The sequence below is a fragment of the Tumebacillus sp. BK434 genome (genome assembly GCF_004340785.1).
Classification (GTDB): domain Bacteria; phylum Bacillota; class Bacilli; order Tumebacillales; family Tumebacillaceae; genus Tumebacillus_A.
Window position 1 is genome coordinate 428,411 of the sequence record NZ_SLXS01000003.1, and the last position, 115,343, is coordinate 543,753.

At 57.4% G+C, this 115,343-nt stretch carries 108 protein-coding genes, 1 tRNA gene, 1 other RNA gene and 1 riboswitch (2 of these 111 running past the window's edge); of the genes, 30 read left to right on the forward strand and 80 right to left on the reverse strand.

Annotated features, from left to right (window positions below; translation table 11 throughout):
* The 19 genes from EV586_RS10330 to EV586_RS10420 form a co-directional block, all read right to left on the reverse strand.
* Window positions 1-960: the 5' portion of a cobyric acid synthase gene (locus EV586_RS10330; RefSeq protein WP_132945014.1), read on the reverse strand. The gene continues 549 nt to the left of window position 1, outside the view; 960 of the gene's 1,509 nt are visible here — the first part of the coding sequence; the start codon lies at window positions 958-960; its stop codon lies off the left edge, out of view.
* A complete protein-coding gene (locus tag EV586_RS10335) occupies window positions 957-1,559 on the reverse strand; it encodes a histidine phosphatase family protein (RefSeq protein ID WP_132945015.1) in 603 nt (200 codons plus the stop codon). The genes EV586_RS10330 and EV586_RS10335 overlap by 4 nt, the downstream gene beginning before the upstream one ends.
* A complete protein-coding gene (gene cobS / locus EV586_RS10340; RefSeq protein WP_132945016.1) occupies window positions 1,511-2,230 on the reverse strand; it encodes an adenosylcobinamide-GDP ribazoletransferase in 720 nt (239 codons plus the stop codon). The genes EV586_RS10335 and cobS overlap by 49 nt, the downstream gene beginning before the upstream one ends.
* Window positions 2,231-2,343: 113 nt before the next feature.
* Complete coding sequence (gene cobU / locus EV586_RS10345) at window positions 2,344-2,877, reverse strand: bifunctional adenosylcobinamide kinase/adenosylcobinamide-phosphate guanylyltransferase (RefSeq protein WP_132945017.1); 534 nt, start codon at window positions 2,875-2,877, stop codon at window positions 2,344-2,346.
* Window positions 2,859-3,905 (reverse strand): threonine-phosphate decarboxylase CobD, encoded by a 1,047-nt coding sequence (gene cobD, locus EV586_RS10350; protein ID WP_132945018.1) that lies wholly within the window; start codon window positions 3,903-3,905, stop codon window positions 2,859-2,861. Before cobD ends, cobU begins: the two co-directional genes overlap by 19 nt.
* Window positions 3,886-5,286: a cobyrinic acid a,c-diamide synthase CobB gene (locus EV586_RS10355; RefSeq protein WP_243653007.1), complete on the reverse strand. Its 1,401-nt coding sequence runs from the start codon at window positions 5,284-5,286 to the stop codon at window positions 3,886-3,888. The genes cobD and EV586_RS10355 overlap by 20 nt, the downstream gene beginning before the upstream one ends.
* A gap of 4 nt (window positions 5,287-5,290) precedes the next feature.
* Window positions 5,291-6,382, reverse strand: a complete 1,092-nt coding sequence (locus EV586_RS10360) for a cobalt-precorrin 5A hydrolase (RefSeq protein WP_132945019.1) — start codon at window positions 6,380-6,382, stop codon at window positions 5,291-5,293.
* A complete protein-coding gene (gene cobM, locus EV586_RS10365) occupies window positions 6,375-7,181 on the reverse strand; it encodes a precorrin-4 C(11)-methyltransferase (RefSeq protein ID WP_132945020.1) in 807 nt (268 codons plus the stop codon). The genes EV586_RS10360 and cobM overlap by 8 nt, the downstream gene beginning before the upstream one ends.
* Entirely contained in the window at window positions 7,178-7,897 is a 720-nt protein-coding gene (cobI, locus tag EV586_RS10370) for a precorrin-2 C(20)-methyltransferase (RefSeq protein ID WP_132945021.1), read from the reverse strand. Before cobI ends, cobM begins: the two co-directional genes overlap by 4 nt.
* Window positions 7,894-9,108 carry a precorrin-6y C5,15-methyltransferase (decarboxylating) subunit CbiE gene (cbiE, locus tag EV586_RS10375; protein ID WP_132945022.1) on the reverse strand — a complete coding sequence of 405 codons (1,215 nt, stop codon included), beginning with the start codon at window positions 9,106-9,108 and terminating at the stop codon, window positions 7,894-7,896. The genes cobI and cbiE overlap by 4 nt, the downstream gene beginning before the upstream one ends.
* Window positions 9,098-10,207, reverse strand: a complete 1,110-nt coding sequence (locus EV586_RS10380) for a cobalt-precorrin-5B (C(1))-methyltransferase (protein ID WP_132945023.1) — start codon at window positions 10,205-10,207, stop codon at window positions 9,098-9,100. The genes cbiE and EV586_RS10380 overlap by 11 nt, the downstream gene beginning before the upstream one ends.
* Window positions 10,204-10,857 (reverse strand): precorrin-8X methylmutase, encoded by a 654-nt coding sequence (locus EV586_RS10385; RefSeq protein WP_132945024.1) that lies wholly within the window; start codon window positions 10,855-10,857, stop codon window positions 10,204-10,206. The genes EV586_RS10380 and EV586_RS10385 overlap by 4 nt, the downstream gene beginning before the upstream one ends.
* Window positions 10,847-11,632, reverse strand: coding sequence for a precorrin-6A reductase (cobK, locus tag EV586_RS10390; RefSeq protein WP_132945025.1), 786 nt, complete (start codon window positions 11,630-11,632; stop codon window positions 10,847-10,849). The genes EV586_RS10385 and cobK overlap by 11 nt, the downstream gene beginning before the upstream one ends.
* Window positions 11,629-12,669, reverse strand: coding sequence for a sirohydrochlorin chelatase (locus EV586_RS10395; protein ID WP_132945026.1), 1,041 nt, complete (start codon window positions 12,667-12,669; stop codon window positions 11,629-11,631). The genes cobK and EV586_RS10395 overlap by 4 nt, the downstream gene beginning before the upstream one ends.
* A 13-nt stretch (window positions 12,670-12,682) precedes the next feature.
* Entirely contained in the window at window positions 12,683-14,314 is a 1,632-nt protein-coding gene (gene cobJ, locus EV586_RS10400; protein ID WP_132945027.1) for a precorrin-3B C(17)-methyltransferase, read from the reverse strand.
* A gap of 141 nt (window positions 14,315-14,455) precedes the next feature.
* Window positions 14,456-14,631, reverse strand: a riboswitch (cobalamin riboswitch).
* Window positions 14,632-14,663: 32 nt separating this feature from the next.
* Window positions 14,664-15,662, reverse strand: a complete 999-nt coding sequence (cobT, locus tag EV586_RS10405; protein ID WP_132945028.1) for a nicotinate-nucleotide--dimethylbenzimidazole phosphoribosyltransferase — start codon at window positions 15,660-15,662, stop codon at window positions 14,664-14,666.
* A gap of 115 nt (window positions 15,663-15,777) precedes the next feature.
* Window positions 15,778-16,323, reverse strand: coding sequence for a cob(I)yrinic acid a,c-diamide adenosyltransferase (gene cobO, locus EV586_RS10410; protein ID WP_132945029.1), 546 nt, complete (start codon window positions 16,321-16,323; stop codon window positions 15,778-15,780).
* A 132-nt stretch (window positions 16,324-16,455) separates the two neighbouring features.
* Entirely contained in the window at window positions 16,456-17,469 is a 1,014-nt protein-coding gene (locus EV586_RS10415; protein WP_132945030.1) for a serine hydrolase domain-containing protein, read from the reverse strand.
* A gap of 16 nt (window positions 17,470-17,485) precedes the next feature.
* Window positions 17,486-18,097, reverse strand: coding sequence for a hypothetical protein (locus EV586_RS10420; protein ID WP_132945031.1), 612 nt, complete (start codon window positions 18,095-18,097; stop codon window positions 17,486-17,488).
* A gap of 144 nt (window positions 18,098-18,241) precedes the next feature.
* On the opposite strand from EV586_RS10420, the gene EV586_RS10425 reads away from it, so the two are divergent.
* On the forward strand, window positions 18,242-18,907 hold the full coding sequence (locus tag EV586_RS10425; protein WP_132945032.1) for an SOS response-associated peptidase: 666 nt from the start codon (window positions 18,242-18,244) through the stop codon (window positions 18,905-18,907).
* Between the two features lie 69 nt (window positions 18,908-18,976).
* On the opposite strand, the gene EV586_RS10430 is transcribed toward EV586_RS10425, so the two are convergent.
* From EV586_RS10430 to EV586_RS10480, 11 genes are all read right to left on the reverse strand, one after another.
* A complete protein-coding gene (locus EV586_RS10430) occupies window positions 18,977-19,510 on the reverse strand; it encodes a hypothetical protein (RefSeq protein WP_132945033.1) in 534 nt (177 codons plus the stop codon).
* A 68-nt stretch (window positions 19,511-19,578) separates the two neighbouring features.
* The gene (locus EV586_RS10435) at window positions 19,579-20,427 is read right to left on the reverse strand and encodes a 3-hydroxyacyl-CoA dehydrogenase family protein (protein WP_279388291.1); all 849 of its coding nucleotides are present in this window, start codon (window positions 20,425-20,427) and stop codon (window positions 19,579-19,581) included.
* Between the two features lie 129 nt (window positions 20,428-20,556).
* Window positions 20,557-21,393, reverse strand: coding sequence for a tetratricopeptide repeat protein (locus EV586_RS10440; RefSeq protein ID WP_132945035.1), 837 nt, complete (start codon window positions 21,391-21,393; stop codon window positions 20,557-20,559).
* Window positions 21,394-21,420: 27 nt separating this feature from the next.
* Window positions 21,421-21,855: a helix-turn-helix domain-containing protein gene (locus EV586_RS10445; protein WP_132945036.1), complete on the reverse strand. Its 435-nt coding sequence runs from the start codon at window positions 21,853-21,855 to the stop codon at window positions 21,421-21,423.
* Window positions 21,856-22,156: 301 nt separating this feature from the next.
* Window positions 22,157-23,305: a helix-turn-helix domain-containing protein gene (locus EV586_RS10450; RefSeq protein ID WP_132945037.1), complete on the reverse strand. Its 1,149-nt coding sequence runs from the start codon at window positions 23,303-23,305 to the stop codon at window positions 22,157-22,159.
* A gap of 171 nt (window positions 23,306-23,476) precedes the next feature.
* Entirely contained in the window at window positions 23,477-23,716 is a 240-nt protein-coding gene (locus EV586_RS10455; protein ID WP_132945038.1) for a cold-shock protein, read from the reverse strand.
* 85 nt (window positions 23,717-23,801) lie between these two features.
* Window positions 23,802-24,002: a cold-shock protein gene (locus EV586_RS10460; RefSeq protein WP_087456860.1), complete on the reverse strand. Its 201-nt coding sequence runs from the start codon at window positions 24,000-24,002 to the stop codon at window positions 23,802-23,804.
* Window positions 24,003-24,279: 277 nt separating this feature from the next.
* The gene (locus EV586_RS10465) at window positions 24,280-27,324 is read right to left on the reverse strand and encodes an S-layer homology domain-containing protein (RefSeq protein WP_165898518.1); all 3,045 of its coding nucleotides are present in this window, start codon (window positions 27,322-27,324) and stop codon (window positions 24,280-24,282) included.
* A gap of 83 nt (window positions 27,325-27,407) precedes the next feature.
* The gene (locus tag EV586_RS10470; RefSeq protein ID WP_132945040.1) at window positions 27,408-28,499 is read right to left on the reverse strand and encodes a response regulator; all 1,092 of its coding nucleotides are present in this window, start codon (window positions 28,497-28,499) and stop codon (window positions 27,408-27,410) included.
* Window positions 28,499-31,648, reverse strand: coding sequence for an ATP-binding protein (locus EV586_RS10475; protein ID WP_132945041.1), 3,150 nt, complete (start codon window positions 31,646-31,648; stop codon window positions 28,499-28,501). The genes EV586_RS10470 and EV586_RS10475 overlap by 1 nt, the downstream gene beginning before the upstream one ends.
* A 145-nt stretch (window positions 31,649-31,793) precedes the next feature.
* Window positions 31,794-32,597 carry a hypothetical protein gene (locus tag EV586_RS10480; protein ID WP_132945042.1) on the reverse strand — a complete coding sequence of 268 codons (804 nt, stop codon included), beginning with the start codon at window positions 32,595-32,597 and terminating at the stop codon, window positions 31,794-31,796.
* Window positions 32,598-32,930: 333 nt separating this feature from the next.
* Between EV586_RS10480 and EV586_RS10485 the strand changes: the two genes are divergently transcribed.
* The 3 genes from EV586_RS10485 (at window position 32,931) to EV586_RS10495 (ending at window position 35,195) form a co-directional block, all read left to right on the forward strand.
* Window positions 32,931-33,338: a hypothetical protein gene (locus tag EV586_RS10485; RefSeq protein ID WP_132945043.1), complete on the forward strand. Its 408-nt coding sequence runs from the start codon at window positions 32,931-32,933 to the stop codon at window positions 33,336-33,338.
* A 1-nt stretch (window position 33,339) separates the two neighbouring features.
* Window positions 33,340-34,011 (forward strand): PspA/IM30 family protein, encoded by a 672-nt coding sequence (locus tag EV586_RS10490; RefSeq protein ID WP_132945044.1) that lies wholly within the window; start codon window positions 33,340-33,342, stop codon window positions 34,009-34,011.
* A gap of 593 nt (window positions 34,012-34,604) precedes the next feature.
* Window positions 34,605-35,195 carry a DJ-1/PfpI family protein gene (locus EV586_RS10495; RefSeq protein WP_132945045.1) on the forward strand — a complete coding sequence of 197 codons (591 nt, stop codon included), beginning with the start codon at window positions 34,605-34,607 and terminating at the stop codon, window positions 35,193-35,195.
* Window positions 35,196-35,319: 124 nt separating this feature from the next.
* On the opposite strand, the gene EV586_RS10500 is transcribed toward EV586_RS10495, so the two are convergent.
* The 18 genes from EV586_RS10500 to EV586_RS10585 all read right to left on the reverse strand — a co-directional run bounded on the left by EV586_RS10500 (window position 35,320) and on the right by EV586_RS10585 (window position 58,059).
* Window positions 35,320-36,120 carry an ExeA family protein gene (locus EV586_RS10500; RefSeq protein ID WP_132945046.1) on the reverse strand — a complete coding sequence of 267 codons (801 nt, stop codon included), beginning with the start codon at window positions 36,118-36,120 and terminating at the stop codon, window positions 35,320-35,322.
* On the reverse strand, window positions 36,113-37,468 hold the full coding sequence (locus EV586_RS10505; protein ID WP_132945047.1) for a DDE-type integrase/transposase/recombinase: 1,356 nt from the start codon (window positions 37,466-37,468) through the stop codon (window positions 36,113-36,115). Before EV586_RS10505 ends, EV586_RS10500 begins: the two co-directional genes overlap by 8 nt.
* A 44-nt stretch (window positions 37,469-37,512) precedes the next feature.
* Window positions 37,513-38,025, reverse strand: a complete 513-nt coding sequence (locus EV586_RS21480) for a DUF6431 domain-containing protein (protein WP_132945048.1) — start codon at window positions 38,023-38,025, stop codon at window positions 37,513-37,515.
* An 841-nt stretch (window positions 38,026-38,866) separates the two neighbouring features.
* Window positions 38,867-42,592, reverse strand: a complete 3,726-nt coding sequence (locus EV586_RS21095) for a YecA family protein (protein WP_165898432.1) — start codon at window positions 42,590-42,592, stop codon at window positions 38,867-38,869.
* A gap of 312 nt (window positions 42,593-42,904) precedes the next feature.
* A complete protein-coding gene (locus EV586_RS10520) occupies window positions 42,905-44,419 on the reverse strand; it encodes a P-loop ATPase, Sll1717 family (RefSeq protein ID WP_132945049.1) in 1,515 nt (504 codons plus the stop codon).
* A 198-nt stretch (window positions 44,420-44,617) separates the two neighbouring features.
* Window positions 44,618-44,987: a transfer-messenger RNA gene (ssrA, locus tag EV586_RS10525) on the reverse strand.
* Between the two features lie 86 nt (window positions 44,988-45,073).
* On the reverse strand, window positions 45,074-45,544 hold the full coding sequence (gene smpB, locus EV586_RS10530) for an SsrA-binding protein SmpB (protein WP_132945050.1): 471 nt from the start codon (window positions 45,542-45,544) through the stop codon (window positions 45,074-45,076).
* Between the two features lie 77 nt (window positions 45,545-45,621).
* A complete protein-coding gene (gene rnr, locus EV586_RS10535) occupies window positions 45,622-47,991 on the reverse strand; it encodes a ribonuclease R (protein ID WP_132945051.1) in 2,370 nt (789 codons plus the stop codon).
* A gap of 78 nt (window positions 47,992-48,069) precedes the next feature.
* Window positions 48,070-48,792, reverse strand: coding sequence for an alpha/beta hydrolase (locus tag EV586_RS10540; protein ID WP_165898519.1), 723 nt, complete (start codon window positions 48,790-48,792; stop codon window positions 48,070-48,072).
* A gap of 88 nt (window positions 48,793-48,880) precedes the next feature.
* Entirely contained in the window at window positions 48,881-49,120 is a 240-nt protein-coding gene (gene secG, locus EV586_RS10545; RefSeq protein WP_132945053.1) for a preprotein translocase subunit SecG, read from the reverse strand.
* Window positions 49,121-49,210: 90 nt separating this feature from the next.
* Window positions 49,211-50,497 (reverse strand): phosphopyruvate hydratase, encoded by a 1,287-nt coding sequence (eno, locus tag EV586_RS10550; RefSeq protein WP_132945054.1) that lies wholly within the window; start codon window positions 50,495-50,497, stop codon window positions 49,211-49,213.
* 37 nt (window positions 50,498-50,534) lie between these two features.
* Window positions 50,535-52,073 (reverse strand): 2,3-bisphosphoglycerate-independent phosphoglycerate mutase, encoded by a 1,539-nt coding sequence (gpmI, locus tag EV586_RS10555; RefSeq protein WP_132945055.1) that lies wholly within the window; start codon window positions 52,071-52,073, stop codon window positions 50,535-50,537.
* Window positions 52,070-52,834 carry a triose-phosphate isomerase gene (gene tpiA / locus EV586_RS10560; protein WP_132945056.1) on the reverse strand — a complete coding sequence of 255 codons (765 nt, stop codon included), beginning with the start codon at window positions 52,832-52,834 and terminating at the stop codon, window positions 52,070-52,072. Before tpiA ends, gpmI begins: the two co-directional genes overlap by 4 nt.
* Before the next feature lie 26 nt (window positions 52,835-52,860).
* The gene (locus EV586_RS10565; protein ID WP_132945057.1) at window positions 52,861-54,048 is read right to left on the reverse strand and encodes a phosphoglycerate kinase; all 1,188 of its coding nucleotides are present in this window, start codon (window positions 54,046-54,048) and stop codon (window positions 52,861-52,863) included.
* A 160-nt stretch (window positions 54,049-54,208) separates the two neighbouring features.
* Window positions 54,209-55,219, reverse strand: a complete 1,011-nt coding sequence (gene gap / locus EV586_RS10570; RefSeq protein ID WP_132945058.1) for a type I glyceraldehyde-3-phosphate dehydrogenase — start codon at window positions 55,217-55,219, stop codon at window positions 54,209-54,211.
* A gap of 31 nt (window positions 55,220-55,250) precedes the next feature.
* Window positions 55,251-56,288: a sugar-binding transcriptional regulator gene (locus tag EV586_RS10575; protein ID WP_347812674.1), complete on the reverse strand. Its 1,038-nt coding sequence runs from the start codon at window positions 56,286-56,288 to the stop codon at window positions 55,251-55,253.
* Between the two features lie 142 nt (window positions 56,289-56,430).
* Window positions 56,431-57,780, reverse strand: a complete 1,350-nt coding sequence (rpoN, locus tag EV586_RS10580) for an RNA polymerase factor sigma-54 (RefSeq protein WP_243653008.1) — start codon at window positions 57,778-57,780, stop codon at window positions 56,431-56,433.
* 87 nt (window positions 57,781-57,867) lie between these two features.
* A complete protein-coding gene (locus tag EV586_RS10585; RefSeq protein WP_132945059.1) occupies window positions 57,868-58,059 on the reverse strand; it encodes a YetF domain-containing protein in 192 nt (63 codons plus the stop codon).
* A gap of 139 nt (window positions 58,060-58,198) precedes the next feature.
* Here EV586_RS10585 and comER point away from each other — a divergent pair, with 139 nt between their 5' ends.
* Window positions 58,199-59,014: a late competence protein ComER gene (comER, locus tag EV586_RS10590; RefSeq protein WP_132945060.1), complete on the forward strand. Its 816-nt coding sequence runs from the start codon at window positions 58,199-58,201 to the stop codon at window positions 59,012-59,014.
* 34 nt (window positions 59,015-59,048) lie between these two features.
* Here comER and thiD read toward each other — a convergent pair whose 3' ends face one another.
* Window positions 59,049-59,861, reverse strand: a complete 813-nt coding sequence (gene thiD, locus EV586_RS10595; RefSeq protein ID WP_132945061.1) for a bifunctional hydroxymethylpyrimidine kinase/phosphomethylpyrimidine kinase — start codon at window positions 59,859-59,861, stop codon at window positions 59,049-59,051.
* Between the two features lie 135 nt (window positions 59,862-59,996).
* On the opposite strand from thiD, the gene EV586_RS10600 reads away from it, so the two are divergent.
* Window positions 59,997-60,071, forward strand: a tRNA-Arg gene (locus EV586_RS10600).
* 129 nt (window positions 60,072-60,200) lie between these two features.
* Entirely contained in the window at window positions 60,201-61,058 is an 858-nt protein-coding gene (locus EV586_RS10605; protein WP_132945062.1) for a hypothetical protein, read from the forward strand.
* Window positions 61,059-61,146: 88 nt separating this feature from the next.
* Here EV586_RS10605 and EV586_RS10610 read toward each other — a convergent pair whose 3' ends face one another.
* From EV586_RS10610 to EV586_RS21610, 4 genes are read right to left on the reverse strand one after another with little or no spacing between them, the layout of a single operon-like run.
* Window positions 61,147-63,570: an EAL domain-containing protein gene (locus EV586_RS10610; protein WP_165898520.1), complete on the reverse strand. Its 2,424-nt coding sequence runs from the start codon at window positions 63,568-63,570 to the stop codon at window positions 61,147-61,149.
* A gap of 41 nt (window positions 63,571-63,611) precedes the next feature.
* Window positions 63,612-63,896, reverse strand: a complete 285-nt coding sequence (locus EV586_RS10615; protein WP_165898521.1) for a hypothetical protein — start codon at window positions 63,894-63,896, stop codon at window positions 63,612-63,614.
* 55 nt (window positions 63,897-63,951) lie between these two features.
* Window positions 63,952-64,095 carry a hypothetical protein gene (locus EV586_RS21100; RefSeq protein WP_165898522.1) on the reverse strand — a complete coding sequence of 48 codons (144 nt, stop codon included), beginning with the start codon at window positions 64,093-64,095 and terminating at the stop codon, window positions 63,952-63,954.
* 34 nt (window positions 64,096-64,129) lie between these two features.
* Complete coding sequence (locus EV586_RS21610) at window positions 64,130-64,258, reverse strand: hypothetical protein (protein ID WP_279388288.1); 129 nt, start codon at window positions 64,256-64,258, stop codon at window positions 64,130-64,132.
* 149 nt (window positions 64,259-64,407) lie between these two features.
* On the opposite strand from EV586_RS21610, the gene EV586_RS10620 reads away from it, so the two are divergent.
* Both EV586_RS10620 and EV586_RS10625 read left to right on the forward strand, forming a co-directional pair.
* Complete coding sequence (locus EV586_RS10620) at window positions 64,408-65,880, forward strand: tetratricopeptide repeat protein (RefSeq protein WP_132945065.1); 1,473 nt, start codon at window positions 64,408-64,410, stop codon at window positions 65,878-65,880.
* 50 nt (window positions 65,881-65,930) lie between these two features.
* Window positions 65,931-66,665 (forward strand): DsbA family protein, encoded by a 735-nt coding sequence (locus EV586_RS10625; RefSeq protein WP_132945066.1) that lies wholly within the window; start codon window positions 65,931-65,933, stop codon window positions 66,663-66,665.
* 44 nt (window positions 66,666-66,709) lie between these two features.
* Here the strand turns inward: EV586_RS10625 and EV586_RS10630 are convergent, their stop codons facing one another.
* From EV586_RS10630 to EV586_RS10640, 3 genes are all read right to left on the reverse strand, one after another.
* Window positions 66,710-67,432: a YebC/PmpR family DNA-binding transcriptional regulator gene (locus tag EV586_RS10630; RefSeq protein WP_132945067.1), complete on the reverse strand. Its 723-nt coding sequence runs from the start codon at window positions 67,430-67,432 to the stop codon at window positions 66,710-66,712.
* A gap of 199 nt (window positions 67,433-67,631) precedes the next feature.
* Window positions 67,632-69,470 carry an LTA synthase family protein gene (locus EV586_RS10635; RefSeq protein WP_165898523.1) on the reverse strand — a complete coding sequence of 613 codons (1,839 nt, stop codon included), beginning with the start codon at window positions 69,468-69,470 and terminating at the stop codon, window positions 67,632-67,634.
* A 174-nt stretch (window positions 69,471-69,644) separates the two neighbouring features.
* The gene (locus EV586_RS10640) at window positions 69,645-70,331 is read right to left on the reverse strand and encodes a uracil-DNA glycosylase (RefSeq protein WP_207893885.1); all 687 of its coding nucleotides are present in this window, start codon (window positions 70,329-70,331) and stop codon (window positions 69,645-69,647) included.
* A gap of 97 nt (window positions 70,332-70,428) precedes the next feature.
* On the opposite strand from EV586_RS10640, the gene EV586_RS10645 reads away from it, so the two are divergent.
* From EV586_RS10645 to EV586_RS10665, 5 genes are all read left to right on the forward strand, one after another.
* Window positions 70,429-72,447, forward strand: a complete 2,019-nt coding sequence (locus tag EV586_RS10645; RefSeq protein ID WP_132945070.1) for an ankyrin repeat domain-containing protein — start codon at window positions 70,429-70,431, stop codon at window positions 72,445-72,447.
* A gap of 60 nt (window positions 72,448-72,507) precedes the next feature.
* Window positions 72,508-72,816 carry an Mpo1-like protein gene (locus EV586_RS10650; protein ID WP_132945071.1) on the forward strand — a complete coding sequence of 103 codons (309 nt, stop codon included), beginning with the start codon at window positions 72,508-72,510 and terminating at the stop codon, window positions 72,814-72,816.
* A gap of 55 nt (window positions 72,817-72,871) precedes the next feature.
* On the forward strand, window positions 72,872-73,144 hold the full coding sequence (locus EV586_RS10655; RefSeq protein WP_132945072.1) for a hypothetical protein: 273 nt from the start codon (window positions 72,872-72,874) through the stop codon (window positions 73,142-73,144).
* A gap of 54 nt (window positions 73,145-73,198) precedes the next feature.
* Window positions 73,199-73,474 (forward strand): hypothetical protein, encoded by a 276-nt coding sequence (locus EV586_RS10660; RefSeq protein WP_132945073.1) that lies wholly within the window; start codon window positions 73,199-73,201, stop codon window positions 73,472-73,474.
* Window positions 73,475-73,545: 71 nt separating this feature from the next.
* The gene (locus tag EV586_RS10665; RefSeq protein ID WP_132945074.1) at window positions 73,546-74,220 is read left to right on the forward strand and encodes a hypothetical protein; all 675 of its coding nucleotides are present in this window, start codon (window positions 73,546-73,548) and stop codon (window positions 74,218-74,220) included.
* 98 nt (window positions 74,221-74,318) lie between these two features.
* Here the strand turns inward: EV586_RS10665 and EV586_RS10670 are convergent, their stop codons facing one another.
* The 10 genes from EV586_RS10670 to EV586_RS10715 form a co-directional block, all read right to left on the reverse strand.
* Complete coding sequence (locus EV586_RS10670) at window positions 74,319-74,576, reverse strand: HPr family phosphocarrier protein (protein WP_243653009.1); 258 nt, start codon at window positions 74,574-74,576, stop codon at window positions 74,319-74,321.
* Between the two features lie 20 nt (window positions 74,577-74,596).
* The gene (gene whiA, locus EV586_RS10675; protein ID WP_132945076.1) at window positions 74,597-75,541 is read right to left on the reverse strand and encodes a DNA-binding protein WhiA; all 945 of its coding nucleotides are present in this window, start codon (window positions 75,539-75,541) and stop codon (window positions 74,597-74,599) included.
* Window positions 75,542-75,563: 22 nt separating this feature from the next.
* Window positions 75,564-76,730, reverse strand: coding sequence for a YvcK family protein (locus EV586_RS10680; protein ID WP_207893886.1), 1,167 nt, complete (start codon window positions 76,728-76,730; stop codon window positions 75,564-75,566).
* 6 nt (window positions 76,731-76,736) lie between these two features.
* Window positions 76,737-77,606 (reverse strand): RNase adapter RapZ, encoded by an 870-nt coding sequence (gene rapZ / locus EV586_RS10685; protein WP_132945077.1) that lies wholly within the window; start codon window positions 77,604-77,606, stop codon window positions 76,737-76,739.
* A gap of 175 nt (window positions 77,607-77,781) precedes the next feature.
* Window positions 77,782-79,857 carry a methyl-accepting chemotaxis protein gene (locus tag EV586_RS10690; protein ID WP_132945078.1) on the reverse strand — a complete coding sequence of 692 codons (2,076 nt, stop codon included), beginning with the start codon at window positions 79,855-79,857 and terminating at the stop codon, window positions 77,782-77,784.
* Window positions 79,858-80,022: 165 nt separating this feature from the next.
* Complete coding sequence (locus EV586_RS10695; RefSeq protein ID WP_132945079.1) at window positions 80,023-80,475, reverse strand: NUDIX hydrolase; 453 nt, start codon at window positions 80,473-80,475, stop codon at window positions 80,023-80,025.
* A 223-nt stretch (window positions 80,476-80,698) separates the two neighbouring features.
* Entirely contained in the window at window positions 80,699-82,600 is a 1,902-nt protein-coding gene (gene selB / locus EV586_RS10700) for a selenocysteine-specific translation elongation factor (RefSeq protein ID WP_132945080.1), read from the reverse strand.
* A 14-nt stretch (window positions 82,601-82,614) separates the two neighbouring features.
* On the reverse strand, window positions 82,615-83,559 hold the full coding sequence (trxB, locus tag EV586_RS10705) for a thioredoxin-disulfide reductase (protein ID WP_132945081.1): 945 nt from the start codon (window positions 83,557-83,559) through the stop codon (window positions 82,615-82,617).
* Window positions 83,560-83,716: 157 nt separating this feature from the next.
* Complete coding sequence (locus EV586_RS10710; RefSeq protein ID WP_165898524.1) at window positions 83,717-85,441, reverse strand: tetratricopeptide repeat protein; 1,725 nt, start codon at window positions 85,439-85,441, stop codon at window positions 83,717-83,719.
* 42 nt (window positions 85,442-85,483) lie between these two features.
* Window positions 85,484-86,449, reverse strand: a complete 966-nt coding sequence (locus EV586_RS10715; protein WP_132945083.1) for a ribose-phosphate diphosphokinase — start codon at window positions 86,447-86,449, stop codon at window positions 85,484-85,486.
* A 114-nt stretch (window positions 86,450-86,563) separates the two neighbouring features.
* Between EV586_RS10715 and EV586_RS10720 the strand changes: the two genes are divergently transcribed.
* The 3 genes from EV586_RS10720 to EV586_RS10730 all read left to right on the forward strand — a co-directional run bounded on the left by EV586_RS10720 (window position 86,564) and on the right by EV586_RS10730 (window position 88,244).
* Window positions 86,564-86,995 carry a rubrerythrin family protein gene (locus tag EV586_RS10720; protein ID WP_132945084.1) on the forward strand — a complete coding sequence of 144 codons (432 nt, stop codon included), beginning with the start codon at window positions 86,564-86,566 and terminating at the stop codon, window positions 86,993-86,995.
* An 86-nt stretch (window positions 86,996-87,081) separates the two neighbouring features.
* A complete protein-coding gene (locus EV586_RS10725; protein WP_132945085.1) occupies window positions 87,082-87,672 on the forward strand; it encodes a DUF3501 family protein in 591 nt (196 codons plus the stop codon).
* A gap of 122 nt (window positions 87,673-87,794) precedes the next feature.
* Entirely contained in the window at window positions 87,795-88,244 is a 450-nt protein-coding gene (locus tag EV586_RS10730; RefSeq protein WP_132945086.1) for a hypothetical protein, read from the forward strand.
* Window positions 88,245-88,299: 55 nt separating this feature from the next.
* Here EV586_RS10730 and EV586_RS10735 read toward each other — a convergent pair whose 3' ends face one another.
* The gene (locus tag EV586_RS10735; RefSeq protein ID WP_132945087.1) at window positions 88,300-90,258 is read right to left on the reverse strand and encodes an ABC transporter substrate-binding protein; all 1,959 of its coding nucleotides are present in this window, start codon (window positions 90,256-90,258) and stop codon (window positions 88,300-88,302) included.
* A gap of 188 nt (window positions 90,259-90,446) precedes the next feature.
* Between EV586_RS10735 and EV586_RS10740 the strand changes: the two genes are divergently transcribed.
* The 6 genes from EV586_RS10740 to EV586_RS10765 all read left to right on the forward strand — a co-directional run bounded on the left by EV586_RS10740 (window position 90,447) and on the right by EV586_RS10765 (window position 97,083).
* A complete protein-coding gene (locus EV586_RS10740) occupies window positions 90,447-91,475 on the forward strand; it encodes an ABC transporter permease subunit (protein ID WP_132945088.1) in 1,029 nt (342 codons plus the stop codon).
* Entirely contained in the window at window positions 91,476-92,945 is a 1,470-nt protein-coding gene (locus EV586_RS10745; RefSeq protein WP_132945089.1) for an ABC transporter permease, read from the forward strand. It abuts the gene before it with no gap.
* Between the two features lie 58 nt (window positions 92,946-93,003).
* On the forward strand, window positions 93,004-93,489 hold the full coding sequence (locus EV586_RS10750) for a glutathione peroxidase (protein ID WP_132945090.1): 486 nt from the start codon (window positions 93,004-93,006) through the stop codon (window positions 93,487-93,489).
* Between the two features lie 129 nt (window positions 93,490-93,618).
* Window positions 93,619-94,947, forward strand: coding sequence for a spore germination protein (locus EV586_RS10755; RefSeq protein WP_165898525.1), 1,329 nt, complete (start codon window positions 93,619-93,621; stop codon window positions 94,945-94,947).
* Window positions 94,940-96,019: a GerAB/ArcD/ProY family transporter gene (locus tag EV586_RS10760; RefSeq protein ID WP_132945092.1), complete on the forward strand. Its 1,080-nt coding sequence runs from the start codon at window positions 94,940-94,942 to the stop codon at window positions 96,017-96,019. The genes EV586_RS10755 and EV586_RS10760 overlap by 8 nt, the downstream gene beginning before the upstream one ends.
* Window positions 96,016-97,083, forward strand: a complete 1,068-nt coding sequence (locus tag EV586_RS10765) for a Ger(x)C family spore germination protein (protein ID WP_132945093.1) — start codon at window positions 96,016-96,018, stop codon at window positions 97,081-97,083. Before EV586_RS10760 ends, EV586_RS10765 begins: the two co-directional genes overlap by 4 nt.
* Before the next feature lie 62 nt (window positions 97,084-97,145).
* On the opposite strand, the gene EV586_RS10770 is transcribed toward EV586_RS10765, so the two are convergent.
* Window positions 97,146-98,006 (reverse strand): GNAT family N-acetyltransferase, encoded by an 861-nt coding sequence (locus EV586_RS10770; RefSeq protein ID WP_132945094.1) that lies wholly within the window; start codon window positions 98,004-98,006, stop codon window positions 97,146-97,148.
* A gap of 162 nt (window positions 98,007-98,168) precedes the next feature.
* Between EV586_RS10770 and EV586_RS10775 the strand changes: the two genes are divergently transcribed.
* Together EV586_RS10775 and EV586_RS10780 are read left to right on the forward strand one after the other, a co-directional pair.
* Window positions 98,169-98,762: a winged helix-turn-helix domain-containing protein gene (locus EV586_RS10775; RefSeq protein WP_132945095.1), complete on the forward strand. Its 594-nt coding sequence runs from the start codon at window positions 98,169-98,171 to the stop codon at window positions 98,760-98,762.
* Window positions 98,763-98,815: 53 nt separating this feature from the next.
* Window positions 98,816-100,069 (forward strand): MFS transporter, encoded by a 1,254-nt coding sequence (locus tag EV586_RS10780; protein ID WP_132945096.1) that lies wholly within the window; start codon window positions 98,816-98,818, stop codon window positions 100,067-100,069.
* 61 nt (window positions 100,070-100,130) lie between these two features.
* Here the strand turns inward: EV586_RS10780 and EV586_RS10785 are convergent, their stop codons facing one another.
* Window positions 100,131-100,940: a histidinol-phosphatase HisJ family protein gene (locus EV586_RS10785; protein WP_132945097.1), complete on the reverse strand. Its 810-nt coding sequence runs from the start codon at window positions 100,938-100,940 to the stop codon at window positions 100,131-100,133.
* Window positions 100,941-101,119: 179 nt separating this feature from the next.
* On the opposite strand from EV586_RS10785, the gene EV586_RS10790 reads away from it, so the two are divergent.
* The gene (locus EV586_RS10790; RefSeq protein ID WP_243653021.1) at window positions 101,120-101,404 is read left to right on the forward strand and encodes an SAV0927 family protein; all 285 of its coding nucleotides are present in this window, start codon (window positions 101,120-101,122) and stop codon (window positions 101,402-101,404) included.
* Window positions 101,405-101,472: 68 nt separating this feature from the next.
* On the opposite strand, the gene EV586_RS10795 is transcribed toward EV586_RS10790, so the two are convergent.
* From EV586_RS10795 to EV586_RS21105, 10 genes are all read right to left on the reverse strand, one after another.
* The gene (locus EV586_RS10795; protein ID WP_132945099.1) at window positions 101,473-102,339 is read right to left on the reverse strand and encodes an STAS domain-containing protein; all 867 of its coding nucleotides are present in this window, start codon (window positions 102,337-102,339) and stop codon (window positions 101,473-101,475) included.
* Window positions 102,340-102,484: 145 nt separating this feature from the next.
* Complete coding sequence (gene hisIE / locus EV586_RS10800; protein ID WP_132945100.1) at window positions 102,485-103,147, reverse strand: bifunctional phosphoribosyl-AMP cyclohydrolase/phosphoribosyl-ATP diphosphatase HisIE; 663 nt, start codon at window positions 103,145-103,147, stop codon at window positions 102,485-102,487.
* Window positions 103,144-103,905 carry an imidazole glycerol phosphate synthase subunit HisF gene (hisF, locus tag EV586_RS10805; RefSeq protein WP_132945101.1) on the reverse strand — a complete coding sequence of 254 codons (762 nt, stop codon included), beginning with the start codon at window positions 103,903-103,905 and terminating at the stop codon, window positions 103,144-103,146. Before hisF ends, hisIE begins: the two co-directional genes overlap by 4 nt.
* Window positions 103,899-104,639: a 1-(5-phosphoribosyl)-5-[(5-phosphoribosylamino)methylideneamino]imidazole-4-carboxamide isomerase gene (gene hisA / locus EV586_RS10810; protein WP_132945102.1), complete on the reverse strand. Its 741-nt coding sequence runs from the start codon at window positions 104,637-104,639 to the stop codon at window positions 103,899-103,901. The genes hisF and hisA overlap by 7 nt, the downstream gene beginning before the upstream one ends.
* The gene (hisH, locus tag EV586_RS10815; protein ID WP_132945103.1) at window positions 104,636-105,256 is read right to left on the reverse strand and encodes an imidazole glycerol phosphate synthase subunit HisH; all 621 of its coding nucleotides are present in this window, start codon (window positions 105,254-105,256) and stop codon (window positions 104,636-104,638) included. The genes hisA and hisH overlap by 4 nt, the downstream gene beginning before the upstream one ends.
* The gene (gene hisB, locus EV586_RS10820) at window positions 105,257-105,847 is read right to left on the reverse strand and encodes an imidazoleglycerol-phosphate dehydratase HisB (RefSeq protein ID WP_132945104.1); all 591 of its coding nucleotides are present in this window, start codon (window positions 105,845-105,847) and stop codon (window positions 105,257-105,259) included.
* A gap of 1 nt (window position 105,848) precedes the next feature.
* Window positions 105,849-107,129 carry a histidinol dehydrogenase gene (gene hisD / locus EV586_RS10825; RefSeq protein ID WP_132945295.1) on the reverse strand — a complete coding sequence of 427 codons (1,281 nt, stop codon included), beginning with the start codon at window positions 107,127-107,129 and terminating at the stop codon, window positions 105,849-105,851.
* Window positions 107,129-107,773: an ATP phosphoribosyltransferase gene (hisG, locus tag EV586_RS10830; RefSeq protein WP_132945105.1), complete on the reverse strand. Its 645-nt coding sequence runs from the start codon at window positions 107,771-107,773 to the stop codon at window positions 107,129-107,131. Before hisG ends, hisD begins: the two co-directional genes overlap by 1 nt.
* 29 nt (window positions 107,774-107,802) lie before the next feature.
* Window positions 107,803-109,044 (reverse strand): ATP phosphoribosyltransferase regulatory subunit, encoded by a 1,242-nt coding sequence (gene hisZ, locus EV586_RS10835; protein ID WP_165898527.1) that lies wholly within the window; start codon window positions 109,042-109,044, stop codon window positions 107,803-107,805.
* Window positions 109,045-109,124: 80 nt separating this feature from the next.
* Complete coding sequence (locus EV586_RS21105) at window positions 109,125-109,271, reverse strand: hypothetical protein (RefSeq protein WP_165898528.1); 147 nt, start codon at window positions 109,269-109,271, stop codon at window positions 109,125-109,127.
* Window positions 109,272-109,419: 148 nt separating this feature from the next.
* On the opposite strand from EV586_RS21105, the gene EV586_RS10840 reads away from it, so the two are divergent.
* The 4 genes from EV586_RS10840 to EV586_RS10855 all read left to right on the forward strand — a co-directional run bounded on the left by EV586_RS10840 (window position 109,420) and on the right by EV586_RS10855 (window position 114,882).
* Entirely contained in the window at window positions 109,420-110,568 is a 1,149-nt protein-coding gene (locus EV586_RS10840) for a KamA family radical SAM protein (protein ID WP_132945107.1), read from the forward strand.
* A 2-nt stretch (window positions 110,569-110,570) separates the two neighbouring features.
* Window positions 110,571-111,965: an ATP-grasp domain-containing protein gene (locus EV586_RS10845; RefSeq protein ID WP_132945108.1), complete on the forward strand. Its 1,395-nt coding sequence runs from the start codon at window positions 110,571-110,573 to the stop codon at window positions 111,963-111,965.
* A complete protein-coding gene (locus EV586_RS10850) occupies window positions 111,962-113,239 on the forward strand; it encodes an MFS transporter (RefSeq protein ID WP_132945109.1) in 1,278 nt (425 codons plus the stop codon). Before EV586_RS10845 ends, EV586_RS10850 begins: the two co-directional genes overlap by 4 nt.
* 257 nt (window positions 113,240-113,496) lie before the next feature.
* Window positions 113,497-114,882, forward strand: coding sequence for an ATP-grasp domain-containing protein (locus EV586_RS10855; protein WP_132945110.1), 1,386 nt, complete (start codon window positions 113,497-113,499; stop codon window positions 114,880-114,882).
* A 41-nt stretch (window positions 114,883-114,923) separates the two neighbouring features.
* Here the strand turns inward: EV586_RS10855 and EV586_RS10860 are convergent, their stop codons facing one another.
* A protein-coding gene (locus tag EV586_RS10860) for an acyltransferase (RefSeq protein WP_132945111.1) crosses the window boundary here: on the reverse strand, window positions 114,924-115,343 show its 3' portion. Its footprint extends 150 nt past the window's final position; only the last 420 of its 570 coding nucleotides appear in the window; its start codon lies off the right edge, out of view — the gene reads right to left on this strand; the stop codon is at window positions 114,924-114,926.

The following is a 115,343-nucleotide window of genomic DNA, read 5'->3' on the forward strand; positions in this document are numbered from 1 at the left end:
AATGGCGTCGGCAAGTCCTTGTTCCTGCAGCCAGATCAGGTCTTGCACCGTGTTTTTGCTGCCCGGCAGCACGATCAGGTCGGGCGTGCCGAATCCGCGCAAGGAGGAGATGTAGCGGACGCTGGTGCTCGGCTCTTCCTGCAGTGGCGAGATGTCGGTGAAGTTGGAGATGCGCGGGAGCTTGATCACCGCGATGTCGAGGTCGGCGGTGAGCTGGTCACGTTTTTTCAACTTTAGCGCGTCGAGGGCCAGCGAATCTTCCGGGTCGATGTCGTGCTCAAAGTGCGGGATGACGCCGAGCACGGGGATGCCGGTGCGCTGTTCGAGCCAGACGAGGCCGCTGTCGAGCAGCTCTTTATTGCCGCGAAACTTGTTGATGATGAAGCCTTGGACGCGGGCGCGCTCATGCGGTTCGAGCAGTTCGAGCGTGCCGACGATCGAGGCAAACACGCCGCCGCGCTCGATGTCGGCGGCGAGCAGGACGGGGCAGTCGAGCAGATCAGCCATGCGCATGTTGGCGATGTCGCGGTCTTTGAGGTTGATCTCAGCCGGGCTGCCCGCGCCTTCGACGACGAGCATGTTGAAGGACTCCGAGAGGCGGTCGATCGACGCTTGGATTTTCGGCAGCACCTGCGGGACGAAATCGTTGCGGTAGGCGAACGCTTCCATGTCGGCGAAGTGGCGGCCGTGGACGATGACTTCGGAGATCATGTGCGCTTTCGGCTTGAGCAGGATCGGGTTCATGTCGACGGTCGCTTCGATGCCGCACGCTTCGGCCTGCACGCCTTGGGCGCGACCGATCTCGCCGCCGTCCTGGGTGATGTAGGAGTTGAGCGCCATGTTTTGCGATTTGAACGGCGCGACGCGGTAGCCGTCTTCGCGGAAAATGCGGCACAGGCCGGTGACGAGCAGGCTTTTGCCCGCATCGGACGAGGTGCCTTGGATCATCAGGCTTTTCATCGGAGGTCTCCTTCCGAGAGCTTCAGGATGGCGTGGCCGCCCGGCGGGAGGCGCAAAGTGTGAAACAGGGTCGTGTCGCGGTGCGCGTATTTCGCCAACAGCCAGCGCAGCGGACCGCCGTGGGAGACGGCGGCGACCGTTTGCTCGGGGTGCCGGGCGAGGATGTCGTGCAGCCAACTACTGAGGCGCAGATCGAGCTGCTGCAAGGTCTCACCGCCCGGCGGTGCGAAATGCCACGGGTCGTCGTACCAGCTGTAGAGGTGATCGCGTTCGGAGATCTCGTCATAGGTCAACGCTTCCCAGGCGCCGAAATGCAGCTCGGCCAGCCGCTCATCCGCGCGGAGCTCTTCGCCGAGTTGCGCGGCGGTGGCTAGGGTGCGCTGGTACGGGCTGTGGTAAATGGCGGCGATGCGGTGTTCACTGAAGGCGGCGCGGAGCTCGGCAGCTTGGGCGAGCCCGGTGGCGTTGAGCGGGACGTCGGTACGGCCGATGTAGCGGCGCTGCACGTTGGCGTCCGTCTCACCGTGGCGGATCAAGAGCAGGGTCGTCGTCATGTCAGCAGGAACCCGAACAGGACGGTGACTTCGACCAGTTCGCACAGTGCGCCGTAAATGTCGCCGGTCAGCCCGCCGAGCTTGTTCTTGGCCGCGGCGATCAGCATCCCGCCTGCGAGGAGCGGGAAGAGCAGTGTCCAGTGGAGCAAAATCAAGCCGGGCACCGCGAGCAGAAGCGGCCAGAGCCGATACCAGCGCGGCCGCGTGCGCAGCGTCTGGGCGAGGCCTTCTGCCCGCGCGTACGGGAAGGCGTACAGCGCGAAGAGCATGGCGGTACGTCCCAGGATCACCGCTGTGAAGATGCCGAGCCACAGGTCGCTCCCCTGCAGATGGGCGAGCAAGACCGCCTTATTGCCCAGCAACAGCACCGCCGCCAACACGCCCATCGCGCCGACGCGCGAGTCTTTCATGATCTCCAGCACCCGCTCCCGCGGGCGCTGACTGCCAAAACCGTCCGCCGTGTCCATCAGTCCGTCGAGGTGCAGACCTCCGGTGAGATAGACCCATACGGTAACGAGGAGCATGGCGAGCACCATCGAAGGCAGATGGTCTTGCAGCAAAAATGCGGCAAGCGCCAGCACAGAGCCAAGAACAGCTCCTGCCAGCGGGTACATCGGCGGACTGTGCGGCCAAGCGCCCGCTTCAAGCTGCTTCGGCACAGGGAAGCGCGTTAAGAACGCGAGTGCGTGCCAGAACGCGTCGAGGTGTAGTCGCATAGCAGAGCTCTTTTCTTTCGATTGAAACGCCTCGTCCTGCGATGCAGAACGGGCCGTCGCTATTGTAGACTCGTCTTCCCGACCGCTTCTTGTATCATTGCGAGTACTATCGTTCATAACTTTAATGCCCTGCCTGCGATCACAAGATGGACTTCCTCTGCATGCCCGGCCAGAACTTGGTTGATCTCGCCGAGCAGGTCGGCGAAGATGCGGCCGAGCTTGGTGAGGGCGACGCCGCCGAGCCCGGTTTCGGTGGTGACGAGGACGGCATGGCGGTCGGGGTCGCTGAACAGCTGGGCGAGGCGCTCCGCTTCGGAGAGGATTTGAGTGCGGATGGTCTCAGATCGCAGCTCCGATTCGGGGCGGCTCATCAGGATCTGAGACAGCCACGCCGACATACAATCGACCAGCACGCAGTCCCAGCCGTCCATGTTGTTCACCAGCGTTTCGGTGAGCAAAGCGCCGGATTCGAGCAGGCCCCACTGGGCGGGCCTGCGGTCGCGGTGCAGGCGGATGCGCTGCTGCATCTCTTCATCCCACGCCTGGCCTGTTGCGACATATAACACACGCCGGTCGAGTCCGGCCCGCTGCTCCGCGAAGCCGCTTTTGCCGGAGCGGACGCCTCCGGTCACGAGCACGTAGGGCATGCGATCTCCTCCTTTACCGCCTGCAGCAATTGCAGGTTCTCTTCCCGCGTCCGCACCGCCACGCGGTAAAACCCGTCTCCCAGCCCCGGATAGTCCGCACAGCTGCGGATCAAGATCCCCCGCCGACCCAGCCGTTCCGCCAGGTCGGGCTGCGGCAGCGCAAAGAGGACAAAATTGACCTCCCCGCTGTACACCTTCGCCCCCAACTGCTGCAGACCGGCGACGAGGAACGGACGCTCCTCCGTCAGCCAGGCTAAGGTGCGTTCCGTGAACACCGCGTCCTGCAGCCCGGCCACCCCTGCTAACTGAGCGAGGACGTTGACCGACCAAGGCGGCAGTTCACGCTTGATGCGTGCCACCAGCTTTTGCTCACCCAGCAGATAACCGAGGCGCAGGCCCGGTATCGCGTAAAACTTCGTCAGCGAACGCAGCAGGATCACATTCGGACGCAACGTCACGCGCCGCTCCGGCAGAAAATCCACAAACGCTTCGTCCACCACCAAAAACGCCCCTCGTGCCGCCAGCACATCGGCCAGCTCCTCCAGCCACTCCTGAGGGACGGTGCGCCCGTTCGGGTTGTTCGGCGAGGCGATCACAAACACATCGACCTCTCCGCACACCGCCAGCAGTTCCGCTTTCACCGGCAGAAAATCGTCCTCCGCCCGCGCATACACGCTGACCAGCTCCGCCTCCTGCGCCGCTTCGGCATACTCGGCAAAGCACGGCTGCAAGAGCCCGACACGTTTCGGACGCAGCGCGTGGAAGATCGCAAACAGCAGCTCCGCCGCGCCGTTCCCCGCGAGGATGCAGGCGCCCGGCAGACCCGTTTTTTCCGCCAAGGCGAGGTGCAGACCGGACGCCTCCGGGTCGGGGTAATGCATCACCGACTCCACGCCGCGCAAGATCGCCTGCTTCACCAACTGCGGCGGCCCGAGCGGGTTGATGTTCGCGCTGAAATCCAGAAACGACTCGGGCGGCACCCCGTACTGCTCCGCTGCCGCCTGCAGGTTACCGCCGTGCTTGGCCATAGCGCTTGGCCCCTTCCACAAAGCGCTCGGCGATCTTCGGGTTGGACGGAAAGTAAAGGTGCGTGTAGCCTGCGACGAGTTGACCCGTGCAATACCCCTCCGCCTTCTCCCCGCGCAGCCCCTTGATGAAGTACGCCGCCGGGAACTCCCCCTCTTCCGCCAAGGTCGAGTAGTGGAATTCATGCCCTCTCGCCTGCTCCCCTTTGGCAAAAAGGAAGGTGTCGCCGAGCGCCGTCACTTCGCGATAGCCCAGCGCTGCCAGTCGGGACTGCATCTTCACGCTTCCCGGCACCAGCCCGGTCATCTCATAGGTCGCCCCTTCGCGGTCGGTGATCGTGTTGCAGAGGTACATATAGCCTCCGCACTCCGCCAGCGTCGGCAAGCCCGCTTCGATGCGCCGTTTCAGATCGGCCCGCACCGCTTCATGCCCGGCCAGCTCCGCCGCAAACTCTTCGGGGAACCCGCCGCCGATGTACAAGCCGTCCGCTTCCGCCGGAACTCGCTCTCCGGCCAGCGGTGAAAAGAACAAAAGCTCGGCGCCGTTTTGCTCCAACAGCTCCAAGTTCTCCTGGTAGTAGAAATTAAACGCCGCATCCCGCGCCACCGCGATCTTGGTGACGGGCGCAGCAGCAGTCGTTTTGCCAAAAATCGTCCCGGGCGCAGGCGCAAGGTCTGGTGCCGAGCGTGCGATGTTCAAGATCGCGTCCACATCCAGCGCGTCTTCCACGAGGTCGGCCAGCTTATCAAACAAGGGCGTCAACTCCCCGCGCTCGATGGCCGGGACAAGACCCAGATGGCGCTCCGGGATCGCGATCCCTTCCTGCCGCACGAACCCGCCGAGCAGCGGAAGGCTGCACTCCTGCTCAATCGCCGTCTTCGCCAGCTTGATGTGCCCTGCGCTGCCGCCCTGATTGGCGACGACGCCGGCGATCTGCACGCCTTCGGTCAGCGTGGCGAATCCTTTGACGATCGCCGCCGCCGAACGCGCCATGCTGGCGATGTTGACCAGCAAGATCGCCGGCGCGCCGAGCAGCATCGAGATCTCCGCCGTGCTGCCTTGGTCGGTCTTGGGGTCTTTGCCGTCATAAAAGCCCATCACGCCTTCGATGATCGAGATGTCAGCGCCCGCGCTGCCTCGCCAGAACACTTCGCGCATCACGTCGGGCGCGACCATCCAGGTATCGAGGTTGCGCGACGGGCGTCCCGTGACGGCGGTGTGGTAGGTCGGGTCGATGTAGTCCGGGCCGCATTTGAAGCCTTGGACGTTCAGGCCGCGCCGCTTCATGGCTGCCATCAGGCCGAGCGTCAGCGTCGTCTTGCCGACGCCGCTGCCCGTGCCGCCGATGACCAGCCGAGGGCGGTTGGAGATGTGGTCTGTCATGGTGTCATCCTCCCGGTACGAGGGCGATGGACAACGTCACATTGCCCGCCTTTTTCTTCTCCAGCAGCAGTTCCGTCCCGCCTGCCGAACGCAGCGATGCTGGTTCGCTGACGCCGTACGCGCCCGTGTATTTGAACACCGTTTCTGACGGGCTCGGGATCGCGATCTCGTTCAGCTCCTGCGGTGTGTACGTCACCAGCGGCCAGCGATATTTTTCACAGAGCGCGAGCAGTCCCGCTTCGTCTTTTTTCAGATCGATGGTGGCGACGTTGCGCACGCTTTTGATCGAAAGGCGCAGCTCTTCCAGCGTCTGCTGCACCACCGCTTCGATCTCGGTAAGCTCCGTGCCGCGGTTGCAGCCGATGCCCAGCACCAGCGTCTTGGGGCGGTAGAGGACGCCGTTTTTGAGCAGGGTCTGCGCTTCCGTTTCTTCTAAGATACGATGCGTCACGACCAGCGCCGCATTCCACTGCCCGGCACTGGCCAGCGCTTCGGCTGTCGTCACGCGGCGGATGTGGTCGGGCATCGGTCTGTCATACTGCCACCAGTTCGTTTCGCCCGCTTCCTGAACGACGACGACCGGCTCTTCGTTGACCACCGCCGCCGAGACGGGGGTAGCGTGCTCGAAGCTTTCGATCTCCCAGCCGAATTGCCGCCCGAAGAGGTCGACAGGAATCGTTTTCTGCACGTCCGACGCGGTGGTGATCACCGGCGAGGCGCCGATCAGCTCCGCGATGTGGCGGGTCAGTTCGTTCGCACCGCCGAGATGACCGGACAGGACGGAAATCGCATGTTCACCCCGGTCGTCGATCACCACCACGCCCGGGTCGGTCTTCTTGTCCTGCAAGATCGGGGCGATCATCCGCACGACCGCCCCGAGCGAGATGAACAGAATGATGCCGCTGTAGCGCGCGAACAAGTCGGGCAGGATCAGGCGCACCGAGCCTTCGAACAGCTCGATGCCTTTTTCCTGCTCATCGCCGCGCGCGAACTTGCTCATGTAGTAGAGATCGGAGCCCGGCAGCTTTTCCAGCAGCTCGCGAGACTTCTCCACCCCGTGCTTGGTGATCGCGACGAGGGCGTACGGGTTACTCATGCGCGGGTACCCCTTTGCGGAAGCGGTGTGTGAAAGATCTGTCGTACAGCTTGGAACGGTGGCCGTCCTGTTCGACCAAAGTCGGATCGAGCGCCCAGCCCGCGAGGATCATCGCATGCGAGCGGATGCCGTGTTCGCGCATCGCGTTGTCCAGCTCCGCCAGCGTCGTGCGGACGATCAGCTGATCCGGCCACGAAGCGCGCTGCACGACCGCGACCGGCGTGTCGGGACTCCAGCCTGCGTCGATCAGCTCGCGCATCACCTTTTTGGTCAACGTCGCACTCAGGTACAAGGCGAGCGTGCAGTGGTGCGCGGCGAGGCTTTGCAGCTCTTCGCGCTCCGGCACCGGCGTGCGGCCGGAAGCGCGGGTCAGGATCAGGGTCTGGGTCAGCTCCGGCACGGTCAGCTCGGTCTGCAGGGCGGCTGCCGCTGCGAAGACGGAGGAGACGCCGGGGATGATCTCAAATGGCACGTCCGCTTTTTTCAGCAGGCTCATCTGCTCCAGAATCGCGCCGTACACCGCCGGATCGCCCGTATGCACGCGGGCAACGCTTTTGCCGGCGCGGGTGCTGTCGATCATCAGGTCGACGATCTGGTCAAGGTCCATCCCGGCGCTCTTCTGCACATTGGCTTCCGGCTTGGCGCGGGCGATCAGGTCTTCGGAGACGAGCGAGTCGGTGTAGAGCACGACGTCGGCCTGCTGCAGGATGCGCAGGCCTTTGACGGTGATCAGGTCGGGGTCGCCGGGGCCGGCGCCGACGATGTAAACTTTCGGTTCGAGCGTGTTGTGTTGGGTCATTTGCGCACCACCATCAGCGTGAGATAGTTGAGTTCGGAGCCTTTCAGTTCGGTGATATTTTGCCAGACTTGCTCTTCGCCGGACGTGACTTTCGTGACGACCGACGCTTTTGCGGTCAGGCCGAGTTCGCCGAGCAGGTCGATCATGCTGTCGAGAACTTTGGCGACTTTCAGGAAGACGATGCAGTCATGCGTCTCCAGCACGCGCTTCATCTCCGCGCGGTCGTCGGTCGCCGGGATGATCGCAAACTGCTCATCGCCGTCGGCGAGAAAAATGCCCAGTCTCGCCGCCGCGCCGAGGGCGGAGGAGATGCCGGGCACCGAGGTGATCTCCACTTCCGGGTGCGCTTCCTGCATCATCCGCGCCATGTGAATCCACGTGGAGTAGAGGTTGGGATCGCCTTCGGTGACAAACGCCACATCTTGGCCCTGCGCCAGATGCGACCAGATCGTCTCGGTCGTTTGCGCCCAAGAGGTGCGGAGCTGGTCGGGGTCTTTCGTCATCGGGAAGACGAGTCCGAGCATCTCTTTTTCGCCCGGTCTGATGTAGGTGTCGACGATGGCGTGGGCGTAGCTTTTGCTGCCTTGGCGCTTTTTCGGGTAGGCGATGACGTCCGCTTCTTTCAGCAGGCGGAACGCCTTGACGGTGATCAGCTCCGGATCGCCGGGGCCGACGCCGAGGCCGTAGAGGCGGCCGAGTTTCGTGGTCGTGGTCATGCTTCTTGTGCCTCCTTGTACGCGGTGATGATATAGATCGGGTTCAGCCCTTCGAAGCGGGTCATGTGCAGGATCGGCTTGCTGCGCGACGTCTGCAACAGCGTCACGCGCGTGCTCAAGCCGACATGCGCGAACGTCTGCGTCGCTTCGTACAGCGTTTCGATCGTCGCGGCGTTCAGCACGATCCGTCCGTTCGGGCGCAAGCGCTCAGCGCAGAGCCGGAGCAGGTCGGCCATCTCGCCGCCGCTGCCGCCGATGAAAACGGCGTCCGGGTCGGGCCAGTCCTGCAGCCCTTCCGGCGCTTTGCCGTGGACAAACGTGATGTCGGCGCGGAACTTCTGCGCGTTTTCATAGGCGTTCTGCAGATCGGGCTCATTTTTTTCGATCGCATAGACCGCCCCGTCGCGGGCGATCCGCGCCGCTTCGATCGCCACCGAAGCGGTGCAGGTGCCGATGTCCCAGACGACGCTGTCCGGGCGCAGGTTGAGCTCAGACAGGCTGAGCACGCGGACTTCCTTTTTCGTGATCAGGCCTTTGTCCGGTTTGCGCTGGGAAAATTGGCTGTCGTCGATGCCAAGCCCCCAGCGCGGCGCGGCATGGCCTGCTTTTTTCAACAGGAGCACGACGTTGAGCGGTGAAAAGGTCTGATCTTTCAGAGCTTCCAGTTCGTACCGGCCGCAGCGCTCCTTTGGGCCGCCGAGGTTTTCCGCAACAAACGCAACGTATTCGGTCATGCCAAACGACAGCAGGTAGTCGGCGATCACCGCCGGGGTGTGTTTGTCGTCGGTGAGCAGGGCGATTTTGTCGCGCCCGTCGATCTTCTGGGCGAGCCCTTTGATCGGCTTGCCGTGCAGGGAGGCGATGTAGGCGTCCTGCCAGCTCACACCGAGCCGGGCGAAGGCGAGCTGCACCGAGGAAAAGTGCGGGTGGATCACCACGCCGTCCAGCTTCTGCGCAAGGTAGCCGCCGATGCCGTAGAAGAGCGGGTCGCCCGAGGCGAGGACGGTGACGGTGCCTGTGGCCGCTTGGATCTGCTTGACCAGTTCGCTCAGCCCGCCTTTGATCACCCACTTCTGCCCTGCGAAGTCCGGGAAGAACGCGAGGTGGCGCTCGCCGCCGATCAGGATGTTGGATCTGTAGATGAGTGCGTGCTGCTCCGGCGCGACGTCTCCGTCATCGCCGATGCCGATCACGTGGATCTTATCGTTCATCGATGTGTGCCCTCCCCAGCATGTCGCCTTTCATCGTCGTCAGCACCGTCTCCACCCACAGGCCGCCGCCGACTTCGTGCAAGGCGTGGCGGGAGGCGTGCACCGACAGTTTTTCAAAAAATTCGCCGTGGCCGGCGGCATGCATGATGTCGCCGACCTGCGACGCCGTGTTCGCCGTGCGGATCTCGTCTACCATCTCCGGCGTGGCGCCGCACTCGGCGGCGATGTCAGCAAGGAAGTGAAAGTCGACCGGGGCGGACTTGGAATGCACCATCATCACGCCTTGGGCGACTTTCGAGAATTTGCCCATCATGCCGACAAGGGAGACCTTGGCGGCACCCTGTCGCTTGCAATGGCGCAGCGAGAAGCCGACAAAGTCCCCCATCTGGATAAACGCTTCCTCCGGAAGTTCCGCGTAGATCCGCATCGCGTACTTTTCGCTGGAGCCGCCGGTGGTCAGCACGAGGTGGTCGCAGCCGCTCGCCCGGGCAACGCGGATCGCCTGCACGACCGACGCTTGGTAGGCGGCGGTGGAAAACGGAACGACGATGCCTTTCGTGCCGAGGATCGAGATGCCGCCGAGGATGCCGAGGCGGGCGTTCAGCGTCTTTTTCGCGATCTCTTCCCCGTCGGGGACGGAGATGACGACGCGGACGCCACGGTTGATGCCGTATTCGTTTTGCAGGGCGGCGACCACTTGGCGCAGCATGCGGCGCGGCACCGGGTTGATCGCCGCCTCTCCGACCGGCACGGGCAGGCCGGGCTTGGTGACGCGCCCGACGCCGATGCCGCCGTCCAGTTCGATCTCGCCGTCGCGCGCCGCGTCCAGCCAGCTCACTTCGGAGCAGATCAGGGCTTGGTGCGTGGCGTCAGGGTCGTCGCCGGCGTCTTTGATCACGCCGCAGGTGGCGCGGTCCGGGTAGAGGCGCAGGTCTTCGATCTGGAAGACGGCCGTCTCGCCGATCGGCAGGAGCAGTTCGACGCTCGCCACGGGCTGCCCGGTGATCAAGGCGCTCAGTGCCGCTTTGGTCGCGGCCGCTGCGCAAGCTCCTGTGGTGTAGCCGTGGCGCAGCGGCTTGTCTGCAGCCGCTTCGCTCATCGTTCTGCCATCAGCGACAGGGCGTTGACCGCTGCGACGGAGACGGGCGAGCCGCCTTTGCGCCCGATGTTGGTGATGAACGGCACGTCGCCGCCGATCAGTTTGGCCAGCTCGTCTTTGGACTCGGCGGCAGAGACGAAACCGACCGGCATGCCGATGATCAGCGACGGTCTGGCTTCACCGGTCTTGATCAGGCGGATCAGTTCGAGCAGGGCGGTCGGCGCGTTGCCGATCACGAAAATGCCGTCCGGCTGCTCGCGGACCGCTTTGCGCGTGGCGATGATCGCGCGGGTCAGGTTGGCCGCTTTCGCTTCCTTCGCCACGTCCGGGTCGGAGATGTAGACGCGGACGTCGCCGCCGAATTTCTCGATACGCGGCTTGGAGATGCCGACTTGCACCATCTGGACGTCAGCGTAGATCGTCTTGCCGGCGCGGATCGCGGCGATGCCCGCCTGCACCGCTTCCGGATGGAAGACGAGGCTGCGGCCGAGGTCGAAGTCGGCGGAGGCGTGGATGACGCGCTGCACGACCGGGTATTGTTCTTCGCTGAACGGATGCTCGCCGATCTCCTGGGTGATGATGTCAAAGCTGTAGCTTTCGATCTCCTGCGGCTGTACGGTGAGTGGCACGAATTCGGTTTTAAAGTCCATGGGGAATCTCCTCTCGCAACGCATTGACATGGTCTAGCACATCGTCAAAATCATGGAAGGCGACGCCGTATTCCAGCTTGGGACGGCCGATGACGATGACATGGAGGCCGAGCTCGAGCGCGGCGTCCACTTTTTCGTCGACCGCACCTTGCTGACCGCTTTCTTTGGTGATCACGACGTCCGTCTTGTATTGGCGGTAGAGCGCGGTGTTCAGCTCTTTGGAAAAGGGGCCTTGCATGGCGATGATGTATTTTTGTTCGAGGCCGAGCTCGGCGCATTTTTCCATGTTGTCGAGGCGCGGCAGCATACGGGCGGTCAAGGTGACGCCCTCTGCGCCGAGCAGTCTTTGGGTGAAGATCTGCAAAGTTTTGGAGCCGGTGGTGAGCATGATGTTGCCTTTGAGCTCCGCCGCTTTTTCGGCGGCGGCAGCGTAGTCGTCGACGAAGTGCAGGCGCGGGTTGTGCTCGAAGGTGAGCGTTTCGCGCTCGAAGCGGACGTAGGGCACGCCGCAAGCTTTGCTGGCGGCGATGGCGTTTTTGTGCGCTTCTTCGGCAAACGGGTGGGCGGCGTCGACGACGAGATGAATGTTGTTGGCTAGGATGTAGGCGGCCATGTCGTCAGCCGTCATGCGACCGATGCGGACGGGGATGCCTGCTTCCGTCAGCGAGTTGGCAGCCGATTCGGTGACGACCGATGCGGTCAGGTCATGCCCGGCCGCCCGCAACAGCACGGCCAGTTCGCGGGCGTCGCCCGTTCCGGCGAGATGGAGGATCATTTGCGCGCCTCCTCGTGCTCATGGTCGTGCTCATGGTCGTGCTCATGGTCGTGGTACTCATGGTCGTGGTGCTCATGGTCGTGGTGCTCGTGATCGTGGTGCTCGTGATCGTGGTGCTCGTGATCGTGGTGCTCGTGATCGTGGTGCTCGTGATCGTGGTGCTCGTGATCGTGGTGCTCGTGATGGTGGTCGTGATCATGATCGTGGTGGTGATGATGGTGATGGTCTTCCATCGCAGCGAGGCGATATTTGCAGAGGTCGCAGTTCATCTTCGTCTCTCCGCTCGCCGCTTCCACCGCCCGCTCGCGGAGGATCGTCACGAGGTTGTCGTGGAAGCCGAAGTACTCGGCGAGCACCATCGGCACGTCCGGGTACTGCTGGGAAAATGATTCTGTCATCGCTTCCATCCGCTTGATCAGCACGCCGGTGAACAGGAAGTACGGCAGGATGTAGATCCGCTTCGCCCCCAGCTGCACGCAGCGCGCCACCCCACCGGCAAAATCGGGCTCGGTCACGCCGATGTAGCAGGTCTCGACAGTCTTCACCGGCACTTGCTCATACAGCAGCCGGGCGATCTTGCACAGATCGCTGTTCGCATCCGGGTCGGAGCTGCCGCGCCCGACGATCAGCACGGCATCGTCCGAACGCCCTTCCGCCGGGGATGCAAATCCGGCTTGGCCGAGGCGCGAGGTCAGGATGTCCAGCGCCTTCGCATGCACCCCGATCGGCTTGCCGTAGGAGAAGCCGACGTGCGGGTAGCGCTCTTTCGCTTCGTCGATCTCATGCGGGATGTGCAGCTTGGAGTGGCCGGCGCCAAACAGAATCACCGGCACCAGCGTCACATGCTCCGCCCCGCGGGCGACGCAGTTGTTGATGCCGTGCGGGATGCTCGGGGCGGCAAATTCGAGAAAGCAGGTTTCGACGATCGGGAACTCGCGGTCGAGCTCCGCCTCGACACGTTTGGCGAAAGCGAGCAGTTCCTCGTTGCCCTCCGGGTCGCGGCTGCCGTGTCCGACCAGCAGAATCGCATGTTTCATCAGCTTCATCCTCCTAGTCTCCGCAGACCGTATCGACGGTGACTGCGGGTACGTGTTCGTTGTGGTGGTAGCCGGCGACTGCGCCGATCCGTTTGAAAAACTTGTGGAAGCGCTCGTCAGGATGGCCTTTTTCCTTGTATTCGGCCAGCACGCGACCGACCGTGTCGACCAGCTCGTCGGCCGGAATTCCTTCTGCGACCGGCTGCGCGGCATGCGCGTTGCGGCCGATCGTCTTGCCGCCGAGGAAGAGGTCGAATTTGCCCCGGCGGTAGATGACGGCGATGTCTTCATGCGCCGAGCCGTAGCAGGCCATCGCACAGCCTGCGAAGCCGATCTTCAGCTCTTTGGGCACCGCCAGTCCGGCAAAGCGGGCGGCGATCTCCTCGGCCTCGGCGATCGACTGCGTTTTTTCGCCGTTGCAGAAGTCGCACGCTTTCACCTGCACCACGTCGCCGATCGGCTGCACGAGCAGCCCGGCCGCTTCCAGCTGGGAGACGACCTGGTCGGGCTCCTTGGTCAGCACGCGGAGCAGCACGTAGTGGTGCGGGGTGTATTCGATCTCGCCTTCGTCGCCCGCTGCGGCCATGAGGGCGGTCAGCTGTTTCGCGGTCAGCTTTTTGTTGCCGACGCCCGGCGAGACGGCGATTTCGAGGATCGCCGGCATGGTGTCGTACGGATTCGAGACGGGAGCATCCACCGCCTTCGTATTCACCACGCCGCGTTCGGCGAGCAGGGTCACCGCTTGCATCGCCAGTTCGAGCGAGTTGCTTCCCGATGCTTCCTGTTTCAAAACGGAAGACTGACGCTCCGAAAGGCCGCCGTGAAGCGCCCAAGGCTCGTGTTCTTCTTTCAGGCGCTCGTTCGCTTTGATCGGCTGCTCGGCTTTGTCGAGCGTGTATTTGCGCTGGTAGCCGCGCGGGGTGATCATTTTGCCGTCATAGACGAAGGTCGAGGTGTTGCCGATGATCACCGTGGTCAGCATCCCGATGTCATGCTCGAGCATCTCGCCAAGCGTGGTCAGCACGACCGACTGGCGGTCGCGGTAGGCGCTCTTCACGAGACCGACCGGCGTGTCGGCCGAGCGGTAGTTGAGCAGGATCTGCTGCGCCTCGACGATCTGGCGCGTGCGCTTGCCGGAGCGCGGGTTGTAGAGGGCGACGATAAAATCCCCCATGCCCGCCGCTTCGATCCGGCGTGCGATCAGCTCCCACGGCGTCAGGTGGTCACTGAGCGAGATCGTGCAGGCGTCGTGCATCACCGGCGCGCCGAGCAGAGACGCGCAGGAGTTGATCGCCGAGATGCCCGGGATCACTTCCACCTCCACGCCGTCCGCTTCCCGCCAGCCCTTTTGCACCAGCACTTCGTAGACGAGTCCGGCCATGCCGTACACCCCGGCGTCGCCGGAGGAGATCACGGCGACCTTTTTCCCGAGCTCCGCCTGGCGCACCGCTTCGATCGCCCGGCTGACCTCTTCCGTCATGCCCGTGCGGACGATCTCCTGATCGGTCAAAAGCCCGCGGATCAGATCGACGTACGTGTTGTACCCGATGATCACATCCGACTCCTGAAGCGCTTCCCGCGCCCGCTCTGTGATGTGTTGAAAACTCCCCGGCCCAAAGCCGATGATCAGCAGCTTCCCGCGCATCTCCTTCACTCCTTGTCAGCAAAAATGGCAAATAAAAAACGCCTTCTCAAAAGAGAAGGCGTCAGATGTCTACATGGGTAAACGCAGAAAAAACGTCCATGACAAACCAATCGACCATCCCTCTTATATCCCCGTAAGAAGGTATGGAAAACATGACAGGCAGGTCTCCTGACTTATGGATCATCACATCCTCTGCCTTCCCATTTGACACAGTGGCATGTTAGAGGATGCTCCCCAAATACAGTGGCGGGACCGTGCCGGACTTACACCGGCTTCCCTATTAAGCTCTTGCGAGCACCTGAACGTTATCCTATGCAGTTATCGAACGATTCAAAGTATAGGTGAAAAATCAAGGCTTGTCGAGACCCAAATCCGCAAATGTTGCCATCTCCGCGACCAGACGGCACGACGCTTCGAGCAGCGGCATCGCCAGCACCGCGCCCGTCCCTTCGCCGAGCCGCATCTCCAAGGTCAGCAGAGGCTGCAGGCCCATCTCCTGCAGCAAGACGAGATGGGCCGGCTCCTGCGACAGATGCGAGGCGAACAGCACTTCTTTCACCCGCTCCTCGATTCGGACCGCCACCAGCGCCGCCGCCGCTGCGATCACTCCGTCGACGAGCACCGCGATCCGCCGCTCCCACGCCCCGAGGACGACGCCGACCAGCCCGGCGATCTCAAGGCCGCCCAATTTGGCCAGCACGTCCAGCGGGTCGCTCGCATCCGGCCGGTTCACTTCGATCGCACGCTCGATGACGCGCGCTTTGTGCAGAACTTTCTCCTCATCGATGCCCGTCCCCTTCCCGACGAGCGGCAGCAGCGGAGTGTTGACCAAAACGGCAGCCAGCGCCGCGCTCGGCGTCGTATTGCCGATCCCCATCTCCCCGAGCGCGACCACCTGCACGCCTTGTGCGTACAACTCTTCCACCGTCGCCACGCCGACGGCGATCGCCAGCTCCGCTTCCTCGCGAGTCATCGCGGGTCCTTTGGCAAAATTGGCCGTGCCCTTGCGCACTTTGCGGGACAGCACGCCCGGCACCTCTCCCTCAACACGGCTGCCGACATCGACGACCCGCACCGCGCAGTTCATCTGCCGGGCCAAGACGTTGACCGCCGCCTTGCCGTTCACGAAATTCTGCATCATCAGCCCCGTCACTTCCGCCGGGAACGCGCTGACCCCTTCCTCCGTCACACCGTGGTCTCCGCACATGACGACGACGGCGCGCTTGTCCACGGTCGGGAACACCGTGCCCTGCAGGCCGGCCAGCCGAATCCCGATCTCCTCCAGCTTCCCGAGGCTCCCCGGCGGTTTCGTCAAAAAGTCCCAACGCTCTTTTGCCGCTTGCATCATCTCGCATCATCCCTTCTGTGGCTATAAAAAAACCAAGCCTGTGCAGGCTTGGCGCATGGTTCAATTTTCTAGCAAACAGACTACGGCAACTTTTGAAAAAAATCAATACGGAAAATCAATACTCAATGCCAAAAACGGCCGGGATGCCGTCCTCGTAATAATGCTTCACCGGGCTCATCTCCGTCACCAGATCGGCAAGTTCAATCACTTCCGGCTTGGCGCTGCGCCCCGTGATCAGCAGGTGCACATAGTGCGGACGATTCCGCATCACATCGAGCACCTCAGCAAGCGGCAAAACGTCGGCGACCGGAAAGCGCTCGATCGCCAGCGCGTTGTTCAGCTCATCCAGAATCACCACATCGTAGTCACCGGACAGCACGCTCTCCTTCGCGACAGCCCACGCTTTCGCCAGCGCCGCGCGGTGCTCGTCCGGCGTCTTCGTCCACGTAAATCCGATGCCGAGCTGGCGGATCTCCACGCCCAAGCGTTCCAGCGCGATCTGCTCGCCGTAGGTGCGCTCCGGCGACTTGATAAACTGCAGCACGAGCACCTTATACCCGCGCCCGACCGCGCGCACGCACAGCCCCAGCGCCGCCGTCGTCTTGCCTTTGCCGTCCCCGGTGTAGACGAGCGTCATGCCCTGCCGTTTCTCCCGCTCCATCCTCTCACTCCTCCCGATCCTGCTCCTTGTTGCTACTGCGCCATTTAAGCACAAAAGGCCTTCCGCTTCAAGTCTTCGCCATTTGTGAAATGATTCAGTGAGAGATCAGAAAGGTCTGACCTTTAAAGAGCTTCAGGAAACACTCGCCATCACACGGTCGCCAAACTCGCGCAGGTAATGCAGATAATCCCCATCCGGGCCGCTATAGTTATAGCGTTTGTTCGCCATCCGCACCACGACCAGCTCCTCCTCCGGCACGACCAGCACCAGCGGCCCGGTCACGCCGAGGATCTGGAACGACCCGTGGGGAACGGCGGGGCCAATTTCGCTTCGCGCGGCCGGACGGTCCTGCACATACCAGAAAAAGCCCATCGGCGGCAGCGCCGGGTCGGTGGGCTCTGGACTGTGCACACTTGTCGCCAATTGAATAATTTCAGCCGGCACGACTGGCCTGCCCTCGACCAACCCTTGCGTCAAATGCAACTGCCCCCACTGCGCCAACTCCCGGGCCGACACGAACAGATTGCGTTGCATACCGCCGCCGCTGCCGTCGGTGCCGAGATTGAGCTCCGTCCGCTCCGGAGCGTCCAAGATCACCTGCACCAGATGCTCCGACGCTTCTGTCCGCCAGCCCGTCTCCGTAAAGCCGAGCGGCACAAACACTTGCTCCTGCAAGATCTCCGCCACCGTCTTGCCCGTCACGCGCTCGATGATGTCGGTGATCATCACCACGTTCACCCCGCGGTACGCCCACGAACGGCCAGGCGCGAACTCGCGGAACAGCCGTCCATGTACGTCCTCATGCAGCCCGTGCGTATGCGTCAAGAGATGGCGGATTGTCGTCCCCTGCAGCAGCGCAGCGTCCAGCTCCGGCAGATAGCCGGTCACCGCGTCATCCAAGCTCCCGATCTTCCCTTCCCGCAGCGCCCAGGCCGCGGCGAATCCGAGATAGCTCTTTCGCGCCGACGCGATGTTAAACTGCGAATCCGCCCCGATCGGCCGCGCGCCCGCCTCATGCGAATGGTGTCCGGCGTAATGCTCGCAGACGACCTCGCCCCTTCGCATCACGATCAGCGCCGATCCGCTCGCTCCGTTCCACTCGTTGATGCGGTCCACATACTCCACCAATTCCCGCCAGCACGTCATTATTAAATCCCTGCCTCTACCCTTGAATCATCCGCTGCAGCTCCGCGGTGAACCGGTCGGTCAGCCAGCTTGCCGTCGACTCGCAAAGCGACCGTTTGGCAAAATGGAGCCTGACAAACAGCTGCTCCCCGATCCACTCCGCGCGCAGCTCCAGCGGATAGCGGTGCGGCGCAGTCAAGGCGCCGTCGCCGACATGCAGCTTGGCTTCCGGCCGCGGCACCGCATATTTGGCGAGCACCGCTTCCATGCCCGCCAGTTCGCGCAGCTCATCATGTTCCCGCACGCGCTGCACTTGCTTCCGTACATGGTTCAAGACCGCAACGGGATTCTCCTCTGCCGACAGCTCGATCAACAGCGGCAACGTGCCGACTTTCACCCACTGCGCGCTGCGCCCCGTCCAGTCGGACAGCACCGTGCAAAAGGCGGTGAGCAGCACCTCTTCCGCCGCCTGCTGCTCCAGCAGCCAGCCTGTCTCCGCTTCGTTCAGCCCGACAGAAAACGCGCCAAATCCTTCCGTCGCCGCACCTGTTTCCCAAGGCAGTCCCACCGCTTTTTCCCGCACTTCCGCCGCCCACCGCACCAAGTGCATCTGGGGCGAGTCGGTCACGAGCACCATTTTTTCATCCACCGCCTTCGTATTCTTGCACTGACCAGATAGTATAATTAAATGGTACTTCACAAATAACTAAAATGTAAAGCCTAACATTTTTGGTGCCGCACCCCGGCATGGTATGATAGAGGTAAAAAAAGAGGCCCAGGAGGTGTTCGACAGATGTGCGGACGTTTTACGCTGACGATCACGCCCGACCAGTTGGCGATGCGATTTGAGACGGATGAGCCGGCGTTTGACTATGCGCCCCGCTACAACATCGCGCCGGGACAACTCATCACCGCCGTGATCCAAAGCGACGGGAAGAACCGCATCGGGCAGCTCAAATGGGGCCTCGTGCCGCCGTGGGCGCAAGACGAGAAGATCGGCTACAAGATGATCAACGCCAAGTCAGAAACGGTGGCCGAAAAGCCCGCTTTTAAAAGCGCCTTTCTCCGCAAGCGCTGCCTGATCCCCGCCGACGGGTTTTACGAGTGGCAGGCGACCGGGGACGGCAAGCAGCCGATGCGCATTTTGCTGAAGCATCAAGACCTGTTCGCGTTCGCCGGTCTCTATGAGACCTGGACGTCCCCGGAAGGCAGCAAAGTGCATACCTGCACTCTCCTCACCACCAAGCCGAACTCTCTCGTCGCCTCGATCCACGACCGCATGCCGGTCATCCTGCGCCGTGAGGACGAAGCGATCTGGCTCGACCGCGGGAAGCAGGACGCCGAGCTGCTGCACTCCCTGCTCGTGCCCTACCCGGAGGACGAGATGTACGCCTATCCGGTCGACAAAATGGTCGGCAACGTGCGCAACGAAGTGCCGGCGTGCATCGCAGGCATCTAAGCAGCAAAAAGCCATGACAGGGCCGCTTGGCCCCGCCATGGCTTTTCCGTTTGGTCATGCGCTGCACGCTTAGTTGAGATCCTTCAGCCGCTGGCTCCCGTTCTTCGGCTTCTCCCCGCGCAGGAACAAAGCCAGCCCGAGCAGCAGGAACAGCGCGGCGAACCCGTACTGGCCAAATGTCGCCAGCTGCCCCAGCCCGAAGACGATGAAGAAAATGATCGACAGCCCGCCGAGAATCCCGACCGGGATCAACAGCGCAGGCTGGCGGTTGCCGAACAGATACAGCTCGAACAGCCCCAAGGCCACCGAAGCCATGAAGCCCGGCCACATGTAGCCCCACGCATCGAACAGCATCGAGATCTGGCAGACGACACCGACGCCGAGCAAAATTCCACCCGGCACCAGCAGCCCGGCAAAGCGCCCGCCGCTGGCCAGGAAGCCGATATGAAACGCCAGCCCGATCGGGATGACGAACAACAGCGGCCAGAAAGTTCCCAAGATCTTGCCCGGCGAAAACGCATCGCCCAGCATGCCTGCCTGCCCGGTCAGAAACAGGACGCCCAGCACCAGAAACACCACACCAATCCAACGTCTGGTATTCAAAAAGCCCCACCTCGCACATTTGTCTGATGGGGCTATTGTACCATATCATTCAATTTTTATGGTAGATATTAGTAAGAATAAAAACCTTGTCCCGATTTGCGCCCGTGCAGGCCAGCTTCCACCATCTTGCGCAGCAGCGGGCAGACGCGGAATTTCGGGTCTTGATAGCTTTCATACAGGATGTCGAGCGACTGGACAACGGTGTCCAACCCGATCAGGTCGGCCGTCTCCAGCGGGCCCATCTTGTGGCCGAAGCACTCTTTGAAGATGTCATCGACCGACTTCGGATCGGCGACCTGGTCTTGCACGACGTACGCCGCTTCGTTCATCAGCAGATGCGACAGGCGGTTGGAGACAAAACCGGGCAGGTCGTTGACCATGATCGCCTTCTTGTCCATCGAGCCGAGGAAGTCGTTGGTGAACTGGATCGTCTCCTCCGAGGTGTGCCAGCCTTTGATCGACTCTACGGTCGGCTTCATCGGCACCGGGTTCATGAAGTGCACGCCGATCACTTTGTCCGGGCGCTTCATCAGGCTGCCGATCTTGGTGATCGAGATGCAGGACGTGTTGACGAGGAACACGGTGTCTTCGCCGCAGATCTCGTTCATTTTCACATAGGCGTCGCGCTTGATCTCCCACACTTCCGGCACGTTCTCGACGATGATCTCCGCATCGGCCAGCGCCGCGTAGTCGGTGGTGAAGGTCAGGCGCGGCATGACCACATCGACCGACTCCAACTGTTTATCCTTCTGGTAAAAGCCTGCAAAGCGCACGTTCTGGTAGATCGACGCCTTCGACTTCGCCAGCACCTCTTCATGCAAATCCACCACGATCACTTCATGCCCCGCCTGTGCCGCGCTCTGCGCCACGCCGGAACCCATTACGCCAGCGCCAAGAACTCCAACTTTCACTAAAATTCACACCTTTCTAATTGAATCCAGATACTTTTACTATTTAATTCGCGCCCTGCCAGTAACCTCCTCCACATTTACCGAAAAAAGAAAAAGCCAGTCGAATTTTTACGACAGGCTCAAATTACTTCTCACTTACAATGCAATCCCGCGGTTGGACAGGTGGCGGTTGATCAGTTGATCGAGCCGTTCGAGCTGGGCAAATGCTTCTGTAGAATTTTCCCCTTCGTTGAGGCGCTTGCATAAGGTGAGTACCGATTCCCGGAGTTCGGAAAGCATGGTGTACTTCTCGAAGATCTGGATGGCGTTGCGCAGGTGCTTCTCCCCTTGCTCGGTGTGGCCGGACGCAAAGGACAGGTCGGCGCGGAGACGTTGCAGTTTCCCGGCGGCAGGGCTTTGCTGAGACAGGTAAGCGCTTGCTTCTTCGATCAGTTCAAACGCTTTATCGAGTTCGTTGTGGTCAATCAGGATCGATGCAGCATCTGTCAACGTTTCGCCTGCGCGGGCTTGGTCGGGCAGGAAGAGGTACTGGGTGGCGATCTCACGCAGGCTTTCGACCGACTGCTGCCAGTTGGCTTCGCTCTGTTGCAGGAGGATCAGCTTTTGCCGCCATGACAGGTATTGGGTTTGATCTTTCAACTCGTTGAAGACAGAGATGGACAGCGTCGCGTAATGGCTCGCTTTTTCGAACTGTTGCTGGCGCTGGTAGGCATGGGCGAGCTCGTAGAAAGTCTTCGCCTTTTCACTGAGCGTGGTGAGGCGTTCGCCGATCACGATCAGCTCTTCGTAGTAGTTGGACGCAAGCTGCACTTCCCCGGTGTGGGTGTGGATGGTAGCGAGCTGTGACAGGATGTCTTTGTGCAGCAGCGGGTCGAGGATGCCGTGCGTTTTGTATTTTTCCAGCGCTTCTTGCGCGTGGAATTTCGCGACCTGGTACTCTTTCTTTTGGACAGAAAGATCTGCGAGGTGCAAGAGTACGGTGATCAGTGTTTCCGTGTCCTACCGAAATTTTGCGTCATCTAAGATGCTGAGCAAAAGCGACGAGGCGCGGTCGAGCTCTCCGGTCTGGACGTAGCATTTGGCCAGTTCGAGCTTCAGCTTGGCCGACGGGATGCTGGCCGCCTTGACCTCGGGGATGCTTTCGAGCAAAGGGATCGCAGCGTGGTACTCCCCCGCCTGCACCATGCATAGCGCCATTTTATAGAAGCTGATATGCTCCAGATTGAGATCGACGTCTTGCAAAAGCTGCTCCAGCGGAACGCTAAGGCGGTCGGCGATGCCGTAGAGGATTTTGTAAGAGGGGCGTGCCCGGTCACTTTCAATCTGGGAGATCATCGACGGGGTGCAGAGGCCTTGGGCAAGGTCGATTTGTGTGATACCGATTCGTAAGCGATGATTGCGGATTCGTTGTCCAAGCGATATGCTGGCTGACATTGGGACGACCCCCTGAACGGAATAGTTGTTATTATTATTGTAGTAAAATGTATGAAATAAATGTATAGATTACCAATGATTCATTTGCGACATTTCATAATGCGAAGTATTGTCAGATAATTTGTAAGGAAGGCACAAAAAAACCTCTCGTCGTAACGAGAGGTTCGGAACTTTAGGTACTCTTAATGATACTAGGCCTCGGCGGAAGAAGTTCCGCATTTTCGGATGTACGATCTATCATAGTCAAAGAAAATGCAAGAGCTACTGCTACAATGCTACCCCACAGAATGAACCTTTTCATTTACAGATCCTCCTCTTCTATCAAATCCATGTACGAATCACCACGAATGCTCTCCGAGAGTTCATGATACTTCATGAATAATTCGGCTTCCCCAGCACGCTTGTAGTACTCCATCAAGTACTTGCAGCCCAAATCACGGACTTTACTTCCATATGCACAATTGGAAACGACCTTCTTTGCATGCTCCGGGGTATGATCAATTCGCCCAAGCAAGAGCATGAGCTTGCCTTCTAGTTCCAATAAGCCGCTTGTACCTGCGATCTCCAAAGCAGTGGTAATCTGTTGTTTCGCATGTTCAAGGATTCCTAGTTTGATCAGTGTCTTACTATAATCCTTGACCGTTACCCAATAGGAATAGTCGTACTTTTCTAGCTTAGGAAGCGCCAGTTCGAAATATTCCTTTGATTTCTCATAATTAGAAGTTACAAACTCGATAAACCCTACGTTTCGTTCCGCAATCCCAATGTTTATGCGATCTCCCGTTTGGATGTAATACTCCAAGGATTGATACAATCTCTGTTTGGTAGCCTCAATATTCCCTTTTTCATATTCAATCATTGCGTAGGAATAACAGAGGGCACCTGAATACTCCGGTTGCAGATCGAAGATCGGCTCCAGTTCGGAAATGATGTTTGAAAGATGGGTGTACTCTTTTCTTGCAGCAAATGAAATCATGAGATTTTTTGTCACGTTAAATAAAAATTCTGTCTCTTTATAACGCTCTTTGATCTCAGTTGCTTCATGATACGCCAGTAACCACGAGGCATGGGCTTCTTCATATTTTTGTAGATCGTAATATGCATTGCCTAAGTGGTTAAGCGCCTCACATCTTTCAGTAACACCAATCGCAACATTTGCGATGCGCTGAGCTAGTTCGAGCGCACGATGTTTGTCGCCAAGCTTATCTAAAAGCGTCGACAACTCTTTCACTTCGAAGTATGTATCCTCTTGCTTGATCCGCTCGACTGGCACTTTCAAAAAGGAGGCAATCTGGTTGAGCTCGTGCGGCAGGATCACGCGTTCACCGGTCAGCATCAAGCGCACCGTTTCCCGACTGATCCCCATTTTATTTGCAATCGCCTGTTGAGAGAACGCTTTGCCCTTCTCTTTCATGATCTCGGCGATCCGACGTCCTAACGGAAGCCCCATTTATTTATCCTCCAAATCAATATTTCGAGAGTAATTATAACTCTCATTAACGCGTCCGTATAGCTAAAAAACCCTCGTGCCGCCTGGCCTGAGGGAGTTTTTTTTACGATCAAAACACAAAAAAAAAGCCTGCCTCCATCAAGGAGTCAGGCTTTGGCACAGAAGAGTCATCTACTCAGACTTCTCAATCTGCGTGCCTTTCTTTAATGCCTTCAAATCACCATTCGGGTTATCAAGTACTGGCAGCAGCTTGATGCCGCTTTCCATCGGGGAGGAGCAGAGGACACAAGTTGGTGCAGCATCGAATGCGAAGTTATCGCGCATCCAGCCGTTGCAATCTTCTTTGGTGCAGGTCCAGATCGCGGTATCCACCTGTGGAACTTCTTCTTGCGACTTTCCTCGATTATACATGGTAAGCCCCCTCAATTGATTTTTCGAAGACGTAAAGAAAAAACTGCCCCTAACAGGAGTTAAGGGCAGTTTAAGTTGTCAAAGCTTACAGCTTTACAACGTTCTCAGCTTGCGGGCCGCGGTTGCCTTCAACAACGTTGAATTGTACGCGTTGGCCTTCGTCGAGGGTTTTGAAACCGTCGCCTTGGATAGCGGAGAAGTGTACGAATACGTCGGAACCGCCTTCAACTTCGATGAAGCCGAAACCTTTGTCAGCGTTGAACCATTTAACAGTACCTGTTTGCATGTGGAAAAACCTCCAGAAAGTTAGATTAACATGTTTCTTTTATTCTCGTGACAAAAATAAAATTCACACATTGAAAAAAGTATCATTCGTACAACTGATAACCCTTTGCAACACGTGAATTAGGTAATCCGTTTGTATTTGATCTTATCTTATCACAGGCATCTGCGAAAAGCAAACCATTCCCAAGAAAAAGCCAATAAAAATAAAATATCGCCTTTTTCGACAAAAAGCAAGTCCTCCGTGTCGAAAAAACACAGAGGACTCCGCTCCTGTCCGCTTATTTCCCTGCTGCCTGAATTGCGCCAAACGCCCAATGCGCGGACGGCACGTCGTGAAACTTCGGCACTGCGCCCAGCTCCGGCGCACGGCCGAGCAGTTTGTTGACCAGCACGGCCGCTTCGGCGCGGCTCAGCGCCTGCTCCGGCCGGTACGTGCCGTCCTGATATCCGTTCACGATGCCCGCGAGATGAGCCCTTTCAATAGACGACGCCGCCCAGTGGCCTTGGAGGTCGGAGAAGGCGCGAGCGCCTGCCGTCGCCGCAGCTGCGTTCTGCGACGGAAGCCATGCGGCAATGATCGCCGCCATCTCGGCGCGGGTGATGGTGCGTTCCGGGTGAAACTTGCCGTCCGGGTCGCCTTGCATCAGGCCCAGTTGGCCGACTCTTTCGATCGACCGCTTGGCCCAGTGTAAATCGGCCACATCGGAGAACGCCGACTTGCCGCCCCACGCTTCCCCGCGGATCACTTTTGCCAAGATCGCAGCCAGCTCCGCCCGCGTGATCGCCGCGTCCGGCTTGAACAGGCCGCCGTCATACCCGGTGAGGTAAGGCTGCAGCGTTCCCCAGCCTTCCACCTGCACGATAGTAAACAGGCTGAAGCGGTCGACCGACAACTCGATGCCGGACACGCCGGCTGCGTTGGTGACAAAACGTCCTTGCACCAGTTCCTTGCCGCCATCGCTGTGTTCGATGTAGATCCCGGTGTCCTGCTTCTGCTCCTCGCTCAGCGCTGCGCCGTCGAGCGGCAGGAACAGTTTTACAGGCAACTGCGGCAGATTCGTCTCAATCGACACCGGCACACCCAACACGGTCAAGACACCGTTGCCCGCTTTTTTGCGCAGATCGGCATTCGATGCCGCCCGCTGTTTCACCGCCTCCACGTCAGACTGCGCGGTGACCGGGGCGATTTCAAACTCAACCGTCTGCCCGGCCGCTTTCAGCGACGCAGCCGGGATGACCGCTTGCGTCTGGAACAAGCTCACGTTCACGCTCAACCCTGCGTCAGCCAGTCGATCGGCCGCGTTTGCGGACAGAGTCAGCTTTGCTGCTTTGTTACTCGCTTTGTCCTCGGCAAACACAAGGTGCAGCGCATTGGCACCTGCCGCCTTTAAACGGGCGACGAGGTCTGCCGCCACCGCATCGGTGATGTCCACCTGATCGGTCACACGGCCGGTTGCATCCGTTTTCCGTGTCAGCGGCAGCGTGCCGAGCACGACGCCGTTTTCCACCACTTTCAGCACCGGCGAAGGCACGGTCGTCGGAGGCGAAACCGGTGTTCCGCCGCCCGGAATCACAATCTTCTTCGCCCGAAACGCCTCCACCGCCTCATCGATTGCGCCCAGCGCCTGCAACACATCCGCCTGCGTATACAGCGTGCCGTTCAACACCGTCAGCCCTGCTTGGATCGCCGTCTGCAGCTCCGCTTTTGCTCCCAGTGGATATTGACCGTCCGCAACGCCTTCGACCGCTTCCATATAGAGCGTCGTCGCCCCTTGCAGCGTGAAGCGCAGCAGCTCTTTTTGCACGATGCCGGGAACGGTGACCGCCACGCGGCTGCTCTCCGCCATCTCCGGTGCCTGCGCCGCGATGTACACGGTCGGAAGCGCGATTCCGTCCCCGACCGTCAGCAGCAGGCGGCCAGGCTCTGCTCCCTGCGTCATCGAAGCGAGCACAGAACCTCCCACTGCCTGGTCATACACCTTGACGGTCACTTCCCGGCCCACCCCGTCCACGATCAGCACATCGGCACCGAGGCTGTTGTTGATCACGGTGACCTTCTCCAGGTCTGGCGCAGGGGTTTTGGCCGGTGGAACGTACGGCGCAAACTCCAGATTCGCAAACGTGTACAGATCGGCGATCCCGTTAGTCCCCATCGTTATCAGCGACGCGCCTGCAGCTGTCGTCGGCGTCGGCAGCAGTGTGATTTCATCGCCCCCTGCCGTACCCGACAACGCGAGCGTGTACGACTTGCCCTCTTCCAGCACGACACCGTCAGGCAGGAGTACCGTCAGCCCATAGTCGTCGCCCGCCACGAATATCGCCGCCGGGGCAATCTGCGTTTCATCGGTGTTGTTCCACAAGACCAAGTCGCTCTTCTTCAGCGCCAGCCGTTGGATCGACGTCCGATTGTCGCCATCTGTGGGAAATTCAAAAATGATCTGATTCGCCAAGCTGTCGGTCGGGGAAAACGTGACGATGTCGTCGCCTGCCTGCAGCGTGTAGCCGGCACGCTTCGGCAGGTCGATCTGCGGCACGCTTTGGAAACTTCCGATCAGCCGGTTGTCGACGGCGACCGCTTCTGACGACAGCGCATTGCCGGCCGCGTCGGTGGCAGGCATCCCTTGCGGCGCGTAGCGGACCGTCACGATATCGCCTTTGTGCGCCCCGCTGCTCAAGCCCATCACTGCAAACGTGCGCTGCTCGTCCGGCGCCACAAAATCGATCACAGCAGGCGTCCCGTTGATCAAGACTTCAAAATCCGCTTTGTCGAGCGCCGCACCTCCAGCTAATGGCTCGGAGAAGTTTAAGACGATCGCCCCATCCGACAAAACCGGCCCGGTGATCCTCGGCGCCGTCTTGTCGATCGTGAACCGCACATTTTTGAAATTTGACGACATCTCCGTGCCGTTCCATTCATTGATGTTAAAGCGGATCTCGTACTCGCCTTCCTCGTACAGCGCGTCGATCTGCCAGGCATCCAGATCGCGGTAATACTGTCCGTTCTCTCCTTTGTACAGCCCGTAGCCGCCATGCCCGTCTGCGACCCAGAAGTCTGCCGGATTCGCCGAGGCCGTGTATTGCATGAACTTTCCGTCGCTCAGCCGCTTGATCAGGTACCCGCCGTTTTGAAGCTCATCTCCATCCGGGTCGACGGCGATGCCATCCAGCCGGGTCAACCGGTTGATCTTGCCGTTCTCCAGCGGGCTACTCAGCGTAAACGTCACGTTCCCCACTGCCGCGCGGGCCAGATCCGGAGCCGGAACGACTACAATCCCTGCGGCCAGTGTGACGACCAGCAGGCTCGAAGTGAATCTGCGTCTCATGTTTTTTCCCTCTCTCCCCATGCAGGTTACCATTTCATCCTACTGACCCCCGCTCTCAAGATTCTCACAAAAAAAGAGAGACCTCAGTCTCCCTTTCCTTCCTGCACCCCCAGTTGCTGCGCCAGCCGCCCGATCCTTGCCGAGGGCGCCACGCCCAACTCCTCCGCCAGCCTGTTTCGATACGCCGCATAGTGCTGCCGAAATAGCTCCCGTTCTTCCTGTGCCGCATACAGTTCCAACAGCTGCTCATTCATCTCTTCATCCAACGGCAGATACGCCAAATACGTCCGCAGCGCCTCCTTCGCTTTTGCCGCCTGCCCTTCGCGCCGGTACTTGGCGACCAGCTCTCTGGCCGCTTCCGCATACTGCACGTCCAACTCCGCCGCGACACCAGCGCTCCACACATAATCCTTCCCGGCAAAAAGAGCTCCTTGGTACGCCCGAAACCGCGCCTCCCCTGCCAGCTCCCGGAACTGCCCCAGATCGGAACAAGCCGCCGCGATCTGCATGTGATAGCCATCATTGGCATGCACCACTTCCACCCCGATGCCCGCTTCCTTCAACGCCTTTTTCAAGCGATAGACCGTGTTGTGGACATTGTGAACCGCGCGCTCCTCCTCCAGATCAGGCCAGAGCAGATCGGCCAACTGCCACTTGCTCGTGCTGCGGTTCGGATAGACGAGAAAATACGCAAACAGTTCCTCCGTCTTCCGTGTCGGCCAGCTCATCAGATGCCCGCCGGCCCGCCTCGTCTCAAACGCGCCGAGGCAGCGCACAAACTGCTGCTCCTGCTCCGCAGGGCGCGCTGCCCGCAGCTTCTGGCCTTTTGCCAAGCGTGCGGCCACCCGCTCAATGCCATCCGGCGTGACCGGCTTGAGCAGATAATCGACCGCACAGACCTGAAAGGCCTCCAGCGCATAGTCGGGGTAGGCGGTGGTAAACACGATCTGCACCTCCTCATCGATCCGCTTCAGCTGGCCGGCCAGCTCGATCCCGTTCATCCTCGGCATCTCCACATCGAGCAAGGCGGCGTCCGGCTGCAAGCGCGGAAACTGCTCCAGCGCCTCCGCCGCGCTCTGAAACGCGCCGACGACTTCCAGGTGCGGATGGCGGCCAACGAGCAGCTTCATCAGCTCCAAGATCGGCAGCTCATCCTCGACAATCATCACCCGCATCACGACTTCGACTCCTCTCCCGGCAGCAAACCGCCGTTTTTCGGCAAAAACACGGTCACCTTCGTCCCCCGCTCCAGCGCAGAGTCGACCGTCACAGTGGCGCCGCGGATCGCCTGCAGGCGCTTGCGCACATTGGTCATCCCGATACCCGACCCGGCCCGCTCCCCGGCGTGGATCCGATACAGCATGTCGTCCGCCATACCCACGCCGTCATCCTCGACCGTAAAGCGGACATGCCCGTCCCCGTCGGTGATCGTCAGCGTCACCGTGCCCGGGCCCTCTTTTTCAAACAGCCCGTGCCGGATCGCATTTTCCACAAACGGTTGGATGCATAGTGACGGCACCCGCATCTGCTCCAAGCCCGGGTCGGCCTGCAGTTGAAACTGAAAGCGGTCGCCAAAGCGCGCCTTTTCAATCTCCACATACGCCAGGGTCAGTTCAACTTCCAGATACAGCGGCACCTGCGTCACAGCGAGGTCGCGCTCAAACACCATCCGCAGATAGCGGCTGAGCATCGACAGCAGATAGGCCGCCTTTTCTCCGTCGGTGTAGCAAAACGAGATGATGCTGCTCAGCGCGTTGTACAGAAAATGCGGCTTGATCTGCGCCTGCAAAAAGGCCATCTCGTTTTGCAGTGCCTGATCCATCGACGACTTCATCGACAAGAGCGTATGGACGCGGGCGTTCAGCGTTTTCGCGTTAAACGGCTTGGCGATAAAATCATTTCCGCCCGCCCGGAAGCAGAGCTCAATATCGTGCAGCGAGTCCTTGGCGGTGGCGAAGAGGATCGGCAGTTCGAGAATCGAACGCGTCTCCCGCACGGCCTTGCACAGATCGATGCCCGACATCTCCGGCATCATCACGTCCAAGATCATCAGGTCGATCCCCGGATGCTCTTCCAGCTTGCGCAGCGCCTCCCCCGCCGAAAACGCGGTCAGCACGTGGTGGTGGTCGCCGAGCAAGTTCAGCAAAATGCGCACATTCGACGCTTCGTCATCGACGACCAGCACCGTGTGCTCACGCTTGGCGTCCTGCAAGCCCGGCTGATTCGGCACAAGCGTCCCGCGCTGCGATCCGCGAACTTCAGCCTGCCCGTAGTCCGGCCGCCCCGCTCCATCAGCCGCGGTCAGCACGACCGAAGCGCCACGCCCCTCCAAAACATCCGCCTCTGCCAGCGGCACCGTAAACGTGATCCGCGTCCCGTTCCCAGGTGCCGACCTGTCCACAAAAATCCGGCCGCCCATCCGCTCGACCAGCTGGCGGGAGATGTACAGCCCAAGTCCCATGCCGCGGTAGCCGTTCGGCTCCGGCACGCTTTCCGCCTGTTCAAAATAGCCGAAGATCGCCTCATGACTCTCCGCCGCAATCCCGACCCCCGTGTCCTCCACCGACACGGCGAGCTGTTGCCCTTGTATGGTCGCCGATATTTCGATCCATCCGCTTTTCGTGTGTTTCATCGCGTTGTGGATCACATTGTACAGCACCTGCCGCATCCGGTTTTCATCGGCAAGGACCAGCGTGTGAGGGGCGACTTTGTTGATCCACTGCACGTCCTTGCCCATCAATTCAAACTCCAGCACCTGATACACCGTCTGCGCCGCGACATGCAAGTCCAGCACCGACGGCTCCAGCCGCAAGTCGCCATGCTTCATCTGCACCACATCGACCAGATCGTTGACCAGCGCCGCCAGCTTGGTCGACGTGTCCTGGATCAGCGTCAGTTCGCTCCGCTGCTTCCCGGTCAGCGAGCCTGCCCGTTCTTCGAGCAAGTACGCGGCGATGTTCTGAATCCCGTGCAGCGGAGTCTTCAGTTCATGCGACGTATTTGCCAAAAACTCGTCTTTTAGCTGATCGCGCAAAATCAGCTGTTCCGTCAGCCGTTCCTTCTGCTCCGACGCGTGCGCGAGGCGCAACGCGAGCAGCGTATTCATAAACGCGATCACCGCCAGCAGCCCCACTCGCCGCAGCATGTCGTTCGACGTCCAGCCCAGCGAGAAAAACAGTCCGCTCAGCATGATCAAAACGATCGAGATCATCGCCCCGCCGAGCAGCGCAGTCTCCTTGCGGTTCAACTGCTCCCCGTCCTGTTTGATGAACAGGCGGACCGTGCGATAGACGTAAAACAGGGTCAAGAGCAAGACATAATCCCAAGGCAGATTGCCCGCCTGTTCAATCCACGCATACGGCAGCACCAGCACCGCCAGCAAAAACAGACCGATCGGCAGGAGGAGGTACCAGAGCTGCTTTCGCGAAATCAGCTTCGCATCCAGATGGTGCAGAAAAAACGCCAGCATCGCATAGCAGGAGAAGCCGCCCAGATCATAGATCCGAGATGCTGCTTCATAAGAAATGCCCGGCCACAGCTGCAGCAGCAATTTTTCCCCCATCACGACGAGCATGACCAGCATGGTCAGGAAAAACAGTCCGCTGTACAGATAGGCCTTGTCCTTGCGCCGCATCACGTAGATGCTGATGTGGTACCCGCCAAACAGCAGCAAAATAAACACCCCGGACAGCTCCGTCCCAAACAGCACGTTGCCCATGCGCAGCATGTCCGCCTGCCGCCCAAACTGAATGTCATCCACCCATCCCCCGTTGCTGGGATGCAACGGGTCGGCCACCCGCAGCACCACGACCATCTCGGTACCACGCGCTTGTGCAAAAGCCAGATACGGCGTATTGCCCGCTTCAAAAGCGGCCTTGTGCTCGGCAGGAACCCCGCTTCCCCCAAGCAACACACCGTCTACATAGAAGTGATGACCCGCCCAGATGCTATTGACTTTGAACCCGTAGACGTTCCGGTCGTCCTTCACCTTCACCCGCAACGCATATGTCCCAACTTCAACCCCGTCCTGAAACCCAGTCCCCGGCAGTCCAACGAACTTCTCCGGTTCCACACGCCCATCTGCAATCTCCTGCGGGTCTGCCATCCGTCCCGCATAAAACGCCCACTCCCCATCCAGTTCCAGCAGCCCGTTCTTCTGAAAATCCCACGCACTCAGATCCAGCACGCCTTGGCGCGCCGTGGGAGCCTCTGCATTCGGCTCAGTATAGGTGTAGATCCCGATCAACACCAACAGCGTTAAGATCGGAATGAGACTCAATCCTGTGATTCGATACGCCTGCCGCAACCCATTTCGTAAAGCCACCGCTGTTCCCCCGTTTTTTCATCTCTTTCTAGTAAGAATAAAACTTTCCGCTCTCAAAATCCTCTCAAGAGATTATCAAATTATAGCAAAAAGGGTGGCGAAATCGTTTCGCCACCCCTTAAATCAACTGTTGTTTGTATGACTCCTATTGGATTTGCACATAGTGGTCGTCCCTTAACTCCCAAACCTCATCCCAGCGATGGTTGGGGTCTTGATTGTCCTCTCGATGGACAATGAAACTGTCAATGCTTTGCATCTCAATTTGAGCATTGTATAAAGTCTCCCATTTGACATAGGTTGGGAGCCAAACGAGGCGCCACACACCGTTCTCAAGACGGAGGAGTTGAACTTCCTGACCTGCTTTCGAATTGCCATACTCGAGAACCACCGCGAGAAGGCTGCCTTTTTGATGCAGGGACTTGAATTTTGCAAATCTGTATGGACTCCTTTTAAAAGTTTCTTCTCGTTGCGCTGTATCCTCTGCACTCGCTTTGGGGTAAGGCTGTGCTTTCCATTGCCCGTCTGATTGCCAGACCAGCACATGTGCAGGTGTGTCATTCACTCCTAACCCGATACCAGCGGCCACAACGGTGGGTGTCGACGTTCCTACTTGATAAAACATTGTGATCAAAGAGCCCTCTCGGATCGGCGCGGACAATTGGTTATCCAAGTCATGATTCTGAAAATACATCTTTGCATCCATTGCCAAACCTTCCATTTCCACTTCAGTTGCAACAGGTCGAGACGTATCTAAGGCAAGGAGCGCAGCAGACCCGTATTGCTTCACCACTTCATTCACTTTCTGTTCATCAGATCCTTTTGCTTGGCTTGGTTCTTTGGCGGGAACAGATGGTAAAACCTCAGGCTCTTTCACGCCGCACCCAACGAATAACACGGAAGCCAATATAGCCCCCAAAAATATATCTCTGTTAGTGATATGAATTAACATAGACATCACCTCAAAATATTTAATTTACGCAACCTTCATTTTTATTAATTATTATAACATAAAAAAATTTTAGAGCGATGCGCCAAGTCGCTTGGTCACTCCGCTAACGGGTGAATCGCGGTACGATAGTCAGTTGCTTATACTTAACATTTCCGGTTCGTCCCTAGATACGAGACACGAACATCCCTCTGCTATTTGAAGCAAGGGGATGTTTTTTTCGATCCAGCCCTCTCTTTTCAGCAAACACTCAGCCACCGCTCATCTTCAATTCAGCACCCCGCGCGATAATCGCCTTGTAGAGAACAACGACGCACACGAAAGGAGCTGAGGGAGATGAAAAAACGCGGCTGGTTCAAATGGGCCGTCTTCCTCTTGGCCGCTGTGATCCTGACCATCGGGGGGATGCAGTTGCTCGACCACAGAGTGGACAAGTTCGACAAAGGCACGCAAATCCAAGCGTTCGTCAAGCATGACCGCGGCGGCATGATGCAGCACCATGTGATCATGATGCCGGTCAAACAGCACGGCGGCCATCACGAAGCAGGCTGGTTCTGGTTCCTCGCGCTAGCCGTCATCGCAGCGTTCCTGATTTGGAAGTTCATGAAGAAGAAAAAGCGCCCGCAACAGCACAGCAACTATGCAGTTGATCTGAGCATCAGCCTGCCGGGCGGTGCAACCGATTTCCTCGACCAGTGGGAGAACCAAACTCGCAAGCAGCAGAACACCAAGGAGGAGAACTAAGATGGGAATCACGAAACGCATTCGCGACATTTGGACGGCAGGCGTACACGATAAACTGGACGCGCTGGAGTCCCCGGAAAGCCTGATCAAGCAATACCTGCGCGACCTCGAATCAGACCTCGCCAAAGCGGAGGACGCGATCCGCAGCCACCTGATGATCGAGAAGCGCCAAGAGCGCCTCGTCTCGGAAACGGAAGCTTTCATCACCAAGCGCGAGCGTCAAGCTAAACTGGCAATCGAGACCGGCCAGGATCAGATCGCCAAGCTGGCCTTGCAGGACAAGTTCGACTACGAACCCCGCCTGGCTGTGTACCGCGAGCAGTTGGACGTGATCCAAGGGCACACCACGCAGCTGTTCGAGCAATTCAAAGAGCTGAAAACCAAATACGCGGAACTGCAGCAGAAGAAAATCGTGCTGCTCTCCCGCGCCAACGCCGCCGCTTCCATCGATCACGTCAACCGCACGCTCTCCTCGCTCGACGCCGGCAGCGCCTTGCGCGGCTTCGAGCGCATGGAACACCGCATCGCCGAACTGGAAGCGTCAGCCCAAGCGACCCATCGCCTGCGCACCCTTTCCGTACCGGCCGCTCCCGCACCGGATGTTGAATTCAACGTCGATGTGGAAACTGCGTTCGCCAAGTTAAAAGCGGAACAAAAGGAGCCAACCGCCTAACCTTTCGCTCCCCCTCACTTGCCACCGTTGTCTAAACGGTGGTCTTTTTTGTTTTATATTTCATTTACTATGATCAGAATGGCTACCAAGGCTGGCTTCGCGCGATCTATATCGAGGAGTTTGCGTCCGATACGAAGTCCTACTATGTGACATACATCGGCGAAGTCTACTACGTCGGCTACTAACCGCAGTGTCTCGTTTCGCAGTAAAAAGACCTGCTGTTCTCCAGATCGAAAAACAACAGGCCATACAGGGTTTTCAGCGGTGGAGGAGAGGGAGTCGACCCCCTGTCCCCGCGAAATGGAGGGGGCATGGCGTTTAGCTACTTACGATCACCATCTTTTTACAAGGAGACCGCATGAAAACTTGTTATCCCGCGATGGATGTGGAATAATCAGCGTAACAGGCAGAGGGCGCAGTATCTCCTCCTTTTCGGACTGCTACGTCCGATTCGTTCGGTATTGGGGTCGCTAATTGGCGGGTTCACTGGCACGAGAAACAAGATTTCCAAATGCGGCTCGCCTTCTCTTAGGCGGGCCGTATGGCTTGCTGCCACAAGAGCACCTAAAATTATTTACCGAGGGGGAATAATAATGACTGATTTTAACATCATTCTGTTTGATGATTTTGAAACGCTTGACGCATTTGGCCCTGCCGAGATTATTGGAATTATGCCCGAAACTTACAAGCTGGATTACTTTTCATTACATGGGGGAACCGTAACAAGCAGTCAGAATATCCGGGTAGCTACCCACCCTTTTTCCGATATGAATCCAGAAGGCATTTTACTGATACCAGGGGGGTTGGGAACCAGAGCACTTGTAAATAACGCTGAATTCATCCATGAACTGAATACGATTGCTCATCAAGCCGTCTTTGTATTAACCGTTTGTACGGGTTCTGCTCTTCTCGCAAAAACCGGGGTGCTTGACGGACGACCTGCTACCTCAAACAAAATGGCTTTCGAGTGGGTACAATCTGTTAATACCAAAGTAAACTGGGTGAAACAAGCCCGCTGGGTAGTAGACGGGAATTGTTACACCTCTTCCGGGGTTTCTGCGGGCATGGACATGACTTTAGGATTTGTCGGCGATCTTCATGGCCAAGACATCGCAAAAAGAATTGCTAATGATATTGAATACATTTGGAATTCTAACAAAGATTTTGACCCTTTTACCCCTTGACTTTTTATAGCTGGTGTTACTACTGCCCTATAATGTCCGTAAATTGACAGGCTCTACTGTCCAAGAATTGACGGAAAAGATGACCGCGTGAGCGATGTTAAACAGGAAAGAAAAAACGGGAGAATCAAGTCAATTCTCCCGCGATCACCCGTTTCACCATGTGGTCGTCAATGATTCGATGCTTATTCGCTGCTCCATAGATCAGACTATGTGTGGCCGCCTTATTCACCAATCGAACCGTACCGCTTGAATAACGATAGATCTCATCGACCGCACCATCCGTGAAAATGTCACGGCTAACGCCCGCATATTCCAGATGACGAGCTATGTACGCCCCAATCTGTGCGCGGTCGTAGTGAATCAGTTTGCACTGTAGATCAATCCTTTGCCGAACGGCCGTAAACATCTGGAGTTGAAGGCGATCCCACAGTTCATTTTGTCCGACCAGGATCAGAGCCATTGGACTCTGGGCATCCATTTTGAAGTTCAGCAAGAACCGCACTTCTTCAAACATTTCTTTGTCTAACAGATGCGCTTCATCAACCACCACGACTGGTTGCAAGCGATGAATCCCCCGCATCAGCTCAATTTCCCGATGTAGTTGCCTCTTGCTGTCCCCTCGATAAAACTTCGCTTCACACCCCAACTGTTCAAGCAATCCCTTGTAAAAATGGCATGGCGTTAGCTTCGAATCGGATAGATACAACAGTTTATATTTCGATGTGTCGAGCACATCTGCGAATCGGCGGATCGTCGTTGTTTTACCAGTTCCGCAGTCGCCGGTCACAACGGAGAACCATTGCCTTTCAGACGTATATTCCAATCTCTCAAGCTTTTCTTCCAAAACATCCGACGCATACAGCTCATGGGTAGGCATATCACGAGAAAAAGGGGTTCTCGCCATTTCATAAAACGCTTCAAACATCTTGGTTCGCCTCCTCCCGAATTTTACGGAATGAGACGGCGCGTATTTGACGCTCTTTCCTGACTTGATTCTTCTTCTCTGCAGCGTCCAGCAAACGTGAACCTTCAACTGTAAGCGATTCAATCGCCGACGGGATAGAGGGGCGTTTTCCTGCCCATTCACCTATGTTCAGTTCTTTCGCCTGCCATGGTGTATGGCTGCCATACTCAATTGTAATCGTCGATATGTCACGCGGGTCGTAGACGACTTCAACCTTTTGCCCAATGAAAGAAAGCCCGACCTCGTATTTCTTCCCCATAAAACTAATACAGCCAGCCTTGTCCACTTTTCTCGTTTCGCTGTGTAAAAACGCATCCGCAATGAGAGATTCCTCGGCGAGCCGGAGCGGCGTCGAGTCACTTCGAAATGCCACCTGCGGGCTAGAATTGTCATCGAGTGCGGAATGGGGTTTGGTCTGGTAACATTCGGTGAGCCAAACTTGGAACAACAGATTGAGCTGGTCGAGTGTCTGGGGATTTTCAAGCGCAGCTTCCGCTAGGAAACTGTCTATGACCCGGTTGAAGCGCTCGATTTTCCCTTTGGATTCGGCTGCATACGGCCTCGTAAAGCGAAGACGTATGCCAAGTTTTGCACATGTACGAGTCATACTTTTGGTTCGAAATTGCTTGCCGTTATCAAAGTAGACAGAGTCAGGTACGCCATTTGTTTGTATTGCGAAACGGAAACAGTCTTCTACGATCGTTTGGTCGAGTGTTGGATAGAAAGCCGCATGCAACACGTAACGAGTCGCATCGTCGATGAACGCAACGAGATAGACTTGCTTGTTGGCTCCGCCTTCACCAATCGGTAGATACGGCCCGAATTTGATGTCAGCTTGCCACAGTTGGTTACGCTGTTGGTGTTGAAAGCGTCTGGCCGCAAGGCCAGAGGTTGAGTATAGTCGCATGTGGCGAGTGCTGTAGCCGCGCTCCATCAATTTTTCCTGCAAGGTGCTTCGCTTGATCTCACCGGGCTTCGCTAAGCCTTCCCACTCCAAGATCTGAATGATTTGTGCAACACTGCGGCTGGGAACTTCTCGGCGAAGCAGGATGGCTTGCTCCAGGAGATAGGGGGGGATTGCTTCGGCTGTTTGCCTTTGACCCTTCCCTTGAGGTCGAAGTCCGGCGAAACCTTCGGTTCGGTAGGCAGATAGGTAACGACGGAGGGTTCGCTCGGATAAGCCGGTTTGCTCACAAATGACTTTCTTCAGCTCTTTGGCTTTCCCAGGGTCAATACCATCGGCCAAGAGCGGAGAGATCAGTTGCATCCGTTCGACGGCGATCTCTTCTGCCCTTTTTTCACTATTCATAGGAATCTACAGTCCTTTCCAATAGGATGTAGATTCACGATACCTTAGGGAATCGCGGACAAGAAGGCGAAACGGGTATGTACCCATAATTGAGAATGAACGATGGGTCGGACAACTCTCGCCAGCCAACCTGCCTCTTGTCCAACGTAATGTCCGATCCTTTGGAGTGCAGACGGTGAAGGTACGGACAATGGCTCCACCGGATTTCCTGTACGCGCCGCAATCGTTGATAAACAATTAACCCAGTATTGCCAGCACGCCTTGAACCAAATGTGCCAGCGGTACAGGGTTGATTCATCAGCGGCAACGTCCGAGGTCTGCGCCTGAGACAAGACTGCTTCAAGGCATTCGGCTTCATAACGTTTATAAGGAACGAGCAGGTCCCGCAACTCATGATGGATCTTCCCGCAACCTTTACAACGCAAACGACGGATGATATAGGTGACCCGTTCACTGGTTGGCTTACGCCCAATGCGACTCCGGCTACCGATCACGAACAGTTCATGCTCACAGACAGGGCAGATATGCTGCTCTGCACTCCTAACGAAAAACACCACGTTTTCTATTTTCTTCGAGCCAATAATTTGATAAACTGATCATGTGATTTTTTGGGGACGACTCTGGTGCAACTGTTGACGCAGCGGCACATCATACAGAGTCGTCTTTTTCCTTTTTTGAATGTGTACGTGGTCATTATATCCGTCAGTTTTTGGACAGGCAATAGCGTCAGCTTTTGGTCATTTAGCATTGGCTGTAACAAGCTGGTCTTTTAGCAATTCGGTAAAAACGGCCCGAATTGTCAGCGTTCATCATAGGCTGCACTTACTTATGATACGATTCACTGTGGCGGTAGAAAGCACAAACTTCTGACTGCTTATTGATTTAATATTTCAATCTAAATAACGGGCGTTCTTCTTTAGAATTTTCTATGGTTGAATACAACCAGCTCAATTAAATAGGCTCCTCAAGGGTGGTCGGCTCATCTCCTGCCGAAAGGGAGTGTTACCATGTCTGCACATGAAGTCATTTCACTCTTGCTCTAATTCGGGCTGTTATTACTCGCGGCTCTTACTTTGGTCTTGACGATCATGAAACAGATGCTGGACATCCAAAATAAAAAGAAATAGATCGCCCTCTGAGTTGGTAGCTCTGGCGATCTATTTCGTCTTACAAAACCTTATAGAGCCGACACCCTTGAAGGGTATCCGTTGTGCAAACGACCGTAGGTGTTTCGCACCTTCGGTCATTTTTTAGTATATATTTTCCTTGTGAGCTTATTCTTACACATCCCGGCTGTTAATCACAACTTCTATGGCTTGTGATTACTTATTGTAAGGATCCCCACATCACTCTAATAGAGAAAACCATAAATTCAATACTGATTTCTCGTTTGCCGCTCTATTCGACAAGGCATTTCCTCAATTCGTGATAAGTGATAATGGAAAAACCAATCTCCTTATACCTAGAAGTGAACAATTTGTTAGTCACCATAAACGGAACAATTTTGTAATCCGAATGTTCTAATTCTATCGCAGTTGTAACCTTACTAAGGTTATTCCTTATATAGTCAATCCTTCTCTGAAATTTCTCATCATCTTTATGTTGATAGAAAAAGCTCTTTTGTTGCATTTGATCTTCGTATATTGAGCCTACTTTTTGGAGAACTTTGCTCTCTATTATCCATATTTCCTTTTTCGACTGATTAACAGCAATTACATCGTAGTCACCTAAGTTATCTGGGAAGTAGCTATTGGGAAATCTCTTTACCAACTCAAACTCCGAAAAAACTGGATAGAATCCCGCATCAATAAATACACCTGCTATATCTTGCACCATCTCATCTTCATATCTTTTTTTCCATTTCGCGAGAGCTATTTTCACATTCCCCAGACCTACCTCAAACGGTGGGTACCACTCTAAAAATCCACCTTTCCAAGACTCTTTTAATTGTTTGATAACAACAGGTGAGAAAATATATTTACCACCTTCAACAATTATAGGCTTCACATCAAATCGGTTATCACGTTTTTCCCGTTCCCAAAATGGCAAAATATCAGTAACTTTCCCGTTGAGGAATTTTAATTTATCGCAATCAAGAGTTATAAAACGAAGTGCATTTTCTATTTGTTCATGATCATCACTTTTGAGATCCTCAATATGTTTTAGGAAATCACTGATCAGATCATCTTTTTGGAACTCAAATACATTTGGATAGATTTCTTCAACAAACGGCTTTTCTACAACTTCCAATTGTAAATATTCGAGTAAAGGTATCAGTATACCTAATTCTATCCCTGTGTCCGACAAAAAGGCATCGACGCATTGAATTAGATTTTCCTTGTCTCTTTCATCATTTTTAATTGTGTAATCTTCTTGCCCATACTTACGAATAATCGTTTCTTCATACTTATGTTTACCGAAATCAGATATAAGAGTATCCACCCTGAAATCATGATCAATTTGAATTGATGAATCCAGTTCCGTGAAGTAACATGTATCGGCATTATCTTGTAGCACAACAAGCCAGTCAGCAAGAGCCAAGAGATTTTCAAATTCATCTTTTTTACAGTCAAAAATATCATCTCTATGTTGAATGGCGAGATTACTTTCTAAAAGATACTGAGCCGTCCTTAAATTCCGTCTATACTTTTCTCGAATATCTCTTGTTTTCTCCTCGAATTCTTGTAGAACAAGTGGCTCCAAATTTTTAAAACTCGAATAACGCTTGAGATTGATCATTACTCCGTGCAACTGAGTGGAGTAATAACCCAATGCTTTTTTGTGTAAATTTTCTTTATTGTACTTCGAAATGTGACTCTCAAAAACCTGCACAATAGCTGTTTGCATTTTTCTAATAACACGGGTTGCCTCCTTTCCGCGATACTCTCCAGGCTCTGCCCCTGCTACAAAACAAACTTTTGCAATTTCTTTCCTTGCTTTCCCAAAGTTCTGTACATCCATTTGAAAATCAGGCGCCATATCAGAATAATAATAATCTTGTTCGATAATAAATACGCCGACCTCTTTTTTTAGTGAAGACTCTTTTTTTATGACCGACTCCAACTTTACAAAAGACGGGCCAATATACTTTTTTAAAGGATACATTAATTCAGAGAAATATGCTGATTCTACGCTTTTATCATTAGCATTCATCATAGCAGAAAGCAGCTCATCTAGATTTACAGCATATCGAATAATTATTGTATCTGTATCAACATAGATATCACTATAGACATATCTCTTATTTCCGTCTAAAGTAAATCCGGAATGGTCAACCTTTTGTGCGTAATGCATGGGCATAAACAATACTTGCAATACTTTTCCATGTAGAAATGTGAATGCGGCAAGTGTTTCCCCATATCTATTAAAAAGGCGTTGGTTCAACTCATTTATAACTCTAAGTGCTGTATGATTATTCGGTTCGAAATCTTCACTTTTAAAAAACTCAACATTATGTGCGAGAAAAAGGAATGTTGAGGATCCAATCATCTTACCCTCACCGCCGAAACCAAGACAGCCTTTATGTTCTAAATGAGAGTACCCCAACTCATACTCCTTAACTTCCCAACTTAGTGCATTAGAAAACATTTTAGAATGTATACCAAATGGATAATTACATAAATTATTTTTATAATATTCGAATGTATAGTGATCTGAATTTCCATATGAAATAGAAATTAGATCATACTCAATAGCGCCTGATGAAAATTGTTGATGTGCACTTTTCCACGAAAAAAACAAATCGCTTTTCCCGCCAATGGCCACTATTTGCGCTTTTTCTAATCTGTCATATTCTATAAAATCTATCAACTCACTAAACCCTTCCATAAACCCTAACATATAAAACAAATCAAGGGCAGAACATGAGAACTCCTCTCCAGCTTTACCCAAAAATACTCTAGAGGCGGAGATATCGGTAATCGGTTCGATCAGCAAAAAATGAACTGGCATTTCGGCCAAAACATCAAATGCATATCCCCCATGTAGTTCTTTTCTGTAATACGTTTCGCAAAGTCGCAACTGATTTCGTTTATGCAGTAAATTGAATGCATTAATTTCTCTACGAATACTATCCTCATTATCGAAATCACCTTTATTCAAGGCAACTAAAACTCTTCCAGAATTGACAGTCATAAATGCTAGGTGATGACTCGTATAGGGTTTCTCTGTTTTCTTATCAAAAATTCTTGGAGCAACTAATACTCGTGAACGATCATTATTCGAAAAGTTAAAAGTGTTTTCTATCAACTTCACGATTGTCAAATTGATATGCCGATGATACTCTTCTACAGTTGCCAAAGAAAGAAGTTTTTTGTAGAAGTCAACCAAAATTGATGTATTATAGAGTGGATAGCACACTTCCTTATGCACGAAAAAATGCCGCATTTCAATTGGACATATTTGATATCCCATTATCTGAAACGATTGCTTGGCAAGCTCCAAAAACTCTTCCGAATTAAATAAGTCATTCACTGCTAGCCAAAACTGTTCTGAAGGAATTTCAAACACGATATTATAATTTTCATCTGAAGACGAAATATTACTATCAGATATCTTATTAATTATTTTGCGATTATATTGCAATATAACTTTAAGGTCGTCCGTCATTTCAATGACACTTGCCAATTCAGGCAGAAAATTCATTGCGGCATACACATGCCCATGACCAGTACCAAGAATCACAGGAAATGTTTCATCATCAAAATTGATTTGGACTTCACCGAAATCATTTAAAGTTAGATCTTCCCTATTTGTAATTGGTAGATGTAAAGCAATTACATCAAAGAAATCCTTAAAATCGGAATATTCCTTTATATTTCGGGTTCCAAATTCTCTAGTATTGCTTAGAGCATTGTTAAGTGTCAATGTTTGCGCCATTGCTGAACGATTATCTGCCCAAGAGCTAACACAAAAAACAGCTCGTGTAACATCATCGATGTTATACTTGGATAGGATTTTTTCAAGTTTCTTAGAATCCGCCTCAATATATTCAAAATAAGAGACACAATCCTCTATTGGTATAGTATTGTCATTTGAGACTTTGCGTATGGGTTTATCAATACAGCACTTTTTGTACTTCTTACCACTTCTACAATAGCAAGGATCATTTCGGCCAATTTTCATTGTCAGTACCTCCTGCCACTCAATTTGATGTTGTACTACTTTAAACGATTATAACAAATGGCTTGAGTTTAGAACAGTAATTAATAACATTTCGTCTGCGTACCCTTTGTATAATCTATGTTTTAAGAATGATAAATGTCATGTTATGACGAAAAGTCTATTGTTGAGTATTTCTTTATTTGTTTAAAAAGTATATCAATCTCACTTATGATACGGTTCACCGCACCTGTTCTAAACACATCGAAAGGTGCGGATTACCATATAATAACCCTTCCGTCGGAGGGGTTTTGTTCTACTTTTTCTTCCGCACAGTTAAGTTGTAACTCTTGAAATATTGACACCATTATCAATAGCATATTCTATTTTCGGATCAACAATTTTATATATTCTACTTGTACCTTTACGGTCAAACTCAATAATTAGACCCATTCTTTGCATTTGTCCAAAATAATTATTTACTGAACCGCCGCTGACACCAGTTGCCTCCTGAAATGCACTTCTAGTAAACTCTTTTTTTCCTAAGCGTAACAAATGTCGTACATAAGAATATACATCTAAACTATTTTCCCGAGAACCCACCTTTCTCGGATAATATTCGTAATAATTAAACTCCCGAACGAACTCACTCAATCCTTGAATTATCGCTACTACAGACAATTTCATTTGATTATTATTTTTATACTGTGCATGAAAAATATATTTAAGAATATGCCACAAATCGCGAGGATTTCCATTGGCAAGTCGAAAAATTCCCGCAAAATCATTATCTGTTACATGGTCATCAAATATTTCCCTATAATCACTAACAATTCCATTTGAGAATGTATCAATCCTCTTATTTAACGCCCCTTCTAGATCATCCCTTTCCCATTTTGTATAGGAAGTAAAGTGTTTTTGAGATCTCACCTGATCCGCTAAAAAACTAAAGGGAATGTTCCACAGGGAAACAATCAACTGCAGCTCTTGATTCAACAATAATTTATTATCCGTTAAAACAGGCTGAATGAAGTTTGCGATTTCTTCCGCATCATTAACTAATCTACTATCCTCATCGATCTTATCCAGTATAAGTGTAAAACGGGAATACCCTAGCCTTGTTATTAGATTGAGACATCTCACAATAAAATCATAAGTAACTGGTTGCTCTTCAAATGGTTGTTCTGCTACGTACTTAATCTCTGGAAAATATGATCTTAGAACAATGTCTTTTGGTACTGCTGGAAGTGATGTGAAGTGTTGTCTTACTGCATCAGAGGACAATTGTATTGCACTCGATACACCATAATTCAGAAGATCTCTCGAGAAGTTATATATTTTTTTCAAGGTAGGTATACCCCAAAATTGGCTTACTTCCTCGATCTTCTGCACTAATACTGTTTTACTAATAGTTGGGAAGTATGTTTTTAGCAAATAGACTAAGAGTACTTTTTCATCATTTCCTAATTTCTTAATCCTCTTCTTCTCAATAACTAGTCTTAGAAAAAGTTGCTCCACAAGCTTTTTTAGTATGATCTTATAAAAATCTTCAGAACTAAATGGTGTAGGTAAAGCAGCAAAATCATCTACCCAAGCCACGAGAGTGTTTTCATTTGCTTTATCTTTGATATCATACAATAGAGCTGTCTTACCAGTTCCTCTGTTTCCAAGAATAAGCATAGTTTGTCCACTAGAAAATGCCTCAATGATTGGGGAATACTCGGAAGGGCTGTAAAATAATTTCTCCCGAATTTGTAACTCATTTTCAGTAGAATATTGATTGAACGGGAATTTTTCGAAACCAAACCCGGATGCAAACTGATCGAAAGTAGTCGTTCTAGCCTGACTCAACTCTTATCACCCTTACCACATAATTTTGATTTGCACATACTATTTTACCATATTAATTCATAACCTTCGTAGCGAAGTTATATTTTTTCATAATTATTTTTACGTTTCTTATGATAAAACTCACCATACCCAACCCGCAAACAAACACAAAAACGGAAGCGACCCTCTTATGAGGGTCGCTTCCGTTTCATCGTTTTTTGGTGGAGGCGAGGGGAGTCGAACCCCTGTCCGAAGACCTCGCTGCATGTGCTTCTACGAGTGTAGTCGTCTCTTTTAAGAGTTCGCCGTCAGGACGCGGAGCGACACGCTTCCGTCAGGCTAGCTCGATCATGTTTCGCCGGAGGTCCACGAGCAGGGCCTCTGGCTATCCCGCTAGAGTGACGTCCTAAGGGCTACGCAGGAGTAAGCACAAAGGACGGATTCACAGACTAAGCTGCGAACGCGAGGTTTTGGTTAAAGCTAGGTTTCTTAGCGTTTATTCGCTTTCCGCGTTTTTAACGTGGCCTCGCAGCCCCACGACTCGCTACAACACGCTCGAACAATCCCCGTCGAATCCAAAAACGCCCCCATGATAGAAGGTGGAACGGGTCTTACTTCTGGCGCGGATACATCTCTAGTATACCACACTCTCCCCCGGGCTTGCGGAGGTACTTCTTAGTACTTCTGGCGTTCTCTGAGCGCACGCTCCATCTCGCGCTTGGCATCTTTGTTGGCGATGTCCTGGCGCTTGTCGTAGTTCTTCTTGCCCTTCGCCAAGCCGATCAGCACTTTGCAGTAGCCGTTCTTGATATACAGCTTGAGTGGCACCAAGGCGTACCCTTTCTCCCGGGTCTGGCCGAACAGCTTGTTGATCTGCTGCTTGTGCATCAAGAGCTTGCGCGTGCGGGTCGGGTCCACGTTGTGGCGGTTGCCCTGCTCGAACGGCGAGATATGCATGTTCATCAGGTGCGCTTCGCCGCTTGTGATGCGGGCAAAGCTGTCTTTGAGGTTCGCACGGCCCTGACGGATCGATTTGATCTCGGTGCCGGTCAGAACGATACCCGCTTCGATCGTCTCTTCGATGAAATAGTCATGGGTCGCTTTCTTGTTCTGGGCCAGTACTTTCGGCTCGGTCGATGCCGCCATGAGTTGCCACCTCCTTGTTGTTCCAAAAATATTATCACTAGTGCTCCATGCAGTCAAGAGGGAAAAACCCGCTGTAATCAGCGGGCTTTTCGCTTTTTGTTCTTGCGGCGCGCTTTGCCCACCGCCTGCTTCAATTCGGCCAGCTCGGACGGCGTGCGTCCGGTCTTCTTTTTCGCGGCCGGCTTCTTGCCTGCGCCCGCAGTGCTTGACGCAGCTCCTGCTGCCGCCCCTGCCGTCTTGCCTTTGACTTTCCTGGTCTTCTTGCGCTCGGCAATCTCCGCACGCTGCTGGTTGTTCTTCACGTGGTTCAGCAGCTGGAAGTCGATCGTGCGGTCGGTCTTGTTCGCGCCCATCACTTTGATCTTCACCGGGTCGCCGATGCGGTAGATCTTGCCTGTGCGCTCCCCGATCAGGCAGTACTGCTTCTCGTTGAAGTTGTAGTAGTCGTCGATCATGTAGGAGATGTGAATCATCCCTTCGATCGAGTTCTCCAGCTCCACGAACATGCCGAACGATGTCACGCCGCTGACGATGCCTTCGAATACTTCGCCGACTTTGTCCAGCATGTATTCGACCTTCTTCACATCGTCCGTCTCGCGCTCTGCTTCCACCGCCACGCGCTCGCGCTCAGAGGTGTGCTTGCCGACCTCGTCCATCATCGCGCGCAGCTTCTCCAGCCGCTCGTCGTTCAGCTTGCCGCCGTTGTTGATCACATCGCGGATGATGCGGTGGATCTGCAGGTCCGGGTAGCGGCGGATCGGCGAGGTGAAGTGGCTGTAATACTTCGCCGCCAGCCCAAAGTGCCCGAGCGGCTCCGGCGAGTATTTCGCCTGCTTCAAGGAGCGCAGCATCACGGTGTTGATGATCCGCTCTTCCTGCGAGCCTTTCACCTTCTCCAGCAGCTCCTGCAGCGCGTTCGGGTGAATCTTGTTGTTCCCGCCCGCCCCCTTGATGTGGTAGCCGAAGTTGTGGATGAACTCGTTGAAGTTCTGCAGGCGGTCCGCATCCGGCTCTTCGTGAATCCGGTACAGGAACGGGATGTTCATCCAGTAGAAATGCTCGGAGACGGTCTCGTTCGCCGCCAGCATGCACTCCTCGATGATCATCTCGGCGATCGTGCGCTCGCGTTTCTTGATCTCCGCCACTTTGCCGTCTTCGCCAACGATGATCTTCGTCTCTTGGAAGTCAAAGTCGATCGCGCCGCGGCTCATCCGGCGGGCGCGCAGCTTCATCGCCAGCTCCTCCATCGTCTGGAACATCGGCACCAGGGAGGCATAGCGCTCCATCAAGTCCGGATGCTCTTCCGGCGCGGTCAGGATCTTGCGCACGTTGCTGTAGGTCATGCGCTCTGTCGTGTTGATCACCGACGGGTAGATGTCATGGCGCACCAGCTCCATGCTCGGCGAGAACTCCATCTCGCAGCTCATCGTCAATCGGTCGACGTTCGGGTTCAAGGAGCAGATCCCGTTCGACAGCCGGTGCGGCAGCATCGGGATGACGCGGTCGACCAGATAGACGGACGTGCCGCGGGCATACGCTTCTTTGTCGAGCGGCTCCCCTTCGCGCACGTAGTAAGACACGTCGGCGATATGTACGCCGAGCAGATAGTTGCCGTTCTCCAGACGCTCCACGTTGACCGCATCGTCCAAGTCTTTCGCGTCTTCCCCGTCGATGGTGACGCAGACCCAGTCGCGCAGATCGCGGCGTCCGGCCAGATCGCGCTCGGTGATCAGGTCGGGCACGTCGTTAGCCGCTTCCAGCACCTCTTCCGGAAACTCTTCCGGCAGGCCGAATTTGCGGATCACCGACAGGATATCCACGCCCGGGTCGTCCGGGTTGCCCAAGATCTCCAGCACGCGACCCTGCGGGTTGCGCCAGCCTTCCGGGTAGGCGGTGATCTCGATGACCACCTTCTGCCCTTCTTTCGCCCCGTTAAAGTCCTCTTCCCCTAAAAAGATGTCTTGGCCGAGGCGCTTGTCATCGGGCGTCACGAACGCATAGCGTCCCGTCATCGTCACAATCGTGCCGACCACCGTCTTGGTCGCCCGCTCGAGGATGCGGATGATCTCGCCTTCCTGACGCTTGCCCGCCGCCTTTTTGTTGATGCGGGCGATGACGCGGTCGCCGTGCATCGCGCCGTGCATATCGCCTGCCGCGACGAACAGGTCTTGTTCCCATTTTGTCGAGTCCTCGGGAATGACAAAGCCGAATCCTTTCGATTTGCCTTGCAGCTTCCCGACGACCAGGTTCATTTTTTCAGGTACGCCAAATGCGTCGCTGCGGGTGCGGACGACCTGTCCGGTGTCCTCCATCAGTCGAAGCATCTGAATCAGGTCTTCCAAGCCGTCCGCGTTCTCGATGCCAAAATGGTCTTCGAGCTCCCGGATCGTCATCGGCTTGTACTCCAACCCGCGCATCAATTCTAACAATCGCTCTTCGGTCAGCACAGGTATCGGTGCCCCCCTTCTTCCTTGTTACTAAAGTATGCGCAGAGTGGCGCAGGGCTAAACAAAAAGAGGGCCATTTTATACGGCGCCCTCTTCCCCGCGCTCGATGCGCGCAATGAATTCGGCCACCCGCCGGCACACTTCGTCCGCCTCGCAGTCGTGGCAGATCATGTGCCCGGAGCGGGAGAAGAACTGCAGATCTTTCTGGCTGCAGACGGCCGCGTCAAAAATGTGCGCCGCGCTCTTCGGCTCCACCAAGTCGTCCAACTCGCCCTGGATCACCAAGAGCGGCACGTCGAGCTGCTCCAGCTTCGGCTTGACCTCCTGGATCAGCCGCCTGAAATGGACCAGCGAGCGCAGCGGCGTCCCTTTGACCTTGGAAATGTAGCGGGCCACGTCTTCGCTGCGCTCCCGCGCCCGCATCGATTTTTGAATCGCCTCGGCGATCGTGCGGAACAGTTGCTTCGGATTGATCGTGTAGATCGGCGAGGAGAGCATCGTCAAGGACGCAATGCGCTCTTTGTGTTCGAGGGACAGATAGGCTAAGATCAGCCCGCCCATCGAAAAGCCGACCAAGTGGATTTTTTCATCGGGATGTTCCTTCAACAGGCTGACCAGCGCTTTTTCCGCGCTGTGGATCCAGTCCCGCCACGTCACGCGCTCCATCTCGTGACGCGTCGAGCCATGCCCGGCCAGCGTCGGCATGGAAACGGTGTGGCCCTGTGCCGCCAACTCCTTGGCCAGCGGCTCCACTTCAAACGGCGTGCCGGTATAGCCGTGCAACAAAAGACATACTGCCATCCCTTCGTCACCCTCCCCGCCCCTGTTTATGAAAAAAGTACCGCCTCCTCCAAAGGACAGAGCACGGTACTCCATTTGTCAGTCGATGTTACGCGTTTGCAACCAGCCAAGCGACCCACAAGGTGAGGCCAATAAAGCCAACTGCCAATCCTGCCGTAATTTTAGCCAACACTGCATCAAAACCACGAGCTTTGCGGCCCACGAGTTGTTCCGCACCGCCGGTGATCGCGCCGGACAGACCTGCGCTCTTACCCGATTGAAGCAGGACGACCAAAATCAAACCGATCGAGAAAATCACGAGCAGAACCTTCGCAATCGTCAATAACATCCAACTCACCTCCAGGGTGTGGTACCAATCCACACACAGTTACATCCTCTATATTAGCATGAACGTAACTCTATGACAAGGAAAGCCAGTTTAGCGCTTGATGTTGTAAAAAGCAGACTTGCCGCCGTATTGCGCGGTGTAGTCGAGCATGTCCTCGATGCGCAGCAACTGGTTGTACTTCGCCACGCGGTCGGTGCGCGACGGTGCGCCCGTCTTGATCTGGCCGGCGTTGGTCGCCACCGCGATGTCGGCGATCGTCACGTCTTCCGTTTCGCCGGAGCGGTGCGAGATGACGGCGGTGTAACCGGCGCGCTTCGCCATTTCGATCGCATCGAACGTTTCGGTCAACGTGCCGATCTGGTTGACTTTGACGAGGATCGAGTTGCCGATGCCTTTCTCGATACCTTCTGCCAGACGCTCGGTGTTGGTGACGAACAGGTCGTCGCCGACCAGCTGCACGCGGCTGCCGATGCGCTCGGTGAGCAGCTTCCAGCCCTCCCAGTCGTCTTCAGACAGGCCGTCTTCGATCGAGATGATCGGGTATTTCGCCACCAGCGCTTCATACATCGCCACCATCTCTTCGGACGTCTTGGTCACGCCCTCGCCTTCGAGGTGGTACTTGCCGTCCTTGAAGAACTCGGTCGCCGCGACGTCCATCGCCAGCATGATGTCTTCACCCGGCTTGTAGCCGGCGTTTTCGATCGCCGTCATGATCAGGGACAATGCTTCTTCGTTCGATTTGAGGTTCGGAGCAAAGCCGCCTTCATCGCCCACCGCCGTGTTCAGGCCTTGCGACTTGAGCACATTCTTCAGGGAGTGGAACACTTCGGCGCCCATGCGCAGCGCTTCGCGGAACGTTTCCGCGCCGACCGGCATGACCATGAACTCCTGGAAGTCGACCGTGTTGTCCGCATGCTGGCCGCCGTTCAGGATGTTCATCATCGGCACCGGCAGCTGCTTGGCGTTGAAGCCGCCAAGGTAGGTGTAGAGCGGCAGGCCAAGCTCTTTCGCAGCAGCGTGCGCCACCGCCATCGAGATGCCGAGGATCGCGTTGGCGCCGTATTTGGACTTGTTGTGGGTAGCGTCGAGCGAGATCATCAGGTTGTCGATGCCGACTTGGTCGAACACATCCTGGCCGACGATTTCCGGGCCGAGCTCTTCGTTGACGTTTTCCACAGCGCGCAGCACGCCTTTGCCAAGGTAACGGCCTGTGTCGCCGTCGCGCAGTTCGACCGCTTCATGAGCGCCGGTCGATGCGCCGGACGGAACGATGGCGCGGCCGATCATGCCGGTTTCCGTTTCCACTTCCACCTCAACGGTCGGGTTGCCGCGGGAATCGAGGACTTCACGTGCACGTACGTCATAGATAATGCTCACAAGAAACACTCCTTTTATGTAATGGTGTCGGTTGCCCTTAGAGAACGATGCTCTGGCCGGTCATTTCTTCAGGTTGTGCCAGTTGGAGCAGCTTTAATACGGTCGGCGCGATGTCGGCGAGAATGCCGCCTTCGCGAAGCGAGATCCCTGCTTGGGTGACGATGAACGGCACCGGCTCGGTCGTGTGCGTCGTGCACGCTTCCCCGCTCGGCAGGATCATCATGTCGGCATTGCCGTGGTCGGCGGTGATCAGGCAGACGCCGCCTTTAGACAGCACCTTTTCCACCACCTGGCCGAGGCAGTCATCGACCGTCTCCACCGCCTTGACCGCCGCTTCCAGCGACCCGGTGTGCCCGACCATGTCGGCGTTGGCGAAGTTGAGGCAGATGAAGTCGACGCCTTCGTCGATCTTCGCCACGCAGGCATCGGCGACGCCGTGCGCGCTCATCTCCGGCTGCAGGTCATAAGTCGCGACTTTCGGCGAAGGGATCAGCACGCGCTCTTCGCCTTCGAACTCCTCTTCGCGCCCGCCGGAGAAGAAGCTCGTCACGTGCGGGAACTTTTCCGTCTCGGCGATGCGCAGTTGCTTGAGCTTGTTTTGCGTCAACACTTCGCCCAAGGTGTTGTCGAGCGAGGACGGCTTGTACGCGACAAATCCGCCGACCGTTTCGGAAAACTTGGTCAAGGTGACGTAGTACAGGTCTTGCGGACATTTCTCGCCCCGGTCGAAGCCGCGGAAGTCTTTGTTCGTAAACACCTGCGAGATCTGGATCGCGCGGTCGGGACGGAAGTTGAACATGATGACCGCATCGCGGTCTTCGATCAGGCCGACCGGCGTGCCGTCCGCGTTCTTGATCACCGTCGGCAGGACGAACTCGTCGGTCACCGAGGCGCGGTACGACTCTTCCAAAGCTTCGAGCGGCTCGGTCGAGGACGGCCCTTCGCCGTAGACCATGGCGCGGTACGCTTTTTCGGTGCGCTCCCAGCGCTTGTCACGGTCCATCGCGTAGTAGCGGCCTTGCACCGTCGCGATGCGGCCGACGCCGTTGTGCTGCATTCTCTTCTGCAGGTCGGCGATGTATTGGCGGGCGGTGCCCGGAATGACGTCGCGGCCGTCGAGGAAAGCGTGGACCAGCACTTGGTCCTGCCCCATCTGCTGCTCTTTGCAGAGGTCGAGCAGCTCCATCAGGTGCGAGATGTGGCTGTGCACGCCGCCGTCCGAGACGAGGCCGTACAAGTGCAGTTTGGTGCCGTTCGCTTTGCAGTGCTCGATCGCGTTCAGGAACGCCGGGTTGTGCTTGAACTCGCCTTCGCGGATCGACTTCGAGACGCGGGTCAGATCCTGGTATACGATGCGGCCGGCGCCGATGTTCAAGTGCCCGACCTCCGAGTTGCCCATCTGCCCGGCCGGCAGCCCGACCGCTTCGCCGGAAGCGGTCAGGGTCGTGTGCGGGTACTCGTTCCAATAGCGGTCAAAATTCGGCTTGTGCGCCAGATGCACCGCGTTGCCCTTCGTCTCTCTGCGCCAGCCGAAGCCGTCGAGGATGATCAATGCTACAGGTGCGGGACGTGTCATTTGGCAAGCGCTCCTTTGAGCAGTTTGGCAAACGAGCCCGGATCGAGGCTCGCTCCGCCGACCAATGCGCCGTCGATGTCCGGCTGGAGCATCAGCTCTTCGATGTTCTCCGGCTTCACCGAACCGCCGTACTGGATGCGCACGAGGCCGGCTTGGTACTGGCCGTACATGTCGCCGACCACTTGGCGGATGTGTGCGCAGACTTCATTGGCGTCCTGTGCGGTCGCCGTCTGGCCCGTGCCGATCGCCCAGATCGGTTCATAGGCGATGACGAGGCGCGGCACATCGTTCGCTTGCACGCCGGACAGCGCGGCGCGGACTTGCCCTTCGACCAGCTGCTTGGTGATGCCTTGGCTGCGCTGGTCGAGGTCTTCACCGACGCAGATGATCGGCAGGAGGCCGTGCTGGAATGCCGCCTGCACTTTTTGGTTCACCGAGTCGTCCGTTTCGCCAAAGTACTGACGGCGTTCGGAGTGCCCGATGATCACGTAGGTGCAGCCGACGTCTTTCAGCATCAGCGCCGACACTTCGCCGGTGAACGCCCCTTCTTCCGCCTGGTGCATGTTTTGCGCGGCCAGTTTGATCGCGCCGCCTGCGAGCTGTTGGTTCAGCGCGTAGAGCGAGGGGAACGGCGCACAGATCACGGTGTCGACCTGATCGGGCGCGTCGTTCGCCAAGCCTTGCAGGTGCTCGGCGAACGAAAGCGCCTGCTGCACCGTTTTGAACATCTTCCAGTTGCCCGCGAGAATCGGTTTGCGCATGGAATGCTCCTCCTTTGCTGTCCTGCTTATTTATCGTTCAGGGCCACCACGCCCGGCAACGCCTTGCCTTCGAGGAATTCGAGCGATGCGCCGCCGCCGGTGGAGATGTGCGACATCTTGTCCGACACGCCCGACTTCTCGACGGCTGCCACCGAGTCACCGCCGCCGACGATCGTCGTGCCGGTGCATTTCGCCACCGACTGCGCCACCGACATCGTGCCTTTGGCGAACGCGTCCATCTCGAACACGCCCATCGGGCCGTTCCAGATAATCGTGTTCGAGCGCTGCACGACCAGTTCGAACGTGCGCATCGACTTCGGTCCGATGTCGAGCGCCATCCAGCCGTCCGGCACGCCTTCCAGTTCCGCGTCGACCACTTTGTGCTCGGCGTCCGCCTTGAATTCGCTCGCCACGACGAGGTCTTCCGGCAGGAACACCATCACGCCCATGCTTTCCGCTTTGCCGAGCAGAGCGGATGCCAGCTGTACCTTGTCCGCTTCGACCAGCGAGTTGCCCAGCTTGTAGCCCAGCGCTTTGAGGAAGGTGTTCGCCATGCCGCCGCCGATGATCATCTGGTCAACCTTGCCGAGCAGGTTTTCGATGACGGTGATCTTGTCCGACACTTTCGCGCCGCCGATGATCGCCGTGAACGGTCGGTTCGGATCTTCCAGCGCGCCGCCCATGAAGTTGATCTCTTTTTCCATCAGGAAGCCCGCCACCGCCGGCAGATAGTCGGCGATACCGGCCGTCGATGCGTGCGCGCGGTGCGCCGTGCCAAACGCATCGTTGACAAAAATGTCGGCCAGCGCCGCGAATTGCTTGGCCAGCTCCGGGTCGTTTTTCTCTTCGCCTTGATGGAAGCGGACGTTCTCGAGCAGCAGCACGTCGCCGTCCTGGAGCAGAGAAATGCGCTCCTGCACGGCCGGGCCGATCGAGTCCTGCGTCTTTTCCACGTTCTTGCCGAGCAGTGCGGAGAGGCGCTCTGCGACCGGCTCCAGCGAGTATTTCGCGTTCACTTCGCCTTTCGGACGGCCGAGGTGCGAAGCGAGGATGACGCGCGCGCCTTCGTCGATCAGGTAGCGGATCGTCGGCAGCGCCGCGACGATTCTTGTATCATCGGTGATCTTCGCGCCGTCGAGCGGGACGTTGAAGTCGCAGCGCACAAACACGCGCTTGCCTTTGACGTCGATGTCGCGAACCGTTTGTTTATTCATCAGGGAGTCCTCCGATCATAGGAAATGAGGAGGTGTGAAATGAGCCTCCTCATAGTTCTTTGCCCTATTGATTTTACCAAATGTTACTGCTTGATGGAAACAACATTCGGTGAATCTGTCATACTTTTTTCAGGAATTCCCCTGAAATATGTTATACAGATTAGAGGCCCCGCTCTGCCATGTAGGCGCAGAGGTCGACGACGCGGCAAGAGTAGCCCCACTCGTTGTCATACCAGGAGACGACTTTGACCATCGTGCCGTCGATGACCATCGTCGACAGCGCATCGATCGTCGAGGAATGCGGGTTGCCGTTGTAGTCGATCGAGACGAGCGGCAGTTCCGAATAGCCGAGGATGCCTTTCAGGTTTCCGTTCGCCGCTTCCTGCAGCATGGAGTTCACCTCTTCGACGGTGGTCGCCTGCTCGACTTCGACGTTCAGGTCGACGACGGAGACGTTCGGCGTCGGGACGCGCATCGCAAAGCCGTTCAGCTTGCCTTTCAGCTCCGGCAGCACCAGCGAGACCGCTTTGGCGGCGCCGGTGGTGGTCGGGATGATCGACAGGGCGGCCGCGCGGGCGCGGCGCATGTCTTTGTGCGGCAGGTCGAGGATGTTCTGGTCGTTGGTGTACGAGTGGACGGTGGTCATCAGGCCGTGCTTGATGCCGAGCTTGTCGTTCAGGATCTTCGCAAACGGCGCCAGGCAGTTCGTGGTGCAGGACGCGTTGGAGATGACGCTGTGTTGCGCCGGGTCGTACTGGTCTTCGTTGACGCCCATGACCACGGTGATGTCTTCGTTTTTCGCCGGCGCGGAGATGATCACTTTCTTCGCGCCGCCGCCTTCGATGTGCGCCGCCGCCTGCTTGGCATCGGTGAAGCGGCCGGTCGATTCGATCACGATGTCGATGCCAAGGCTCCCCCACGGCAGTTTCGCCGGGTCTTTCTCCGCCAGTACGTGCACCTCTTTGCCGCCGACGATCAGGTTGTTGCCTTCCGCGCGCACTTCCGCTTCGAATTCGCCGTGCACCGAGTCATATTGCAGCAGCAGAGCCAGCGTGTTCGCGTCGGTCAGGTCGTTGACCGCGACGATCTCGATGTCCTCGCGGGCAAAAGCTGCCCGAAACACGTTGCGCCCGATGCGCCCAAATCCATTAATACCTACTTTGATCGCCATATGAAAAGTCTCCTCCTTTGGGATTCACAAATTATTTCTCTGCAATTGCAACTGCCTGTTCCAAAATCGCATCGGCTGCCGCTTCGTCGGTGATCAGCACCTGTACGGGGCTGCCGTATGCGACGGCGGAGATCGCCTCCGCCTTGCTGCCGCCGCCCGCAACCGCCGCAATCCGTTCGATGTGCTTGAGGTCGGAGAGGCGCAGGCCCACCGTGTTCATCGCATGCACGATGTTGCCGTGGGCGTCAAAATAATATCCGAACGCTTCTGCGATCCCCCCGTGCGCTTCGATCTGCTCGATGACGCGCTCCGGGAGCCGCCTGCGTTTCGCCATGGGGATAGCTTGCCCGATGCCGTGCAGGACAATCCGAGCGGAGCGCAGGCGCTGCAAGGTGTCCTGCACCTGCGGGTCTTCGATCAGGCTCTGCATGACCTCATCGCTCAGCACGTCCGGCGCGTGCAGCAGGCGGTAGGTGCCGCCGAGCTGCGCGGCGATGCGGGCGGCGATGGTGTTGGCCTGGAACTCCATGTTTTCGCCCACCCCGCCGCGGGCGGGCAGCACTTCCACGCCAAGCGGCGTGCGCGGCACCTGATCGGCGACGGTGGCGATCGTCGTGCCGCCGGTGACGGCGAGGATGTCGCCTTGGCGCAGCGTCTTTTTCAGCCACTCGGCCGCCGCGTGACCGATCGCCTTTTTCACCAAGGGGTCACGGTCGGCGTCACCCGCCACGATGCGCACTTCCTGCAGCCCAAGGCGCTCGGCGAGACGGCGCTCCTTATCGGCGAGGCCTTCCACTTCGCGGATCACGTCGGCGAGCTGCTGAAGCAGATGCACCCCGCGCTCCGTCAGGTGCATTCCGACCGTCTCGACGTGGAGCAGCCCCTGGTCTTTTAAAAAATCGACTTCGGCGCGGAGAATGCGCTCGGTCGTTTGCAATTGCTGGGCTAAGGCTCGCCGGCCGACCGGTTGGGTAAGATAGAGATGGTGCAGAATCCGGTAGCGCTTCTTCATCGTCTCGATGAGGTCGGGCACCAGCTGTTGCTGCAGATCTAACAGGGGGTATTGCACGGCGATTCACCTTCCTGCCTTTTCCTCTAAGGGACTAAAAATGTCCCATGTATGCAAATTATGTCCCACATGCGTTATAAAAAATGCAGACGCAGGGTCTGCTTGTTTTTACTATATCCAAAGTTTGAGAATTTCGCAACTGTTACTCGTAGCGTTTGCGCTGCGCCGAGGAGGGAATGTTCTCTTCTTCGCGATATTTGGCGACGGTGCGGCGGGCGATCTCGATGCCTTTTTCCTGCAGCAGTTCGGTCAGCTTCTGGTCGCTGAGCGGCTTCTTCGGGTTCTCGGCGGCGACGAGCTGTTTGATCTGTGACTTGATGCTTTCTGCCGATGCGCTGTCGCCGGCGGCGGTCTGCACGCCGGAGCCGAAAAAGTATTTCAGCTCAAACACACCGCGCGGCGTCTGGGCGAACTTGCCGGTCGTGGCGCGGGAGACGGTCGATTCGTGCAGGCCGACTTTTTCGGCGACTTGGCGCAAGGTCAAAGGTTTCAACCCGCGCACGCCGTCTTCGAAAAAGCCCCGCTGCAGCTCGACGATCGCCGAGGTGACATGGAAGATGGTCTGGCGGCGCTGCTCGATCGACTTGAGCAGCCACAGCGCCCCGTTCAGCTTGCCGGAGATGTACTCTTTGGTCTCTTTGTGCAGTTCGTCTCCCGAGGTGAGCATGTTGCGGTAAAAATCGTTGATGCGCAGGCGCGGGGTCGATTTTTCATTGACGAGGACCACATAGTCGAGCCCGACGCGCTCCACCGTCACATCGGGGATGATGTAGGTCGGCGCTTCGTTCGAATACATCCGGCCCGGCTTCGGGTCGAGCGTCTTCAGCAGGTCGACCATGCGCTGCACCTCGGCAGGCTGCACTTTGAGCTGGCCGGCGACGCGGGTGATCCGGCCTTGGGCGACATCTTCGAGGTAATGGTCGATCAGCGGGTAGATCTCCGGCGGCACCTCCGTTTTCTCCGCCAGTTGCAGGCGCAGACACTCCGCCAGGTCGCGCGCGCCGACGCCGGTCGGCTCCAGGCTCTGCACGTGCGAGAGCGCCTGCAGCACGCGCTCCCTGGTCACGCCAAGCGCCTCGGCGCAATCTTCCGGCGACACGGTGAGGTAGCCGTTGCTGTCGAGGCTGCCGATCAGGTATTGCCCGATCCGCAGCGCTTCGGAGTTTAACGGGAGCAGCCGGAGCTGTTTTTCCAGATGATCGTGCAAGGTGATCCCTTGGCGGATGCCGTCGGCCGCTTCCTCCAGCTGAGACCCGGAGGCGCTGCCCATCCCGGCGGTGCCGCCGTTTTTGTTCAGTTCTTTGGCGAGTTCCGTCCAGTCGATCGTGCGCTCGACTTCCAGCACGGGATTCTGCTGGGTCTCGCTTTCCAAATAGTCGAGCAGTTCGAGCGACGAGAATTGCAGCAAGGCGATCGCTTGGCGCAACTCGGTCGTCATGACCAGCTTCTGCGTCTGTTCCTGCCACAGGCCGTAGCCGAGTCCCATCTGCATGTTCTCCTCACTCCTCTTCGCGTGCTGCTATGCTTTTTTCAGTGTAGCAAAAGCGCGCGTGAAAAGCGATTGCAAGCTTTCACCACTTCAGGCATACAGCACATGCACAGAACCAAATTGGTCGAGCAACGCATATCGGACATCCCGGATGTCATAGATTTGCAATTGGGAGAGCATCTCCCGCACCCAAGGCTCCGATTTGCCGAGCTGCATCAGGTTGTCATAGACCAATTTGCCATGCCGGATGATGTGCAGCGGCGGTGCTGTCAGTTCTTCCATGCTGAGGCTCCTTTCCACGATGCGGCTAACTCCGTTTCTATTCAGGGTGCCTTGAAACAGCGAAAAAAATTCATCGGTATCATTCTGCACAAGAGTCGAATATGCTCGAAGTATCGACATTCAGAAGGAGGAGACTGCCTTGCGGATTGGATTTATCGGGACAGGTAGTATGGGAGGTATGTTAGTCCGCGCGTTTCTCCAGTCAACGCCCTCTTCGGAGCTCCAGGTAGTCGCCTGCAACCGAAGTCCGGAAAAACTGGCCCAGCTCACGTCGCGTTTTCCCCAGATCGAAACGGCTGCATCCCCTGAAGAGACAGTTTCCCGCTCTGACATCGTCTTTCTGTGTGTGAAGCCGGGCGATGCCAAAGGTGTTATACAGCAAGTTCTGCCTTATATTCGGGAGAACCATTATTTTATTTCGATCAACAGTGCGGTGATGCTCGACGAGATGGAAGCGGTGCTGCCGTGCCGCGTCTCGAAAGTCATCCCCTCGATCACCCAGGTCGGGCTGTCCGGCGTGACGCTGGCCATGCACGGCAGCCGGATGTGCGCCGAAGAGCAGCGCTATATCGAAAGCTGGCTGGCGAAGATCTCCAAGCCGATCGCCGTCGAGGAAAACGACCTGCGCGTCTGCTCCGACCTCAGCTCCTGCGGCCCGGCGTTTCTCGCCGTGATGCTGCGCGAGTTCGCGATGGCGGCGGTGCGCCAAGGCGGCATTCCCCGCGACCTCGCCGAATCGCTGGTCAAAGAGATGACGCAAGGCGTGGGCAAGCTGCTGACCGAAGAAGGATTTGAGTTCGAAGATATCATCAAGCGCGTCGCGGTGCCGGGCGGCATCACGGCGGAAGGGATCAAAGTGCTGCACCCGTCCCTGCATGGCGTGTTCGACCAGCTCCTGGTCACCACCCGCTCCAAGTCGAAGCACCACGGATCGTCCGCTCCCGAATCGAAATAGGCAACAAAAAAAGCGGGGTCATTACGACCCCGCTTTATGTTGTGATCGGTTGTTGCCGGCGCTTCCCGTACGCCCAGTGGTTGGTCGGGCCGTGCCCGGCCCCGAGGCCGAGCGTGTCTTGGATCGCGGCGGTGATGAACGCCTTCGCCGTGGCGACCGCGTCATGCACCGAGCGGCCTTTAGCCAGTTCGGATGTGATCGCCGCCGAAAAGGTGCAGCCGGTGCCATGCGTGTGTTGGGTCTCATGGCGCGGGGAGACGAATTCGGCGAACGTTTCGCCGTCAAACAGAATGTCGAGCGCATCGCCGTCGAGGTGTCCGCCTTTGACGACGACATAGCGCGTGCCGAAGCTGTGGATGTGGCGGGCTGCTTCTTTCATCTCGTCGACCGTGCGGATCGTGCGGCCGGTGAGCACTTCCGCTTCCGGCAGGTTCGGCGTGATCACGGCGGCGAGCGGCAGCAGGTGCCGGATCAGCGCTTGCTGTGAATCCTGTTGAAGCAAACGCGCGCCGCCTTTGGCGACCATCACCGGGTCGACGACGAGGTTCTGGATGCGGTTGGCTTGGATGCGCTGCGCCACCGTCTCGATGATCGGCGCCTGGGACAGCATGCCGGTCTTGACAGCATCGACGCCGATGTCAGATGCGACAGCGTCGATCTGCTGGGCGATCGCCTCCAAGGGCAAGTTGTAAATGCCGTGCACGCCAAGCGTGTTTTGCGCGGTGATCGCCGTGAGCGCGCTCATGCCGTACACACCGAGCACGGTAAACGTCTTCAAGTCGGCTTGAATCCCGGCGCCGCCACCGGAATCGCTGCCTGCGATTGTAAGAGCACGAGATACAGTCATTCTCTGATCCCCTCCATTCAGTGCTGTCTCCATTTTACCAAGCGAGGAGCAAAGTTCCCAGTTGCATTTTGCATAGGGATGCTGTATCATAGCAATTGTTCTTCTTCAACGGAACGCGCTTCAACAACACATCATGTGCCCTTAGTGTATCGGATATCACGGTGGCCTCCGGAGCCGCAGAGGCAGGTTCGACTCCTGCAGGGCACGCCATAATCGCTTGTCAGAGACTTCCTACGACGTAGGAAGTCTTTTTTGTTTTCCTCCCCTTTTCCTGAAACTTCCTGTCAAAAACAGCGTCTATCTAAGTAATAGGAAAACACCCCCAAGGAGGACTCCCCCATGAAGAAGCCGATCATCGCAGGGTTGCTCGCCGCCGCGCTGACTGCCGCTCTGCTTGCCACAGGCGCCCACGCCGGCAGCCCGGACGCGCCGAATTTGCTGCCTGGTGTCTGGGACTATGTGCAGGAACACCGCCTCGCCGATCTGCCCGATCCCAACGAGCCGCTGGAACTGGTGCAGGCGTACGGCAACACGCCGGCCGGCAGCGACAAGGTCGATTTTTACCGCGCGCTCGTCGTGAAGTATCCGGACAGCCGCCACGCCCATCAAGGGCTGGCCAACTCGCTGCAGGCGCAGCTGGCAGCAGGCGGGCACGGTGATCCGCAGCTGTTGAACAAGGAGATCTTCCACGCCTATCTCGCCGCATCGAAGATCGCGCAGCAATTCGGCAAGACGATGTACATCGACGGCGTCCGGCAGTACGGCCAGGCGGCCGGGCTGACCGAGCAGGCGCAAGCGTGGTTCGATCAGCTGCTGGCGAAAGATACGCACAACTGGCAGGTCAACATGAACTACGCCGAGCTCGCCAAAGCGCAGAACTCCCCGCTCGCGGAGGTCTTCTATAAGAAAGCGATGCAGTCGCGCCCGGAAGGCAACCTGGACGCGCATGTCGGCCTCGCCGAATATCTGCTCGACCGCGGGCGCTATGACGAAGCGTTCGCCGTCAACCTGCTGCCGCACGAAGACAGCCGCTATCTCGATTTCCTGCACGGCTATGCCTTGGAAAAAATGGGCCGGGGCTTTGCGGCCGTCTCCTACTACTATGCGGCGCAGGAGTTCTCTTCCGCCTTCCCGTTCCCGACCTGCTATGCGGTCAAAGGGAGTCCCTATCAGACCGGCATCTACTTTGCCGACTAACCGTCTCTTCGCGAAAGAAAGCCGCCTTGCCGCTGATCCGGCCCAGGCGGCTTTTGCTGTTGGCTGGCTGCTCAAACTAAAAAACCCCTCAACTCTGAGGGGTCTGCAGAAACAGCTGTTGGATTTCGTCTTGCGGCACGGGGCGCGAGTACAGGTAGCCTTGGGCATCGTCACAGCCGTGCGCCTTCAAGAAGTCTTGCTGCGCCTCTGTCTCCACGCCTTCTGCCGTCACTTTCAGGCGGAGGTTGTGGGCCATGAGCAGGATCGTCGTGACGATCGACCGGTCGTTCTCATCCGTCTCGATGTCGCTGACGAAGGAACGGTCGATTTTCAAGCGGTCGATCGGGAACTTCTTGAGGTAGCTGAGCGAGCTGTAGCCGGTGCCAAAATCGTCGATGCCGATCTGGACGCCGAGGCTCTTCAGCTTTTCCAGCGTTTGGAGCGACTGTTCGAGGTCCATCGTCATGCTCTCTGTGATCTCCAGCTCCAAATCGGCCGGATCGAGCCCGGTCTCCGCCAAGACGCCGGCCACCGTGTCGAACAAGTCTTCGCGGCGGAACTGGCGCATCGAGAGGTTGACGCCCATGCGCAGCTTCGGCAGGCCGAGCTCTTGCCAGCGCTTGTTGGTCTGGCAGGCGGTGCGCAAGACCCACTCGCCAAGCGGGACGATCAGCCCCGTCTCTTCGGCCAGCGGGATGAAGCGAAACGGCGGCACCAGTCCCAGCTCCGGATGCTGCCAGCGCACCAGCGCTTCCACCCCTTCGATCCGCATCGTCTCCAAGTTGATCTGCGGCTGGTACCACAGCACGAACTCATCGCGCTCCAGCGCCTTGCGCAGATCGGTCTCAAGCAGCATCCGCTCATACGCTTTCGTGTCCATCGACGGGTCGTACAGGCAGAACGAGTTGCCGTGCTCCTTGGCGCGGTACATCGCCGTGTCGGCGTTGCGCAGCATCGAGACGGCATCTTGCGCTTCACACGGGTAGAGCGCCACGCCGACCGATGCGGTCAGCCGCACTTCGTGCCCGAGCAGCAGCAGCGGCTGCTCGATCAGGCTGCACAACTCCTGCGCCCGCGTTTCAACGTCATTGATCGTGTCGAGCCGCGGGAAGATCAGCGTATACTCATCGCCGCCCAAGCGCGCCGCCACCACATCGCCACCGAACGCGGCGGTCAGCCGCTCGCCGAGCGCTTTGATCATCTTGTCGCCAAAAATATGGCCCAGCGAGTCGTTATACGTCTTGAAACGGTCGAGGTCGAGCAGCATGATCGCGACGTAATACTCCTGATCCTGCGCCTCTTGGATCGCCCGGTTCAGCACGTCGAACGCCATGCGGCGGTTCGGCATCCCGGTCAGGTCATCGTGATAGGCCATCGAGGAGATCGCGCGCTCAGCCTGCTTTTTTTCCGTGATGTCCTGTGCGATTACATAGACGCCGCTCACTCGCTCTTCGGTGACGATCGGCACGAGGATGACCATCATCTCCACGCGGTGCCCCGCCTTGTGCAGGATCGAGATCTCCGCTTGTTGCGGCTCGCGGGCCAGCACGCGAGGGTACAGCCTTTCGATTTTCGCCACATCTTCCGGCACGACAAACGTCAACACGTTCATCTGCAGCAGCTGCTTCGACGAATAGCCGAGCAGTTGCTCCGCCTTTGGGTTGACTTCGATAAAAGCACCGCTCACATCCACGGTAAAGATCGCTTCCGGGTTGTGGTCAAACAGCGACTTGTAGCGGCGTTCGCTGTCGTCGAGGCGGTTCTGGTTGCTGACCACGCGCCGCTCCACCACCGCCGTGACGATGACGACGCCAAGCAGCAGCAAGGTCACCCCGCCGATCGTGTAGGCGAGCAGCAGGTTGTCCAGCGCGGTCTCCACTTCCAGCGCCTGCTCGTTCGAATGCGTGAACATGACGGCCGCCATGCCCGTATAGTGCATCCCGGAGATCGCGCCGCCCATCAGCAGGGCGCTAAACAACTTCCGCCAGGCGCCGCTGCGGCTATTCCCCTCTACGCGCAGGCGGTAGATGATCGAAAGCGCCGCGAACGACGCGCCGACGGCGACCAGCACCGAAGCGGCGACCAGCAGCGGATCAAACACCATGTGCGCCTGCATCTGCATCGCATACATCCCCGTGTAATGCATCGCCGAAATACCTGCGCCCATCAGCAGCGAGCCGAAGAGCAGCTCTTTCAGCTGCAGGCGCGGGCGGCTGACCAGATACAGCGCCAGCCCTGACGCGACGACGGCCGGCAGCACCGACAGGATGACCAGCCAGAGCCGGTAGGTGACCTGCACTTCCAATTCAAATGCCAGCATGGCGACAAAATGCATCGACCAGATGCCAAGCCCCAGCGCAGTCGCACCCCCGACCTGCCAAAGCCTGCGCGCCATGCCTTTCGCTTCCGTCACGCGGCTGCCCAGATTGATCGCCGTGTACGAAGCGAGCACGGCGATCAGAATCGACAGTGCGACTGTCGCCGTGTGATACTCCCCCCAAATGACATGCATCGATCCTTCTCTCCCTTGTCTCCCCCGAGACCGCTGTCCGGTTACCGGGAAGGAATCCCGAGCAGCGCCGGCAGCGCATTTGTTTCCATAATAGTATCGGACATCGCAAACTCCCATTTGCCCCGCTGGTACTCTTCGATGCGGCAGGCGGACCGCTCCGTCTGCCGTCCCGTCTTGCGGTCGAAACACGTCCCCGTTTCATAATCGCCGCGCCTGCCCCCGATGAAAAACACATCGTCCGTCACATACGTCCCCTGATCGGTATCATGGCGGAACGCCGCATAGCCCTGCGTGGCGTTGAGCAGATCTTGTCCGAAATCATACATCTTGCGCAGCTCCGCCAACCTTGTCCCCCGACAAGTCGGGCTCGCCACGCCCGTACTACTTGTAGAGATCGGCCATGTGATCGCTCAGCACGCCCATCTGGCGCAGCACTGTATCGTCGTTGTACAGGTTCTGAAAGACATCTTTGCCTTCCGCCTGCACGGTGGACCAAACGTTGGCCGATAAGACGGAAAGTCTCACTGTTACCACCACTGTAGCATGAAATGCACGCTTTTTAAATGAGTGCGCCGATTTCCAATTTTTCTGATGATGGTGCTGCCACTTGCGGATGGCGAGCCAGGGAGAGCAGCGCCAAGAAAGCGCCGGACAGCAAGAGCAGCACGCACAGCGTGGTTGAGGACAAGACATCATCCATACGGAAAGATCGGGAACTGGCATTGTTACTTTACTTTATAATCATTTTCAAAATCGAACGATTGTCTACTTACAACAAACGTGTTATCATCTTCTCGTAACATTATAGTACCCATTAATAATAGGAGGTGTTTTACTATGAAAAAGCTGTTCAGCATCCTGCTGGCAGCGGCGCTGCTGCTTCCTCCGGCCGGCATGGAATGGAACGGCAGCCCAGCCATCGCCGCCGGGGACAAGAAGTTTCAGCCCGGGGTGGAAGCGTTCATCCAAGGCACGTACTTAGGTCACGCCAACGAACTTCCGGACCCGAACGAGTCCCTCGAAGTGCTCCAGACCTACCTGAGTGCCAAAGGTTCGCCGAAAGAGCTCGACACGTTCAAGGGACTGGTGAACAAGTTCCCCGACTCCCGCCACGCCCACGTCGGCCTCGCCATGGCCTACTACAACGAATTTTCCGCGAAAAAAGACAAAAAATTCGCCAAACTCGCACTGGAGCACGAGTTGAAAGCGGCGGAGATCGCCTTGTCCTACGGCAATGTGCTCTACACCGCCTGGGTCAAGCAGATGGCGCTCGACGCCGGCACGCCGGAAGCGGCCGTCGGTCTGTTTGACAAAGTGCTGGCTGCTCAGCCCGACCACTATTTTACCAACCTGCACAGAGCGGAAATGCTGAACGCGATGGGCAAGCAGGCGGACGCAGAAGCTTCCTTTAAGAAAGCGATCGACGTGCGCGAAGCGGGCAACATCGACGCGCATGCCGCGTATGCAGAGTTCCTGATCACCGCCGGGCGCTATGAAGAGGCGCTGGTGAACACGATTCTGATCGGCGAAAATGCCTACTACATCGACTTCCTGCACGGCTATGCGCTGGAGAAGCTCGGCAAAGGCGCAGCAGCCCAAGCCTCATACACCAAATTCACCGAGTTCTCGCAAGCGTTCCCGGCTCCGGCCAAGTTCAAGATCGACGGCTCCGCGTACCAAGCGGGCATCGCGTTCGAGCAGTCGAAGAGCGCTGCGAAGAGCGGGGACAACACTGTGAATGCGGTGATCGGGCCGGAAGTGGTCGCCGCTTCGACCAACCTGTCTTGGGCGATCACCTGTGAAGCGGGCGGCGAGTCGGTCGGCGGCATGCGCATGGTCGGCTGGTCGATCCGTCAGCGCGTCAACCGCGGCTCGACCAAAGTCGGCGGTGTGACCTGCCTGAGCGTCACCAACGCCGGTTCGACGATGGATGCGAAATACGGCGATGTCATCTGCCAGTCCAAGCAATACTCCGGTGTCAGCTGTGACACGTCCGACAACGTCACCAAGTGCACCAACACCAACGTCCGCACCGCCACGACCAACCAAGTGGCGTTCGACGTCTACAACGGCTTGGTGCCAGACCCGTACACCGGCTACTGCCCGACCGGCACGCGCAGCAGCACCACGTACTGCTCGGCGACCTGCACCGGTGCGACCAACAACACAACCTCCTTTACCACGCAGACACCGCACTCGTTCCTCTCTTATTCTCATGCACCGCTCTGGGGTTGTGCGATCACGGCAGGCGCTGTCTGTGGCAACGGCGGCAGCGACAACTATTTTGACTACAACAACGCCAACAACTAACGCTTGACCGGGGGGGCTTCTGCCCCCTTTCCTACATAAGGAGTGATAACATGCAGAAAAAATGGCTGGCCCCCGTTTTGATCGTGATCGGACTTTTCCTCACCCTGCAATCGATCGTCTTGGTGATGACTTTATTTAAAATGAACGATTTAGAAAAAGCGCTCCCGGCGCTGGCCCAGCAAGCGCAGCAGGCGGCCGTGCCGGAGGACGAAGCAAACGTCGACAAACCGGGTGCCCAGACCGCCCCGACTCCGGTGGAAACGGAAGGCTTTCCGGAGCGCGGCCCGGCCGATGCGCCGGTGACGATCGTCGAGTTTACCGATTTTGAGTGCACGTTCTGCAAAGCGGTGCAGCCGACGATTCAGCAAGTGGTCGAGAAATACGACGGCCAGATCCGCCACGTCTTCCGCAACTACCCGATCGGCGCGATCCACGCCGGTGCCGTCGACGCCGCGCTGGCCGGCCTTTGCGCCAACGACCAGCAGCAATTCTGGGACTACCATGACCAACTGTTCGCCAAAGCTAACGACAGCGGCTCCCTGACCAAACCCCTGCTCAAGCAGACCGCAGCCGACCTCGGCCTCAACACCGCCGATTTCAACGCCTGCTTCGACAGCAAAAAGCACCTCGATGCCATCCAAAAAGACTTCGAAGCCGGCAACGCTTACACCGTCACCGGCACCCCGACCTTCTTCATCAACAACCGCATCGTGACCGGCGCCCAGCCGCTGGAAGTGTTCACAGAGATTATTGAAGAAGAGCTGGCCAAAGCGAAGAAAAGCTAAAAGGGACCCCGTGGGGTCCCTTTTGTTATGCCGAAGCGTACAGCTTACTCATCACCAAAATCTACATTGTGGTAGACTTGCTGCACATCGTCGAGGTCTTCTAACGCGTCGATCAGCTTGCGGAAAGATACTTCTGCGTCTCCCTCAAGCGTCACTTCGTTTTGCGGAAGCATGGTCAGTTCGGCCACTGTGAATTCCGCAATTCCTGCGTTTTTCAATGCTTCTTGTACAGCGTGGAATTGATCCGGTTCGGCGTAGACAATGACTTGCTCGTCTTCCGCCACAATGTCACGCACGTCCAAGTCTGCTTCCATTAAGGTCTCCAGCACTTCCTCTTCCGATTTCCCTGCGAGACCGATAACTGCCACAGAATCAAACATATACGCAACCGATCCGCTCACGCCCAAGTTGCCGTTGTTTTTCTTGAAAGCGCTCCGGACATCAGAGAACGTACGATTGACGTTATTGGTCAGCGCATCGATGATCAGCATTGCACCGTTCGGCCCGAAACCTTCATAGCGCAGTTCATCATAGGTCTCATCCGAGCCGCCTTTTGCCTTTTCCAAGGCACGATCGATGATCGCTCTCGGCACATTGTAGGTCTTGGCGCGTTCCAACACCGCTTTTAACGCTGCGTTGGACTCAGGATTCGGATCGCCTTTTTTCGCCGCTACAAAAATCTCGATCCCAAACTTGGCGTACGTACGAGTCTTCGCCGCGTCATTCTTCGCTTTGCCCTCTTTAATATTGTTCCACTTACGACCCATTCGTCCCACTCTCTTTCAAAATACTAGGAATATTGATGCTTATGTCCGACAACTCGTCACTTTTTACATTATACCTTATCACACGATTATCAATCAATTCTCTGTGTATGACACGGCTTACCAGATAGAACCCCTACACCCGCCCCAACAAAAAAGCTGCCGGGTCTCCCCGACAGCTTCTTCTGCCTTTCCATCCAATCTACTTTTTTACCACCTTCGGAATCGCGTCCCCACGCACCAGCAGGTCGTTCATCTTCAGCTCCCACTTCGCCCGCTCGAATCCAGGCCGGCACGTTTCGATTGGCAGCAGCGCGCCTGCATTTGTACGGTCGTAGCAGGCACCGTGCTCGAAGATGCCGTCCTGGCTGGCCAGATAAAACAGCCGGTCGGTCGCGAACGTGTTCGGGTTGGTGTACTGGCGGAAGGCCGAGAAGCTCTCCTCCGGCTTCATGTTCACCAGATCCTGCCCGAAGTAGAACACTTTGTTCTTATCGATGCCTAGCATGTTGATCAGCGTCGGGAACAAGTCCATCTGCCCGCCCGGGATGTTGTACGTGCCCGCTTCCTGACCTCCGGGGAGGCGGATGAAGAGCGGCACTTTCTTCTGCTCGTGGTAGATGTAATCGTCCACCTCTTTGCCGATGCCTTCGTACTTCCCGATCTCGTACTTGCTGAGACCGTTGGCGAAATGGTCACCGTACACCACGAACAGCGAGTTGTCAAGGATGCCCAGCTCTTTCAGCTTATCCATGTACGCCCCCAGCTCCTTGTCCGCATAGTGCTGCGCGTGCAAGTAGTTGGTGAACAGCTCGCTGTACTGCCCTTCCGGAATCTCCAGCTCTTTTTCCTGCTCCGGAATCTTGTAATCGGTATGCCCGGACAACGTGATGTAAAACGCCATGAACGGATTCTGCTGCTCCTTCAAAACGTCCAGCGACTGGTTGTACAGCGTGCGGTCGGACGGCCCCCAGCCGATGATGTCATCTTGCTTGAAGAAACTCTCCGAATAAAACTTGTCAAACCCTTCCGCCTGGTACATCACGTCGCGGTTGTAGAAATCCGGCTTGTAGGTGTGGAACACATACGACGCGCTGTAACCGCTTTCTTTCAACAAAATCGGCAGCGAACGGTAGGTGTTATCCGCTTCCTGCTTATAGATCGCGCCCGCTTCGGCCGGGTACAGCGAGTTCAGCGTCATGAACTCGGCGTCCGACGTGTTGCCCGTCCCGACTTCCACGAGGTAGTTGTCAAAATACATCGCTTCCTGGATCAGCTTGTTCATGTGCGGCGTCACTTCCTGGCCGTTCACCTTGCTGTTGATCAGGAAATACTGCAACGCTTCCATCTGCACGATGATCAGGTTCTTGCCTTTCGCCACGCCTTGCAGTTTCGGCGTCGGCTCCTGACGGCGCTTGTCCATCCAGGCGCGCAGCTCATTCAGGTCTTGCTCCTTCAGCTGCTGGTCACTGCCCCCGCCAAAATACTGGTAGGCGTCGACCGCGTGATAGCTCAAGATGCCCATGTGGCGCACCATCACGTTGTTCGTGTACATCTCCGTGTACGCCGGTTTGCCGTACACGTTGACCAGCCCGGCCGACTGCACGACGAGCAGCACCGCGCTGCCGACGATCAACAGCGCCGCGTGGCTCAGACGCTGCGAAAACATCGGCCCCTGCACGATCAAAAGCCTGCTGCCGTAGATGAGCAAAAGCGGAATCAACAGCACGAAATCGACGATCAAAAACAGATCCCACGCCGAGAACAGATTCTTGATCTCATTGGTCACCGTGCCGAGTTGCCCGGCCGTCTCCAGCATCGGCAACGGGATGACCCGGCTGTAGTTGCGGAAGAAAAACAGGTCGGCCAAGAGGATGAAGCTCACCGCCAGATCGACGACGATCAGCGCCCCAAAGCGCACATATTTCGGCAATAACACAAAAAGACCGGTCAACAGGAACAAGCCTGCCAGCGCCGCCACCCACTGCAGCGGGGACCCGATGCCCAGGCCAATCCAGTAGTCCAGAAACATCATTTTCATCAGCAGAAACCCGTTAAAATAGAGCAGATCACGATGGTGACAGGCAAATCCTATCAAGCGTCCCCACAAGCTGTTTCTCTCGCTGTACATAGTCCGCGATCGGCCCCCTCTCTCCCTTTATCTTTTCAAAAAACCATTCGTGCAAAGATCGGTCGCGACTGGAAAATTATACTACTATATAGTTGTTGTATTAAGCAACTGTCGAACATTATGAAATATCTCATACCACATCGCCTGCGTCAACTTGCCGGTAAAAGTATTTTGCTGGCTCGGATGGTAGGACGCAACCAATGCCGGCCTGCCATCGTCAAACGTATAACAAGCGCCGTGCGCAAAGGTCAGCCCTTTGACATCGTGCCCTTCTTCCTTCATGAAGCTCTTATAATTGTCAAACGCGATCTTGCCAAGCGCCAGCACCACCCGCTTTTCTGTCAGCAGGCGCAGCTCCTCCGTAAAGAACGGGCGGCAGGACTGAATCTCGTTTGCAGTCGGCTTGTTCTGTGGCGGGGCGCAGCGGACGATGTTGTTGATGTAGGCATCGACCAGTTGCAGCGCATCCTCGCGGTGCGTGGCATCTGGCGAGGTGGCAAAGCCAAACTCGTGCAAAGCCCCGTACAGCCATCTGCCCGACTCGTCTCCCGTAAACACGCGCCCCGTGCGGTTCGCGCCATGCGCGCCCGGTGCGAGCCCGAGGATGATCAGCCGGGCCTTGGGATCGCCAAATCCAGGCACCGGGCGGCCCCAGTACGTCTCTGCTTTGTATTTCGCCTTCTTGACCTCCGCGACTTCCTGACACCACTCGCGCAGGCGAGGGCAGGCTTCGCAGGAGATGATGCGTTCGGTCAACTCTTGTAAATTCATCATTTCCCTCTCCCCTTTTGCCCCATTATACAGGAAAAAATGCAGCCGCCCTCGAATTGAATCATTACCTTAATTTATTAGTAGGAGGATTCAAAAGATGAACAAAAATCAACTTCTCAAAGGAGCGCTCGCCCTCGGCTTGCTGCTGCCTTTCGCCAGCGCTCCCGTGCCCGTACAGGCAGCATCCGCTCCCGTAGCCATCCACCTCAACGGCGCCGTGCTGAACACCGACCAGGCGGCTTTTAATGAGAACGGGACGGTCTACGTTCCGGTGCGCCACGTGATCGAAGCGCTCGGCGGCGAAGTGAAGTGGGACAACGCCAGCCAAAAAGCGACAGCCACGATCAATGGCACCACGATCACTTTTGAGATCGGCACGGCCACCGTGCGCGTCGGGGAAGAGATCCTCGACATGAATGGCCAAGCGCGCCTCGTCCATGACCGTACGATGGTACCGGTGCGTTTTGTCGGCGAAGCGGTCGGCGGCGAAGTGCAGTGGGACGGCGCGAAAAAGGTCGTCATCGTCGACACCCGCTCCCGCCCGCTCTTCGATGCGATCCGCGCCGGCAACGTTCCGAAAGTCGCCGGCCTCCTCAAGAGCGGCATGAACCCGAACGTCACCCAGAAACAAAAATCGCCCCTGTTCGTCGCGGTCGAAGCCGGCGAACTGGAGATCGCCCGCCTGTTGCTGGCCCAGCCGGGCATCGACCCGTACGGTTCGCCGGACAGCCACACTCCGCTGCATGAAGCGGTGACCCGCAGCGACATCGCCGCGATCTCCCTGCTGCTCGAAGGCGTCAAGCATCCGAGTTTCGAGCAAAAAGTCGTGCAGGAATCGGCGCTCTACACCGCCGTCGTCCGCGGCCGTCACGAAGCGGCCAAGACCTTGCTGCAGCACGGCGTCAACCCGAACATTCCGAACATCATCGAGCAGTTCCGCAACACCCCGGACTACGCGCCGCAAAATGACCTGTTGATCCATGCGGCTATCCAAAACAACGCCGATCTGGTCGCCGCCCTGCTCGCCGCCGGTGCCGGGCCGAACGTGCACCTCGACGGTGACCTGGCCTCCGCGCTGCATTTTGCGGCGATCAACAACTATGACCGCGTCATCCGCGAGCTGCTCACCGCCGGTGCCGACCCGAACATCGCCCCGCACAGCGGCTGGACCCCGCTGATGGTCGCAGCCGAGCGCGGCCATACGGCAGCGGTGAAAGCGCTCGTCGAACTTGGCGCCCCGCTCGATGTCAAAAACGAACTCGGCGCAAACGCCTACCTGATCGCCAAAACGCACGGCAACGAAGCGACGATGCAATTGCTGGCCGACGCAGGCGCCGACACCGCCTACAGCCCCAAGCTGAGCGACGATGCCGTCCATTTCCGCAAGCATACGACCCACTTCACCGACGCTGACACCGAGTTGATGCGCAACGCCTACATCGGCCAGACCGGCAACGTGAAGGCACTGCTCGCCCAAGGGGCCGACCCGAACGTCGTGAACATCCAGGGTACGGCGATCAACTATGCGTCCGGCTACACCGAGACGGTGCAAGCGATCCTCTCCGCTCCGTCGTTCCATGAGGCGCAGAGCAAGAACAGCGCTTTGAACGTCGCGATCGACACCAAAAACACCGAGCTTGCGAACAGCCTGCTCCAAGCTGGCGCCAAAACGGACTACAAAACGTACAACCTCGCGCTGAACACCGCACCCGACCTGCTGGATGCCCTCTTCAAAAGCGGCATGGACCCTGATGAGCCGCTGTACGACACCAAGAACTACGGCCTGACCCTCGCCGCGATGTGGGGGCAAAGCGACATCGTCCTCGTTTTCCTCGCCAACAAGGCCAACCCGAACCTGGCGAACGAGGAAGGCAAAACGCCGCTCAGCTACGCGATCCTACGCGGTGACACGATCAACGCCGGCCACCTGCTCAAATACGGCGCCGACGTCAACCATGCTGACGACAACGGCCACACCCCGCTCTACTACGCGGTCGGACGCAGCGATGTGGCAGCCGTCAACCTGCTGCTCAGCAGCAAGGCGACAGTCACCCAAGCCATCCGAGATCTGGCCAAAGAAAAAACCAATCAGGACATCATCGAAGCGCTGAAATAGTAGGAACAACAGCTGTCAGTCATTCTGCGCGCAAAAATAGCAGCTCAAAGGGGGAACCGTATGCACCGCCGCATTCGCGAAGATCTGATCCGCTATCAGCAGGCGCACCGGCATCCGATCAACCAGATTCTGCACTATGCCGCCTTTCTTGCCGCTTTCCTCGGCTGGATCTGGCTCTTGCTCGACTGGCGCGTGACGCTGGTGCTGGCGGTGCTGCATTACGCCCTCTCTTGGATCGGCCATTTCGGGTATGAAAAGAATCAGCCCGGGTCGATCCGGGCGCCATGGCTCGGTTTTTACGCCGGGTTCCTCTGGTTCTTCCTGAAGACGCTGGAATTGCTCCTCTGCCGCAAATTCCTTCCAGCGTAAAACGCGCACCCGCGACGCAGACTACTCATACGACTCTGCCAGGAGGTGCCTGCTGATGGAAGAACGACTGCCCGACCTGAATGACCAGCCGCGCAAAGACCCGAAGATCTTCGTGATTCTCGGCTGGGTCTTCACCGCGCTGACCCTGTTCGTCATGCCGTTCATCTTCGGCCCCGCCGCGATCGTCATGGGGGCGATCGCAATCAAGCGGGGCTCGAAGTCCAACGGCATCTGGATCATCGTGCTCTCCGCCCTGTTCCTGCTGCTTTATGTGCTCGTCACCGTCTTTGCCATCTCGTTTCTGATGAACATGCCGACAGCGCCATAAGCGGTTCTGCATGTTTCTGAGCGGGCATAGGTCTCTTACAGGAGGTGCACGCTCATGGAAACTGAAACTGGATTGGAACGAACCCCGCAGCAACCTGTGAAAAAGGACGCGACCGTCTTTCTCGTCCTCGGGTGGGTGTTTACGGCGCTGACCCTGTTTGTCCTGCCGTATATCTTCGGCCCGCTCGCCATCATCTTTGGCGCGCTGGCGATCAAGCGCGGCGCGAAGACACAAGGCATCATCATCATCGTTCTCTCCGCGCTGTTTTTGGTGCTGGCGCTTGTGGTCGGCGCCATTCTCGCCGCGCTCTTGATGGGCGGCGGCATGTAAGCATTCGCACCTCTCCCCGGCTGGGCGCATAGGCTAGTAGCAGCCCAACGCTGTGAGGGAGGTGTCAGATCGTGAGCACGAACTTTCTGCAAGAGGGCTGGGCGGAAAACCGTCCGGTCCGTTTTGTATCCGCCGGTCTCACTCCGCTAACGCTGGCCGGCATGTATGTGCTGATCCGCGGCTATGATCCCAAAGGCGGCCCGTTGCTGCTCGCCCGGCACAAGCAGGTGCTCGATACCATTCCCGGCATGAGCGGCCACAGCGCGCTGCGCCTCGTGCATTTTGTGGAAGTAGCGCCCGATCTGCCGGTCGATACGGTCAAAAGCGTCCAAGACGTGCTGAAACGGGCACTGCGCGTGCGCACGCCCGGCATGGTCGTCAACGCGCCCGTCGTGCCGCTCGAAGCCAAGAGCCCCGTCTATCCGATCGTGCCGGCCTGGCATGAAGGACTGCTCGCCGGCTACCTCGACATCGGCCCGATGCCGGTGCGGACGGGGAACGCCTTCCAGTGCATCCGCGGCATCGACAAAGCGACCGGCAAGATCGTGCCGGTGCCGGGCCAGAAGCTGATCTTCGACTCGCTGCCGTCCAATCCGAACTACAGCCCGGTGCGCCGCCTGCATTATGTGCGCGTGCCGGAAGCGGTGGAGCCCGATGCCCTGCGCAGCGTCGAACAGATCGTCGAACGCCGTCTGGCGGTGCGCCCGACCACGATGTTTCTTAATGCGCCGATTCCCGACGCGTAAACAAAAACCACGTCTCGCATCAGCGAAACGTGGTTTTCGTCTATTCGGATGTACGGGTGTTCGTGTTGCAAGTTCTCCCAAACATGGGAACGCTTTCATTACGCCTGCACGGACACGATCGCCGCCAGTTTCTCCACCGCTTGCTCCGCATCGGGCCCGTCGGCGCGAATGATCACGTTGGAGCCGCTGGAGATCGCCAGCGACATGATGCCCATGATGCTCTTCGCATTGACCGCCTTCCCCGCTTTCTCCACGTAGATCTCACAGGTAAAGCGGTTCGCTTCTTGCACGAACAATGCGGCCGGGCGGGCGTGCAAGCCCGCGGGCAATCCCACGGTTACCGTTTTCTCTGCCACCTTCAGGCCCTCCTCGCTGCTCATTTTTTGTTAGTATACCCTGTTTTCGCCTTTTCTGCCAGCTCATCGAGCTTGCGCAGACGGTGATTGACACCCGACTTCGAGACTTTGCCGGGCAGCATTTCGCCAAGCTCCTTCAGGTTGATGTCGGGGAACTGTAGGCGCAGTTCGGCCACTTCGCGCAGGCGCGGCGGCAGGTTGACGAGGCCGACGACCCGTTCGAGCAGCTTGATGTTTTCGATCTGCCGGACGGAAGCTTCGATCGTCTTGTTCAGGTTGGCCGTCTCGCAGTTGACGAGCCGGTTGACCTGGTTGCGCATGCCTTTGACGATACGGATGTCTTCGAATTTCAACAGCGCCTGGTGTGCCCCGATGATGTTCAGGAACTCGATGATCTTCTCGACTTCCTTCAGGTAGACGACGTATGATTTCTTGCGGTCGATCAGCTTGGCGTTCAAATCGTATTCATTGACCAGTTCGAGCAGGGCGGCCGAGTGGTCATAGTCGTTCGAAGCGATCTCCAAGTGATAGGACGAGCCTTCCGGGTCGTTCACGCTGCCCCCGGCGAGAAACACGCCGCGCAGGTAGGATCGCTTGCAGCAGCTCTTCTTGATCAGGCTCGGGTTGATCCCGGCCACGAAGGTCAAGTTGTCTGCTGCGATGCACAGCTCCTGCAGGATCTCGCGGACTTGGAACGGCACACGCATCATGTAGACGTTGTTTTTCTTCAGGCGCATCTTCTTGCGCACGAGAATCTCCGCGTGCACGCCGAACAGCTCTTTGAGCAAGGTGTACATCCGGCGGGCAATTGCGGCGTTTTCGGTCGTCACGTCGAGCGAAAAGCGTTTGCCGGAGATCAGCACCGTGCCGTTCATGCGGATCAGGGCGGCCAGCTCTGCCCGTTTGCAGCAGGGTTTGAGATCGAGCTGGGTCAGTTCTTTTTTGGTGCGGGCAGCAAAAGACATCAGGTGTCCACCCTCCTTTCCCTTACCGGCGCAGTTTGTTCGGGTCGCGTCCGATCAGCGCGAGGATCTGCTCGGAGATCATTCGCGCATCATGGCGGGCATAGATGGAGTAGTGCAAGAAATTGCGCGCGATGACGTTGAGCCCGAGATTTTGCAGATTCCACAGATCGGCGACGACCGGTGCCGCCCGCTTCTCCCGGTACTGCTCGATGACAGCCGGCGGAATCGGGGCGGAGTTGACGAGAATGTAATCGAACAAGGAGAGTCCGATGTGGTCATAGATCGCTTTGACATGGTCGGAAGCGGTGTAATGGTCCGTTTCGCCCGACTGGGTCATCACGTTGCAGATGTAGACTTTTTTCGCAACGGCTGCGTCGATCGCCTGCGTCAGCTTGGTGACGAGCAGGTTGGGCAGGATCGACGTGTAGAGCGAGCCCGGCCCGATGACGATCACGTCGGCCTGCTCGATCGCTTCCAACGCTTCCGGGAGCGGTTCGAGGTCGTTCGGCTCCACTTCGACGCGCTCGATCTTTTTGCCGGAGAGCGGGATCTGCGATTCGCCTTCGACGAACGAGCCGTCTTCCATGTAGGCGCGCAGGATGACCGCCTCCCGCACGGCCGGCAGCACGCGCCCGCCGACGGCAAGCACGCGGGAAGCTTCCTTGATCGCCGTCTCGAAATCGCCAGTGACGTCGGTCAGTGCGGCGATCAGCAGGTTGCCAAACGAGTGCCCGGCGAGGCCTTCGCCGCTCTTGAAGCGGTGCGACCAGAGCTTTTCGAGCAGTGGCTCCTGGTCGGACAACGCGACGAGACAGGAGCGGATGTCGCCCGGCGGCGGCATGTCAAAATCGGAGCGCAGACGCCCCGAGGAGCCTCCGTCGTCGGCGACGGTGACGATGGCCGTGATATCGATGTCGAACTCTTTTAAACCGCGCAGCAGCACCGACAGCCCGGTGCCGCCGCCGACGACGACGACGCGCGGCTTGCGCTTTTCGAGCAGCATCTGCGTGCGGGTGATCTGTTCATCGCGCCACCACCCGAACGCCAACAGCCCCGACCCCATCAACAGACAGACCAGTCCGATCAGCGAGGACTGCCCCGGCAGGCTGTGAATGCCAATACCGGCGGCGATCAGGCCCAAGCCGAACGAACAGACGGTCCAGGCGAGCAGCAACCAATAGCGCACCATCGCGGATTATTCCTTTTCCGAATCGCGGTGTACGACGCTCGCCCACTCGCGGTCTTTGAGATGCTCGTGGAGCGTTTCGGCCAGTGCGACCGAGCGGTGTTTGCCGCCTGTGCAGCCGATGCCGATCACCACTTGCGTCTTGCCTTCTTTGCGGAACTGCGGGATAAGAAAATCGATCATATCTTGGAGCTTGGTGACAAAAGATTGCGTAATCGGCCATTTCATCACATAGTCATACACGTCCGCATGCTTGCCGGTCAAAGGGCGCAGGGAATCCACATAGTGCGGGTTCGGCAGAAAACGCACGTCAAACACCATATCCGCTTCGATCGGCACGCCGTATTTGAAGCCGAAAGACATGATGTCGACCTTCATGTGCTGGTCGTCGATGTGCGAGAACTGGCCGAGGATCTTCTGGCGCAGTTCGCTCGCTTTCAGGTGCGAGGTGTTGATGATCAGGTCGGCGTTGCCGCGGATCTCGTCGAGCATCTTGCGCTCCTCGGCGATGCCTTCGACGATGCGTCCGTCTTTGGCCAGCGGATGGCGGCGGCGCGTCTCTTTGAAGCGGCGCACGATCGTGGCGTCGTCCGCTTCGAGGAAGACGATCTGGTAGTTGATGTGCGGCGACTTCTGCTCGAGCGCTCCGAGCGCTTCCATCAAATCGCTGAAAAAGGCGCCGCCGCGCAGATCGCAGACCAGCGCGACCTTGGTCACTGTGCCGGACGACTGAATGATCAGGTCGCCGAATTTCGGAATCAACGCAGGCGGCAGGTTGTCGACGCAGAAAAAGCCGATGTCTTCCAACGCCTGCATCGTCACCGATTTCCCGGCGCCGGACAGCCCGGTGATCAGCAATAAATTAATACCCGCTTGCATTACTTCACCCCCTGCAAGTTCATGCCAATTTGTATCTTCTTAGTGTAGCAGATGCCGCCCCGGAAAGAAAGAAATCTCCCACACAAAAAAACGAGCCGGGCGTGTCATCTCCCGGCTCGTTGTAATGGAAACGCTCGTACGTCTGAATCAGGTACGATGCGCTTCCACCGTGACACTATTGCTTGGTCTTATCATCCTCATCGGCTGAAGCGGCTCCCTGACCAGCATCAGCTTCTTCTGTCCGTTCTGCAGCTGCAGCGTCTGCTGCTTCCGTTGTCACAGCGTCCGCCTCTGACGTATTCAACGCCGCCTCCGCGACGACAGCCGTATCCGGTTCCGCATCAGCCCCAATAAATTCCTGTGCTTGTCCGAATTCCTGTACGGAAGCAGCAGCTGCCGCCTGTGCACGCGCTTCGGCGATCGAGACGACCAGGCCGGTGCCCGCGTGAACTTCTTCGTCGACGGTGAAGCGCGAAACGCTCTGCTTCAGCGCAACGGCCAGCTGCGAGAGCGTGACGGCAGACGCTGCCACCTCTTGCATCGACGCCAACTGCTCTTCGGTCGCCGCCGAGACTTCCTCGACGCCGGCTGCCGATTCCTCGGTGATCGAAGCGACATCTTCGATGTTTGCGAACACCTGGTTCGCCGAGTTCGAGATCGTCTCCGTCGTGTCGGCGACCAGACGAATGCGGTCAAGCATCTCTTCGACCGACGTGACGATGTGGTCAAACGAGCGGTTCGTCTCCTGCATCGCCAGCACCCCTGCATCGACGCGCTGATTGGAACCGCCGAGCGCCACGCGCATCTGCTCCATGCTCTGATGCGCCGAGGAAACGATCGAACGCACTTCGCCTGCCGCCTGTGACGACTGGTCGGCCAGCTTCTTGACTTCATCGGCGACGACCGCAAAGCCGCGGCCGTGTTCGCCCGCCCGCGCCGCTTCGATCGCAGCGTTCAGGGAGAGCAGGTTGGTTTGCGACGCGATCTCGGTGATCACGTTGACAAACTGGATGATGCGGCCCAGTTCCGAATAGAGATGTTCGAACGCCTGCACCGTCTCAACGTTCGCCGAGCGGATGCCTTCGATCTGCCCGGACGTGGTGTCGAGCACTGTGCGTCCGTTCAGCGCCGTGTCGGCCGTCTGCTGCGCAGCGCCGACGATGCGGTTCATCGTGATCTTGATCTCGCCGACCGATTCGGCCAGCTGCGACATCAAGTCTGCGCTTTCCTGCGTGCGCTCCACCTGTCTGGCCGTGCCTTCTGCGACTTCCTGAATCGTCAGTGCGACCGACTCGGCCGCCTTGTTGCTCTCTTCGGAGGACGTGGCCATCCGCTCCGACGCGGCTGCCACCGACAGCGACGCCGTGTTCACCTCGCCGATGATCTGGCGCAGGTTCGCGATCACCTCCGACGTCGAGCGCGCCAGTTGGCCCAGCTCGTCGTTCGAATTCATGCTGACGTTGACGCGCAAGTCGCCTTTGGCCAGCACTTCGTTCACTTCGACCATCTGGTTGATGCGGCGCTGCAGGTAACGGTTGGTCGCCAAGCCCAGCGCGCCAGCAAACAGCGCGATGACAGCGATCACGATCGAGGTCAGAATCCAGGAGGTGCGGTAGATCGTGTCGAGCATCCCTTTGGAGTCGGCGATCACGCGCTGGTTCTTATCGTTGATCTTCGTAAGCGTCTTGGACAAGTTCTTATAGCCGGAGGAGAGGTTGCCTTCCCAGAGCTGGAACGCGATGACTTCGCTTTTCCCCGCCTCTTCCAGCAGCTTCTTCTGCGATTCTTTAAAGAACTGCCAGTTTTTATTCAGGTCAGCTAGGTTCTGCTTGTCCTCATCGGTGGCGTCCGCCAGGCCCGCATACTCGCTGATGTTCGCTTCGATGACCTTGTTCAGCTCATCGAGCTTCTTTTGCGAGACCGCTTTGCCGTCTTTGTTGTTGCCGCTGCGGATATAGTTCACCATCTCGCGGTCGTATTGAGCAGCGGTAACCTTCATCTCCTCGGCGACTTGCATCGCCCGGAGATTGACGGTCAACGCTTGATCCATATTTTCTTGGAGCGTCTTCAACTGCCAGATTGAGGTCGCGCCGACTGCCAGAATACCAACAAACGTTACAATGATGATAAGGCCTAATTTTTGACTGAGCTTCATCTTGATCTTGCTGTCAATGCCTTCATAGACACGATCCAGCAGTCGAAATGCTGATGACTGAAAGGCTTTCTTCTTTTGTTGTCCTGTTGGCGTCACTCACCCTACCCCCTTCTTACCACTTACAAATATTTTTGACTTCTTCTCTACACGACCGCTACATTCCTGCCTTTACATCCTGTAACCTTCTACAAGATTTAATGAAGTCAAACTAAACAAAAACGGGCGCAGATAACACCTCCGCGCCCGGCACTGCCGTTTTGTCTATTCTCGTTGCCAGTGGATCAGTCTGTGGTCGGCGGTGTAGCAGAACTTGCCTGTGATCAGCTCTTTCGTTCCGATGATGTCCGAAAGAAAATACCGGTCGCCTTCCGCCATCGGACGGGTGGCAAGCTCCGATACGGGGACCCATTCGAGGCGTCCTTCATCGGTCAACGTCTTGGCGGTGCCGCTGAAGCGCTCCGCATAAAACGTGAACAGCATGAAATGATCGAGCACCGTGTCTCCGTCCTGCCTGAGCATCGTGAAGATCCCGCGCAAGACATGGCCGGTGATCGCAAGCCCGGTCTCCTCCGCCACTTCGCGCACCACCGCTTCGGCGAGCGATTCGCCAAGCTCCACTTTGCCGCCCGGCGCCGACCACCAGCCGCGCTGCGGCTTTTGCAGCATCAGCACACGGTCCCCTTGGCGAATCACGCAATTCGCTACCAGTCGCATCGTTTGCATCACCCTATCCAGCATACCACTGCGCCCCGCCCGTCACAACGCAGAACGAACACCAATCCTGTCGAAAAAAACACAAAAAAAAGGTGAGCGATTCGCCTTCGCGAACCAGCCTCACCAGAAGAAATATTTGAAAAGGGGGGTCAAATATGCTTGTCTTTACTATAGCTCCTTTTTATTGCGAGACTGTTACACAGGAGTGAATAGAATGTGACAATTATTCCACCACCACGCGCTTGTCCTCCACGCGCTTCGTGAACTTCACCGCATCCAGATACTCCAGCAACGCCACCGCGTGCTTGCGCGAAGTGCCGACCCAGTCGCGGAAATCGGCGACGCCAAAAGATCCTGACGCGGCGAACTTGGCGCGGATCGTCTCTTTCGCCCGCCCGAGCGTCGCGGCGAGGAAATGCGCGCCGTCTCCGATGTCGACCAGCACGCCCGTCTCGCGCAGATAGTGGTACAGCCCCTGCAGCGTCTTCTCAAACGCCTGGGTCTCCTTGATCACCTCATCCAGCGACGGCGGGTGGAACTCGCTCTGCGCAAACAGCGCCTCGATCTTGCCGAGCAGCTCTTTGTCGCGCAAGGTAAACGGCACCTCATAGCCGCGGATCGAGAGCTTGTCCCGCTGCAGCAGGAACCTGGTCTGTGCCGGCTCGGAGCTCAGCATCGCGTCGAACAGCTTCGGCTTGACCTTCTTGCCGAGCTGGGACAGCACTTGCGCTTTCGGCACGGTGATGTGGTATTTCTCTTTGGCAAAATGCGCCCGGATCTTCTCTTCGATCTCATCGAACAGCTTGTGCAGCCAATCGGTGCCGACATAGCCGCCCGGCACCGGCGTGACCTGCCCCGCTTCGAGCAGCGGAGCAAGCCAGCTCTCGACCACCTCTTCCGTCGCGTTGACGGCGTCGGCCAGCGCGCGCAGTCCCGTGCCGGGGTCGTCCTGCAGCGCTTGGAGCACCAGTTGCTCCGGGCCGCCTTTTTCCCGCTGTTCCAGCTCTTCCAGCACGTAGTCGCGGCGGCGGCGGTGTTCGCGCGCCGGATGCGGATCGATGATCGTGCCGCCGCCGATCGTCAGCATCGGCGAGAAGGTGCGGATGATAAAGCGGTCGCCCGGCGCGCCGACGATCGGGCTCTCCAGATGCAGTTGCACCAGCCCGTCCTCACCCGGCAACAGCTCGTCGCGGTCGAGGATCGTCACCCGCCCCATCACTTCGCTCGCGCCGATGTAAAAGCGGACCCGCATCCGGTTGGTCAGCGTCCGCACCGCATCATCCAGCATGTGCAACCGCACATCGAGCAACTCCGTCGCCCGGTACAGCCCGCTCTGCGCGATCACCATGCCGCGCTCCAGATCGGAGCGCTCCACGCCGTGCAGGTTCAACGCAGCCCGCTGCCCGGCCTGCGCCGCGTCGGCCGACTCGCCGTGCACCTGAATGTGCCGCACGCGCGCTGCGATGCCCTGAGGCAGCACTTCCACCGTATCGCCGACTTTGACCCGCCCGGAATAGACCGTCCCCGTCACCACCGTGCCGAATCCGGCCACCGAAAACACGCGGTCGACCGGCAGCCGCAAGGGCGCCGTCACTTCGCGCGGCGATACTTCGGCGGCCAAGCGTCCGATCTCCCCGCGCAGCTCTGCGATCCCGATGCCCTTCGCGGCCGACACCGGCACGATCGGCGCATCCGCCAAAAAGGTACCGGCGAGGCCCTCGCGCACTTCCTCCTGCACCATTTCCAGCCACTCCGGATCGACCGTATCGATCTTGGTCAGCACGATGATGCCTTGTTGCACATGCAGCATCTCCAAGATGTGCAGGTGTTCCAGCGTCTGCGGCATGATCCCTTCATTGGCGTCGATGACGAGCATGATCAGATCGATCCCGCCAGCACCTGCCAGCATGTTGCGCACGAAGCGCTCATGGCCCGGAACGTCAATCACCCCGACGCGTCTGCCGTCGGGGAGAGTGAAAGGGGCGAACCCGATGTCGATCGTGATGCCCCGCTCTTTTTCTTCTTTGTGCACATCCGTTGCAATGCCGGTCAGGGCTTTGACCAGCGTCGTCTTGCCGTGGTCGATATGCCCTGCCGTGCCCAGAATCATAAACTGGTCGTTCATGAGGATTCCGTCCTTTATGCTTGATCCTCTTCCCACAGCTCCACATAGTGGCCAGCGTAGAACGCCGCCACCGCGCCGTCTGCCGTCGCCGTCACCACTTGGCGCAGCACCGTCTCACGGCCGTCGCCTGCCGCAAACACGCCCGGCAGTTTCGTCTGCATCTTGTCGTTGGTCACGACATAGCCCGACTCGTTCAGGATCGGCAGGTCGGAGAAGAAGCCGGTGTTCGGCTCCATGCCGACGTAGATGAACACGCCGTCGCACGGATATTCGCCAGTCTCGCCCGTTTTCGTGTTTTTAATCTGGAGCTTCTGCACTTTGCCGTCGCCTTCGATCGCTTCGACGGTGGTGTCCCAGATGAAGTTGATCTTTTCATTTTTGAAGGCGCGGTCCTGCAGGATCTTTTGCGCGCGCAACGTGTCGCGGCGGTGGATGATCGTCACTTTCGAGGCATGGCGGGTCAGGTAGATGCCCTCTTCGACCGCCGAGTCGCCGCCGCCGACCACGACCAGCTCTTTGTCGCGGAAGAACGCGCCGTCGCAGGTCGCGCAGTAGGACACGCCGCGCCCGCGCAGCTCATCTTCGCCCGGTGCGCCGAGTTTGCGCGGTTCTGCGCCGGTCGCGAGGATGATCGTCTTGGTCAAATAGGTGCCGCGGGAGGTGATGACTTTCTTGATCTTCTTCTCCGCGTCTTCGATCTTCTCGACGTCGCCGGTGATCATCTCCGTGCCGAAGTCTTCCGCCTGCTTGTGCATCGTCATCGACAGGGACGGGCCGTCGACCGATTCCACGCCCGGGTAGTTTTCGATCAGGTGGGTCGTCGCCGCCTGCCCGCCCGGCATGCCGCGCTCGATCAGCGCCACTTTCAGGTTGGCGCGGCCTGCGTACAGACCGGCCGCCATGCCGGCCGGGCCGCCACCGATTATGATCACATCATAGAGATTGTTGGTTTCACTCATTTGAGAAAAGCCCCCTTCTATTCAAGGGACGCACGCGGCGTCCTCACAGTAGTATGAGATGGAAAAAGGACGAGGATTCCTGAATCTCATCCTCGTCCTTTAGTATATCTAAGCAGGCGTGGTGTGTACTGTAACTCTCCCTACAAATCAGCACGCCCTATACGTCTTCCCCGCTCTTCGCCGGCTGCATCAGCAGGCGATAGATCTTCGACACCGCGCCCGGCGCCACGCCGTGCTTGGCCGCCACTTCCGCCTGTGTTGCTTTCACGCCCAGTTTGCGCAGCACCGCATATTCCAGCGCAGCCGCCCAGTTGGCGATCTTGACGATCCGCGGCGGCGCGTGGAAGACGCGGTTGAGATATCCCGTCCACAAATCGTGCGCGATGTGCCGGGCCGCTTCACCGTGCGCGGGATCGAGCGCGGAGAAGACCCGGTCGAGCACTTCCTGCCATTCCGGCTGCAAGGTCAACAGGTCATCCTGCGGCAGCGACTGCACGCGCAGGAGCACCTCCTCCTTGTCCAGATGCGCCTGAAACGGACCTTCCGCCCCGATGTGGCGCAGCACGTAGATCGCCAGGCGCTTGAGCTGGTCGATCTCCTCCGGATTCTTGATGAACTCGCGCAGCACATGCTCGACCTCTTTGTCGGCGAGCAGGGCGAACGTCTGGATCACCTGGACCTTCGTCTCCAGATCGCCGTGCTTCAGCGCCCAGAACAAGGACGAGCGGATCAGCGGATCGTTGCGCCACGTGCCGAGCTGCCCGGTCTGGATCTGCTCTTTCATGATCCGGAACTGCTCCTGAAACGGGATGTGATACTGGTAGGACACCGGGTCGATCTTGCCGCCCCGTGCGATCGCTTCGTTCACTTTGTTCAAATAATACACCGGCGTCTCCGAATCGGGATCGAGCGTCTGGATCTCCGCCCAGACCTTTTTCGCTTTTTCCAAAAAACCGAGGTTGGCTGCCGATGCCGCCACGCAGTGCAAGAGCGCCGTATCGGTGCGGTCGCCCCAGCGCAGCAGTTGGCGGAACAGGCGGTAGGCGGTGGAATGCTCGCCCAAAATGCCCATCGTCGTCGCCAGCTTATATGTATGGTCAAAATACAGCGGGTACAGCTTGCGCAGCCCTTCGAGGATCTCCTGCAGCTGCGGCCCGTTGCCTAAATGCTGATGAAACACCGCCAAGTTGCATAAGGCGTGCACGTTCGAAGGGTCGCGCTCCAGCACTTCGGTCGCGATCTCGATCGCCTTGTCGATGTCGCCTTGGTAGTAGTAAGCGAGGGACAGGTTGTTGCGCGGCGCCGTCGAGTCCGGCTGCTGCTCCACCGCTTTTTCCAGAAAGGCGGACGCTTCCAAGAACTTGCCCTCTTCGAGCAGCTTGCGCGCCGTGTCGTGCCCGCCGGAGTTGTCGTCCTGCTGCTTGCGCTCCTGAAACACTTTACCGCCGCCAAACTCCTGCACGAGGATCTGCAGCATCTCCTCCGCGTCTTCAGCGAATTCGCCGCGCGGGTCGAGCTCCAGATAGCGGGTGACATGCTCTTCCGCATGTTCATAATCGCCGAGGTTGGCGCAGTTGTTGGCCATGTAAAAATGGCATTCCACCTGATCCGGATCGATCTCTTTCAAGATCTTCTGCAAAATCAGGTTCGATTCCTCAAATTCGCCCAACTCGGAGAGGACGCCTGCCAGATTGCAGTGGTTGACCGGATTATCAGGCTCCAGCTCCGCTGCTTTCCGAAAATTTTTCAACGCGTTTTTCAGGTCGTGACGATCCAGATAGTGCACCGCCCGCTCAAAGAAGAAGGCGGCGTCCACTTGGAATGGAATGACATTGTTATGATGGGTGCGTAGTTTCTCTTCCTGGCTTTTCGGCTTATCCACAGGCGTCACCTCCCGAGTCCTGTCTAATTTTTCACTAGTATATCACATTCGCCCTGATTCCAGCGACAGCGAGGAGATCGAGCGGTTGGTGTGGATGCGGTCGATCGCTTCAGCGAACAGCGGGGCGGCGGAGATCACTTTCAGCTTCGGCAGCTCTTCGCGGCGCAGGATCGGCATCGTGTCGGTGACGACCACTTCCTTGATCATCGGGTGATTGAGCCGCTCGTGCGCCGGGTGCGAAAAGATCGCATGCGTCGCACAGAGAATGCCCTCCGGCTTTGCTCCGTTCTCCGCCAGCCCCTCGATGACTTTGACCAGTGTGCCGCCCGTGTCGATCATGTCTTCAATGATGATCGGCACTTTGCCTTTCACGTCGCCGATGACGTGGGTGATCTCCGCTTCATTATGTTTCGGCCGGCGCTTGTTCATCAGCGCCACAGGCAGGTCGAGATAGGTGGCCAGCCGCTCCGCCGTCTTGGCACGTCCGGCGTCCGGCGAGACGATGATCGCGTTGCTCAGGTCTTTGCCGCGCAGGTAGTCGGCGATCAGATCGAGCGCCGTCATGTGATCGACCGGGATGTTGAAGAAGCCTTGGATCGCCGGAGCGTGCAGATCCATCGTGATCACCCGCTCGGCCCCGACGGTGGTCAGCACGTCGGCGAGCAATTTGGCAGTGATCGGCTCGCGCGGCTGATCTTGCTTTTCCTGACGTGCATAACCGTAGTACGGCAAAATCACATTAATCATGCCGGCCGATGACCGCTTCAGCGCGTCGATCATCACCAGCAGCTCGACAAAGTGGTCGTTGACGGGATGGCAAAAGGATTGAAACACGTACACGTCCGCCCCGCGCACGCTCTCCCCGATCGACACGTACGTCTCGCCGCTCTGGAAGCGCGACAGCTTGGCTTCACCCAGCGGCACCCCCAGCATCCGGCAGACCGCTTTGGCCAGCTCCGGATTGGACGAGCCGGAGAAGATCTTCACATCATCAACAGGTCGCTTCACAGCACACACTCCTCAAAATGTGATCTGGCTTACAGCTTCGAAATCAGTTTAGACTTACTCTAAGTATAGAATCATTACAGGTTACAAGATGAGACAAACGAGGAGGAATTCACAATGGCATACGAAATCAAAGGCACCAAAACGGCAGACAACCTGAAAACCGCATTTGCAGGCGAATCGCAAGCGAACCGCCGCTACCTGTTCTTCGCGGAGAAAGCGGACGCAGAAGGCGCCGTGGAAGTAGCAGAGCTGTTCCGCGCCATCGCCAACGGCGAAACCAAGCACGCATTCGGCCACTTCGACGCGCTGCGCAACAACGGCGAAGGCGACCCGGTGACCGGCCTGCCGGTAAACAACGCGAAAGAGATGCTGGCTTCTGCCATCGCTGGCGAAACCTACGAATACACCGAAATGTACCCGGGCTTTGCGAAAACCGCTCGTGACGAAGGCTTCGACGAAATCGGCGAGTGGATGGAAGTCATGGCGAAAGCGGAACGCGTGCACGCACAGCGCTTCCAGAAATTGCTCGACTCCCTCGAAGCGTAAGGATCGCGTACCGCACCGCCCTGTACATCATACGTTCAGGGCGGGCGCTTCATCATCATGACCAGAGAACCGGAGGTGGATTTTTTATGACAACAGCATTGATTAGCAAAAGCGACATCGTGGCGCTCCCGACGTACCGTCAAGGCCGCGACGAATATGTCAAAAAGATGATCCAGTACAAGAAGGCCCGCCGTGTGCGTTTCAACAACGACATCTCGCTCTTGTTCGAAAACAAAAACACGGTGATGTTCCAAATCCAGGAGCTCTTGCACAATGAGGATCTGACCGACCCGAAAGAGATCAACGAGTACATCGAGATCTACTCGGGGATGGTGCCGGGCGAAAACGAACTGTCGGCGACCTTGTTCATCGAAACGGATGAGCAGGCGGCGCTGACCGAGCTTTTGACCAAGCTGAAGGGCATTGAACATCACCTCTTCCTGGTCGTGAACGGTGAAAAGATGCAAGCTGTGTTCGAAGAGGAGCACGACGACCGCGAGTTCACCACCTCGGTGCACTACCTCAAGTTCCCGCTGACGGGCACCGCGATCGCCTACATCACCAACGGCTCCTATGAGCACGAAGACGTGCAGATCGTCCTCGACCACCCGCACATGAACGTGACGATCCCGCTTACGGCCGACACGCTGGAGTCGCTGGCGAAAGATCTGACCTGACAAGAATTGGGTCGCGCGCAATACTATTGCTCACGCCCGCTGCCTTCCTTCGGCAGTGGGCGTTTTTGCTACACATGGATGCGGGCAGACTGTCCACACTACCTAGCAGGAGGTGGTCAGGCTTGCTTACGTTTACCAGCTTTCTTTTGATCTCCCTTGTCCTTTTCGGAGCCTTTTACGCCTGGTATTGGTACGTGCACCGCAATGGCGTATACAACGCAGCCAAGGCGGACAGAGGCGACACGCTCGCCAACTTGGAAGGCACCGACCGCTATCGTCCGACCTCGTCGCCCGGCAATCCGAACCGGTTCGCGATGACCGAGTTTGGCGAGATCGGCCAGCAGGAAGACGAGACGGGAAGCAAACAGCAGCAGCAGCGCCCGATCACCGATCCGCACCGTCTGCTGCCGGCGCCGCACCTGCAGTCCCGCCTGAGCGGGATGGACACCGAGTTCTCCGAACTCCCGTCCGCCAAGTTCGAACAGCTGCCCGACCAGTTGCCGGTCGTCGACGACACGGTGGAGTTCCGGCAGCAGCAGAACAGCATGCAGTCCCAGCGCGACAGCAGATAGCCGAAAAACCCCTTCGCCGTCAGCCGGTGAAGGGGTTTTTCTCGATGGGAAACGATCAGTTGCGCCCTTCCACGTACACCTGTTTCAGATCGTACAGGAATCCGAAGGAATGCGTCGCCAGCCCTTTTACATAGGGCTTGGTCAGATAGGACTTGTTGTTGAAATAGAGCGGCACGACCGGCATGTCATCCAGCAGCAAGGTTTCCGCCTGACTCAGCAGTTTCGTCCGGTAGCCCATGTCGGGCGTCAGATCCGACTGCTGGATCAATTCGTCATATTCCGGATTGCTGTAGTTTGACGCATTAAAATAATTGTGCGTTTCCCACATGTCGAGGAACGTGCCCGCATCATTGTAATCGCCTTGCCAAGCCATCAGCGCGATGTCAAAGTTGTCCTCCTGGGTGCGCTGCAAGCGAATCTTAAACGGCACCGCCTCCACTTTGATCTCCACCCCGAGATTCTGCTTCCAGTCTGCTGCGATCCGGTCGGCGATCTTCCGTTTCTGCATGGAATCATCGACCAGCAACGTCATCGGCGGCAGTTCGGTCCGTCCGAGCTGTTTCAAGCCTTCCGCCAGGATCGCTTTTGCTTTCGTGACATTGTCCTGTTGCGCGATCTGATCAACGCCCTTTTTCCGGAACTCTCCGCCAAGGTGATCGGTGATGCCGGTCGGCACAAAGCCGGTCGCCGGGGCGCTGTCGCCTTGGATTCCGGCAATCGAAGACGTTTCGATCGCATAGGTCAACGCCTTGCGCACCAGCTTGTTGTTCAGCCCGTTTTTGATCGTGTTAAATGACAGATAGTGTGTCGTCCCTTCCGCCAGCGTGCTGTACTCCGGCGTGCCTTTGTTCAGATCGATGAACTCCTGTTCGTTGAGCTGCAGGCGGTCGATCACGCCTTGCCGATACAAGCTGGTGCTCGTGACAAGATCGTTCACGATCGTATAGTGCACCGTGTCCAGCTTCACCGCTTGCGCATCCCAATAGTGCTCGTTTTTGACAAGCTTCATCATGCCTTCATGCTCCCACTCAGTCAGTTTGAACGGCCCGTTCGACAGCACCTTGTCCGGGTCTTGCCCGTGCTGTTCACCGATCTGATCGACAAACGCCATGTTCACCGGGTAGAAGACCGGGTGCGCCACCTGTTCCAGAAAATATGGCACAGGATGCTGCAGCTTCACTTGCAGCGTGCGGTCATCAAGCGCTTTCACGCCCACCGCGTCGGCCGTCTGCTTACCGGAGTTAAAGTCGAGCGCCCCTTCGAGATCCATCATCAAGAATGCCCACTGTACCGAGTTATGCGGATCAAGCACCCGTTTCCAGGCATATTCAAAATCCTTTGCCTTCACCTGCGATCCGTTCGACCACTTCGCTGCTGGGCGCAGGTGGAACGTATAGGTCTTGCCGTCGGGTGAGACCTGCCATTGATCGGCGACGCCCGCCTCCACACGACCGGTCTTGTCGAGGCGCACCAGCCCTTCTTGGGTCTGCGCGATCAGCGAAAAGGCGTCTGGCGTCGTGGCCTTGGCCGGATCCATCGATTCGATCTCGCCGTTCAGCGCCAGGCTGAGCGACATGCTGTGGCCGTTGGACGCGAGCTCGACCCGGTTCTGCGCGGCGTTCCACTTCACGCCAACGCCGAATCGTTCCAGCAGACGCACCGGCACCATCGTCGCGCCGTTGCGCAGTTCTGCCGGCACGCTGAGCGTAAAGGTCTGATCATTGACGACCAGCATCGTGCCGCCGATGCGGACGAATCCTGTGTCATCGCCGAGCTCCACCCGCACCTGCTGTTTCTCCGCTTCCCACGTCACCTTGCCGCCGAGCGCTTCGACGACGGTGCGCAGTTGCACCATGGTCTGACCTTGCTGCAAATAAGGCTGCATCTGAAACTTCAACGCTTTGTTGTCCAACGCCACCCCAACGCCTGCCGCCTGCGCAGCACCGCTGCCGGCCGTTGCCAGCATCGTAACGGCCGCCAAAGTGACCATCGATTTTCTATACATCGTCTTCATTCGAACCCCGACCTTTCTCTCTCCGCTTCACATCCATTATCTTACAACAAGAAAGATTCCCCTCTTTTTCCCATTTCCCTCTTTTGCAATCAATTTGCAACATTTTAGTAATTTTTCAGACTAATTAAGAAAGGGGGTAGGTTGCCATTCTTCGTATTCTTAAAGGTCTGATCATTGGAATCACCATTTTGCTGGGCATTCTGCTGCTCGGGAATCTGGACAAAATTTATGTAAAAGAAGCTCCCGAACGCATCTATGTCACCGTGCAGCCGAATCGCGATCTGGAAACCGTCATGAAACAATATGAAGATACCGCTGTCTTAAACAGAGCGACCGGCCTCGTGGAAGTCCCGTACGGACAGACGCAGGAATTCATGCGGATCTTGAAAAAAGACCCGCAGATCCTCCGCATCGGGCCGATGCCGATCCCGCCGAAGATCGATGTGAAAAATCTTGTCGTCGAAGTCCGCGACCAGATTGTCGGTTACACAGAAGGCGAGTTCGGCACGATCACCTACCGCAACCGGCCGGACCGGCAATTGCCGATCGATCCGCAGCTGAAAAAGATGGTCGAGCGCTCCTTCTCCTATCTGATCCCGGCGCTGCTGACTTCGATCGTCGCCGGGTTCCTGCTCGCGCTGCTCGCCATCTGGCTGCCGCGGGCGGGTCGCGTGCTCGACCGGATCAACCGCCTGCTGCTCGCGATGCCCGATTTCCTGGTCGTCGCGCTGATGCAGATGATCGCGATCCTGCTGGCGATGGCGCTGCGCAAAAAAGTGCTGACGATCATGCAGTTCGCCGACGACACGCCGTTTTTGATCCCGTTTTTGGCGATCACGCTGCTGCCGACGGCGCTGATGTACGGCGCGTTTCGCATCGCCGTCACCCGCGAGTGGGAGGAAGGCTACATTAAGACCGCCTACGCCAAAGGGATGAGCCGCCCGCACGTGATCATCTGGCACATCATGCGTAACGTCACCGAGGACCTGCTGACCGTGCTGCCCCGCGTCGTGTCGGTGGCGATCACGTCGCTGGTGGTGGCGGAAGTGATGTGCGGCGTGTTTGGGCTGGGCGGCTATGCGATCAACCCGGACCTGCACAAAGTGACGTCGCTCCCGGCGACCTGTGCGATCCTCGCCTGCTTCGGCCTCTTGACCCATGTGCTGGTCGCCGTGCTGCGCCGCTTCCTCGTGGTCAAGACCAAGGAGGTGGCGTAGATGGTCAACCTGCAACAAGCGGCCGCCCGCGACCGTTTGCAATACAAGATCGCCTGGCTGCTGCTGCTGCTCCTGATCTTCGTCACCGTCTTCGGCTCGATGATCGCGCCGCACGGGATCACCCACGAGTTTAAGATGACCTATGACTACCAGATCATCGACGGCAAGCGCCAGATGGTCTCCGCGCCGTTCCCGCCGACCGGGAAATTTTGGCTCGGCACCGACCACCGCGGCTATGACATGCTGTCGCTGCTCCTGCACGGGGCGAAATACACGATCGGATTTGCCTTGCTGATCACGATCCTGCGCTTTTGCCTGGCCTTGCCGCTCGGCATGTACGCCGGGACGACCGGGCGGGGCATGTCGGCGATCAACTCACTGCAGATGATGACGACGGCGGTGCCCGCGCTCCTGTTTATCTATCCGATGATGTACAGCTTGAATCAAGTGCTGAAGAAAGACGACGCCGTTCAGATCCTCTTTTTGATGATCATCCTGATCGGGGTGTTCCCGCTGGCGAGGCAGTTTTCGGAGCGCTCGCACCATTACAGCGGCAAATTGTACATCTCCGCCGCGCGCACGATGGGCGCGTCCACATCGCGGGTGGTGTTCAAACATCTGATGCCGCATCTGCGCCCGGAGATTTTGTTTGCGTTTTTGACCGATTTTGTGCAGGTCTTGTTCCTGATCGGTCAGTTGGCGGTGGTCAATCTGTTCCTCGGCGGCGGCGAGCGGGTCATGATCGACCCGGATGCCCGCCCTCCGCTCTCCTACCTGCTGACGACGAGCGGCGAATGGGGCGCCTTGATCGCCTACGGGTCGAAGATGATGCGCCAGTACCCGTGGATTCTCTCCAGCGCGGCGCTGTTCATGGGCGCGGCGATCCTGATCATCTCCAACTTCTCCGACCAGTTGCAGAAGCGCCTGGCCCGTCCGTACGTCTATGTGAACAAGAAGACGTACAAGCCGTTGGTCGAAAACAACAACATGCTCGCCGCCATCGCCGTGACCTGCCTGCTCTGCCTGTCCCTGATCATCTGGAAAGAGTACGAGCCGCCGCAGATGGCGGGCGCTACCATCACGGCGGAAGACATCAAACGGTACAAAGAGATGAAGGCGCAGGAGTCCTACCTCAACTATTACGCGCCGAAATTTAAAGATACAGCCGCGCTGTTCATGACCAACCTGACCCAGAACCGCTGGGATTCCAGCGAGACGCTGATCTACAAAGCGCCCGGCGAAGAAAACGCGTTCACGACACCGCCGCCCGCTTACCAAGCCTGGCTCGACGCACTGGTCAGCAAAGAGTACTTCTTCCTCGACATCGGCCAAGTCGCTCCGGCCGGCAACGGCGAATTCTCCGTGCCGGTAAAGATGAAGCGGGCCGACGGCGGCGAAGAGGAGTGGACGCTGATGATGAAGATCCCGAACTACATCGTCAGCATCAAAGGCGGGCCGGGGAAGCAGTAACGGGACAAGATGTGGTATAATGTGGCAAGAAAAATGTTCCTGAGAGGAGTTTATGCAGATGACCGTGTTCCACGACCTGACCGCAACGACCGCCCAAGGCGAGACTCGTTCCCTGTCCGATTACAAAGGCCACGTGCTGCTGATCGTCAACGTCGCCTCCAAGTGCGGCTTCACCCCGCAATACGAAGGGCTGGAGCAACTCTACCAGTCCTACAAAGACCAAGGCTTGCGCATCCTGGCCTTCCCGTCCAACGACTACGGCGCCCAGGAGCCGGGCACGATCGAAGAGGTGCGGGAGTTCTGCAAAGTCAACTACGGCGTGACCTTCGACCTGTTCGACAAAGTCCACGCCAAAGGCGCCGACCAGCACCCGGTCTACCAATTCCTCACCGCAAACGCCCCGGAGACGGGCGACGTCCAATGGAACTTCGAAAAGTTCCTCCTCGCCCGCGACGGCCGCATCATCGGCCGCTTCGGCAGCCGTGTCGCCCCGATGGACGGCGAACTGACCACCGCCATTGAGCAGGCGCTGGCGGTGAAATAACGAACCGCAACAAAAACCGTGTAGACGATCTACACGGTTTTTTTGTTTGTATCGAGTCTGCAAAACCTAACAGGGATGCATACCTTTTCCAATCTGATGCATGCTATGTGCAAAGGGAGGGGTTATCGAATGACAGGATCATCTCCAATCCACCAATTGAAAGACATGCCCGATTTCAAGAAGGAACTGCTGCAGATCGGTGGACAAGAGGTCTGGCTGTTCTATCTAGATTCGCTCGTGGATGCCATCAAGACGAAACAATATCTTTTGCGGCAGAGCGAGCTGTTGCATCATGCTGCATCCCCCTTGCCTTCCGATCCATCCTTTCTGCACAGCATCAGCGGGAAGCCGGTAGAGGGAGACTTCGCCATTCCCGTTTTGCAAGGACAGGCGATCCTGTTCGATACGAGTTCCCTGCAGGCGGTGCAGTTCACTCCGCTGTCGGTCAACCTGGAGCGCTCGATTGAGAAATCACAAATTCAAAGCGTTGTCGCCGGGCCGCAGACCGCCTTTACCGAAGAGCTCGACACCAACATCGGACTGTTGCGCAAACAGCTGGTCAGCACCAACTTAGTCTGTCGCGACATCACGTTCGGCACTGACATCAAACGAAGGGCCAGCCTGTTTTATCTGGAGGGAAGTGCCCATTCGGGACTGGTGGAAGAGATCTGGGACGCGATCCTGAAGCGACAACATGTGGATCATCTCACGACACAAACTGTGTATAAAACCCTGCAGCAAAAATGGTGGAATCCGTTTCCCACCATTTTTTCCACCGATCAGCCGATGGAAGCCAGCCAAATGCTCCACGATGGGCGTGTGCTGCTGTTTTTGGACCAGTACCCGGTGGCGCTGGTGGTTCCGGGGATGTTTCAAGACACGGTGTTTTTGACGGAAGACCGCAATTATCCGCAGATCATCACGTATTTTCTGCGTATTCTCCGCATCCTGGCACTGATCGTTTCATCAACCGCACCTGCGCTCTATGTGGCGCTGATCGCCGTCAATCCGGAAGTGTTGCGCATCGAACTGGCACTTTCGATTGCGCAAAGCCGTGAAGGCGTGCCTTATCCTGCGATGGTTGAAGTGCTATTAATGATGCTCGTGCTGGAACTTGTTCGTGAAGCGAGCGTGCGCCTGCCCAGAAGCGTCGGCCCCACCGTCACCATGGTCGGCGGTATCGTGCTGGGACAAGCGGTCGTACAGGCGCAATTGGTCAGCAACCTGCTGATCATCGTCATCTCTGCGCTCTCGATCGCCAATTCATCGATCATCGGCGTGCAAAGTACGATCGCCATTCGCATCTATAAATACTTGCTGCTGGTGATCACCAGCGTCTTCGGCTTCGTAGGAATGTTCATTGGAATTGTTGGTTTTATCGTCTACCTGAGCCACTTGATCACGTTTGGCGTTCCCTATCTCAGCAAACGGAAGGAACCTGAGATTTCGCATGAATAATCGAGCCAATCACTATCACCTGCTGTTTTTTGTTTGTCATGTTTCACTGACGTTTCTCATCTTTCCGGAGTTTATCTATATGACCGGGAAGACGCCTTGGGCGCCCGTCGTCACCATGATTCTCTTCGTCTTGCCGATGTTTTGGCTGTATCTGTCCGGACTTCGGGCCTTCCCCGGTCAGAACCTCATCGATATCTTCCAAGCAAAAGGCAAGTGGTTCGCCCGGCTTCTGCTGTTTCCGTACGCTGTTTACTGTATGATTGCCTGCGCCGTCTTGCTTCGCCTGCATGCGGAAATGCTCACGATCACCATGTTCAAGCAGACCCCGCTCTGGGCGCTGACCGTGCTGATGATCTTCATTCCGCTGTACATGGCACTGCAAGGTCTTCCCACGATCTTGCGCTCGACAGTCCTGCTAACGCTGCTTTGCCTGCCGATGCTTGGCGCGACGGTGATTCAGGCGTTTCAGAATATGGATTACCGCTATGCATTTCCACTCGGCGACCTGTCCTTCAGCTATTTAGGCAATGCTTACTTCTACACCGACATGTTTGCGTTTAGCCCGTTCTTGTTTTTGGGCATGGTGAATCGGGACCCTACTGTTCTGCAAGGCAAGAGCACGATCAAACTCTATTATGTTGCCTTCGGATTAATTGCAGCACTCAGTCTGCTGTCCGTCTATATTCCCATTATGACATTTGGTGCGGAAATGGCCGACCAGTTGCAGTTCTCCATGTTGATTGCGATGGATGCCATCGATTTGGAGTGGTTTGCCTTTGACCGGATCACCGTTTTTTATCTCTGCGCCGTACTCGGCTTTGCACTGATTTTTCTCGCCCTGCTGATCTGGGTCACGCAGCAGTTGCTGACAGAGCTTTTCCTGCCGAAAGTAAAAAGCCGTTGGGTCATATATGGCATCTGCGCAATCCTCTTTGCAGCGACCCTGATCGTCCCATCGATTGACTACCTGTATAAGGTCTTGGTCTACGATACGCCGCTCCGCCTCTATTGCATGTTGTTTCTTCCCGTCGTGCTCAAACTACTGTCGCTCAAGAAAGGGAGATCGGCATGAAAAAACGCAGACTTCACTTGATTTCCCTGCTGCTCTTGTTGCCCTTTCTGTCGGGCTGCTGGGATGTGAAGGACATCAACCATCGGGCTTTGCCTGCCGCCATGGCGATCGATCGTGCGGACACGGGAGATTATATCGTTTGGTTAAAAATACCCAAAATTGGCGGCAGCAGAAACTCATACATCATTGCGCGAGGTCATCATGCGTCGATTTCGAAAGCGATCGACTTGATTTCCAGCAATCTGGACCGGACTGTCGACCTGCTGCACGTAAAACTAATCTTTCTCTCCGAAAGATTGGCGAAGAATAATACAAAAGAAGTGATCGATTATGCATTGCGAACTCGTGAAATTGGGAATAAAACCAAAATCGCAGTCGTGCGCGGCGATATGAGCACTTTTTTTGAATCGTCGCATAAAAGCGTAGCCGGAAGCACTTCCACATCCTATGATAATTTCTTTAGCAAAACGTCAGGCTGGACGCCGGACGTCGTGCGTAGCGCACTGTGGCAAGTGTACCGCGGAAGCCGTTCGGATACGGAAGACAGCCTGTTGCCAATTGTCAAGCGTGGCGAATCCACAATGCTCTTTCTCGTCGGTTCCTGTCTCATGAAAAACGAAAAGCTCGTGGCCGAATATACCCCGCAGGAGTCGCTGATCTACAACGTGTATAAAGGCGAGTTTCGCAACGGTATCGTCCAGACACTCGACCACGGAGCCGTACGACTACTGTCTGCAGACGTAGAAAATGATACCTCCCGAAAAGGGAAGCAGCCGGTGCTGCATGTCAAATTCAAGGTGAAGGTGACCACCTTGGAATCCAAAGCGGGCGTCACCGACGCCATGTTGATTCGCGACCTCAAAATGATTTTTAAGAAACGGTTCGCGAAGCTGATCGAAATCTCGCAACAAGCTCATGCTGACGTTTTAGGCATCGGTCAGCACTTTCGCCACCATTACTCAAATGAGGAACTGAATACATGGAAGGACGAACTGTTTAGCCAAATGGAAACGCACATCGACGTCGAGGTGACCATTCGCAACCGTGGCCTGTTGCGGAATTAAAAACGGACGTCTACGATACAGACGTCCGTTTTTCATGCGTTTTCTCGCCTCCCGCACCCGGCCTACAATCCCAACCGGTAATACCCAAACGCTGTCATCAGCTTGAAGCCGACCGACTGGTACAGGCCGAGCGCGCTTTTGTTCTCCGTCGCCACTTCCAGCGCGAGACGGGTACGGCCTTCCGCTTGCATCTGCTTGACCAGCGTCCAGAGGATGTAGCGGCCGTAGCCTTTGCCCCGGAATTCCGGCTCGACGACGAAGCCGTAGAAAAACGCGGTGTCCCTTTCGCCGACTCCGACCGAGATGGCGGCGATCGGCTGGCCGTCGATGCGACCGATGTAGACTTGCTTGTTCGGGTTGTTAAAATCGCGGGCGATGTTTTGCTTCATGTCTTCCGCCGGGAGCCCGAAGCCGGTCGCCATCAGTTGCCCGATGAAGGCAGCATCCGCTGCTGTCGACGCGCGGACGAGCTCCACTTCGCCGCCCGTCGGAGCTTTGCCTTCGTCCTTCAGGTCCATCCCGTATTCGGTGAACTCATACGCTGCTCCGATCTGCTTGGCAAACGCCAGCCCGGCCGCCGCCTCCTCTTCGACGATGAACAGCATCGAGGCGATCCCCCGCGCTGTGCATTCGCTTTTTGCCGCTGCATAGAGCTTGGTGAAAACGCCTTGGCGTCTGTAATCGGGATGCACCATGCCATTGATCTCGATCTCCCGCGTGTTGAAGCCGTACATGCCGAGGAATCCGATCAGCTTCCCGTCCTGATAGTACAAGAAGTCGTTCGTCACCTCACCGCTGCGGTTTTTCAGCATATCCATGTTCAGTTTCAGCGCCAGGCCGTCCTGCGCTTTGACGAGCGCGGCGAGGGCGGTGAGCGCTTCGATATCTGCTGTGGTCATCTGTGTGCGTGTTTCGATGGTCATGTTGGTTGTAATTTCCCCTTTTTCCCAGAGTTAGCTCCAGTATACAGAAGATTGACATTCTTTTGCAAAGAAGCATATACTGAAGATAGCCGATCAGGAAAATTTGATCGAGCGGAAAAAATGGATCAAGCAGTTTTAGCTGATCATTGACTGAGGTGAAAGATGAACCACGACTCCGTCTACGAAGTGACCTCATTGGAACAGATGAAGGCACTGTCGAACAAACTGCGCGTGCAGATCCTCAATCAGTTTGACGAGGAGCCTCGCACCTCGAAGCAGCTGGCCGATCTGCTCGGACTGCCCGCCTCGAAAGTGCACTACCACGTGCGGGAGCTGCATCGTACCGGCCTGCTCGTGCTCGTCGAGACGCGGGAAAAGGGCGGCGTCATCGAAAAATATTATCTGCCCGTGGCCAAGCAGATCCGCGTCGCCCTGCAGGAGTCGGACGCGTTCGACAACGAGGAGCGCACGATCCGCTACGAGATGGGCCGCGCGTTTGTCGACGAGTATCTGACCGCCTATCAGCGGTCGATCCAACTGGTCGAGCAGCTCCGCGAAGCAGGCAAGCCGACCGAAGGGATCGGGCCGGTGACCTCGATGGGCTTGCTCTACCTGACCGACGAGCAACAGCAGGAAGTCCGGCAAGAGCTCAAAGACCTGTTGCACACCTGGGAACAGCGCTACAGCCAGCAGGAGAAGACAGACCAGACCCGCGCCTGGCGGGCCTTCCTTTCGCTGTTTCCCGAATTGTTGTAAGCACTTGCTCGGCAACACCAAGCACGTACCCTGACTCTAAAGGAGAGAGTTGCATGCTGGCATTTCTGAAAGGCAACCCGAGATATTTTTGCTACTGGATGGCGACGTGGCTGTCCGAATTTGGCGATTGGATGCGCAACATGGCCCTGCTCTACATCGTGATGGATCTGTCGGGCAATTCGCCGTTTTCCGTGTCGGCGATTCTGTTTGCGGAGTTCGCGCCGATTTTCCTGATCGGCTTCTTCGTCGGCGTGTTCGCCGACCGGTGGGACCGCAAGCGGACGATGCTCGGTGCGATCGGCTTTCGCGTGCTGATCATGCTGCTGTTCGTGGTCGCGATCTTGAGCGAGTCGCTGTGGATGATCTACATCGGCGCGTTTCTTTCCACCGTCGGCAGCTTGTTCTACAAAAGTCCGGCGCCCGCATTCGTCATGCAGTTCGTGCCCCGCGAAGACCTGAAGACGGCGATGAGTCTGCGCCAGATCACCAACTCGACGATGATGCTGATCGGCCCGGCCACCGGGACGGTCGTGTACATGACGTGGGGCGGCGCCTGGGCGCTGGTCATGACCGCACTGTTGATGCTCGGCTCGCTCCTCTTGATCTACGTGGTGAAAGTTCCGCCGAGCGCCACTCCGGCGACCGAGGATTCGAAAAAAGGCAAGCTGCGCGGCGTGATGCGCGAAATGCGCGACGGATTCGTCTATTCATGGAAAAATCTCGCCGTGCGCCCGCTCTTGTTCACGCAGATCTTCATCGGCCTCGGCTCCGGCCTGATCAACGTGGTGGAGATCTTTATCATCACCGAGTTCCTCGGGCTGCCCAAAGAAATGCTCTCCTTGCTCGTCACCGTGCAAGGCGGCTCCATGCTGGTCGGGGCGCTGCTCGTGCAGCGGATGAAATCGGCGCCGGAGCGGCTGCTCGTCTACGGCCTGCTCCTGATGGGCGTCGGGCTGGCCGGGATGGTCGCGTATCCGGCGCTCTGGGTGACGATGGCGGCAATTCTCGTCTTCTCACTCGGCAACTCGATGCTGACGATCGGCCTCGGGACGACCTTGCAGACCTATGTGGCGTTCGAGTACCAGGGCCGCACCGGGACGACGGTGATGACGTTGTTCAACGGCTTCATGGTGATCGCGATGCTGACGGCAGGTCCGCTGCAAGCGCTCTTCTCGATCGTGCCGGTGGTGCTGGCATCCGGCATTATCGTGGTGATCGGCGGAGCGGTCTGCTACTACATGTACCGCGTCGCGCACAAAGCGGGGATGCAGCCGGTGCCGCCTCCCTCACAGCACGCACAGGCCTAGACGTTCAACAAACAGAAGACCCCGGGCGGTTCGTTGCCGCCGGGGTCTTCTGCTGTTGTGTTTACTCGATCGCGATCTCATACCGCGTACGGGCGGTGAACCCGTGGATGTGCGTGTAGCCGACTTCGCGCAGCAGGTCGTACACGGTGCCAAGCCCTGCTGCGACATAGTTCGGCTGGTGCGCATCGGAGCCGACGGTGAGCGGGATGTCGTGGCTTTTCATCATCTCCAGCAGACGGCGGCTCGGAAACTGCTCCGCACAAGGGTAGCGCAAGCCGGACGCGTTGACTTCCACGCAGACGCCCGCATCGCGCACGAGCAGGACGGTCTCTTCTAATAAATGCTCATACAGTGCGACCGGGACGTGGCCGAAGCGCTTGATCACATCGAGATGCCCCAGCGTGTCGAACAGCCCGCTCTGTGCAGCCAGCCGCACCTGCCGGAAGTATTCGGTGCAGACTGCTCCGGCATCACGCGTGTCCCAGCCGGCCAGTTCGGCGCTGTTCGTGATGTCCCAATCGCCGAGGAAATGCACCGAGCCGATCACATAGTCGAACGGGTAGGCGGCGAGAAGCGCTCGCACCCGCTCCTCGTATCCTTCGATCCAGTCGGCTTCCAGTCCGACTTTGACGTCGATCTGCCCGGCGTATTGGGCCTGCAGCGCCAACGCTTCTTGTACATAGTGCGGCAGTTCCGCTACTGGCATCGCCGAGCCCGGAACGATCTTCTCCGGCGGCAGGTGCAGAATCGGCTGGTGATCGCTCAGCCCCAGCTCCTTGACACCCTTCGCGATCGCCGCCTGCACATAGTCTTTCAGCTCGCCCACCGCATGCCCGCAGCGGACGTGATGGGTATGATAATCGACCAGCATCGGCCGAGCCCCCTTTCATACGTTACCATAATAAAGAGTATATCATAGGCTCAAATGATTTCACGGGACTCGCCCCTAAAAATTTGCGAGGACGGACATAAAATGACGCGCAATTCCGTAAACTCTTTCGTGACATCGACATTTCAATTTTGGAAAAGAGGTGGATGCTCGTGCCGCGTATGATCAGCCATGAAAGTTACGAAGAATCCAGATCCCGATTTGTTACCTTGGTCACCGAGAACTCACAATATGATCTGGTGATCAACTACTCGTCGCATTTTCTTGGCAAAGCGCTCATTTTGCATATTCAGACCAATCTGTTCGGCATTTTTGACATTCATGACATTCGCGACTGCGCAACATTCGCTGCCAAGCTTGGCATCTTGCATCTCGAAGACGCGGAGCATGTGAGTGACTACCTCGAAGATGTGATGCCGATGATCTATACCCCCACTCAATACTGAGCACGATACCCTGCCAAACGCACAAGAAGAGGAGAGCCTCTCCTCTTCTTTTTCTCGTTGGGATGCAGTTACCAAGCCGTCCGGCCGGCCGCTTCTTCCTGTCTTCTGTGCTCTTCTATCCGGCGCAGGGCTTGACGAAGGCTGGCCATCGTCTCCACCTTGCCGATCATCGACACACCGAGCTGGACGATCGTCTGCGCCACTTCCGGCTGGATGCCGGTGATGATCGAATTCGTTCCCATCAGGCGCAACGCTTTGACGATGTCGAACAGGTGATGCGCCACCATCGTGTCGATCACCATCACGCCGGAGACGTCGAGCACCATGTACTTGGCGCGCAGCTCGGTGATGCGCGCCAAGGCGCCTTCCATGATCTGCTTGGCGCGGTGCGTGTCGATCGCGCCGATCAGCGGCAGGATGCAGGTGTCGTCGGTGACCGGGATCACCGGCACGGCCAGTTCGCCGATCAGATGCTGCTGGGACTGGATCACGACGTCTTTATACGAGATGTAGTGATAGGAAAACCGCTCTTGAAACTGATCGAGCAGGTCGAAAAAGCGCTCTTCCATGCTGTCAAATTCTTCGTAGTCGAGCGTGGCAACGTGCGTTTTGAAATAGGCCGTAAAATAGCGCCGCGCCGTTTTGCGGAAGATGGTAAAGCTCTCCAAAAACGCGTCGATCGACATGTTCGCCTTGGCGCGCTGCGTTCCGTTCGTCTGCGCCCAGTTTTCGATCTCAGAGCTCACGTCTTCCGTCATGCCGCGAATCAGCATTCTCACCAATAACGTGCAGCGCTCCAGCGTTGCGGCCCGCTCCACCAGATCTGCCACCGGATGTGTATACCCCGCCCGCTTGTTCAGATTGGACAAAAACTCTTCCGCGATCCGATCCGTCTGCTGTGTCAAATACTCGATAAATTTCCGTCGCCATGCCATCAAGGATCGTCCCCTCTCTGCCAAATTATCATCATCTATATGAAAGACTGCCGTTCTTCATGCAGAGGAATACTTCTCGATCCTGCCGTGATTTTCCTATCGCTTTCATCAGCTTGAAAAAGGGAGGCCCCGTCGCGGGCCTCCCTCATTTGTTCTGGATGTCCTGTTGCGCATGCCTTGCTTCCAGCAGTTTCAGCACGTCATCGAAAGACAGCTTTTGTTCCTGCAACAGCACGAACAGGTGGTAGATCAGGTCGCCCGCTTCGGCGGTCAGCTCGGTGCGGTCGCCTTTCATGGCGGCGATGACCACTTCGGCGGACTCTTCGCCGATTTTTTTCAAGATCTTCTCTCGCCCTTTTTCGAACAGGTAGGTGGTGTACGCTCCCTCTGGGCGCTCGGCCTCGCGGTCGGCGATGGTGGCGAGCAGTTCGTCGAGGATCGCATAGCGGTGTCCTGCACTGCGTTCGGCGGCAGCAACGCCCAGCGCGGTTGCGAAGAAGCAGCTGTAGGAGCCGGTGTGGCAGGCCGGACCGTGCTGCTGCACTTCACAGAGCAGCGTGTCGCGGTCGCAGTCATAGCACAAGCGCACGACCTGCTGCACATGTCCGGACGTCGCCCCTTTGTGCCACAGCTCCTGCCGCGAGCGCGACCAGAACCAGGTCTGCCCCGTCGCGACCGTCTTTGCGATCGACTCGCGGTTCATGTAGGCGAGCATCAGCACTTCCCGGCTCTGCACGTCCTGCACGATGCAGGGGATCAGCCCGGTCGCTTCGTCATATTTCAAATCGTCGATCCACGCCGCACTCATCTCACGCTTACCTCCCGCTCTTTCAGATAGTCCTTCACATCTTCCACCGTCAGCTCCTGGAAGTGGAAAATTGACGCGGCCAGCGCCGCATCCGCTTTGCCGTCGGTGAACACTTCATAAAAGTGGGCCAGTTCGCCCGCCCCGCCCGAGGCGATCACCGGGATGCGCACCGCTTCCGACACGCGGCGGGTGAATTCGAGGTCAAAGCCGCTTTTCTGCCCGTCCTGATCGAACGAGGTCAGCAGGATCTCCCCCGCCCCGCGCCGTTCCATCTCTTTCGCCCAAAGGATCGCCGACAGCCCGGTCGCCTTTTTCCCGGCGTGGATCATCACTTCCCAGTCCTGCTTGTCCGGGTCCCATCTGCCGTCGATGGAGACGACGATGCACTGCGCGCCAAACCTTTTCGCCGCTTCGGTCACGAATTGCGGATTCTTCACGGCGGCGGTGTTGATGCCGACTTTGTCCGCGCCTGCCTTGAGCAGTTCGCGAATGTCCTCCACAGTCGAGACCCCGCCGCCGACGGTGAACGGGATGAACACCCCATCGGCGGTGCGGCGCACGATGTCGAGCATCGTGGCGCGGCCTTCGTTCGTCGCCGTGATGTCGAGCAGCACCAGCTCATCGGCGCCCTGCTCCTCATAGATCTTGGCCAGCTCCACCGGGTCGCCGGCGTCGCGCTCGTTGGTCAGGAAGGAGACGTTTTTCACGACCCGCCCGTTTTTGATGTCAAAACAAGGGATGATGCGTTTGGTCAGCATGAGGCGTCCACCTCGCGAATCGCTTCGGTCAGCTCAATGTTGCCGTTGTAGAGCGCTTTGCCGATGATCGAGCCGATCACGCCGCGACCCCGGTATTTCGCCAGCTCCAGCAGGTCGTTCGTCTCTTTGATCCCGCCCGATGCGATCACGCCAAGACCGGTCTGTTCCGCCATCTCGACGATCGCCGGGAGGTTCGGTCCGGTCAGCGTGCCGTCGCGGGCGATGTCGGTGAAGATCACGCGCGAGGCTCCCGCTGCCTTCAGCTCGCGCCCGAGCTCCACCGCCGTCACATCGGACGTCTCCAGCCAGCCGTTCACGGCGACCCGCCCGTCCTTCGCGTCGATGCCGATCATGATCCGCTCCCCGTACTCCTGCAGCGCCGCCCGGACAAAATCGGGCTGGTTCACCGCCGCCGTGCCGAGGATCGCCCGCACCACGCCGAGCGAAAACAGAGCTTCCAGCGTCTCGCCCGTGCGGATGCCGCCGCCGACCTGCACCGGCCGGCCAAATGCGCTGACGATCTCCGCAATCACCGGGTGGTTCTTGGGTGACCCTTCCTTGGCCCCGTCCAGATCGACGACGTGCAGGAACTGCGCGCCCGCCGCACGGAAACGGCCGGCCACCGCCGCCGGATCGTCATCATAGACGGTCATCTGCTCATAATCCCCTTTGTAGAGGCGCACCGCCTGGCCGCCGCGCAGGTCGATCGCCGGGTATAACATAAATTCGCTCATGCTGTTGCTCCTTCACGCACCAGTTTGACAAAATTGCTCAAGAGCTGCAGCCCGACCCGGCTCGATTTTTCCGGGTGGAACTGGATGCCCCAGACGTTGCCCCGGCCGACGATGCCGGGCACTTCTCCGTAGTAGCCGGTCGTGGCCAGCACGACGCTGCGGTCGGCAGGCTCCACGAACAGCGAGTGCACCCAATACACGTAGTCGCCGTTCTCCACCCCTTGGAGCAGCAGACTTTCCCTGTGCAAGGTCAGATCATTCCACCCGATGTGCGGAATCTTGAAATCGCCTTGAAACTGCTTCACCTGCCCGGGGATCAGATTCAGCCCCTGGTGCAGCCCGTGTTCCTCGCTGCTCGAAAACAGCAGCTGCATGCCGAGACAGATGCCCAACAGCGGCGTTCCGGCCGCCGCCACATCCCGAATCGCCGCGTCCAGACCCAGTTGTTGCAGATGGTCCATCGCGTCGCCGAACGCCCCCACGCCCGGCAGCACGACGCCGGCCGCCCGTTTGACCAGCTCCGGGTCTCCGCTGACGACAACCTCCGCGCCAAGCGTTGCCAATGCTTTTTCCACCGAGCGCAAGTTGCCCATCCCGTAGTCGATCACCGCGATCATCTACAGCACCCCCTTGGTCGAAGGAATCCCCTTCAGCTTCGGGTCGAGCGACACCGCTTCCGCCAGCGCGCCGCCAAACGCTTTGAAGATCGCTTCGATCATGTGATGCGTGTTCGTACCGTAGGGCACGTTGATGTGCAAGGTCACGCCCGCATTGCCCGCAAAGGCGCGGAAGAACTCTTCGACCAGCTCGGTGTTGAACGTGCCGACATACTCTTTCGGGAATGCGGCGTGAAAGACGAGGAAGGAGCGGCCGGAGATGTCGAGCGTCACTTGCGCCAACGCTTCATCCATCGGCGCGAAGCGGTTGCCGTAGCGGCGAATGCCCTGTTTGTCGCCGATCGCCTCGCGAAACGCCAGTCCCAGCGCGATCCCGATGTCCTCGACGGTGTGGTGGTCGTCGATGTCGGTGTCGCCGCGGGCGGCGACGTTCAGGTCAAAGCCGCCATGCTTCGCGAACAGGTCGAGCATATGCCGCAGAAACGGCACCGGGATCTCCAGCTCGCGGTCGCCCGCCCCGTCGAGGTGCAGCGAGAGTTGAATCTGCGTTTCGGTCGTGTCTCGTTTGATCGTTGCAACACGTTCTGCCATCTTAGCGTTCCTCCCGTTCTTTCTCCAAGCGCACCCGAATCGCATTGGCGTGCGCCGTCAAGCCTTCCGCTTCGGCGAGCGCGATCACGTGGTGCCCGTTTTTCAGCAGCGCGTCCTTGCCGTAGCAGATCAGGGATGATTTTTTGATAAAATCATCGACGCTGAGCGGCGAGGAAAAGCGGGCCGTCCCGCTCGTCGGCAAGGTGTGGTTGGGCCCGGCAAAATAGTCGCCGACCGGCTCCGGCGAGTAGGGCCCGACAAAGATCGCTCCGGCGTTTTCGATCCGCCCGACCAGACGCAGCGGATCTTCTGTCAGCAGCTCTAAGTGCTCCGGCGCGATGCGGTTGGACAGTTCGAGCGCCTCATCGAGCGTCTCGGTGATGACGATCGCGCCGTACCCCCGGATCGACGCTTCGGCGATCTCGCGGCGCGGCAACCGCTCCAGCTGCTCGACGAGCGCCTGGGCCACCCGCGCAGCCAGCCCGGCGCTCGGCGTGACGCAGATCGCCGCCGCCAGCGGATCGTGCTCCGCCTGGGACAGCATGTCGGCCGCCACGTAGTCCGGGTCGGCGCTGTCGTCGGCGATGACCAGCACTTCCGACGGCCCGGCGATCATGTCGATCGCCACCTGGCCAAATACCGCCTGCTTGGCCAAGGCGACGTAGATATTGCCAGGCCCGGTGATCTTGTCGACCGGGCGGATCGTCTCCGTGCCGTACGCCAGCGCCCCGACCGCCTGCGCGCCGCCGATGCGGTACGCTTCGGTGATGCCGAGCTCGCGGATCGTCACCAGCACGTTCGGGTCGATCTGCCCGTCCGCAGCGGGCGGTGTGACCAGCACGATCTCCGAGACGCCCGCGACTTGCGCCGGAATCACGTTCATCAGCACCGACGACGGATAGGCGGCGCGCCCGCCCGGCACATAGACGCCGACCCGCCGCAAGGGGCGGATGATCTGCCCGAGCAGGCTGCCGTCCGCGTCGGGCAAGAGCAGCGAGGTGCGCTTCTGCGCTTCATGGTAGCGGCGGATGTTGACGATCGCCGCCCGCAGTGCGGTGAGGAACTCCGGCGCGACCTGCCCGTACGCCGCATCGTACGCGCCGGGCGGAATGCGCAGGTCGTCGAGCACAGCCCCGTCAAACGTTGCCGTGTACGCTTTGACCGCTTCGTCGCCGCGCGCTTTGACGTCGGCCAGGATCGCAAGCACCGCGTCCCGCTGCTCGGCATACACATCTTCCGCCTCGCGCTGCAGCACATAGTCGGCAGCCGGCACCACTTTGATCATCGCAACACTCCCCCTTTCTCCACCACCGCGCGCAGGCGGCGCACAAATTCGTCGATCGCGGCGCTTTTCAGCCGGAAACTCATCCGGTTCGCCACGACGCGCGTCGAGATGTCCATGATGTCCTCCTGCACGACCAGCCCGTTTTCACGAAGCGTCCGCCCCGTCTCCACCACGTCGACGATGCGCTCCGCCAGGCCGATCAGCGGCGCCAGCTCCACCGAACCGTTCAGGAAGATCACTTCCACCTGCTGCCCGCGACTGCGGAAGTAATCGGCCGCGATGCGCGGATATTTGGACGCCACGCGCGGCATCGCCTGATGCGGCTGTTGCTCGGGGAGTCCGGCGACCGACATTTTGCAGCGTCCGATGCCGAGGTCGAGCAGCTCATACAGATCGCGTCCCGCCTCGGTCAGCACGTCTTTCCCGGCGATGCCGACATCGGCCGCCCCGTACTCGACATAGGTCGGTACATCGACCGGCTTGGCCAGAATAAAATCGACCTCCCCGCCTGGACTGCGCAGGATCAGCTTGCGCGAATGAAGCTCCTCCGGCAGCGGCATCCCCGCAGCCGCCATCAGCTTCAGCGTTTCGTCCATGATCCGCCCTTTGGACAGAGCCACCGTCAACCCTTGAATCGTCATCTCCACTCCGCTCCTCTATCCAGAAACACTTATTGCGAAAACATGTGGCAAAAATCGGTATACATCGCCTGCAGCAGCTTGTTCGACTCCAGCAGTCTGCCGCCTTTAAAGGGAATCAGCGTGACATGTTCGGGCGTGACCGTCCGCATCGCTTCCTCCACATCGTGTACGCGCTGGGCGGTGATGATGAACCGCTTCGAGCGCAAAAACGTCGCAAACCCGATCACCGGATAGCGGTCCGCCTCCTCATAGAGGATCAAAAAGCGCTCTTTCGGATCTTTCGGGAACGTCTTCTCCAGCACTTCGAGCACGCGCTCGATCCCGATCATAAAGCCGGTCGCCGGCATCGGCCGCCCGAACTTGCCGAGCAGGTCGTCATAGCGCCCGCCCGAGCAGACCGGGAAGCCGACGTTCGGCGCATACCCTTCGAAGATCGCGCCTGTGTAGTAATGCCGGGACAACAGCAGCCCGAGATCGAGCTGCGCGTACTCCTCCACGTTGTACAGGACGAGGATCTGCCAGATCGTGCGCAGGTTCTCCAGCGCTTCCTGCGCCTGCGCCGAGGAGCTGAGCTGCGCCGCTTCTTCCAGCACGTCGATCCCGCCGCGCAGACGAGGCACGCGCAGCAGCACGTCGCGCGACGCTTCCGCTGCGACTTCCTGTTGCAGCAAGCGCTCATAACTGACGAAATCCTTGTCGGCCAGCGCCGCCGACAGCCGTTCCCGCACGCTCGCCTCTGCGACATGCTCCGCAAACAGCGCTTGCAAAAACTGCACCTGGCCGACGGCGATCCGAAACCCGCGCACCCCGGCCGCTTCCAGCGCCGTCGCCGCCAGCGCGATCACGCCGGCGTCCGCATCGGGCGACGGATCGCCCATCAGCTCCACGCCCGCTTGCGTAAACTCCGCGTCGCGCCCGGCGACAGGGCCCTGCTGGCGGAAAATGCTCGCGTTGTAGGACAGGCGGATCGGCAGCGGGCGCTCTTTCATTAAGGAAGAGACCACCCGGGCGATCGGCGCCGTCATGTCCGGGCGCAGCACGACGGTGCGCCCCGAGCTTTCGATGAATTTGAACAGGTTGTCCTCATCATCACGGAATGCGCCGTTTAAAAACGTATCTGCATATTCGAACGTCGGTGTGACGATCTCTTCATAACCCCAATTGCGAAATACGGTCGCTATCTTTTTCTCAATCTCGCGCTTCCGAGCAGCCAGCGGCGGCAAGACATCGCGCACCCCGCGCGGCTTCTCGAACAGAATCGGTTTCTCCACGTTTTCCACACCTCGATGCTTTAGTCTGCTAATGTACTAAAGAATTGCTATGGCTATCCTAACATGACCGCGTACAGGTGTCAACGCAGGACGCGCCAAGTCGTCAAAACGCCGGCCAGCATCACGTTCGCCGCGACCAACAGATGAATCCACAGCGGCAGCGTGTTCCACATCTTCACATCCCACAGCACGACGAGCGCCGTAAAGATGTAAAATGGCTTGATCATGCTTCCAACACCTCCCTGCAGCTTATCATCCCCCAAAACCCGATGGAAATTTAAAGAGTTACAAATTAACAAAATAACAGTGGCAATTGGGCTTACAATCAGTTAATATAGTTGTATTCGTAAAAACAAAAGGGAGGCGCATCAAGCAATGTCCACGATTTCGAATGAAACGAACAGCAAAAAGAAGTTATCCGAACGTGAACGCCAGATGCAGCAGGAAGTACTGAAACGCTTTCGCTCCAAAGTCAGCCCGTCCTTGGGCAAGTTGGTTAAAGAATCTGACGCTGTAGCTAAACAGTTCATCCCGAGCCCTTATGAAGCGCTTGAATTCGGAACGGAAAAGCCGTTCGAAGAAGGCAAAAACAACCATGGCATCTACGGTCTGGAGCGCATCTACGAAGACCGCGCCGTGCTCACTCCGTATTTTGAATGTTCTGCATATTGCCGCTATTGCTTCAAAAAGACCCGCACCCTGGGTGGCGAAGCGAAGCGCATGACCGACGAAAACATCGATGCGGCGATCGCCTACATCGGCTCTGACGCCCGCATCAAAACAGTTCTGATCACCGGCGGCGACCCGTTCATCGACGCGGAACTGCTCGAGCAGGTGCTGGTGAAAGTGGCGGAGATCCCGCACGTGCGCAACATCCGCGTCGGCACCCGCAACATCCTGTTCCAGCCGGAAGCGATCACCGACGAGCTGGCCGAAATGATCGCCCGCTTCAACCACATCGATTATGAGAATCCGAAAAACTCGCGCAACATCTCGGTCGGCCTGTCGATCAACCATCCGGACGAACTGACGCCGGACGTCATCCGCGCGGCGCAACGCTTCATCTCCCGCGGGATCATCATCCGCGGCCAGACCGTGCTGATGAAAGGCATCAACGACAATCCGGAGACGATCCTCGAGCTGATCTCGATGTTCCTCGCCGTCGGCATCGTGCCGTACTACCTGTTCCACTGCATGCCGGTCGTCGGCGCGAAGCACTTCCGCACCTCGGTGCAAAAAGGGATCGACATCCTCAACGCGATCTCCCGCTTCTCCGGCTCGACCGCGCCGCACTACGTCTACGTCACCCCGATCGGCAAACACCGCGTCGGCCCGGGCCACCAGCTCGAGTACGTGGAAATTGACGGCCTGACCTACATCAAGGCGACCACGCCGTACAAAGCGACCGACTTCCTCGAGTTCTCCGACAACGAGAACCTGCCGCCGCTGCATGAGATCAACGAAGAAGGCTATGTCGTCTCCTACTATTTGGATGGAGATGACAACGAACTGGAGGTTCTGTAAGCATGACGCAGAAAGCTTACGTTTTTATCGAAAACATGTACCCGCTCGTTCTGGCTCGCCGTGCCGTCATGGCGAAAGAGAAAGGGTACCACACCGTGCTGATCTCTCCTGCTCTTTCCGAGCAGGAGAAAAAGGCCATCCATGATTTTGAAACGCAGAAGAACAACAACGTTGCCATCTGGGACCAGTATTTCACCACCGACGATTTCGACCTCGACACGCTGCGCGGCTTCCTGGCCCAGTTCGAAGAAGAAACGCCGGCCGCCGCCTTCATGACATCGATCGGCATGTTCCACAGAGGCGAGCTGGTCGGCTCGAACGTGGCGCTCCTCTGCGAAGAGCGCGGCCTGCCGTCTCCAAATTCGGATGCGGTGTTCCGCTGCAACAACAAATTCCTGATGCGCGACGCGCTCCGCGATCAAGGCGTGCCGACTGTCGACTTCGGTTTGGCGACCGATGAAGTGACGGCGGTGGAACACGCCAACCGCATCGGCTACCCGGTCATTTTGAAGCCGCTCAACGGCGCCGCTTCGCACATGATCGTCAAATGCACGAGTGACGAAGATCTGGTGAACAAGTTCCGCGACGCGATGGTGCGCCTGCCGAACTCGACCAACCTTCAAGCGTACAAGTCGGCGCACAGCTACCCGACGCGCGACGGCGTCGTGATCGACTTCGACCCGCTGCGCTCGATGCTGATCGAGCAGTACATCCCGGGCCGCGAAGCGAGCGTGGAACTGCTGATCACCGAGGATCAGATCTTCCCGCTGCTCGTGCACGACAAAGTGACGATGTCCGAAAAGGAACGCTGCTTCTACGAGCATCTGCTCGTCGTGCCGCCGCAGCGCTTCACCGACGAAGAAGTGCAAGAGATGAAAGACTACGCCGTCGCCGTCGCCAAAGCGGTCGGCTTGAAAAACACCTTCTCCCACGTCGAACTCCGCTACGGCGAGAACGGCATGGGGCCGCAGCTGCTGGAGATCAACCCGCGCATCGGCGGCATGTACGTGCAGGACAGCATCAAAGCGATGGTCGGAATCGACTCGATGTCCACCTGTGTCGAACTTGGCGAAGGCACGTTCCAAGCGGAAGCGGAGTACAAGTCGAGCGAAGAGATCCACGCGATGTTCACGATCTATCCGCCGCACTCCGGTCTGCTGGAGCAAGTTGACGGCTTGGAAGAGCTGGAGAAGCTGCCGGGGATGCTCATGAGCAAGCAGACGATGCCAAACGGCGTGGTCATCCACGCCGAAGACGAAGAGTGCTTCGCCGTCATGTGCTTCCTCAAAGCAGAATCGTACGAGAAGGTCTATGAAATCTATGACCAGGCCTTGGAGATCGTGAAGTTCACCGTCAACCCGAACATCACCTCCAAGGAGGAAGCGGCGAACGTATGACGACAGCCGTCCAAACGCCGGATCACAAAAAAGTCTTCCGGCATCTGTACCAGCTGACAGCAGGCAAGACGATTTCCGACATTGGCAACAACTTTGACATGGTTGCGCTCAACATGTTCGTCTACCTGCTGACAGACAGCGCCGTCTACATGGGCTTGTTTATGGCGGTGCGCCTGGCCGGCGCGTTTGTCGCCGGTTTTTACGCCGGCATTCTCGCCGACCGAATGAATCGCAAACACCTGATGATCCTCTCCGACTTCGGACGGTCGGCCGCCTTGCTGGCGATCGTCCTGACGCCGACCGATTATCAGTTCTACGTGCTCATCCCGCTCACGTTTATCATGGGCTGCCTCTCCACGCTGTTTGGCGTGTGTCTGCAGTCCAGCATCCCTGCCATCGTCGGCAAAGAGAACATCGTCAAGGCCAACGCAGTGTTGACCGCCTGGGGTTCGGTGGCGATGGTGATCGGTCTGTTCGGCGCCGGGATGCTGCTCGGCAAGGTGTCGTATGAGACGGTGTTTCTGATCGACGCCTGCACGTACGTCCTGTCGGCGCTGAACTTGCTGTCGATCCCGCTGCGCACGAATGAAGAGCGCGCAGTGGGCGCGACGAAGGAGAAGAACATGTCGTTCTTCGCCGAGTTCAAGCTGATCTATGTCTACCTGCGCACCGTTCCGATCCTCTTGTCCTTGATGGCGATCCGCCTGATCGACACGTTCGGCTCGGCGGCGCACAACGTCGGCATGCCGATCTTCTCGTCGCAGCTCAGGCCGGACCAGCCCTCGTTCTACATGGGGATCATCTGGGGCGTCTGGGGCATCGGCAACCTGATCGGCTCGCGGATCATGGCCAAGAAGTTCACCGGCAATGACACTTCGATCAACGAGCGGGCCTTCGGGATCGCGACGTTCTTCATGTCGCTGTTCTTCATCCTGCTGTTCTTCGAGAGCCCGATCTACATCATCTTGCTCTTCGCAGCGCTGGCCGGGATTGCAGACGGCGTGTCGGCGATCGTGTACGCCACCCGCCTGCAGCAGACGCCGGATGAGAAGCGCGGCCGCATGTTCGGTGTTTCCACGACGCTGCAGACGGTCGGTTTCGCCGTCGGGATGGTCATCTGCTCGCCGCTGTTTGAAATTTTCAAACCCGTAGCGGTCGTCGGCATGCTGCACGGACTGCCGATGATCATGGCGCTGCTGTTCACCTTGTATTATTTCGGGAAGTGGAAGCTAAACCGCACGGTCAAGACAGAAAACAGCCACGATGTCGCTTAGACATCGTGGCTGTTTCTCGTTAGGAACACGAAGACGCCGCTCTGCTGTTTCCTCTTCTGTCGATTCTGCGAAGCAGGCCCCCCGGCCGAACAGCGGGCGTCTCCTGCCCGTAATTTTCTACACCTGCTACTTTATTCCTGCCATCGACTTGGTAAAATTGTCCTACCAGGCAGGTTTGCACTGGTGATTTGATAAAGTAGTATGTATAATATGATTAATAATCACTTCATCACTTTATACTTATTGGAGGTCAATCGATGAGCCGCCCGAAAGCTGTCGTCTTTATTGACAATAACATGCCGCTGACACTTACGCTCCGCGCCGCCTATGCCCAAGACCAAGGTTATCTCACCTTCCTCGTGTCGCCCGAATTTGAAGAGCACGTGCTCGCCCTCATTGACAATTTTGTCGTCAACAAGCGCGAAGGCATTCCGCTCTACACACGCCGTTACGCCACGCAGGACTTCGACCGGACGACCCTGCAGAACATCCTCGCCGAAATCGAGCAGGAAGCCGACATCGCCGGTATGATCACCGGCAACGGGCCGTTCTGCAAAGACGGTCTGGTCTGTGCCCACGTTGCCGCGCTGGCTGCGGAGCGCGGCCTGCCTTCTCAAGGCGAAGCAGCGCTGTATCTCGCCAACAACAAGTACCTGATGCGCGACAAGTTCCGCGCGACCGGGGTCAACACGATCGATTTCGGACTCGCCCTCGATGAAGCGTCGGCGGCGGCCGAAGCCAACCGCATCGGCTACCCCGTGCTGATGAAGCCGATCAACGGCGTCGCGTCGCATCTGATCATGAAATGCAACAGCGCAGAAGAAGTGGTCGCCAACTTCCGCCATGCGATGGAGAAGCTGCCCGGCTCCACTTTCCAATCCTTCTATGAAGGGGCACACTCCTTCCCGAACGCCCAAGGTGAGCTGGTGCATTTCGATCCGATGCGCTGCCTGCTCCTCGAGCAATACATCCCGGGCCGTGAAGTGGCGGTGGAAGTCCTGATCACCGAAGACCGCTACATCCCGCTCGTGGTGCAGGACAAGGCGGTGCTGACCGAGGACGGGCGCAGCGTATACGAAGACCTGCTGATCACCCCGCCGGTGCGCTTCACAGAAGAGGAGTGCCGCGAACTGGAAGCTTGTGCCGTCGCAGCGGCGCAGGCGATCGGACTGAAAAATTCGATCGCGCACATCGAGCTGCGCTACGGCGAAAACGGCCTCGGGCCGCAAGTGCTCGAGATCAACTCGCGGATTGGCGGCGGCTTTACGCATGAAGTCTTGCGCTCGATCGTCGACGTGGATTATGTCAGCACGTACGTCGAGCTGATGACCGGCACCTACCAGGCGAAAGCGCACTACGAGCGCAAAAACGATCCGCACGGCTTCTTCATCCTGTTCGCCCCGCACGCCGGTTTCTACGAATCGATCGAAGGGCTCGACGAATTGAAAGCGATGCCGGGCGTGATCAGCACGATGCAGCCGTTCCCGGTCGGCTCGCAGATCTCCGGCGACGAAGAAGAGGTGTTTCTGCTGATGGCGTGGATGAAAGTCGACAACTACGAGCATCTGCTGTCCACCTATCAGAAAGCGAAAGAGATCATCAAATTCAAGATTACGCCGAACGAGACCTCCGTGCAGGCCTAAACAAAAACCCTCTCCGTGTTTGCGGAGAGGGTTTTGCGAGCTTAATGCAAGATCGTGCTGGTATCATCTTCCGGCGCTTCTGCCGCCTCGTCCGCTTCGACCAGTCGGCCGCGCGGCGGGGTCATGTCGACGCCTTCGCGGATCACGCGGATCGGGTTGCCGCCGACAAAGGCGCCTGGCGCCACATCGCGGTTGACGACGGAGCCGGCAGCGATCACCGCACCGTCGCCGATCGTGATGCCGGGGAGCAGGGTCGAGTTGGCCCCGATCATCACGTTGTCGCCGATGATGACACGGCCGAGGCGGTATTCGTCGGTCAGGTATTCATGAGCGAGGATCGTCGTGTTGTAGCCGATGATCGTGTTGCGGCCCACAGAGATCAGCTCCGGGAACATCACATCCATCATCACCATCAAAGCGACCGCCGTATCCTCGCCGACCTCCATGCCCAAAAAGGTGCG

What these genes read in the sequence shown, in the direction of transcription:
- EV586_RS10450 (WP_132945037.1), bottom strand. Translation starts at nt 23,305, where the DNA reads ATGGGGCTTCCGTTAGGACGTCGGATCGCCGAGATCATGAAAGAGAAG.
- hisF (WP_132945101.1), bottom strand. Translation starts at nt 103,905, where the DNA reads ATGCTGACCAAACGCATCATCCCTTGTTTTGACATCAAAAACGGGCGG.
- EV586_RS10850 (WP_132945109.1), top strand. Translation starts at nt 111,962, where the DNA reads ATGACGACAGCCGTCCAAACGCCGGATCACAAAAAAGTCTTCCGGCAT.
- hisA (WP_132945102.1), bottom strand. Translation starts at nt 104,639, where the DNA reads ATGAGCGAATTTATGTTATACCCGGCGATCGACCTGCGCGGCGGCCAG.
- hisH (WP_132945103.1), bottom strand. Translation starts at nt 105,256, where the DNA reads ATGATCGCGGTGATCGACTACGGGATGGGCAACTTGCGCTCGGTGGAA.
- EV586_RS10660 (WP_132945073.1), top strand. Translation starts at nt 73,199, where the DNA reads ATGGAAACTGAAACTGGATTGGAACGAACCCCGCAGCAACCTGTGAAA.
- tpiA (WP_132945056.1), bottom strand. Translation starts at nt 52,834, where the DNA reads ATGCGCAAACCGATTCTCGCGGGCAACTGGAAGATGTTCAAAACGGTG.
- EV586_RS10455 (WP_132945038.1), bottom strand. Translation starts at nt 23,716, where the DNA reads ATGTATAATCGAGGAAAGTCGCAAGAAGAAGTTCCACAGGTGGATACC.
- cobI (WP_132945021.1), bottom strand. Translation starts at nt 7,897, where the DNA reads ATGACCACGACCACGAAACTCGGCCGCCTCTACGGCCTCGGCGTCGGC.
- rpoN (WP_243653008.1), bottom strand. Translation starts at nt 57,780, where the DNA reads ATGCAGATGGGACTCGGCTACGGCCTGTGGCAGGAACAGACGCAGAAG.
- EV586_RS10750 (WP_132945090.1), top strand. Translation starts at nt 93,004, where the DNA reads ATGACCGTGTTCCACGACCTGACCGCAACGACCGCCCAAGGCGAGACT.
- EV586_RS10490 (WP_132945044.1), top strand. Translation starts at nt 33,340, where the DNA reads ATGGGAATCACGAAACGCATTCGCGACATTTGGACGGCAGGCGTACAC.
- EV586_RS10650 (WP_132945071.1), top strand. Translation starts at nt 72,508, where the DNA reads ATGCACCGCCGCATTCGCGAAGATCTGATCCGCTATCAGCAGGCGCAC.
- EV586_RS10635 (WP_165898523.1), bottom strand. Translation starts at nt 69,470, where the DNA reads ATGAAAATGATGTTTCTGGACTACTGGATTGGCCTGGGCATCGGGTCC.
- EV586_RS10360 (WP_132945019.1), bottom strand. Translation starts at nt 6,382, where the DNA reads ATGAGTAACCCGTACGCCCTCGTCGCGATCACCAAGCACGGGGTGGAG.
- EV586_RS10735 (WP_132945087.1), bottom strand. Translation starts at nt 90,258, where the DNA reads ATGAAGACGATGTATAGAAAATCGATGGTCACTTTGGCGGCCGTTACG.
- EV586_RS10720 (WP_132945084.1), top strand. Translation starts at nt 86,564, where the DNA reads ATGGCATACGAAATCAAAGGCACCAAAACGGCAGACAACCTGAAAACC.
- EV586_RS10625 (WP_132945066.1), top strand. Translation starts at nt 65,931, where the DNA reads ATGCAGAAAAAATGGCTGGCCCCCGTTTTGATCGTGATCGGACTTTTC.
- EV586_RS10565 (WP_132945057.1), bottom strand. Translation starts at nt 54,048, where the DNA reads ATGAATAAACAAACGGTTCGCGACATCGACGTCAAAGGCAAGCGCGTG.
- whiA (WP_132945076.1), bottom strand. Translation starts at nt 75,541, where the DNA reads ATGTCTTTTGCTGCCCGCACCAAAAAAGAACTGACCCAGCTCGATCTC.
- EV586_RS10780 (WP_132945096.1), top strand. Translation starts at nt 98,816, where the DNA reads ATGCTGGCATTTCTGAAAGGCAACCCGAGATATTTTTGCTACTGGATG.
- EV586_RS10585 (WP_132945059.1), bottom strand. Translation starts at nt 58,059, where the DNA reads ATGGAAGAACTGACAGCACCGCCGCTGCACATCATCCGGCATGGCAAA.
- EV586_RS10395 (WP_132945026.1), bottom strand. Translation starts at nt 12,669, where the DNA reads ATGAAACATGCGATTCTGCTGGTCGGACACGGCAGCCGCGACCCGGAG.
- EV586_RS21105 (WP_165898528.1), bottom strand. Translation starts at nt 109,271, where the DNA reads ATGATCAAGCCATTTTACATCTTTACGGCGCTCGTCGTGCTGTGGGAT.
- EV586_RS21095 (WP_165898432.1), bottom strand. Translation starts at nt 42,592, where the DNA reads ATGAAAATTGGCCGAAATGATCCTTGCTATTGTAGAAGTGGTAAGAAG.
- selB (WP_132945080.1), bottom strand. Translation starts at nt 82,600, where the DNA reads ATGAACGACCAGTTTATGATTCTGGGCACGGCAGGGCATATCGACCAC.
- cobJ (WP_132945027.1), bottom strand. Translation starts at nt 14,314, where the DNA reads ATGCGCGGGAAGCTGCTGATCATCGGCTTTGGGCCGGGGAGTTTTCAA.
- EV586_RS10630 (WP_132945067.1), bottom strand. Translation starts at nt 67,432, where the DNA reads ATGGGTCGTAAGTGGAACAATATTAAAGAGGGCAAAGCGAAGAATGAC.
- hisIE (WP_132945100.1), bottom strand. Translation starts at nt 103,147, where the DNA reads ATGAGTGCGGCGTGGATCGACGATTTGAAATATGACGAAGCGACCGGG.
- cobT (WP_132945028.1), bottom strand. Translation starts at nt 15,662, where the DNA reads ATGATGCAAGCGGCAAAAGAGCGTTGGGACTTTTTGACGAAACCGCCG.
- cbiE (WP_132945022.1), bottom strand. Translation starts at nt 9,108, where the DNA reads ATGAACGATAAGATCCACGTGATCGGCATCGGCGATGACGGAGACGTC.
- EV586_RS10765 (WP_132945093.1), top strand. Translation starts at nt 96,016, where the DNA reads ATGAAAAAACGCAGACTTCACTTGATTTCCCTGCTGCTCTTGTTGCCC.
- EV586_RS10500 (WP_132945046.1), bottom strand. Translation starts at nt 36,120, where the DNA reads ATGTTTGAAGCGTTTTATGAAATGGCGAGAACCCCTTTTTCTCGTGAT.
- cobO (WP_132945029.1), bottom strand. Translation starts at nt 16,323, where the DNA reads ATGGAGCGGGAGAAACGGCAGGGCATGACGCTCGTCTACACCGGGGAC.
- EV586_RS10610 (WP_165898520.1), bottom strand. Translation starts at nt 63,570, where the DNA reads ATGCATGTCATTTGGGGGGAGTATCACACGGCGACAGTCGCACTGTCG.
- EV586_RS10840 (WP_132945107.1), top strand. Translation starts at nt 109,420, where the DNA reads ATGTCCACGATTTCGAATGAAACGAACAGCAAAAAGAAGTTATCCGAA.
- EV586_RS10855 (WP_132945110.1), top strand. Translation starts at nt 113,497, where the DNA reads ATGAGCCGCCCGAAAGCTGTCGTCTTTATTGACAATAACATGCCGCTG.
- EV586_RS10385 (WP_132945024.1), bottom strand. Translation starts at nt 10,857, where the DNA reads ATGGACTTTAAAACCGAATTCGTGCCACTCACCGTACAGCCGCAGGAG.
- EV586_RS10680 (WP_207893886.1), bottom strand. Translation starts at nt 76,730, where the DNA reads ATGGTGCGCTATTGGTTGCTGCTCGCCTGGACCGTCTGTTCGTTCGGC.
- EV586_RS10725 (WP_132945085.1), top strand. Translation starts at nt 87,082, where the DNA reads ATGACAACAGCATTGATTAGCAAAAGCGACATCGTGGCGCTCCCGACG.
- EV586_RS10640 (WP_207893885.1), bottom strand. Translation starts at nt 70,331, where the DNA reads ATGAATTTACAAGAGTTGACCGAACGCATCATCTCCTGCGAAGCCTGC.
- EV586_RS10620 (WP_132945065.1), top strand. Translation starts at nt 64,408, where the DNA reads ATGAAAAAGCTGTTCAGCATCCTGCTGGCAGCGGCGCTGCTGCTTCCT.
- EV586_RS10745 (WP_132945089.1), top strand. Translation starts at nt 91,476, where the DNA reads ATGGTCAACCTGCAACAAGCGGCCGCCCGCGACCGTTTGCAATACAAG.
- trxB (WP_132945081.1), bottom strand. Translation starts at nt 83,559, where the DNA reads ATGAGTGAAACCAACAATCTCTATGATGTGATCATAATCGGTGGCGGC.
- EV586_RS10460 (WP_087456860.1), bottom strand. Translation starts at nt 24,002, where the DNA reads ATGCAAACAGGTACTGTTAAATGGTTCAACGCTGACAAAGGTTTCGGC.
- cobS (WP_132945016.1), bottom strand. Translation starts at nt 2,230, where the DNA reads ATGCGACTACACCTCGACGCGTTCTGGCACGCACTCGCGTTCTTAACG.
- EV586_RS10645 (WP_132945070.1), top strand. Translation starts at nt 70,429, where the DNA reads ATGAACAAAAATCAACTTCTCAAAGGAGCGCTCGCCCTCGGCTTGCTG.
- EV586_RS10425 (WP_132945032.1), top strand. Translation starts at nt 18,242, where the DNA reads ATGTGCGGACGTTTTACGCTGACGATCACGCCCGACCAGTTGGCGATG.
- secG (WP_132945053.1), bottom strand. Translation starts at nt 49,120, where the DNA reads ATGTTATTGACGATTGCGAAGGTTCTGCTCGTGATTTTCTCGATCGGT.
- EV586_RS10760 (WP_132945092.1), top strand. Translation starts at nt 94,940, where the DNA reads ATGAATAATCGAGCCAATCACTATCACCTGCTGTTTTTTGTTTGTCAT.
- EV586_RS10755 (WP_165898525.1), top strand. Translation starts at nt 93,619, where the DNA reads ATGACAGGATCATCTCCAATCCACCAATTGAAAGACATGCCCGATTTC.
- EV586_RS10485 (WP_132945043.1), top strand. Translation starts at nt 32,931, where the DNA reads ATGAAAAAACGCGGCTGGTTCAAATGGGCCGTCTTCCTCTTGGCCGCT.
- gap (WP_132945058.1), bottom strand. Translation starts at nt 55,219, where the DNA reads ATGGCGATCAAAGTAGGTATTAATGGATTTGGGCGCATCGGGCGCAAC.
- cobK (WP_132945025.1), bottom strand. Translation starts at nt 11,632, where the DNA reads ATGATCCTCCATCTCGCCGGAACGGGCGACGCCCGCGAACTGGCCGTG.
- EV586_RS10655 (WP_132945072.1), top strand. Translation starts at nt 72,872, where the DNA reads ATGGAAGAACGACTGCCCGACCTGAATGACCAGCCGCGCAAAGACCCG.
- smpB (WP_132945050.1), bottom strand. Translation starts at nt 45,544, where the DNA reads ATGGCGGCATCGACCGAGCCGAAAGTACTGGCCCAGAACAAGAAAGCG.
- cobM (WP_132945020.1), bottom strand. Translation starts at nt 7,181, where the DNA reads ATGACCCAACACAACACGCTCGAACCGAAAGTTTACATCGTCGGCGCC.
- gpmI (WP_132945055.1), bottom strand. Translation starts at nt 52,073, where the DNA reads ATGACACGTCCCGCACCTGTAGCATTGATCATCCTCGACGGCTTCGGC.
- cobU (WP_132945017.1), bottom strand. Translation starts at nt 2,877, where the DNA reads ATGCCCTACGTGCTCGTGACCGGAGGCGTCCGCTCCGGCAAAAGCGGC.
- hisB (WP_132945104.1), bottom strand. Translation starts at nt 105,847, where the DNA reads ATGGCAGAACGTGTTGCAACGATCAAACGAGACACGACCGAAACGCAG.
- EV586_RS10785 (WP_132945097.1), bottom strand. Translation starts at nt 100,940, where the DNA reads ATGCTGGTCGATTATCATACCCATCACGTCCGCTGCGGGCATGCGGTG.
- EV586_RS10355 (WP_243653007.1), bottom strand. Translation starts at nt 5,286, where the DNA reads ATGACAGACCACATCTCCAACCGCCCTCGGCTGGTCATCGGCGGCACG.
- EV586_RS10790 (WP_243653021.1), top strand. Translation starts at nt 101,120, where the DNA reads ATGATCAGCCATGAAAGTTACGAAGAATCCAGATCCCGATTTGTTACC.
- EV586_RS10495 (WP_132945045.1), top strand. Translation starts at nt 34,605, where the DNA reads ATGACTGATTTTAACATCATTCTGTTTGATGATTTTGAAACGCTTGAC.
- EV586_RS10380 (WP_132945023.1), bottom strand. Translation starts at nt 10,207, where the DNA reads ATGAGCGAAGCGGCTGCAGACAAGCCGCTGCGCCACGGCTACACCACA.
- thiD (WP_132945061.1), bottom strand. Translation starts at nt 59,861, where the DNA reads ATGACTGTATCTCGTGCTCTTACAATCGCAGGCAGCGATTCCGGTGGC.
- EV586_RS10605 (WP_132945062.1), top strand. Translation starts at nt 60,201, where the DNA reads ATGAAGAAGCCGATCATCGCAGGGTTGCTCGCCGCCGCGCTGACTGCC.
- EV586_RS10695 (WP_132945079.1), bottom strand. Translation starts at nt 80,475, where the DNA reads ATGCGACTGGTAGCGAATTGCGTGATTCGCCAAGGGGACCGTGTGCTG.
- cobD (WP_132945018.1), bottom strand. Translation starts at nt 3,905, where the DNA reads ATGGCCAAGCACGGCGGTAACCTGCAGGCGGCAGCGGAGCAGTACGGG.
- EV586_RS10775 (WP_132945095.1), top strand. Translation starts at nt 98,169, where the DNA reads ATGAACCACGACTCCGTCTACGAAGTGACCTCATTGGAACAGATGAAG.
- EV586_RS10540 (WP_165898519.1), bottom strand. Translation starts at nt 48,792, where the DNA reads ATGGCAGTATGTCTTTTGTTGCACGGCTATACCGGCACGCCGTTTGAA.
- EV586_RS10445 (WP_132945036.1), bottom strand. Translation starts at nt 21,855, where the DNA reads ATGTCAGCCAGCATATCGCTTGGACAACGAATCCGCAATCATCGCTTA.
- hisG (WP_132945105.1), bottom strand. Translation starts at nt 107,773, where the DNA reads ATGACGATTCAAGGGTTGACGGTGGCTCTGTCCAAAGGGCGGATCATG.
- EV586_RS10465 (WP_165898518.1), bottom strand. Translation starts at nt 27,324, where the DNA reads ATGAGACGCAGATTCACTTCGAGCCTGCTGGTCGTCACACTGGCCGCA.
- EV586_RS10415 (WP_132945030.1), bottom strand. Translation starts at nt 17,469, where the DNA reads ATGACGTGCTGGCGGGAATTGGTGGAGTATGTGGACCGCATCAACGAG.
- EV586_RS10615 (WP_165898521.1), bottom strand. Translation starts at nt 63,896, where the DNA reads ATGTATGATTTCGGACAAGATCTGCTCAACGCCACGCAGGGCTATGCG.
- EV586_RS10795 (WP_132945099.1), bottom strand. Translation starts at nt 102,339, where the DNA reads ATGGCATGGCGACGGAAATTTATCGAGTATTTGACACAGCAGACGGAT.
- rapZ (WP_132945077.1), bottom strand. Translation starts at nt 77,606, where the DNA reads ATGCAAGCGGGTATTAATTTATTGCTGATCACCGGGCTGTCCGGCGCC.
- EV586_RS10480 (WP_132945042.1), bottom strand. Translation starts at nt 32,597, where the DNA reads ATGTTAATTCATATCACTAACAGAGATATATTTTTGGGGGCTATATTG.
- EV586_RS10470 (WP_132945040.1), bottom strand. Translation starts at nt 28,499, where the DNA reads ATGCGGGTGATGATTGTCGAGGATGAGCTGCCGATCTTGGAGCTGATG.
- EV586_RS10505 (WP_132945047.1), bottom strand. Translation starts at nt 37,468, where the DNA reads ATGAATAGTGAAAAAAGGGCAGAAGAGATCGCCGTCGAACGGATGCAA.
- EV586_RS10770 (WP_132945094.1), bottom strand. Translation starts at nt 98,006, where the DNA reads ATGACCATCGAAACACGCACACAGATGACCACAGCAGATATCGAAGCG.
- EV586_RS10845 (WP_132945108.1), top strand. Translation starts at nt 110,571, where the DNA reads ATGACGCAGAAAGCTTACGTTTTTATCGAAAACATGTACCCGCTCGTT.